Raw genomic sequence first — 115,343 nt, 5'->3', positions numbered from 1 at the left:
CGATGACGCCGAGCAGGATCAGAATCCCGCCCAGGCCGATGGTGATGCGGGGCATGGTGCTCCTTGGGGTCGAGGGGAACGGCTTCTTCTACAGAGTGTAGTAGAACTGAGGGGTCGGCGAGGAGGGGTGATGTGCCGGCTCCCGCCTCTCCGCCTGTCAGCGGACCTTCGTCCAGGTGCCGCAGGACTCCGAGCTGACCACCAGCTGCTCCTGGTCGCCGAGGGTGATCTGCAGCGGTTCACCGAACTCCGGGGCATCGCGGGGGATGAATCCGGAGTCCAGGATGTGGCCGTCCCCGCGCAGGTCCCGGAAGATGTCCCACCAGCAGAGCATCGTGTCCTCGTCCCAGTCCAGTTCATAGGTCCCGGGCTCCACGTGTTCACCGACGACGTGCATGCCGGTGCCGAACTGGGTCTCGGGCCTCTCCGGGACGGTGTCCTCCAGGGGCAGCCAGTCGCCGCAGTCCACCGAGTCGACCACCTCACCGTCCTCCAGGACGGCGATTCCGCGGTCATCGGCCCCCGTGCGCCGCACGGTGGTCTCACTGGCGTCGGCGTAGATCACGTAGAAGCACGTCGCATCCGTCGGGCCCGAGCCGGGGTCCTGGCGGTAGGCGCCGGGCGCGATGTCCTCCCCGACCACGAGCCCCTCGCCGTCCGAGAAGGCCTCGCCCCCGGCGGGGAGGAGGTCCTCATGGGCCGTCTTCTCCGGCCGTGCCTCCGCGCCGAGCAGGTCGACGGCCCGGCCCTCCCGGCTCGCACCCTGGTCGTCGGCTTCCTGGGCGGGTGTTCCCCGGTGGGGGTTGGCGGTCAGGATCAGTCCCCCGACCAGGAGGACCAGCAGCAGGCTCAGCCCCCCGATGACGGCAAGGCCCCAGCGGTACTCCTCGAGGAACCCGCGACTCGAGGACGTTTCCGCAGCCCCGACCCCGAGCTCGGCGTCGGCGTCGGGAGCGGGCGACGCTGCGGCGTCAGGGCATGCAGGAGATGCGGCGGAGTCTGGGGATGCAGGAGAGTCGGCGGACTCGGGCGCATCAGGCGGCATGGGCTCGTCCGGACGCGCTGTGCTCATCGATCGGTGGTCTCCATCCGCTGGGATGCGTGGTGTCGCGGACCCCATTCAACACCAGAGACGTGGCCCTCGCAGTCCGCCACGCATGCGCGTCAGCAGGTGAGACGGACCGCGGCGCTGACCTGTGTCATCGAGGCTCCAGGCGGACCGCGCCGTCGAGCCGGATGACCTCGCCGTTGAGCATGGGGTTCTCGATGATCTGCCGCACCAGCAGGGCATAGTCGGCCGGCCGGCCCAGTCGCGCCGGATGCGGCGTCTTCGAGGCCAGAGACTCGCGGGCGGCCTCGGGGAGCCCGGCCATCATCGGCGTCTCGAACAGGCCCGGGGCGATGGTCACGCTGCGGATCTGTGAGGAGGCGAGCTCGCGGGCGACCGGCAGTGTCATCGAGGCCACGGCGCCCTTCGATGCCGCGTAGGCGACCTGTCCGATCTGTCCCTCGAAGGCGGCCACGGAGGCGGTGCTGATGAGGACGCCCCGGTCCTCGCCGTCGAGCTCGTTCTCGCGCATCGCCGCCGCGGCCTGGGCCATCATGTTCACCGTCCCGCCCACATTGATGGACAGCACCTTCATGAATCCCTCCAGGGGAAGAGGTCCTCCGCGGCCCACCAGTCTGCCCGGGGTGGCGACGCCGGCGCAGTTGACCACCACGCGCAGCGGCCCGAGCTCCTGCGCCTCGGCCACGGCACGCAGGGCCGTCTCGGGGTCGGTGACGTCCCCGGGGCAGAAACGGGCGCGATGCCCGAGGCGTGCCACCGCCTCGGTGCGTTTGACGCCGTCGGGGCCGGTCTCGCCGTCGTCGGGAAGGTCCACCACGACGACACCGGCTCCGGCGTCGTGCAGCATCTGGGCCGTCTCGCGTCCGAGCCCGGAGGCCCCGCCCGTGACGATCGCGCTGGCCTGGGTCAGATCCATGGAAGAGTCCTCTCGCCGTCAGGTGTGGTCTGTGCCACCAGACTACGGCGGAGCGGGGGCAGGGCCCAGAGGGGCGCCGTACGGTCGATCTTCGCGGCGCTGAAGCGCGTTTGCTTCGGCTTCCGCCACCATCCCCGGTGATCCGGCGTGAGTTCCCGCACTTCTTGCAGGAATGCGAAGAACTGCAGATCTTTTCTCAGATTCCTGTGGTCAGGGGGTTCAAGAGGGCCGAAAACTGGAGATGTACCAACCACTCGGTACCAACCACTGGTCGACGATCCATTGGTCACCGATTCGAAGGAGAACACTGTGACTGCCACCGTCAACGCAAGCACTGACATCCGCGGAGACTTCGAGGAGCGCGTCGAGCGCATCCAGCAGGACTGGGACACCAACCCGCGGTGGAAGAACGTGCGGCGCGACTACGGCGCCGACGAGGTGGCCAAGCTGCAGGGGTCGGTGCAGGAGGAGCACACGCTGGCCAAGCGAGGCTCGCAGAAGCTCTGGGAGCAGCTCACCGCCGAGCACGCCGAGGGCACCTACACCAACTCCCTGGGTGCGCTCACCGGCAACATGGCCGTCCAGCAGGTCAAGGCCGGACTGCGCGCCATCTATCTCTCCGGCTGGCAGGTCGCCGGTGACGCCAACCTCTCCGGCAACACCTACCCCGACCAGTCGCTCTACCCGGCCAACTCGGTGCCCAACGTGGTGCGCCGCATCAACAGCGCCCTGCAGCGGGCCGACCAGATCGAGTACCTCGAGGGCATCCGCACCGTGGAGGACTGGATGGTGCCGATCATCGCGGACGCCGAGGCCGGCTTCGGCGGCCCGCTCAACGCCTACGAGCTGATGCGGTCGATGATCGCCTCCGGCGCCTCGGGCGTCCACTGGGAGGACCAGCTGGCCTCCGAGAAGAAGTGCGGCCACCTGGGCGGCAAGGTGCTGGTCCCCACCGGGCAGCACATCCGCACCCTGCAGGCCGCGCGCCTGGCCGCCGACGTCGCGAACACCCCCTCGGTGGTCATCGCCCGCACCGATGCGGAGGCGGCCACCCTGATCACCTCCGACGTGGACGAGCGCGACGCCGAGTTCCTCACGGGGGAGCGCACCGCAGAGGGCTTCTACAAGGTCCGCAACGGCATCGAGCCCTGCATCGCCCGGGCCAAGGCCTATGCGCCCTACTCCGACCTGATCTGGATGGAGACCGGCACCCCGGACCTGGAGTACGCCAAGCAGTTCGCCGAGGCCGTGAAGTCTGAGTTCCCGGACCAGATGCTGGCCTACAACTGCTCGCCGTCCTTCAACTGGAAGAAGCACCTCGACGACGACACCATCGCCAAGTTCCAGCGCGAGCTGGGCGCGATGGGCTTCACCTTCCAGTTCATCACGCTGGCCGGGTTCCACGCCCTGAACTACTCGATGTTCGAGCTGGCCAAGGGCTACAAGTCGGAGCAGATGAAGGCCTACGTGGAGCTCCAGGAGAAGGAGTTCGCCGCCGAGGACGAGGGCTACACCGCCACCCGCCACCAGCGGGAGGTCGGCACCGGCTACTTCGACGCCATCTCCACCACGCTCAACCCCGAGTCCTCCACGGTCGCCCTGAAGGGCTCCACCGAAGAAGGACAGTTCCACTGAACCGAGCCGGAGCCCGGCGACGGCCTCGATGGAGAGGCCGTCGCCGCTCCCGCCGCTGAGACTCCCGAGGAGAAAGCCATGAACACCCCCGAACTCTCGATCACGATCAACGGCATCGCCCTGTCGGCACCGCGGGTGCCGCGACAGAAGGAGGTCCTCACCGCCGAGGCCCTCAGCTTCCTGGCCGCGCTCCACGAGGAGTTCGGTGCACGGGCCGCAGCCCTGGGCGTGCGGGAGGACGGCTCAGGCGCCGACCCGGTCATCGAAGCCTCCTGGCGCGCGCTGATCACCAAGCAGCTCGCCGAGCCGGCCAGCTCCATCGTCCGGCCCCGCTGCCTGGGTCGTCGTGAGGGGCGCATGTTCCACCGGGGTGAGGCACTCTCCGCCGGGCTCGTGGACTTCGGCATCCACGTCCACCACAACGCCCGGCGCCTGCTGGCCGAGGGGCGTGCTCCCTACGTGGAGCTGCCGCCCTTCGACCGGGAGGAGGAGGTCACGCTGTGGCAGGAGATCTTCAGCCGCACCGAGCAGCTGCTGGAGCTCCCGGAGGGCACGATCCGTGCCATCCACCTGAACAAGCGGGCCGCCGCCGAGACGCGGTCCGCCCGAACGGCCGGCTCCACTGGTGGGCGCCGGCGGCTCGCCGAGGCGGCAGCGTAGGGACCTGCCCCACGCCTCGGCGAGTCGGAAGACCGGGGTCCGCGCCTCTCGAGGTCGGGCGCGGATGGCCCGGTCGGCACGACGGACCGCCTCCTGCCGCACTGAGGTCGAGGCAGGAGGCGGTCAGCCGTGCCGGAAGTGAAGAAGGCGCCGTCGGGGCCGAGGACGCGTGGTCTGCATCCTCGGCCCCGACGGCGCCGACGTCTGGGCCTGCTCAGCGGTCAGTGGAAGCTGAACAGCCCGAGGGTCAGCGCAGCGAGCATCACCAGGAGGGAGAAGCCCCAGATGATGAAGAAGGAGTACCGCAGATGCTGACCCAGGTTCGCCCCGGACAGGCCCAGGGCCAGCCACAGGGCGGGCGAGAACGGGCTGACGAACGTGCCGATCACGTTGCCGGCCATCATCGCGTGGGCGACCTCCATGGAGCCGATCCCGAACTGCGCGGAGGTGGCGTCCACCAGCGGCAGCACCGAGAAGTAGTAGGCGTCGGTGGAGGTCAGCAGGTCCATGGGCACGCCCAGCACACCCATGATGATGTGCAGGTTCGCGCCGGCGGCCTCCGGGATCACCGCCAGGGTGGACAGCGCCACGGACTCCAGCATCTCGGACTCGTTGAGCACGCCGAGGAACACCGAGGCGCCCAAGATCACCGCGCCCATCATCAGCGCGTTCGGCGCATGCGCACGGATGCGCTCCATCTGCAGGTTCGAGCCCTTGAAGTTCAGCGGCAGCGCGATGGCCACACCCAGCATGAAGGCCAGCGGCGGGGGCAGGATGTCGGCGAGCATCAGGCCGATGACACCCAGGGCCAGCACCGCGTTGGCCCAGAAGATCACCGGGTGGGAGTTCATCCGCTCCACGATTTCGGCACGCGCATAGTGCTGGCGTTCGGTGAACTCGTCGGCGATCTGCCGCACGTCCACGGTGTCGGGGGCGTCGGCGTCGCCGGCCACCACGCGACGGCGGATGCGCCGGACCTCGCGCATCCCCAGCAGCCAGGCGATCCCGAGCACCAGGACGACGGCGACCACCTGCACCGGGATGAGGGGTCGGTAGAGCTCCACCGGGTCGATGCCCGTCACCGAGGCCGCGCGGCCCAGCGGCCCGCCCCAGGGGATCATGTTGATGATGCCGGCCGAGAGCGCGAGCAGCAGCAGCAGAAGGTACCGGCTCATGTGCAGCGCCTGGTAGAGCGGCAGCAGGGCCGGGACGGTGAGGAGGAAGGTGGTCGCTCCGGCGCCGTCGATATGGGCCACGATGCCGATCAGTGCGGTGCCGACCGCCACCAGGACGACCTTCCCGCGGGTGAGCAGGATCAGCGACCGCACGATCGGATCGAAGAGCCCGGCGTCGGAGAGGATGCCGAAGAACAGGATCGCGAAGATGAACATCACCACGACGCTCATCACCTGGTCGACACCGGAGTCGAAGAACTCCACGATGTCGCCCACTCCGAAGCCGACCAGGAGCGCCCCGACGATGGGGGTCACCACCATGGCCACGACAGGGGAGACCTTGTTCCACATCAGCAGGCCGACGGTCACGGCGATGATGCCGAGCCCGCCGACGGTCAGAAGAGTTGAAGGCTCGTCCATGAGCTGCTCCAGTCTGTGGGAGGTTCCGTCAGGATCAGTGGTCGGGCTCGGACGAGGGCCGCAGGGCCTGGGAGCCGCATCACACCCTAACCCGGCCGTCACAGATGTGCACGCCGGAGCTGTAGAATGAGCGGCATGCGGCCCGTGCCAGAGCAGGCGCGCACAGCGCGGACGACCACGTCGCCGGCCGGCGCCGGGGCGGCCCGCCCCACCGGCCGGGCGCACCTGCGCGCCGTCGACGCCGAGGGCTCCGCACAGGACGGCGATTCGGACCTGGACCTCATCGCCCTGGGGCGCCGCGTGCGGCACCTGCGCAAGCAGGCCGGCATGACCCTGGACGACCTCGCCGCTGAGCTGGGCACCGCGCCGAGCCAGCTCTCTCTGCTGGAGAACGGCAAACGGGAGCCGAAGATCTCCCAGCTCAACCAGCTGGCGCGCGTGTTCGGCGTCGGGTTGGACGACCTCTTCGGCGCGGAGCCCCCTTCCCGCCGGGCGGCGCTGGAGATCGAACTGGAGAAGGCTCAGCGCGGACCTCTCTACGCGTCCCTGAACCTGCCCACGGTGCGCATCAGCAGCCGCCTGCCGATGGACGTGCTCGAATCCTTGGTGGGGCTGCAGCGGGAGCTGCGGCGCCGGCTGGAGGAGCAGGCCGCCACGCCGGAGGAGGCCCGGCGGGCCAACACCGAGCTGCGCGAGGAGATGCGGGCGAAGAACAACTACTACCCGGAGATCGAGGCCGCCGCGCAGGAGCTGCTCGACGCCGTCGGACACGGCTCCGGGCCGCTGTCCCACCATGTGGCCGCCGACATCGCCGAACATCTCGGGTTCTCCCTGCGGTTCGTGCCCAACCTGCCCAACTCCACCCGCTCGGTGACCGACCAGCGCAACCGGATCATCTACATGACCCAGGGGCGCTCCCGCGACTGGGACGCGCGCTCCGTGCTGCTCCAGGCGCTGGGGCACCACGTGCTGGGGCACACCGAGCCGGAGGACTACTCGGACTTCCTGCGCCAGCGGGTCTACACCAACTACTTCGCCGCCTCCCTGCTGATGCCGGAGCGGACCACCGTGGCGTTCCTGCAGGAGGCCAAGGCCCGCAAGGAGCTGGCCATCGAGGACCTCCGGGACGCCTTCGCGGTCTCCTATGAGTCCGCCGCCCACCGGTTCACCAACCTGGCCACCGAGCACCTGGGCATCACGTGCCACTTCCAGAAGGTCCACGAGTCCGGGATCATCCACAAGGCCTATGAGAACGACGGCGTGAACTTCCCGGCGGACCATTCCGGGGCCATCGAGGGGCAGACGGTCTGTCGGTACTGGACCTCCCGGGTGGTCTTCGACGTCGAGGACAAGTTCCGGTCCTTCAACCAGTACACCGACACCTCGGTGGGCACCTTCTGGTGCACCGCCCGGACCGAGGGGCATTCCTCCGGCATGTACTCATTGAGCATCGGTGTGCCGTTCGAACACGTGAAGTGGTTCCGCGGCCGGGACACCACGGAACGGTGCACCTCCCGGTGTCCGGAGGACCCCACCTGCTGCCGGCGGCCCCCGCAGGAGCTCGCCGACGTGTGGGAGGGGAAGGCCTGGCCGGCCGCCCGTGCCAACACGCATCTGCTGGCCGCCATGCCGCAGGGGGCGTTCCCCGGCGTGGACACCACGGAGGTCTACGAGTTCCTGGCCCGACATCAGGACCGCGGCTGAGGCTTCTGCGGACCAGCTCGCTGCGGTGAGGCGGCCGGCTCAGGGCCGCCGAGGCCTGCGACTCACGCCCTGCTTGACGCTGAATCGGCCGTGCAGCAGCCAGTAGAGGACCAGCGTGGAGGTCACCAGGACAGCGCAGGCGGCGAACATGATCCGGTAGCTGCCGAACTCCACCAGCGGCCCCAGCACGAGCGGGGAGAGCCCGAAGCCGGTGTCGAGCAGGATGAAGAACGTGGAGATGCCGATGCTGGTGCGGGTGGTGGGCAGCATGGAGGCGATCGTGGCCTGGAAGGCCGGCAGCAGGGCGCCGAAGCCGAGGCCGGCGAGCACTCCGGCGACCATGATCACCGCCTGGTTCGGCGACCACGCCAGCAGTCCCAGGGAGACCGCGTAGAGCACGATGGTCGGGTAGACCACCACGTTGTCCCCGTACCGGTCCTGGATCCTGCCGGCGAAGAGTCGGGTGACCAGGACGGCGGCCGCGTAGATGACGAAGAACAGGGACGCGGCGGTGACCATGCCCTCGCTGCGGGCGAAGCCGTTGAGGAAGGTCATGATGGAGGCGAAGCCGAAGCCCAGCAGCATGGCGATCGCCGCCAGGGCGAAGGCGCGGGGCTCGATGATGTCCGCCGGGCGCAGCCGCAGCCGATCCCGCCAGCGGTCGGGCACATGCTCGGCCTCCGGCATGCGGATCAGCAGCGCGGCGACCAGACCGATCACCGAGACCACGGAGGTGCTGACGAACATGGCCCAGAACCCCAGGTGCTGGGTCAGCTGCAGGGTCAGCATGGGGCCGATCGCCGGCGGGAGGGCCACAGCCAGCATGTAGTAGCCGGCGCCCTCTCCGCGCCGTGAGGCGGGGATCAGGGAGAACACCGCGGCATTGAGGGCGGTCTGTCCGAAGCCGAAGGCGACGCCGTGGACCACGCGCAGAGCGATCAGCGCCTCGTAGCTGTCCACCCACAGGTAGGCCAGCCCGGCGAGCACATAGACGGCCAGGCAGATGATCATGGTGCGGCGGCGGCCCAGGAACTCCACGTACTTGCCGGCCGCGAACCGGGAGACCAGTGCACCGATGACGAACGCGGAGGCTGCGAACCCGGCGGCGGTCTGACCGCTGCGGAACTCCTCCACCGCGAAGACGGCCATGCCGGTGACCAGCATGTAGAACACCAGCGCGAAGATGACGTTGATGACGATCGCCAGCAGGAAGTCCTTGGTGAACAGCCGCGGCCGCTCCATGCTCGGCGGCGGCGCGTCGTCGGTCTGAGTGCCGGAGACGGCGGCGTCGTCGCCCTTTGCGCTCGCATCCGGCTGAGTCGCGTCCGGCTGGTTCGCGTCCGGCTGAGTGTCGTCGATCTGGCGGTGGTCGATCTGGCGGTCGTCGGCCTGGGGCTCCTCGGCGGGATCAGGCTGCTGGGGTGTCCTGCGCTCCGTGGTGGCTCCTCGTGATCGTCTCGGGACGTCGGGTGGGGCCGCTGTGTGGGCCCGTGGCGTCCGGCGGTCATGCGGTACGGAATGCATTATTCCATGACGCAACAAAGTGATCCTCGTCGTCGGGTCTGTCCGGGGCGCTCGGAAGGGGAGCGCCCCTCCGGGTGACGCCCAGCTTCCTGTCAGCATCGCAGGATTGTTGAACAATCCGCAGTTCTGCGGCATGCTGGAGATCACGCACGTGATCTCGGCGACATTCCCGACGGATCGGCCCGAGTGCTCACCAGCGGCAAACCAGCAGGACATCAGCAGCCCGCAGCAGACGGGCAGGGGAGGAGCACCCATGGCAGTCACCACCGGCGCACCGCGCATCGACCTGAACTCCGACGTCGGAGAGTCCTTCGGCAACTGGCGCATCGGCGACGACGGCGCCATCCTGCAGACCGTCTCCAGCGCCAACATCGCCTGCGGCTTCCACGCCGGAGATCCCCTGACCATCCAGGCCACCGCCCGCATCGCCGCCGAGAACGACGTCGCCGTCGGCGCCCACATCGGCTACCGCGACCTCGCCGGCTTCGGGCGCAGGCACCTGGAATGCTCCTACGACGAGCTCGCCGCCGACGTGCGCTACCAGCTCGGTGCCCTGCAGGCCATGGCCGGCGCCGCCGGTGCCCGCATCCGCTACGTGAAGCCCCACGGAGCCCTCTACCATGCGATGATCGGTCACGAGACCCACTCGCGGGCCGTCATCGACACCATCGCCTCCTATGACCCGGAGCTTCCTGTGCTCCTGCTGCCGGGATCGGTGGCCCTGCAGCACGCCGCCGACGCGGGACTGCGCGGCGTGGCCGAGGCCTTCGCGGACCGGAACTACAATCCCGACGGCACCCTCGTCTCGCGCCGCGAGCCCGACGCCGTCCTGCATGACACCAGCCAGGTGGTGGAGAACATGCTGCGCCTGGCCCAGGACCGGGAGATCATCGCCCGCGACGGCACTCGCATCCCCGCCGAGGCCGAGTCGATCTGCGTCCACGGCGACACCACCGGCGCCGTGGAGATGGCCCAGGCGGTCCGAGCCGCGCTGGAGGACGGCGGCGTCGAGATCCGCAGCTTCGTGGCATGACGGCGCCGATCCTCGGCGTCCGCGACGCCGGGCCGCGAGCCCTGCTGCTGGAGTTCGACGGCCTCGACGACGTCCTGGCCCACCATCAGCATCTGAGCCGTCACCCGCTGCCCGGGCAACGAGAGGCCGTCGCCGCCGCCCGCACTCTGCTGCTGCGCTTCGACGCGCCCGGGGCCACGCGCGAGGCCCGGGACGCGCTGGGCGGCCTCGCCGTCGCCGCCTTCTCCGCCGAGGACTCCCAGGTGGTGGAGCTCGAGGTCGTCTACGACGGCGAGGACCTCGCCGAGGTGGCCGGCCGGGTGGGCATGAGCGTGGACGCGCTCATCGCCTGGCACACCGGCACTGAGTTCACCGGCGCCTTCGGCGGATTCGCCCCCGGCTTCACCTACTGCGTGCCGGTGGATCCCACCAGTGCCCTGGAGGTGCCGCGCCGGGACACGCCCCGCACGGCCGTGCCCGCCGGATCGGTGGCGCTCGCGGGAGAGTTCTCCGCGGTCTACCCGCGGGTCTCGCCCGGCGGATGGCAGCTGATCGGCCGCACCCCGGCCCGCATGTGGGACCTGGACCGGGAGGAGCAGGGCGAATCCCCGGCGCTGGTGCGCCCCGGCGACGTCGTGCGGCACCGAGCCGTTCGGGACGCCGCCCGGGTGAGGACCCCCGCCCCGGCGGCTGGACCGGCCTCCGCCGAGGCCCCGGAGGTCGTCCTCGAGGTCCTCGACCCGGGCCTGCAGACCTTGATCCAGGACCTGGGTCGTGACGGGCTGAGCGACCTCGGGGTCTCCCGTGCCGGAGCGGCCGACGAGTCCGCCATGCGACAGGCGAACCGGCTGGTCGGCAGCGCCGCCGAGGCGCCGGTGCTGGAGGTGCTGCACGGCGGGCTGCGGCTGCGCGCCGCACAGAGCCTGGTGCTCGCCGTGGCCGGGGCGGAGGTGGCGGTGAGCGTCACCGACGCCGACGGCGGGACCCGCACCCCCGGGATGCGGGAGCCCTTCCTGCTCACCACCGGTGACACCGTCCACCTGGGCACCCCGCGCCGGGGGCTGCGCGCCGTGGTCGCCGTCCGCGGTGGGTTCGCCGCCGAACCCGTGCTGGGCAGCGCCTCGGCGGATACGATGTCCGGCCTGGGCCCCGCGCCCCTGCAGGCCGGGGATCGGTTGGGGGTCGCCGACGCCGTCGTCGCCCCGGTGGGAGAGCCCGAGCCCACCACGCTGCCGGAGGCTGAGCCAGACGGCGCGATCCCCCTGCGCTTCACCCGCGGGCCTCGGGACGACTGGTTCGCCGAGGAGGAGATCCATCGGCTGCAGTCCCAGCGCTGGAGGGTCACTCCGGAGTCGAACCGCATCGGCATCCGGCTCGGCCTGCCCGCCGCCACGGAGGGCGGCGGGGAGGACAGCGGTGAGGAAGGCGCGGAGGAGGGCGTGAAGCCCCGACCGCTGGAGCGAGTGCGCGACGGCGAGCTGCCCAGCGAGGGCGTGCCGCGCGGCTCTCTGCAGATGCCTCCGGCCGGGCTGCCTGTGCTCTTCCTCAACGACCACCCGGTGACCGGCGGCTACCCGGTGATCGGCGTCGTCATCGACGAGGACCTGCCGGCCGCCGCCCAGCTGGCCCCGGGCGACGTCGTCGCCCTGCGCGCCGTGGACTCCCTGAGCCTCGAACCTGCCGATGCCGCACTCACCGGCACCGCACCCGCTGACTCCAGCCCTGCCCACCGGACGCCCTTCACCTGCGAGGATCCTGCATGACCACCCTGCTCATCGCCAACCGCGGAGAGATCGCCGTCCGCATCATCCGCGCCGCCGCCGAGCTCGGCCACCGCACTGTGGCCGTCTATGCCGATCAGGACGCCGCCGCCCTGCACGTGGAGCTGGCCGACGTCGCCGTCGCCCTCCAGGGCACCACCGCGGCCGAGACCTATCTGCATCAGGACAAGATCCTCGCCGCCGCGGCCGAGACCGGAGCTCAGGCGGTGCACCCCGGGTACGGGTTCCTCTCCGAGAACGCCGACTTCGCCCGCGCCGTCGAGCAGGCCGGCATGATCTGGGTCGGTCCCGCTCCGGAGACCATCGAGCAGCTCGGCGACAAGGTCGCGGCCCGGGAGCTCGCGGTGTCCGTGGGGGCGCCGCTGGCCCCCGGCACGGACGGCCCCGTCGAGGGTGCCGCCGAGGTGCGCGCCTTCGCCGCCGAGCACGGCCTGCCCGTGGTCATCAAGGCCGCCCACGGCGGCGGCGGGCGCGGCATGCGCGTGGTGCGGGCCACCGAGGAGATCGACGACGCCTACGCCTCCGCGGTCCGCGAGGCTGAAGGGGCCTTCGGCCGCGGGGAGTGCTTCGTGGAGCGGTTCCTGGACCGCCCACGTCATGTGGAGGCCCAGGTGGTGGCCGATGCGCAGGGGGAGGTCGCCGTCGTCGGGATCCGCGACTGCTCCCTGCAGCGCCGGAACCAGAAGCTGGTGGAGGAGGCCCCCGCGCCGTTCCTGTCCGCCGAGCATCGGCTCGCGGTGATCGACTCCGCCGGAGCGATCTGCGCGGCCGCCGGCTATATGGGCGCCGGCACCGTGGAGTACCTGCTCAGTCCGGACGGGGTGCTCAGCTTCCTGGAGGTCAACACCCGCCTGCAGGTGGAGCACCCGGTCACCGAGGAGACCTCCGGAGTGGACCTGGTGGCCGAGCAGCTCCGCATCGCCGCCGGGGAGCCGCTGAGCGCCGCGGCCCGCGACGCCGCCACGGTGCTGCGCGAGACCGGGGTGCCCTCCGGGGGTCATGCGATCGAGTTCCGCCTCAACGCCGAGGAGCCTGCCCACGGTTTCCTGCCCACTCCCGGGCTCGTGGAGCTGCTGCAGCCGCCCACCGGGCCGGGCATCCGCCTGGACACCGGGGTCCGCAGCGGTGACGAGGTCCCCGGGGCCTTTGACTCCCTGATCGCCAAGCTCATCGTGACTGGGCCAGACCGCGCGACCGCGCTGCGTCGGGCCGGGACCGCGTTGGCCGAAATGCGGATCGAAGGCCTGCCCACCGTGCTGCCGTTCCACCGGGCAGTGCTGGAGGCGGATGACTTCCTCGCCGCCGACGGTGCCGAGAGCTTCCGGGTGCACACCCGGTGGATCGAGACCGAGTTCGAGGCCGAGCTGGCCGAATCCGAGCACCTGGCAGCCGCCGTGCGGCACCGGGAGCAGGGCATGCGCCGGGCCACCGTGGAGATCGACGGCCGTGCGGTCAGCCTGGGGCTTCCCGCCGCCCTGCTGGGCTTGTTCAGCTCCGCCGGCGGCACCGCGTCGGGAGCCGCGGATTCGGACAGCTCCTCGGGTGGGAATGCCGACGACGGCGCGATCACCTCCCCGGTGGCCGGCACCCTGGTCAGCTGGGCGGCCGAGGACGGGGCGGACGTGGAGGAGGGTGCCGCCGTCGCCGTCGTGGAGGCCATGAAGATGGAGTCCACGGTGCGCGCCCCGCGGGCCGGCACGCTGCGCCGTGAGGAGCTGGACGCCGGAGCCTCCCTGACGGCGGGGCAGGTGCTGGCGCGGCTGGGCTGACGGTCATTCCCGGAGGACGGCCTGCCTCGTGCCCAACATGATCCTGAGGGCCCTCAGTGTGCACAGACCGATAGGTTGGTGTCATGCACGGCGCACAGCAGGAGGTCCGGGATGTCAGCACAGGCAGGAGGCGGCCCATGAGTGACGCGGCCTTGGAGGAGCTGCTCGCCGACGAGGCGGTGCGCCGGGGCCTGGGCGATCACGCCCATGTGCCGGACCGGGTGGCGGACATCCTGCGTCGGCTGATCGCCTCCGGCGGGATTCTTCCCGGCACGAAGGTGCCTGAGGTCCGCACCACCGAGCTGCTCGGCGTCTCCCGGCACACCCTGCGCACCGCCTTCCAGACGCTCGCCGCCGAAGGGCTGGTGGAACGGCGGCCCAACCGTGGAGTCTTCGTCCACTCGCCCACGGTGGAGGACATCCGGGAGACCTACCGGGTCCGGCGGGTGGTCGAGATCGGCGCGGTGCGGCAGGGGGTCTTCGATCCGCACGCGGTGGAAGCGCTGGAGTCGATCATCGCCGCGGCCCGGACCGCCGTCGCCGCCGACGACCTGCCCGCCGTCGCGCAGGCCAACCAGCAGTTCCACCGGCTGATCATCGCGCAAGTGGGCAGCGACCAGTTGAGCACCTTCATGGAGCAGATCCTGGCCCGCATGCGCCTGGTCTTCCACACGATGCGCGACGAGCCGACCTTCCATACGTTCTACGTGGAGCGCAACGCCCGGCTCACGGAGCTGCTGCGCCACGGAGACCGGGCCGCTGCCGAAGCCTACCTGGCCGACTACTTCGACGCGGCCGAACAGCAGCTGCTGGAGACCATGGGCTGACTCCGGAGTGGAGCAGCCCAGGAGCATACGATCGCCACAGGAGGCCTCATGTCTGCCCCAGAGGAGCCGTCACCACGCGTCTACACCCGTGACGCCGCCTACAGGTCCCCGCCCGGTGGCGCGCTCGACGTCGACCGGGATCTCTATGACCGGATCGCCGCGGCCGAGCGGCGCCTGGTCCAGGAGTTCGAGATCCCCGTGCGCTCCGGAGTCGCCTGGGAGGTCCCGGCGGGGCATGTGGTGCGGCTCCATCAGGTGGACGGGCCGCAGGTGGGGGACCTGAACCTGTGGAACCGGCATGACCCGCGGGAACGGTTCTGGGCCGCACGCACGCGGCAGCTGCAGCGATCCTCGATGACCACCTATGACCGGTTCTGGTCCACACTGCCGCATCTTCGGCCGTTGGCGACCGTCGTCACCGACACTCTGGCCGACCACCCGGACGCCGCGGTGATCCATGACCTGCTGGGCACCCGCTGTGACCCGTATGTGAACCGGATGCTCACCGGGGAGGACTTCGACCGGCACTGCCACTCCAACCTCACCCGGGCGGTGCTGCCCTACGGGCTCACGGAGTACGACGTCCACGATGTGCTCAACGTCTTCCAGCTGGCCGGGCTGAACCACGAGCACCGCTACTTCATGGACGCCTGCCCCGCCCGACCGGGAGACGTCTTCGAGTTCTTCGCCGAGGTGGATCTGCTCTGCGCGCTGTCCACCTGCCCGGGTGGAGACCTCTCCGTGCACATGTGGGGCCCGGAGGCGGCGTCCACGCAGGAGCAGCTGGAGCACTGCCATCCGCTGGGTGTGCAGGTCTTCGCCGTCGACGACGACGCGCTCGCCGGTTGGGAGCCCCCGGCCCGTGCCGCCTACCGCGGTGCGGACGGGCTGCATGGGCTCCACGGGCTGCGCTGACGTCACGGTTGACTCCGGAGCGGTGGTCGCTGAACCTCGCTTCAGTGCGTGCTTTCCGACCACAGCCCCGGGGCCAACGCAGGGGTGTCCGCTCAGGGCACCTGAAGCTCGGCGTCGGGCAGGTCGGTGATGAGCATGTATCCCGGAGCGTGGCTGATGGCCAGCTCGGGCTTCGACTCCATGACGGCGGCCTGAGGGGTCACCCCGCAGGCCCAGAACACGGGGATCCACCCGTCCGGGACGTCGACGGCGTCGCCGAAGTCCGGCTCCGCCAGGTTCGCAATCCCCAGGGCGGCGGGGTCGCCCACGTGCACCGGGGCGCCGTGGACTCCCGGATAGCGGGAGGTGATGCGCACCGCGTCGGCCACCCGCTCGGCTGGGACCGGACGCATGGAGACCACCAGCGGCCCGGACAGCGCCCCGGCGGGCTCGCAGCGCCGAGAGGTGCGGAACATGGGCACGTTCACCCCGAGGTCCATGTGGCGGACCGGGATCCCGGCGGCGCGCAGCGGGGCCTCGAAGGTGAAGCTGCAGCCGAGCAGGAAGGTCACCAGGTCCTCGCGCCACTGCTCGACGACGTCGTCAGGCTCCGCCACCAGCGCGCCGTCGCGGTAGACCCGATAGGCCGGCACATCGGTGCGGATGTCTCCTGCGGCGAGCAGGGCGGAGGACACCTGCCCCGGCTCCAGCACGCCCAGCACGGGGCAGGACTTCGGGTTCCGCTGGGCGAAGAGCAGCATGTCGAAGGCCAGCTCACGCGGCAGCGCGAGCACATTGGCCTGTGCGAAGCCGGGCGAGAATCCGCTGGTGGGCACGCGCAGCCCGCCACGGAAGGCCTGACGGGCCTGGACGGGTGTGAGCGTCTCGGGTGCGGCGGTCACGGGTCTCCTTCGCTCAGGGCAGAGGTTGTGCAGGGGCATTCGGCCACCGCCAGGTTCAGCCGGTCATCCACAGATCGGCCAGGCCGGTCAGGGAGTTCGCCCCCATGTAGAGGGTCAGCAGCCAGGCCAGCACGCCGATGATCAGCAGCCATGTGGGGTAGCGGTACCCCTGCAGCAGGTCTCGACGGCGCCACGCCGCGTAGAGCACCACGGTGAAGCCCAGCGGGAGCACGACGCCGTTGAACGCGCCGGCCATGATCAGCAGGGTCTGCGGCGCCTGGCCGAGGGCGAGGAACACCGAGCAGGTCAGCACCAGGAAGCCGGCGAAGTACAGGTTCTTGGTCCGCTCCGAGGTCTTCGGCGTCGTCAGGAAGGAGACCGTGGTGAAGGTGGCGCCGAGGATCGAGGTGATCGCGGCGACCCAGAACACCAGGCCGAAGACCCGCAGTCCGATCTCTCCCAGCGCGGCGCCGAACGCCTCGGCGGCCACGTTGTCCTCGGCCAGGCTCACTCCGGTGGTGACGACGCCGAGGATGGCCAGGAACAGCAGGAAGCGGATGATGCTGGCCACCACGATGCCCATCACGGAGGTGCGGGTGATCGCGCGGACGTTCTCGGGTCCGGTGTTGCCGGAGGCGATGAGCCGGTGGGCCCCCGCATAGGTGATGTACCCGCCGACGGTCCCGCCCACCAGGGTGGTGATGACGAAGAAGTCCACCTGTTCGGGCAGGACGGTCTGCTTCAGCGCCTCGCCCACCGGGGGAGCGGTGGTGATGGACATGTAGATCATCAGCAGGATCAGCAGCGCCCCGCAGGCGACGACGACGCGGTCCAGGGCGATGCCGGCGCGCTTGGAGAGGAAGATCAGCAGGGCGATGGCCACGGAGAGGGCGCCGCCGATGCGGGCGTCCAGCCCGGCCAGCGCGTTGAGCCCCATGCCGGCTCCGGCGATGTTGCCGATGTTGAACACGACGCCGCCGAAGAAGATCAGCACGGCCAGGGCCCAACCCACGCCGGGGAGGATCCTGTTGCCCAGGTGCTGGGCGTAGAGCCCGGAGACGCCGATGACGCGCCACACGTTGAGCTGCACGGCGATGTCGATCAGCACCGAGACCAGGATGGCGAAGGCGAAGGCGGCGCCCAGCTGGTGGGTGAAGGTCGCCGTCTGGGTGATGAATCCGGGGCCGACGGCGCTGGTGGCCATGAGGAACATGGCGCCCAGCAGGGCTGTGCGTCGGGTGCGCCGACGCTTGGCGGCGGCTGCCGAGGTCTCGGCGGTGGTCTCAGCCATGAGCTCGCTCTCCGGGTGGGGGCAGGGGGTGGACGGCACGGCCCCCGCCCGGTCCGGCAACCCTTGCCGGCGGATGCCGCCCGGCCGAGGATGGCCGCATGTCAGAGACACGCAGCTGCGTCATCGCCGGAGGCGGGCCGGCCGGGATGATCGCCGGGCTGCTGCTCGCCCGCAGCGGAGTCGACGTCGTCGTGCTGGAGAAGCACGAGGACTTCCTGCGTGACTTCCGGGGCGACACCATCCACCCTAGCACTCTGCTGCTCCTGGACGAGCTGGGGCTCATGCCACGCTTCCAGGCGAGCGTGCCGCACCAGCGCGTCCAAGCGGCCCGGCTTCCTGCCGCCGACGGCGGCCGCGTCACCATGGTGGACTTCTCCCGCCTGCGCCATCCCTTTCCCTACATCGCCATGGCCCCGCAGTGGGACTTCCTGGACCTGCTGGCCGAGGCTGCCGCCGAGGAGCCGAGCTTCGAGCTGCGCCTGGGCACCGAGGTCACGGGGCTGCTCTGGGACGGCGCGGCGGCTGGGGGATCACAGCACGACGACGACGGCGCCGCCCAGGTCACCGGCGTGACGGTGCGTGGTCCGGCCGGAGATGAGCAGATCCCCGCCCTGCTGACGCTGGCCGCCGACGGCAGGACCTCACGGGTGCGTGAGGAGGCCGGACTCCCGGCGGTCTCCTTCTCGGTGCCGCTGGACGTCTGGTGGTTCCGGCTGGAGTCGAGCAGCCGTCTCGGCATGGCCGAGACGATACTGCCCAGCTTCACCAGTGCGTATCCGATCCTGCCCATCCCGCGCGGGGGCTACGTCCAGGCGGCCATGCTCATCCCGAAGGGCGCAGACGCCCGACTGCGCGCCCGCGGGGTGGAGGCTCTGCGCGAGGAGGTCGCGTCCGCCGTGCCTGACTGTGCGGAGGCGGCCAGGCGGCTTGAGCTGGAGGACGTGAAGCTTCTCGACGTGCGCATGGACCGGCTCACCCGGTGGTGGCGGCGCGGGATGCTGTGCCTCGGCGACGCCGCCCATGCGATGTCCCCGGCCGGGGGAGTGGGGGTCAACCTCGCTGTGCAGGACGGGGTCGCGGCGGCGACGCTGCTGGCCGGGCCGCTGCGCCGGGGTGTCATCACCGATGCGGACGTCGCCGCCGTGCAGCGCCGACGCATGCCGCCGACGCGTCTCACTCAGGCGTTGCAGTCCCAGATCCACCGGCAGCTGGAGGCCATGTTCGCCGCGGACGCCCCGCCGGAGGTGCCTGTGCCTGTGGCACGACTGATGCGCAGGGTTCCCCAGCTCAGCGGGCTGATGCCCTGGGCGATCGGCGTGGGGGTGCGCCCCGAACACGCCCCGGCATGGGCGCGGCGCTGAGAAGCGTCGCCGACGTCGTCAGTCCACCGTCGGCCCGTAGCGCCGGGCGCTGAAGTCCCGGAGCCGTGCCACCAGCCCTTCCAGCGCCTCGGCCGCATGATGGCCCCGCCGCCACGAGGCGTGCAGCCGGATGTGCAACGGGCGTCGGCCCTCTCCGCCGTCGGTGAGGATACGCAGCGGCACCAGGGAGAAATGGGGGTCGTCGGTGACGACGGCGGCGCCGCGGCCGGCCGCGGCCAGCGCCTGGGCGACGCGGCCGTGACGGACTTCCAGCAGGCTGCGCGGGGTGAGGTCGGCCAGGTCCAGGGCGGCGTCGAGCAGGCGGCGGGCCTTGAAGTCGGCGGCGGTGACCACCAGCTGCTCCTCCACCAGCTCCTCCAGCGGGATCTCTCCGCGATCTGCCCAGCGATGGTCGGCGGGTACATAGGCCCACACCGGCAGCTGGGCGATGAGCCGGGAGGCGACGTCGTCGCCGGGGGACTGGGGGGCGATGACCAGGTCATGGTCGGCCACCAGGCGGTGGGGGCGCTCATCGCCGCCGATCTCCACCACCGAGGGCACCGGATCCTGGTGGGTGAAGGTCGCCACGAAGGGGGCGACGACGTCGATGAGCGTGGTCCGCGGCGAGGCCAGAGAGACCTTGCGCAGCTCCCCGGAGGCCAGCCGGTCCGCGAAGTCCCGGGCATGGGCGTGCGCCTGCAGCACCGTGCGGGCGGTCTCCAGGAACTCACGGCCTTCGGGGGTCAGCCGCAGGCGTCCTTCGCCGCGGTCGAAGAGGGTGAGGCCCAGGTCAGCCTCCAGTCCGCGGATCTGCCGGGAGAGGGCGGGCTGGGTGATGTGCAGGGCGTCGGCGGCTGCGGAGACGCCGCCTTCTTCGGCGACGGCCACGAAATAGCGGAGCAGACGGGAGTCCATGCCTGGAAAGCATACCCGGCATCAATGACAGGCATTAGACGGCATGACCTGGATAGGGGACGATCACTTCAGGAGAACCATCGCCCCCGGCCGCGCCGACATCGGAGCCGGCCCGTCCCTCAAGGAGGACCCATGACCGCACTGCCCCAGTCCCGCCACCTGGCCACGGAGATCCCCGGCCCCCGGGCCAGCGAGCTGCTGGAGCGTCAGCGCGCCGCCGTGCCGGCAGGCGTGGCCTCCGTGATGCCCACCTTCGCCGTGCGCGCCGACGGCGGCATCATCGAGGACGTGGACGGCAACCGCCTGATCGACCTCGGCTCCGGCATCGCGGTGACCAACGTCGGGGCCTCCGCCGAGCGCGTGGTCGCCGGCGTCCAGGAGCAGGTCGCCCAGTTCACCCACACCTGCTTCATGGTCACCCCCTACGAGGGGTACGTGCGCGTGGCCGAGAAGCTCGCCGAGCTGACCCCCGTCGACGGCGAGGTCCGCACCGCCCTCTTCAACTCCGGCGCCGAGGCCGTGGAGAACGCCGTCAAGGTCGCCCGCGCCTACACCGGCCGCCAGGCGGTGGCCGCCTTCGACCACGCCTACCACGGCCGCACCACCCTGACCATGGCCCTCACGGCCAAGAACATGCCCTATAAGCACAGCTTCGGGCCCTTCGCCCCGGAGGTCTACCGGGCGGCCGGCTCCTACCCGCTGCGCGACGGGCTCGACGGCGCGGCCGCCGCCGAGCGGGCCATCGACCAGCTGGAGAAGCAGGTGGGCGCGGAGAACCTCGCCGCCGTCATCATCGAGCCGATCCAGGGCGAAGGCGGTTTCATCGCTCCGGCCCCGGGCTTCCTGCCGGCGATCGTGGACTGGTGCCGCGCGAACGGCATCGTGTTCATCGCTGATGAGATCCAGACCGGCTTCGCCCGCACCGGCCAGTGGTTCGCCTGCGAGGACGAGGGCATCTCCCCGGACATCATCACCACCGCCAAGGGCATCGCCGGCGGCCTGCCGCTGTCGGCGGTCACCGGCCGCGCCGAGATCATGGACGCCGCACACCCCGGCGGGCTGGGCGGCACCTACGGCGGCAACCCGGTGGCCTGCGCGGCCGCCCTGGGCGCCATCGAGACCATCGAGGCCGAAGACCTGACGGCCAAGGCACGGCGCATCGAGGAGATCGCCGCCGGTCGGCTGCGTGAGGCCCAGCAGCAGGACCCGCGCATCGGCGAGGTCCGCGGCCGCGGGGCGATGCTCGCCGTCGAGCTGGTGGACCCGGAGACCGGGGCCCCCGACGCCGCCCTGACCGGCGCCGTGGCGGCCGCAGCCCGCGCGGCCGGCGTCATCACCCTGACCTGCGGCACCTACGGCAACGTCATCCGCCTGCTGCCCCCGCTGACCATCGGCGAGGACCTGCTCACCGAGGGCCTGGACATCATCCTCGACGCGCTGGCCGCCGCCTGAGCTGACCGTCGGCCCCACCCGCTTCACACCACCCCTGGAGGACACCATGACCGAGTTCGAGGTCCGCAATCCCGCCACCGCCGCGGTGATCGACACCGTCCATGACCACACCGCCGAGGAGGCCGCCGCCCAGGTCGACGCCGCTCAGGCCGCCTTCGAGCAGTGGCGCACCGTCGCCCCGCGCAAGCGTGCGGAGATCCTGATGGCCGCCCATCGCGGCATGCTCGACGACGCCGAGCGGCTGCGTGACATCATCGTGGCCGAGAACGGCAAGTCTCAGGCCGACGCCGCCGCGGAGGTGGCCTACGCCGCCGAGTTCTTCCGCTGGTACGCCGAAGAGGCCGTCCGGGCCCCCGGCGAGTACGGCGTCGCCCCCGCCGGCGGCGTGCGCAACGTGGTGACCCGCCACCCGGTGGGCGTGGCGGTGCTCATCACCCCGTGGAACTTCCCGGCCGCCATGGCCACCCGGAAGATCGCCCCGGCGCTGGCCGCCGGCTGCACCGTGCTGCTCAAGCCCGCCAGTGAGACCCCGCTGACCGCCCTGGCGATCGCCGAGATCCTGCAGCAGGCCGGTGTTCCCGAGGGCGCAGTCCAGGTGGCCGCCTCCTCCAGCGCCTCGAAGGTGGTCTCCGCCTGGCTGGCGGACGACCGGGTCCGCAAGCTGTCCTTCACCGGCTCCACCGGTGTGGGACGCCGGCTGCTGGCCCAGTGCGCCGAGCGGGTGGTCAACACCTCCATGGAGCTGGGCGGCAACGCGCCGTTCATCGTGACCGCCGACGCCGACGTCGAGGCCGCCGTCGAGGGCGCGATGGTGGCGAAGTTCCGCAACTCCGGCCAGGCCTGCACTGCGGCCAACCGGTTCTACGTGCACGCTGACGTCGCCGAGGAGTTCGTAGCGGCCTTCGGTCGGCGCATCGAGCAGCTCCAGCTGGGCGACCCCGCCGCCGGGGCGGCCATCGGCCCGGTCATCCACGCCCGGGCGGCCGCGGAGATCCGCGAGCTGATCGACGGTGCGGTGGCGCAGGGTGCGCGGATCGCGCACCAGGCCGCGCTGCCCGAGGGCGAGGGCCTGGACCACGAGGCGTTCGTGGCTCCGACCCTGCTGGCCGACGTGCCGGCCGACGCCGACATCCTGGGCCAGGAGATCTTCGGTCCGGTGGCGCCCGTGGTGGTCTACACCGATGAGGAGGACATGCTCCGCCGCGCCAACGACGCCGAGGTGGGCCTGTCCTCCTACGTCTACGCCGGGAACCTTCAGCACGCGATGCAGATCGGTGAGAAGCTGGAGGCCGGGATGGTCGGCGTCAACCGCGGCATCGTCTCCGACCCGAGCGCACCCTTCGGCGGAGTCAAGCAGGCCGGCATCGGCCGTGAGGGCGGCAGCTTCGGGATCGAGGAGTTCACCGAGGTGCAGTACCTCAGCGTCGACTGGTCCGCCGTCTGATCCACGGCCCGACCCGCGGTCCGACCATGGATCTGGCCGCCGCCGTCCGTCCCGCCGTCTGTTCTGCCGTCGACCACGGCGGCACGGACGGCGGGACGATCACTGTCCAGCTGGATGAGCCGTCACCGAAGAGCCGTCACCGAACGGCCGTCACCGAGGAGCCGAGACGATGACTGAGACACACGCCGAGACGAGCACCGATGCGAAGGCTGCGAGCGGGACCGAGCGTGGCCCCGCCTACCGGACCCGCGACCCGCGCACCAATGCGGTGCTGGAGACCTTCGACGTCGTCGACGACGACCACCTCGAAGAGGCGCTGGCGGCCGGGCACCTGGCCTACGGACCGTGGAGCGGTCTCGACATCGAGGACCGTGCCGTGTTCGCCCATCGGATCGCCGACCTCTTCGAGGAGCGGCGCACCGAGCTGGCGGTCATCGCCTCCACCGAGATGGGCAAGGCGCTGGACCAGGCCGACGGTGAGATCCAGGAGTGCATCGACATCTTCCGGTACTACGCCGTCAACGGCCCGCACCTGGGCGCGGACGAGGTCATCAAGGAGGAGGCCGGGCGCCGCTCGGTGATCCAGAAGCGGCCGCTGGGTCTGCTGCTGGGCATCATGCCCTGGAACTTCCCCTACTACCAGATCGCCCGCTTCGCCGCCCCGAACCTGCTGCTGGGCAACACGATCCTGCTCAAGCACGCCGAGTCCTGCCCGAGGGCCGCCCTGGCGCTGCAGCGGCTCTTCGACGACGCCGGCCTGCCCGCCGGGGTGTATCAGAACCTGTTCGTCACCCACGAGCAGGTGGAGCGCATCATCGGCGATCCTCGGGTCCAGGGGGTGTCCCTGACCGGCTCGGAGCGTGCCGGCTCCGCGGTGGCCGCCATCGCCGGACGGCACCTGAAGAAGGTCGTGCTGGAGCTGGGCGGCTCGGATCCGCACATCTACCTCTCCGCCGACGACGTCGCCGCCGCGGCCCGTGAGGCGGTGGAGACGCGCCTGGACACCATGGGGCAGGCCTGCACCTCCAATAAGCGGCTGATCGTCGCCGACGACATCTACGACGAGTTCGTGGACACCCTGGTGGAGACCGTCGCCGGGCTGGAGCCGGGGGACCCGGTGGAGCCGCAGCCGGGACGCTACTATCCGCTGTCCTCGGAGGAGGCCGCCGTCGGGCTGCACGGCCAGCTGCGCCGCGCCGCCGAGCAGGGCGCGGTGATCCGCGCCGGCGGCGAGCGGCCGGACCAGCCCGGAGCCTGGCTGCAGCCCACCGTGCTCACCGACGTGACCGAGCAGATGGACGCCTTCCATGAGGAGCTCTTCGGTCCGGTGCTCACGGTCTACCGGGTGCGCGACGAGCAGGAGGCGGTGCGCCTGGCCAACGATTCACCCTACGGTCTCGGCGGCGCGGTGTTCTCCCAGGACCACGCGCAGGCGCTGCGCGTGGCCCAGCAGCTCGAGGTGGGCATGTCGAACGTCAATGTGGCCGGCTCCGAGGCCGCGGACATGCCGTTCGGCGGGGTCAAGCGCTCCGGCTTCGGCCGGGAGCTGGGGCCGCTGGGCATGGACGAGTTCGTCAACAAGCGGCTGCTGACCATCGTGGACCCGGAGATCGCGGGCGGCGAGGGCTGAGTCCCCTCCGCAAGATGATGTCACCGGCGCGAGTTGGTCCGGAGTTGGGGATACTCGAGTCGATCGAGTCGAGTATCCCCAACTCCGGACCACCTCACCTCGCGGGGGAGGGCCTCAACTCCGAGGAGGACAGGGCTGATGAGTTCGACGCCGACGTCGCCGGCGGGTGCTGGGCTGCTCGACCTGAGCCGGCCCGTCCATGACGCGATGATGGTCTACCCCGGGGACCCCTCCGTGGCGTTGGATCCCGCGCTCACGCTGGGCGACGACGGCGTCGCCGTCGCCCGGTTGTCCTGCGGCACCCACACCGGCACGCATCTGGACGCGCCGTCCCACACGGTGCCCGGCGGGCGGACGACCTCAGAGATCTCGCTCGAGGAGCTGGTGGGTCCCACCCTGGTGGTCCACGTCGAAGCCGACGCCGGCGAGCTGGTCACCGCGCAGCAGCTGGAGCCGCTGCTTCCGGGGCGAGTGCCGCCCCGGGTCTTTCTGAGCTTCGGCTGGGACACCTTCTTCGGCACGGACCGCGCGCCGGAGCATCCGGGGCTGAGTGCTGAGGCCGCTGCGCTGCTGTGGGCGCGGGGAATGCGGGTGCTGGGCACGGATGCGCTGAGCCCGGACCTGACGCAGGGAGCCGGCGACGCCGGTGATGACGTTCCAGACGGCGGCACCGAAGGCGACGACGCCGCGGCCGGCTTCCCGGTCCATGCGGTGGTGCTGGGGCAGGACGGGCTGATCGTCGAGAACCTCACCGGGCTGCGCGAGCTGCCGGCCGGTGAGCACCACATCGGGATCTTCCCGATGCCGCTGGAGGAGTGCGACGGCGCCCCGGCCCGCGTGGTCGCCTGGAGGTGACGCGCTCCCGAGGCTCAGGCCTGCTGACCCACCTGCGCGGCCAGCAGTGTGAGCTGCTCCGGATCTTCGAGCGCTGAGCCCACGGCCACCACGCGGACACCGGCGTCGAGGAACTCCTGAGCATTGTGGGCGTTCAGCCCGCCGGTGGCCACGAAGCTGACCTGGGGGAACGGGCCGCGCATCAGCGAGAACCACGAGGTCCCCAGCCAGGCCGCGGGGAAGGCCTTCACCCAGGTCAGTCCGAGCGTGGTGGCGGCCTGCAGCTCGGTGGGAGTGGCGACACCCGGCAGGAAGGGCATGGACTGCTGTGCGGCGGCGCGGATGAGCGATTCGTCGTAGCCGGGGGAGACCAGGTACTTCGCACCGGCTTCCTGTGCGGCGGAGATCTGGTCCTCCCGGACGATGGTGCCCGCGCCGACGGACGTGCCCCGCTCGGAGGCCAGGCGGGAGACCTCACGCAGGGCCGCATGGTCCTCGTCGGTCTGGAGGGGCAGCTCCACGGAGTCGATGCCGAGGTCCCAGGCCGTGGTGGCGAGCTCCACCGAGCGTTCCACTCCCATGCCGCGGAGGATGGCCATGACCGGAGCGGAGGCGAAGGCGTGATCGAACCAGGTGTTCTCCACCGGTGAGGATTTCGAGGTCATGCGGATGCTCCTTCGTCCAGGTAGTCAGTGGTGGTCTGCAGCGCCAGTGCGGCACGGCGGTGACCTGCCGTGAGACGCGCCGCGGAGGCTTCGCCGTCGAGCATCGCCGCGAGGTATCCGGCGGCGAAGGCGTCACCTGCTCCTACGACTTCGACGACGTCGGTCGGAATGGCAGGTTCGAAGACGCTCTGTTCTCCGGTGAACTCCGTGGCGCCGACGTTGCCGTCCTTGATCACCAGGGTGGGGACGTCGTCCAGGAGGTCGCGCACGGCCTCGGCCGTGCTCGTTCCCCACAGCAGCTCCGCCTCGTCACGGCCGACGAAGACGACGTCGGCCTGCCGGGACAGGCGCAGGAGGGTCGCAGCGGCGTCCTTGCGCGGCCAGAGCGGGGAGCGGTAGTTCACATCGAAGCTGACGGGGATGCCGGCCTCGGCAGCTCGCACCATCAGCCGGTCGATGAAGGTTGCCGCTGATGCGGACAGCGCAGGGGTGATCCCTGAGAGGTGCACCAGGACGATGTCGCCCAGATCCAGAGCATCGGCGTCGGCCACCGAAAGCCGGGAGGCGGCAGATCCCTTGCGGTAGTAGAGGACGCCGTGGCCGGGGTCTTTGAAGTACACCCCGGTCGGAGCCTCCGGGTCGAAGATCACCGGGGCGAGGTCCACGCCGCGAGCGGTGAGCACATCCGAGACTCGCCGGCCGAGCTCGTCGTCGCCGAGTCGGCTGAACCAGATGCTGCGGCGTCCGAGCTGGGCGAGGTGAGCGGCCACATTGGACTCGGCCCCGCCGACGTCGAGGGTGAACGCAGCGGCCGTGCGCAGCCTGTCCGTGCTGCTGGGGGTGACAAGGGCCATCGTCTCGCCCACGCACAGCACAGGAGAGGGTGTCGTCGTCATCGGGTGCCTTCTTCCGGTCTGGGGCTTCCACGGGCACGGTGTGCCCCACGGAGTCCGCCGGGTGGTTCAAGAGTTGCGGATGGTGTCCAGGTAGCTGTAGGCCGTGACCTTGGAGATGCCCAGGCGTTGGGAGACGCGGTCCACGGCGCGTTTGATATGGAACGCCCCGCGCGCTTCGAGCCTGCGCAGCACCGCGATGCGATCGTCTTTCACCATGACCGGCGGCGGCTTGCCGATCTCGGCGATGGCGGATTCCAGCATCCCGTCGAGGACGGCGTCGATGCTGGGGCCGACGATCTCCTCCGGCTCATCCTGCTGCTGGGTCGGCAGGAGGGAGGAGACGATCGAGCGGACGTTCTCCAGCGCGGTGAGGTCCACATTGATGCACAGTGCCCCGATGACAGAACCTGCGCGGTTCCGGTAGTACACCGAGGAGCAGTGCAGCTCCCGGCCGTCGGCGGTGCGGCCGCGGTAGCCGAAGGCGTCATGGTCGACTGACTCGTCCTTCAGCAGGGTCAGGCCACGGTCCGTCGAGGGCCCGCCGACGGACCTGCCGCTGACGTGACCGTTCTCGATGGCGTGAATGGTCTGGTCCATGTCGCGTCGGCTCAGGTCATGGAGGACCACCTCGCAGTGCTCCCCGATGGTGACGGCGACGGCCTTCATCACCGGAGCCAGCACCGCATGGAGCTCCTCGATGCTCTCGAACCGCGGCGAACCTGCCGTCACATCACTCACTGGATTCCTCTCGGCTGTGCGCTGACTCAGGGTGGTGTGGTCCATACGGTACCCCGTGGGCAGAGTCTCCGCCCTCATGCTTCAACGTAAAAGTTACATCAAGTGTATAGATTCTCGGTAAACCATGCGCTAGTCTCGATCCCGACACAGTGTTGCCCACGACACATCGACGGACGACGACAGCACGGGAGGCGATGATGCACGACCGACAGCTCATCCGAGGCGGGGACCTGCTCGACGGCACCGGACGTCCCCGCCGTCGTGCCGATGTCCGGATCGCCGGCGGACGGGTGGTCGAGGTGGGCACCGACCTGTCCCTCACCGAGGGCGAGACGCTGCGGGACACTACGGGACGCCTCCTGCTTCCCGGGTTCATCGACGTCCACTCCCACGACGACGCCGCCCTCCTCCGCCCCCGTGCCCTCGATCCGAAGATTTCCCAGGGGGTGACGGCCACCATCGTGGGCAACTGCGGCCACGGGTGTGCGCCCTCCGTCGCCGGTGGAGGCCTGGAGGACTACGCGAGGCCCGTGCTCGGCCCGTTCCCGGAGCAGGTGTTTCCCCGATTCACCGACTACCTCGACGTGGTGGAACGTTCCGCCACCGCACTCGACGTCATCGCCCTGGTCCCGCACGCGCCCCTGAGAGCCAGCGTGATGGGTATGGAGCAGAAGCCGGCCGATGCCGTCCAGATCCGTGAGATGGCCGCGCACCTGGACGAGGCGCTCAGCGCCGGAGCGGCGGGTCTCTCCCTGGGACTCATGTACTCCCCGGGGAGCGCAGCCGGGCGCGACGAGCTGCTGGCGCTCGCCCGGGTGGTGGCTCGCCGGGGCAAGGTGCTGGTGGCGCACATCAGGAACGAAGGCGGCAGGTTGGAAGGCTCCCTGGAGGAGTTTCTGGCCCTGGGTCGTGACGCCGGATGCGCGCTGCACATCAGCCATCTCAAGGTCACCGGTGCCGCCAACTTCGGCACGATGCCTCGGATCATCGACCGCCTGGAGGCCGCCCGCGCAGAAGAGATCGACGTCACCGTCGACGTCTACCCCTACACCGCCGGCAGCACCACCGCCTCCACGCTGTTCCCCAGCTGGACCACCGACCGCGGAACAGACTCGCTGCTGGAGGTCCTCACCGATCCGGATGCCCGGTCCCGGGCTCTCGAAGAGATGCGCACCCCGTGGGACGGGCCCCTGGAGAACCAATTCACCTCGGTGGGGCCGGAAGCGATCCTACTCGCCGGATTCAGCGATCCGCAGGCCCAGGCGTTCGACGGTCGGGCGCTGGCGGACATCGCCGCCGAACGAGGCGAGGATCCCGCCGAGGCGCTGGCTGATCTCCTGCTCGCGGAGGACGGAGTCCTCACCATCATCGTCCACCACTCGGACCCGCAGGGGATGCGGGAGGTGCTCAGCTGGCCCCATGCCTTCCTCGGCTCCGACGGCCTTCCCCGGGAGGAAGGGTATGTCCACCCGCGGCTGTTCGGCACGTTCCCCCGGGCTCTGAGCACGTATGCGTGGGCTGAGGGAGTGGTGCCCGCCGAGGAGGTCGTCCGGAGGATGACCTCGGCTCCGCGTGCGCGCTTCGGAGTCGCCGGCGGCTCCATCCTCCCGGGGGCACCAGCTGACCTGCAGATCATCGACCCTGCCACCTACATGGACCGGGCCGACTATCAGAACCCGCGGCGGGAGACACAGGGGCTCGACGCCGTGCTGCTCGGAGGCCGACCGGTCTGGCCACGGCCTCCCGAGGCGCCAGGCGATGCCGGTTCCGGCCCGGGACAGCTGCACCGCACCGGTCCTGTGGGCAGGTCGCTGCCGACAGGGCGCACCGGAGACGAGTAGGCCGACACACGTGAGGACACAGATGATGACGCAGCCCGTAACCGACACGATCCGAACCGCCGTCCTGGCGGAGCACGAGGCCCCCGGCCCGCGCTCCAAGTCTTCCCTGGGGAGACTCGAGCCCGGGAAGACCTTGAGCATCCGGGACGAGCTCCCGACGCCGATGCTGACCGTGGAGACCGAGGCGGTGGTCTCCAACATCGAACGCATGGCGTCCTGGATGGCCGAGCAGGGAGTCCAGCTGGCCCCTCACGGCAAGACGACGATGACCCCGGCTCTGTGGCGCGCCCAGCTGACCGCCGGTGCCGTGGGCATCACGGTGGCGAACTTCCCACAGGCCCGTGTGGCGGTGCAGGAAGGAGTTCCGCTGGTGGTGATCGCCAACGAGTTCCTCACGCCGCCAGGGCTGACCTGGCTGCGTGGCGTCCTGGAGGACGACGGGCCAGAGATCATGTGCTGGGTGGACTCCGTGCGTGCCGTCGAGCAGATGCAGGCAGCATTGGGCCGGACTCCACGTCCGGTGCAGGTGTGCATCGAACTGGGCATCCCGGGGAAACGGGCCGGAGTCCGGCAGGACGATGAGGTCGGCGAGATCGTGGAGGCGATCACGGCATCCGATGCCGTGGCCTTCGCCGGGTTCTCAGGTTTCGAAGGCGTGCTGCCCCCGGAGCGGATCGAGGAGGTCCGGGCGTTCCTTCGGCGCATGGCGCGGCTCTTCGAGCGCTATGCGGACCGGATGGAAGTGGATCATCCCGTACTCACCGCCGGCGGCGGGCTCTACTTCGACCTGGCGGCCGAGATTCTCAGGCCAGCGGCAGAGACCGCCGTCGGCGGGCGCGTGGTCCTCCGCCCGGGCTCCTACCTGCTTCATGACCATGGTCATTACGGGCGGCTGACCCCCTACCAGCTGCGTGCCTCTGGTCCGCAGCTGCGTGCGGCAGCCACGCTCTGGGCGCGGGTGCTCTCCACGCCAGAACAGGGACTCGCGATCCTCGACGCCGGCAAACGGGACCTGGCCTATGACATCTCCCTGCCCCGACCGCTGCGGATCCACCGGGCTGACGGGCGCATCGAACCGCTCACCCAGGCAGAGCTGGTGGACACCAATGACCAGCACGGTTACCTGGAGCACGCCGACCAGGAGATCGAGATCGGCGACGTCATCGAATTCGGGCAGTCCCATCCCTGCACGATCGCCGACAAATGGCGGGACCTGCTGCTGGTCACGGCCGTCGAGCCGGGCCACCTGCGCTGGGACGCCTCCGTCCGCACCAGATTCTGACGCCGGGCCTTCCCCGCCTGACGTCCCTCACATGTTTCCCGAGACAGTCCCCAACCCGAGCACTGAAAGGACAATGCTATGACTAAGAAGCCGATCATGACCCCCGAGGCCTGCCGTCCCGGAGGGCCGTACGCGCACGCCGTGCGTGCCGGCGATTTCGTGTTCCTCTCCGGAGCCACACCGCACCGGCCGGACGGCAGCCTGGTGGAGGGCGACTTCGCCACCCAGGCCAAGGTCACCTTCGACCATCTGGCCGCCATCGCCGCCTCCGCAGACGCGAGCCTCGATCAGGCCGTCCGCGTGGGTGTCTACCTGTTGGATCTGGGCAACTTCGCCGGCATGAACGAGCTCTTCCCGCAGTACTTCGGGGAGGGGCAGGTGGCTCGCACCACGCTGCAGGCGGATCTCCCCGGGTTCGAGATCGAGGTGGATGCCGTGCTGTACTCGCCCCTCTCAGGTTCCGAGGGGTGATCGCCAGTGGACATCACGCCGCACCCTGTCTACCTGGGTGTCTTCATCGGGTTCGTCGTCCTCATGCTGGTCGTCGGGATCCTGATCGCCCGGAGGACGAAGACCGGTGAGGACTTCCTGCTGGCCGGACGGAACCTCACCACACCGCTGCTGCTGGCCACCACGCTGGCCACCCTGGTGGGCACCGGCTCCAGTCTGGGTGCCGTCGGCTTCGGCTATGAGCACGGGTGGGCCGGGGCGCTCTACGGCATTGGCGGGGCCACCGGCGTGCTGCTCCTGATGCTGCTCTTCGCCGGTGTCCGGAAGCATGGCTTCATGACCTACTCCGAGGAGGTCAGCTTCTACTACGGAGCGGACCGCAAGGTGAAGGGCCTCGTCGCCGTGGTCCTCCTGCTGGCCAGCGTGGGGTGGCTGGGCGCCCACATCATGGGCGGATCCATCTACCTGACCTACCTGACGGGAATCGACATCACCCTGTCCAAGGTCATCGTCGCCCTCGGCTTCGGCATCTACACCGTCGTCGGCGGCTACCTCGCTGTGGTGATCACCGACGCCATCCAGGGGACGCTGCTCTTCCTGGGCTTCACCGGCCTGGCAGTGCTGGCCGTCGTGACGCTGGGCGGGTTCTCCGGCCTGGATGCTGCCTCTGGCGAAGAGGCCATGGGCTTCCTCGGCCTGGAGGCCATGGGGCCGCTGCCGGCTGTGTCCTTCGCCGCCGTCATCGCCGTCGGAGTGCTGGCCACACCCTCGTTCCGGCAACGCATCTACTCGGCGCGGAACACCCAGGTGGTGCGACGCAGCTTCCTCTGGGTGGCGGGGCTGTTCGCCGCATTCGCGGTGATGCCCGCGCTCGTCGGTATGGCCGCCTACAGCCTCAACCCTGACCTGGCGTCACCGGACATGGCGTTCCCGTATCTCGCCACCGAGGTCTTCCCGCTGGCTGTGGGTGCGTTCCTGCTGGTGGCGGGTCTCTCGGCGACCATGTCCTCCGGGGACTCCGACGCGGTGACGGCCGTGACGATCCTGCTGCGCGACGTCGTGCAGATGGTCACCGGTCGGATGCCGAAGAAGGAGAAGATGGTCCTGTACTCACGGGTCGCGCTGGTCTGCGTGCTGACGCTGGCGCTGGCCGGTGCGTTGATCGCGGACACGGTCATCGGGTACATCACCGCGATGATCTCGACGATCCTCGCCGGGCTCTTCGTGGCCTCCGTGCTGGGGCGCTTCTGGTCGCGTGCCACCTGGCAGGGCGGGATGGCGGCGATCGTGGCGGGCTCCGCCACGTCCCTCACCGTGCAGGCCAACGACACCTGGATCGAGTTCTGGGGCGGTCCGGTGTTCCCCTCCCTGGCCGTGGCCACGGCGGCCTGCGTGCTTGTCAGTCTGATCACTCCCCGGTCCCAGGTCTCCGAACAGGAGGCCCTGGACCAGCTCGCGGCGGAGCGGGCGCAGATCGACGTCGGCACTACGGTGCGGGCGGACGCATCCTGACTCGGCGCCAGGGCGTGAGATGACGGCCTGACAACCCGCTGAGTTGGTCTGGAGTTGTGGGTACTCGACTCGATCGACTCGAGTATGCACAACTCCAGACCAACTCAGCGCAGGGGCAGGGCCCCAGGGCTCTCCTCGTGTCGGAGGGCCGCGGGGCCGACGTCTGCAGAGGTGTTTGGGTACGCCGACGGTGTGGTGAGGTGGTCTGGAGATCTAGGGACACTCGTGACGTTGGCGACGCCGCCCGCGGTCGAGTCGCAGACCAGTAGCCGACGGGTCCTGCGCGACTCGCGTCACGTCATGTCGGGGTCCGCGAGCTCGATGGGATCCCGACGGAACATCCGCGTCGTCCAGAGCAGATAGGCGAATCCGACGGCCACCCAGATGCCCCCGACGATCTTGGCGCTGGGTTCGAGGCTGAACCACAGGGCGACGTTGATGAGCAGTCCTATGCTCGGCAGCGCGACCCAGCCGAAGGCGCTGCCGTTGCCGGTGGGCCGGACGACCCGGAGGTACGCCGCGATGACCGAGGCGTTCACGGCGGCGAAGGCGATGAATGCACCGAAGTTGATCAGCGAGGCAGCTGCCTCCAGATCGAGGACGAGCGCGGAGCAGGCCAGAATCGCGATGAAGAGGATGTTCATGACCGGAACCTGAGTGGTGGGCGAGAGGCGACCGAACATGCCCCGCGGAATCATGCCGTCCCGGCCCATCGCGAACAGCAGACGGGCTGCCGTCATCTGCTGTGTCAGACCACAGCCGAGGACGGCGAACATGTAGCCGGCCACGAAGAGCGCCTGGAACGCCGCACCGCCGATGTGTCGGGCGATCTCCGGAGAGGCGCTGACGATGTCGTCGACCTGCGAGACGTCGGGGAAGATCACCTGCATCAGGTACGTCGTGACGATGAAGAAGGTCCCCGCGCCGATGACAATGATGAGGATGGCCCGAGGGATGTCTCGTCGCGGGTGGACCGCCTCTTCGGACATGGTCGTGACAGCATCAAAGCCGAGGAAGGAGAGTGCCAGCAGCGAGGCTCCGCTGATCAGGGCGGCGGTTGGCACGTCACCGGGTGAGAACGGCGTCATGGACAGTTCGTTTCCACTGCCCGCTGTGACGATGTTCCGCACGGCGAACACGATGAAGGCTCCGGCCGCCGCGATCTGCACCAGGACGAGCAGCAGGTTGGCCCGGGCTGCCAGGTGCACTCCCAGTAGGTTGAACAGCGTGCACACCGCGATGGTGGACAGCACCCAGATCCAGGAGGGCACCCCCGGAAGGACCGCAGACATGTAGATCGCCGCCAGCAGCGCATTCAGCATGGGCAGCAGCAGGTATCCCAGTGTCGCGGACCAGCCGACCAGGAAGCCTACGGAAGGGTTCAGAGTGCGTCGGGCGTAGGTATAGGCCGATCCGGCGCTGGGGTGGAGGCGGCACATGCGCGCATAGCTCAGGGCTGTGATGAGCATCGCCGCCATCGTGATGAGGTAGGCCAGCGGTACGCGACCGTCGGTCGCGAAGGCCACGATGCCGAACATGTCGAAGACAGCCATGGGGGCCATGTAGGCGAGTCCGACGAACACGATGTGCTGCAGGCGCAGCGTTCTGCGCAGCGGTGGGGTTTCTTGGTGGACTCGGGCATCCTCAGCAGCGGACGCCGGGGCGCTCAGCTTCCGCGGTCTCGTGCCCGGCTTCTGCGGTTCAGGCGTGGTCACCTGTGGTTCGGAGGTGGGGTCCTGTGGCATGACGGCGTCTCTCCCTCGAGCGATGGAATCTGATGCGAGTGGTGGCTGGGATCAGTGCGCTGAGCAGGCGCCCAGCGGCGCGGGGTCTGCAGGCGTTGCGCTGGTCGCGGCGGCGTCGTGGACGATCTCACCTCCGACGATGGTCAGGGCGGCGTGCTGCTCCAGCAGTGCCGCGGGCTCTTCGGTGTGCCGGTAGAGGTCGTCCGACCAGACGACGAGGTCAGCTCGGGCCCCGAGTCGAAGGGCTCCCAGCTGCTCTTCGGCATGCCAGGCCCACGCGCCTTCGGCGGTGTATCCCTGCAGGGCCGCGTCGAGGCCGATCCGTTCGGCCGGAGTCCAGGTGTCCGCACCGTCCAGGCTGGCCCGAGTCAGGGCTGAGTAGATCCCGACCAGCGGGTCCATTTCGCCGACCTGCCAGTCGCTGGACAAGGCCACATGCGCTCCTGACTCCATGAGCGATCGGATCCGCCACGCCCGGCCCCAGCGCTCTTCGCCCACATTGTCCATCCATGTCCCGCGGATCAGGTCCGGGGAGGCGTGCCGTGGCTGCATGGCCGCAGTGACTCCCAGGGCGGAGAAGCGCGGAAGGTCAGCAGGGGCGAGGCATTCGACGTGCACGATGCCGTGGCGACGGTCGACGGTTCCGTTGGTCCGCTGGGCCTGTTCGATCGCATCCAGAGCCAGACGTACGCCGCCGTCACCGGTTGCGTGGGTGTGGGTCTGGAATCCGAGCCTGTCCAGTTCGGTGATGATCCGGGTCAGCTCGCCCAACGGGGCCGAGGGATGCCCTCGATGACCGGGACGGTTCGCGTAGTCCTCCAGCATCCATGCGTTGTGCGGTTCGATGACGTCATCGGCGTAGAGTTTCACCGGACCGAAGCGCAACCTGTCTGAGGCCGGGACGACGTCGGCGGCCTCCCGCAGCTCTCGGCGGAATGCGGCGTCGGCGTCGATCGGATGGAACAGCGCGCCGATGACTCGAGAGGACAGACGCCCTTCGGATTCGGCGCGCAGCAGCAGTGCCTGCTCTGCCAACGGCACCTGGGGCTCCACCACAGTGGTGATGCCGGACCGAGTGGCCATCTCCAGGCTGCCCAGGAGCTTGCGATAGCGGCGCTCGGGGGAGTACATCGGGATGTCACGCTGCAGGGCTGCGAGCCCGGCGGTGGTCATCGCACTGGTGTAGAAGTCGGTGATCCAACCCGTGGGTGCACCGTCGGTGTCACGTTCGGGCACGCCCCAGGCGAGCTCCGCGCCGTCGTCGATGCCGAGTGCGCGCAGCGCGACGTCATTGAGCCAGACCGAATGCTGATCGTAGGTGGTGACGAAGACGGGGCGGTCGGTGAGGCCTACCAAGTCGTCCGCACGGGGACGTCGGCCGGCGACCACCGAGTACACCGCGTTCTCGGCGCAGATCCAGTCCAGGTCCGGCCGTGAGAATGCGAGCCCGTGGATCCGGCGCCGTACCTCGTCGAGGGTCTCCGCCCCTTCCAGGCTGACGGCGTCCGGGTCGAAGCCGAGCAGCAGGTGATTGTGGCTGTCGATGAGGCCAGGGGTGATCAGGGCCCCGTCGGCGCTGTGCACGCGGTGGGCGGCGGGGGCGTCCTGCGAGTTCCCGATGTAGGTGATGCGGTCCCCGGTGATGCCCACCGCCTGAGCCCAGGGGAGGTCTTGGGCGAAAGTGCGGACTCGCGCGTCGGTCAACAGCAGGTCGAGCATGGTGGTCCCTTCAGGTGGCGATCCAATTCTTTGACGGTGGCGTCAAATAATTGGACGAAGAGTGACATGCGTCATGCGGTACTGTCAATGAATGGCCCGTCCCAGAAACCAAACGCAGCGCAGGCAGGACCTCATCGCCGCGACGATCGACACCGCTGGACGCAAAGGACTGCGGGCCCTGTCGATGACCGATGTCGCGGAGGAGGCGGGGCTGACCAGGGGAGCTGTGCTCTATTACTACGAAGACCTGGAGTCTCTGCTCGTCGAAGCGCACCGGGCAGGGATCGAGCGACTTGGGGAGCGGCGAGACACACTCGTCCGGGGTGTGGACTCGTCGGCGGAGCAGCTGGCCGTCGCGATCCGCACTGGGCTGCCGGATGGGCCTGAAGACGCGCTGATGCGGCTGCTCTACGAGTTCGACGTCCTGGCGGGCACCTCACAGGTGCACGATGAGCTCGTGGAGGCGCTGTACCGGCGCCAGCTCGCCACCTATACCTCGATCCTTCAGCGAGGGGCAGCGTCAGGGGACTTCGCGCCACGGACAAGCATCGAGACCCTGGCCATGAATCTCGTGGCGCTGGAGGATGCCTATGGTCTTCACATCGTAGTCGGGAACAGCCTCATCACCGTGGAGATGGCGGAGAAGGCGATGCGTGAAGCCGCCGCCGGGCTGGGGGCACCACCGGGGGACACCCCCTGAACGTGCCGGCCGAGCCGGCGGGTGACGGGGCCCATCGGGAGACTGCCTCGACTGCCCGGATCGCGTGGTCGCCGGGATCCGCTGTCAGCGTGGCGAGTTGGTCTGGAGTTGTGGGTACTCGACTCGATCGACTCGAGTATGCACAACTCCAGACCAACTCAGCGCAGGGGCAGGGCCCCAGGGGTGCAGGGGCAGTGCCTCAGGAGTGTAGGGGTCAGCGCTGCAGGAACGCGGCGAACCGGTCGGCGTCGATGTTGCCGCCGGTGGCGACCGTCAGGACCTTCTTCCCGCGCAGATCCTCCAGCAGCCCCTGCTGGAAGGCGGCGACGCCGACCGCCCCGGAACCCTCGATCATCTGCCGGTGATGCCGGGCGAGCCAGGCGACGGCCTCAGCGATGCTGTCCTCGGAGACCGCCGCGAAGTCGTCCACATGCTCCAGCACGACCTGCAGGTTCAGCTCTCCGATGTCTCCGGGCAGGCCGTCCGCCCAGGAGGATCGGTAGGGGACGTCTACGCGGTGCCCGGCGGCGAAGCTGGCGCCGAACTTCGCCGAGACCTCGGGCTGGATCCCGATGATCCGGATCTGGGGGCTGATGGCCTTGGCCGCCACCGCGATCCCGGAGATGAGTCCGCCGCCGCCCACGGGCACCACGATCGCCTCCAGGTCGGGGTGCTCCAGCAGCGCCTCCAGTGCCACGGTGCCCTGTCCGGCGATGATGCGGGGATCGTCATAGGAGTGCACGTAGACCGCACCGCGCTCCTCGGCGAGCGTCCAGGCGTGCGCCTCGGCGTCGTCATAGGAGGAGCCGCGGACGATCAGCTCCGCCCCGAGCGTCCGCGCCCCCGCCTTCTTGGTCTCCGGAGTGGTCTCCGGCACCACGATCGTGGCCGGCACCCCCTGGGCCGCGGCCGCCCAGCTCAGCCCCTGGGCGTGATTGCCCGAGGAGGCGGTGACGACGCCGCGGGCGCGTTCCGCCTCCGAGAGCGAGTCCACGGTGTTCAGCGCTCCGCGGGCCTTGAACGAGCCGGTGACCTGCTGGTTCTCCCATTTGATGAGCACCTCGGCGCCGGACTCTGCGGAGAGCGGACCGGAGGCCTCCACGGCAGTGGTACGCACCCGACCGCGCAGGCGGCGGTGGGCGGTGACGACGTCGAGCAGGCGCGGAGCACGGTTCATGGGACCTCGTTCTCAGGGAGACGGTTCTCTAGCGGAGGGCATTCGGTGGGTACTCGGTGGTACTCGGTGGGGCGGTGCGGATCTGGGGGCGATCCGGGCGCCGACGCCCCAGCCGCGGGAGGCGGCCGGGGCGTCGGCGGGGCTCAGGCTTTTCAGCCGGAACGATCAGTAGAACAGGTGCGCCAGCCCGATGATGATCGGCAGGGTGATCAGGGTGCGCAGCAGGAAGATCGCCGCCAGGTGGTGGAAGCGGACCGGGATCTTCGAGGCGAGCAGCAGACCACCGACCTCGGACATGAAGATCAGCTGGGTGACCGACAGACACCCGATGATGAACCGGGTCATCTCCGCCTCGATGCCGGTACCGATCAGGGCCGGCAGCAGCATGTCCGCGAAGCCGATGAACAGGGTCTCAGAGGCCGCCGCGGCCTCCGGGACGCCCATCAGCTCCAGGACCGGCACGAACGGTGCGCCCAGCCAGGAGAACAGCGGCGTGTGCTCGGCGATCAGCACCGCCACGGTGCCCACGGCCATGATGATCGGGATGATGCCGATCCACATCTCCAGCACGTTGGAGCCGCCGCGCCGGGAGATGTCGCTCAGCCGGGAGGACGCCGCCCGATCCAGGGCCGCGCCCCACGCACGCCGGATCATCGGCGGCTGGGAGGTGGAAGAGCGGGAGCCGGAGGACGCCTCGGACCCGGCCGGGGCCTCGGCGGCCGAGGCGGCCACGTCGGCCTGGTGCTCGGTGTCCCCGTGCTGATCGGCCTGGTGCTCAGCGGCGACGGCGGCCTCGGTGCCGCCCTGGGGGATCCAGTCGGCGTAACTGTCGCTGAATCGGGAGAGCGGCGGGATGCGGGGCATGATGACCGCGGCGGCCAGGCCGGCCACCACGATGGTCGCGTAGAAGGGGGCGAACATGTGCTGCAGGCTCAGGTAACCCATGATGACGATGGTGAAGGTCAGGGAGACCACGTTGAACGTGGTGCCCAGCACGGCGGCCTCACGCTTGGTGTAGTAGCCCTGCACGTACTGCTGGTTGGTCATCAGCACACCGATGGTGGCGTCGCCCAGCCAGGAGGCGAGGCTGTCGATGGAGGAGCGCCCCGGCACGGTGAACAGCGGACGCATCACCTTGGTCAGCATCACCCCGGCGAATTCCAGCAGCCCGAAGTTCAGCAGCAGCGGCAGCAGGAAGCCGGCGAAGAAGAACACGGTCACCATGAAGGCGGCCAGCCCGAAGATCAGGCCGCCGGTGTCCTCGTGCCACAGCCACTCCGGCCCGACCTGCAGCACGGTCAGCAGCCCGAAGATCAGGCCCAGGATGCGCAGCCCGAACCACACGGGTGTGGTGGAGAACAGTGCGCGCACCAGCGGGCGCTCCCGCAGGTGCTCGGGGAGGGCGCGGAAGAGGGAGGTGCCGAGCACCGAGACCGCCATCACGCCCACGGTCAGCCAGGCCAGGGCGTCGCCCAGCCCGGCCTCGGTGGCGCCGGCCAGCCAGGCCACCGGGATGGTGATGGATCCCTCCCCATCCGGGATGGGCACCACGAAGATCATGATCCCCAGCAGGGATGGGATGAGGAACCAGGGGGCGGCTCGTCGAGTGGTTGTCTGTGTCATGGCAGGTGACCTCACCTTGTGGTGGACAGCTGGGCGGGGGAGTCAGGGTCGGAGGACGCCGGGGCGGCACGTCCCGGGGAACGAGTGTGCCACGACAGCGCCAGGTAGGCGGCGGCGCTGAGCAGGAACGCGGGGATGGAGGCGCCGACGGCCAGGGGCCAGACGTAGGTCCAGCAGTAGATGGACGCGGCTCCGGCGAACCACACCAGGAAGGCCCGCCAGTTCACACCCTGGCGGTACCAGTAGGCGCCGCCGGCGGAATTGAGGATGTCCCGGGTGTAGCGGGCGCGGCGCAGCAGGTAGTAGTCGATCAGCAGGATCGCGAACACCGGAATGAAGAAGGCGCTGATCATGACCAGGAAGTCGGTGAACTGGTCCAGCAGGGCCAGCCAGGTGGAACCGAGCACGGAGACGCCGCCCAGCACCAGCGCAGTGGGCAGGAAGCGGAAGCGGCGCCCGGGCAGCAGGCCGACCGCCGACGTCGTCATGCCGTAGACGGCCATGGTGTTGGTGGCCATCACGGAGAAGAAGATCACCACGGCCACCGGGGTGCCGAAGCCCTCCACGAACGCCACCGGGTCGAAGGCCTCCGGGCTGGTGCCGGAGGCGATCAGGTAGGAGATTCCGGTGAGCCCCAGCAGCATGGCCAGCACCGTGGAGGTCGTGTAGCCCAGCCCGGAGCCGACGACGCCGGCCCGCGGGGTGCGGGCGAAGCGGTTGAAGTCCGCGGAGAGCACCGTCCAGGAGATCGCGGTGGCGATCACGATGTCCAGGGCGATGATCGAGGTCATTCCGGCCTCGGGGTCCTCAGGAAGGGCCTGGAAGTCCGTGACGGAGAACGCGGAGAGAGCCAGGTAGAACACGTAGCCCATCACCGCCAGGATGAAGACCGCCAGCCAAGGCTCGACCTTGGCGATCCCGGAGTGGCCGAAGATCGCCAGCGAGACCACGATGATCTCGCAGACCACCGACCACAGAACCGGGTTGGACCAACCGGTGAACCCGGCGATCAGGTGGTCCACGGTGATGCCGGCCAGCATGGCCTGCACCCAGCTCCACCCCATCAGGACCGTCACATTGGCGGCCACCGGCAGCATGGAGCCGCGCAGTCCGAAGGGCCCGCGGGTCAGCGCCATGGTGGCCAAGCCCGTGCGGGTGCCGATCGCGCCCACTGCGGTGAGCACCGCCGCCCCGACCAACGTCCCGATCAGGATCGCAGTGGCCGCGGCCCCATAGCCGATCCCAGGGACGAACAGGGTCCCGGTGAGCATGGTGGTGACCACCAGGTTCGCGGCCAGCCAGATCATGAAGATCCGGCGGCCGGTGAGCTCACCGACGACCGGCTGCCCCGTCTCGGAGTGGGTCTCGAGGTGCTGGTCGAGGCGGCGGTAGAGGTTCATGGGCTCAGGCTTCCTGGGTGTTCTCGACCTGGGTGTTCTCGACCTGGGCGTTCTTGGACTGGCCCATCGCGGAGATCAGCTCGTAGACCACGTGGCTGGCCGCCACGGCCGTCAGCTGGGCGTGGTCGTATGCCGGGGCGACCTCGACGACGTCGGCACCCACCAGGTTCAGGTCCGAGAGTCCGCGGATGATGCGCAGCAGCTCCCGTGAGGTCAGGCCACCGGCCTCCGGGGTGCCGGTGCCCGGCGCGTGGGCCGGGTCCAGGACATCGATGTCCACCGAGATGTACACCGGGCGGTCGCCGAGGCGGGCGCGCAGCCGCTCGATCGCCGCCGGGACGCCGTGCTCCTCGATGAACTCGCTGGTGGTGATCTGGAAGCCCAGGCGGGCGTCGTCGTCGAGGTCGCCCTTGCCGTAGAGCGGACCGCGGATGCCCAGGTGAGCGCTGGCGGTCAGGTCGATGAACCCGTCCTCGGAGGCGCGGCGGAACGGCGTGCCGTGAGTGATGGGGGCGCCGAAGTAGGTGTCCCAGGTGTCCAGGTGGGCGTCGGCGTGCAGCACCGCCACCGGGCCGTGCTTCTCCGCCATGGTGCGCAGCAGGGGGTAGGCGATGGTGTGGTCGCCGCCGATGACCACCAGCTTCTCGGCCTGGGTGAGCAGGTCGCGGGCGCCGTCGGCCACCTGCTGGATGGCCTCGTCCAGGTTGAACGGGTTGGCCACCAGGTCACCGGCGTCGGCGACCTGCTGCACGGCGAAGGGGGAGATGTCCTGGGCCGGGTTGTAGGGGCGCAGCAGGCGCGAGGCCTCCCGGACGTGGGAGGGACCGAAGCGCGCCCCGGGGCGGTAGCTCACTCCGGTGTCGAAGGGGACCCCGGCCACGGCGATGTCGGCGCGGCCGACCTCGTGCAGCTCCGGGAGCAGGGCGTAGGTGGCCCGGCCGGCGTAGCGCGGGGTCTTGGAGCTGTCGCGGGGGCCGACCGGCGTCGTGGGGGTGTTCTCGGGGGAGGACTGGCTGGTCATGATGTCCTTTCGGGGCGGGGGAAGGGCAGGAGGCGGGGGAGGAGGCGGTGCCTCAGTCCAGGGCGATGGGCTTGAGCTCGTCCCAGACGTCGCCGGGGCCGGGGTTGTCCGTGGCGGTGGAGCCGCCCAGGTGGTCCATGACGCCCCAGACGGCGTTGAGCGCGGTGGTGACGGCGCCGTCGGCCCAGCCGGCGGTGAAGGAGATGTCGTCGCCGGCCAGGAAGATGCCGCGCTGGTGCTGCGGCAGGTCCTTCTGCACGAAGTGGTTGAACAGCTTCTCCTGGTACCGGTAGTGGCCCGGCAGGTTGTTCTTGAAGGCGCCCATGAAGTTGGGGTCGGCCTCCCAGGAGACGGTGATCGGCTGGCCGATGATGTGGGAGCCGATGTCCAGGGTGGGGTAGATCTTGTGCAGCGAATGCAGCATGAGCCGGGTGCGTTCGTCGGCGTCCAGCGGCAGCCACTTCAGGGCGTCGTCGTTCCAGGTGTAGGAGAGCAGGATCGCCGCCGGCTTGTCCGGGCCCTCGTCCAGCAGGTAGGTGGCCCGCGGGAGCCGGTCGGTCAGCGTCATGGACATCACCGGGCGGCCGGTCTCCGGGTCGATGTCCCGCCAGAACGGGCGGTCCACCATGACGAAGGTCTTCGAGGAGAGCATGTAGTGGCTCTTCTCGATGGCGTTCCACATCTCCGGGGTGAACAGATCCTCGTCGGTGTCGATGCGGGCTGAGAGCAGCCAGGACTGGCAGGTCACGACGGCGGCCGGGTACGTGGTGGTGCGGCCCCACTTCTCGGTGATGGTGACGCCGCCGTCGGGCAGCGAGCCGTCCTGGCCGCGGTGGATGCCGGTGACCGCACCACGGGGTGCGCCGCCGTGCAGCGATTCCAGCGACGTGCCGGCGGGCCAGTGGACGATGTCCTCCGGAGCGTGGCGCCACAGCGACTCGGGCAGCCGCTGGGCGCCGCCGACGATGCCGCGGTGGTCGTCGTCGGCGTCGGTGAAGACGACGCGCAGAACCTCGAGCACGGAGTTGGGGAAGTCGGTGTCCCAGCCGCCGGAGCCGAAGCCGACCTGGCCGAAGGTCTCGATGTGCTTCCAGCTCAGTGCTTTGAAGGCCTCGGAGCCGGCGACGAAGCCGTAGAAGGACTCGTCGTCGAAGCGGGCCACCAGCTCGTTCCAGAGCCGCTTGAGCATCTGGGCGTCCCGGTGGCGGATGGCGTTCTGCACGGCGTCGAGCTCGGCCTCGTCCCGCAGTGCCTGCTTCCACGCCTCGGCGACCTCCCGGTAGAGCGGCGGGAGCTGGTCTTCGGTCTCCGCGTAGGTGGGCTCGGGCTCGTGGGCGAGGTCGATCACGGTCGAGGGGGTGACGGGCGAGAGCGGGTTGGGGAACGCACGGGTCTCCAGGCCCAGCTTGTCCACGTAGTGGTAGAAGGCGCGGCCCGTGGTGGGGAAGCGCATCCCGCCGAGGTCGACGACGACGTTGGGGGCGCCGTCGAAGGCCTGGGACTTCAGGCGTCCGCCGATCCCGGCCGCCTCGTAGACCACCGGCTTCAGGCCCATCTTCATCAGCTCATAGGCGGCCACGATGCCGGCCAGGCCTCCGCCGACGACGGCGACCTCGGTGCCGTGCGCCTGTTCCGGGACCCGGCCCAGTCCGGTCGGGCTCGCCAGATAGTGGTCGTAGCTGAAGGGGAAGTCCGGACTGAGCATCGTCAGGGGCGGGGTGACAGCGGGCCGCTCGGCCGCGGGGGAGTCATCGGGAAGCGGGGTCGAGAGCGTCATGGGCGGTCCTCACGAGAAGGGGGTGGGCGTGTCGCCGGTGGCGTCGGCGGGCAGGGTGCACCGGTGCGCACGGCGGGGATCTGCTTCCGAATGTACTGAGAGGCGCGTCACATGGCAATAGGGAAAAGTTCAGGACGAGGGTGCTGATGATTCCCTTCTGACGGTCGATCCGCCAGAATGTGACGCAGAAGGTGTTCCATGTTCTCTCCATGATGATGATCTGCCCGAGATGGTGTCGCATGTGGGGAAATCGGTGGGTCGGCCTCTGGGGGCCGCCGATGGAAGGAGGAAGCCGATGGCGACGTCGATCGACGACGAGCTCATCGCCGCGCTGCAGGAGGACGGCAGAGCCAGCTTCAGCGCGTTGGCGGAACAGCTGGGGGTCCCGCGTTCCGTGGTGTCCGCGCGTGTGCGGGAGCTCATCGACTCCGGTGCAGTGCGCATCGTGGCGGCCGCGGCGCCGGCGTTCCTGGGGGAGAGCTGCTTGGCCCACGTGTCCATCACCGGGCGCGGGGAGCTCAGCGGCGTGGTGGAGGAGCTCAGCGGCCGCGACGACATCCCCCTGGTCTCGGCGATCTCCGGCTCCCAGGACCTCGTGGTGGAGGTCCGGGCGGCGGACCACGAGGCCCTGTTCGAGGTGCTGGCCCAGGTGCGCAGCTTCCCCGAGGTGGCGCGCATCCGCACAGCCATCTACACCGAGGTGCTGCGCGGATCCTTCGTCTCGGACTACGACGGCGGCGGCCGGGTGGACGAGATCGACAGCGAGCTGGTGGAGCTGCTGCGCCACGACGGACGCATCAGCTACCGGGACCTGGCCCGGCAGGTGCGGCTCTCGCCGACGGCGGTGCGCAGCCGGGTGCGGCGCATGCTCGACGACCGGATCCTGCGGATCAGTGCGGTGGTGACCCACTCCGCCCATGCCCGCCGCGTCAAAGTGGGGGTGGGGCTGCACCTGGGTGGGGAGGACGAGTCCGTGGCCCGGAGGCTCATGGGCTATCCGGAGACGGAGTTCGCGGCGATGAGCATCGGGCCCTTCGACCTGATCGCCACTCTGGCCTCCTCTGTGCCCGGGGACGTCTTCGCCCGGCTCGACGACCTCAAAGGCCTGCCCGGGGTGACCGGGATGGAGACCTGGTTCCACCTCAAGACGCTCAAGGAGGACTACTCCCGCGCGATCTGAGGCGATCCGTCCGCAGTCTCCCCTGCGTTGTCTCCGCGGTTTGGGCCCTTATGAGCTCGAATCTCGCGCCATAAGGGCCCAAACCGCAGAGGCAACGTGGTGAGTGCGGAGCCGTCGTCGTGCGTCACTCGGCGAAGGCGATGCTGCCGTCCCGGCGGCCCGCCTCGCCGAAGACAGTGAATGACACAGCCGCACACAGACCCCAGCCGACGCCGGTGGCCACCAGCAGCAGCGCGGCGAACCCGAGGTCCCAGCCCAGCTGCCCAGCCTGCAGCTCGCGGATGAGCTGCAGCCCATGGGTCAGCGGGATGCCCTGCCCCAGCGCCTGGAGCCAGCCCGGCCAGATGGTGACCGGGACCGTGACTCCACACATCAGCATCACCAGGATGTGGGAGACGTTCGAGGTGACGTTGCGCCACCGTGGCGAACGCAGCACCACACCGGCCAGCGTCAGCGCCATCAGGTACATCGCCGCCACGGTGGTCAGCAGCACCGGGACCGCCACCAGCGCCAGCACAGGATCCCAGGTGATGCCGAAGGCCGGGCCGAGCAGGAACAGCGCCACCGAGGACGTGGCCGCCCCGCTGGGGATCCACTGCAATGACCGGCCGAAGAACACCGGCCACAACGGACGGGGTGCGGCGACAAGCAGCGGCAGCGTGCCTGCCCGCCGTTCCCAGGTGGTGGAGGCGATGGACATGAACACCTCGACGACGGCGACCATCACCGCCTGCCCCAGGAACAGATAGACCAGCGCGGCCCGGTCCTCCAGCAGGACCCCGATCAGTGCGAAGAAGATCACCTGGGCCAGGATTCGGCCGAGCCACCCGAACACCCAGGTGGCGGGGGTATAGATGGCCTTCAGGTCCGCGCGGGCCACCCGGCTCGCGGCGATCACGGTGTCAAGCATGGGTGAGCCTCCCGGTGGAGCGCACTCGGCGCAGGGTCGCGGAGAGCAGGATCAGGCTCAGCCCGAGTCCGCACAGGCCGAGCCCCGCGATCACGGCCAGTCGCAGGGCCAGGTGCTCCACGGCGTCGGGCGCCATGGCATCACGCAGCAGATCCGAGGACCAGGAGAGGAAGACGCCGCGGGCCGGGATCTCCACCCAGGCCGGCAGCAGGGACACCGGGACGAGCACCCCGCCGAGGACGAAGAACGGATAGCTCAGGGAATTCTGGAAGATCCGGGCAGATCGTGCCAGGACGAACAGGCTGGACATCACACCGGCCCAGCAGGTCATCGCCAGATACGTCACCAACTTGGTCGCGCTGAACGCACCGGGGTGGGCGATGCTCACCGGTCCGCCGAGGATCAGGCTGCCCACCGTCCAGGACTCCAGGAACCCCAGCAGCGAGATCATCGTCACCGCGGCGATCCGCCCGAACAGCACCAGCCCGAACGGTGCCGGAGCTGCGAGCAGCCCCTCCAGGGAGCCGTTCTCCCGCTCCCGGGAGATCAGCTCCCCGGCGGTGAGCAGGGAGACGCTCCACATGGTCATCAGAGCCGGAGCCAGCACCGCGTGCCCCATGAGCTCGTGCCGGTCGGCGTGCAGGAAGATGGTCACGAACACCACGGTGAGCAGGGGCGCGGTGATGAGCGGCATGAGCCAATCGGCGTTCCCCCGCATCTGCCGCACCTGTTCGGAGAAGCCGGCGACGACGGCGATCCACAGCATGTGCCTCACACCTCCATGCCTCGGGAGGCGCCGGCCTCGGAGGTTCGGCTGAGCAGCTCGAAGTAGAGGGGCTCCAACGTGCCGGCGGCCGGGGGCGCGTCCAGATGCCTCAGAATGCTGCCGCGGTCGATCATGGTCACTGTGTCCGCCAGCGCCTCCGCCTCAGCCAGGTCATGGGTGGTGAGCAGCACTGAGCGGCCCTCCTGGCGCAGCTCGGTGATCAGGCCGCGGAACTCGCGGGCGGAGATCGGGTCCATGCCGACCGTGGGCTCATCGAGGATGAGCAGCTGCGGGTCGGCGACCAGGCCGCGGGCCAGATGCAGCCGCTGCTTCATGCCCCGACTGAAGGTCTCCACCCGCTCCGTGCCCCGGGAGGCCAGACCCAGGCGCTCCAGCAGCTCGGCGATGCGGGCAGTGGCCGCCCGGCGTCGGAGGCCGTGCATGCTGCACCAGAAGCGCAGGTTCTCCTCAGCGGTGAGGCGCTCATAGAGCCCTCGGTCGCCGCCGAAGACGATGCCGATGAGACGCCGCACCGTCCGGGCGTCGGCCACCACGTCATGTCCCAGCACCTCGCAGGTGCCCGAGGTGGGCAGCAGGACGGTGGAGGCGATGCGGCACAAGGTGGTCTTGCCCGCGCCATTGGGCCCCAGCAGGGCATGGACGCCGCCTCGGGGCAGGATCAGGTCCACCGCGGAGAGAGCGACTCGGGTGACGGAGGTCTGTGTGATGAAGGATCGGGTGAGGGCGTCGACGTGGAGAGCGGTCATGTCTGACAGTCTTCTCGGCATGGACGGCCCGAAGTCTAGTCAATATGACGTAGTTCGAGGCTAGGCTGGAGTCCGTGATGCAGTGCAGACAGCGCCTGGAGCGGAGCAGCGTCGCCTGGCTGGCGGGGGACCGGCATGGGACGTGGGCCGCGCTCGCCGACGCCGCGGAGCTGGCCGGTGAGGATCCCGGGCTGCGGGCTGAGGTGGAGGCCTGGCGGTCCGTCGCGTTCGTGCGGGCCGAGCGGCAGGACGATGCCGAAGAGTCGGCGCTGCGGGCGCTGAGCCTGGCGGAGGAGGCGGCATCGGCCGGCCACCGGGCGGACGACCCCGCGCGACGCCGCGCTCTCGCCCACGCCCGGGTGAGCCTGGCCAGTGCGCGGGGCCTGCGCGGGGGGAGCCTCGACCATGTCGTAGAGCAGGCGGCCGAGCTGGAGAGACTCGCCGCCGCCGATGTCCCGGGCTTCGAGGACGTGCGGTCCCGAGCGTTGTCGAACTGGCTTGTGCTGCGACAGGAAGTGGCGCCGCCGGAGCCGCAGGATTGCGCAGCGGTGGTCGACGCCTGGACAACGGTGTCGAGGGCCTGCACGCTGGCGAGAGACCTCGCCGTCCAGGGCACGGTGATCCGTCAGGCTGTGGACTTGGGTTTCCGCACCGGGCATTGGGCGCTGGGCTGGGACTATGCCCGGCTCCCGGAGGCCGCGCAGCTGCCCAAGGACGAACAGGTCGCCCTCTGGTCCAAAGCGGCCATGCTGGCCTGGGAGCGCGGCTGGGACGACGAAGCTCGGGAGCTCGGGCGTCAGGCCTCGCGTGCGACCACCGCAGTGAGCATCCCCTGGGTGCGGCTCTACGGGTATCAGGGTGCGGTGGTGGCGGCCGCCGCCGGAGGCGGGTCGATCCCCGCGGCGCTGGTGTCCTATGCGCAGTGCGTGACGCCCCAGGAGCACGCGACCAGGCCCCACCGTGCCATGGATACGGCGCTGGTGGCTCTGGAGTCCGGCTGCTCTCCGGAGCACATTCGGGGCTTCTTTCGGCAGGCGCTGCCGGACCGCGCGGATGATGCCCGGGGGAGCAGCGGTTACGGTGGAGTCCTCGCTGCGGTCCTGGAGGCGGCCCTGCGCGTGGCGGAGGGACGGGATCCGGAACTGGTGGGCGTCGACGTCGTCCCTTCCGAGGGCTGGTATGCGGCCACGTTGGGGCGACTCGGGCTGCTCAGGGCGCGAGCTCTCGGGCGTCAGGATCGTCATACCGCCGCTCTGCAGGAGCTGGACGCCGCTCGGCGGCTGCTCCGCTCCTGGCCGGGACGGGTGCGCGACGCCGTCGAGCAGGAGATCCGGACCATGGCCCGTCCACCGCGCGCCACACCCGCGCAGGCCGCCGTGCTGGCCCTGCTGGTGGAAGGGTGGCCGAATCGGCGCATCGCGGATCAGCTGGGTCTGAGCGACCGCACTGTGGCGGTCCATGTGGCCGCTCTGCTGAGGAGTTCCGGGGCGGCGTCGCGCACTGAGCTGGTCGTGCACGAGATGGTCCGCCGCTTCGCCCGCCAGTGACGCTCCGCCCCCTCTATCCGTTGCCTCTGGAGGTATGGTCGCTCTGGCGGTACTGAAGCGGGGTTCAGCGACCACATCTCCGGACTCAACCGGGAAGGGACGCCTGGTCGGTCGAGCGCGTCAGGCCCCAGGCCCGCAGCGCCAGGTGGACATCGAGGTTCCGCGGTGCCCGGTCCCACCCCTCGCCGAGGATCCGGCGGATGGACTGCAGCCGCTGCTTGACGGTGCTGCGGTGCAGGAACAGGGCCTCAGCGGTGCGGTCGATCCGCCGGTCGGTCTCGAAATAGGTCGCCGCCGTGCGCACCAGCTCGGTGCCCCGTTCGGCATCGTGGGAGACCAGCGCGGCGATCGGCGCGGTCAGGTCGATCGGATCCCCCTGGGCCTCGGCCTGGCTTGCCGCGTGGAGCACGGCACCGACCACACCCACGTCGGCAGCGTCCACCAGCCCCTGGCGGCCGCCCAGCCGCATCGCCGTGACGGCCAGGCGTGCGATGCGGTGGTGCTTCGGCAGGTGGCGGATCGACGGCATCGGCCCGGACCAGGCGCCCTGGATGCCCAGCCCCTGCTCGGAGGCCTGGCGGCGTGCGGACGCCACCCAGCGCTCGTCGTCGAAGATCACACACAGCTGGTCGCCGAGGGGCGCCGCCAACCGGGTGCCCGGGAGGCCACGCAGCAGCCGGCGCACGGCGTCGGTGTCCTGTGCGGGCAGGATCACCGCGACGTGGATCGGGTCGTGCAGGCCCAGCCGCCAGCGTTGCAGGCGGCGGGCGAGCCGGTGGTCGGAGATCGGCCGTTCGGCCAGCAGATCCTCGATCACGTCCAGCTGCTGGCGGTGCTGAGCGTCCTCCTCCGCCCGGACGAACTGCAGCGCCAGCGCCATGTGCGCCGCCGCGTGATCGAGCAGCTGAAGCTCGGCCGGGTCCTCGACGCCGCAGGTCACCAGGTGCCCCAGGGCGTCATGGCCGGAGCGGATGGGCGCCACGACGACGGCATCAGGGCCCTCGCCGATCCGCAGGGCCCGGCCTTCGGCGGTCGCCGCCTCCAGGGCTGCGGGCTCCGGGGGTGGGATCGTGGGTGTGCGGCATGCCGGGTCATCCGGGTGGCCAGGCCGGGCTGCGGCGACGGCGATCTGCTCGCCGGACTCGGAGAGCAGCGCCACGGGTGCCCCGAGGGTCCGTGCGGTGAGCGTCAGGACGCCGTCTTCGGTGGGGGCGCGGTTGATCTCGTGGAGCAGCTCGGCGTCGAAGTCCATCAGCTGTGTGCGGGAGACGAGCTCCTCCTGGCTGCGCTCATGCTCGCGGCTGAGCTGCTCGGCGTCGTGCAGGGCGCGGGTGTACCGCTCGGCATTGTCCAGGGCCACGGCGGCGTGCGTGCCCAACGAATCCGCGACGTCGATCTCCTCCGGGCTGAAGACCCGGTGGGAGCGTTCAGCGACCATGAGCGCGCCGATGACCTGCCCACCCACCAGCAGGGGCACTCCCATGATGGTCAGCACGCCCTCGCCGGCGACGATCTCATCGATGGAGTCCAGGTGAGGGATCGACTCGTCCCGCAGATAGTCGGTGGTCTGATACGGAGCCACGCCGGTGGCCACCCGACCGAGGATGCCGTAGCCGATCGGCATGCGCAGCGTCCGGTACTCCTGGGTGGTGACGCCGTCGGACTGGCGGATGTAGGTCTCGCCGGCGGCATGGTCGTTGAGGCTGATGTAGGCCATGTCGGAGCGCAGCAGGTGCCGGGTGCGTCGGACGATCGACTGGAGCACCGATTCGACGTCCTGCAGGCTGGACAGCTCGGCCGCGGTGTCCAGCAGTGCCCGCAGCAGCGCTTCCCGGCCGTGACCGGTCTCGTCAGTGCCTGAGCCATCCAAGGTGTCCACCATGGACACATCATAGGAGAATCCTCAGCCACGGTGGCTGTGGCCCAGGGAACAGGGAGCTGATGTCATCAGACACAGCACCACGCCCGCCTCACACCTGCCGAGACGCCCAGGAGAATCATCCGTGAAGATCAGAGGTGCCGTCCTCGAAGAGATCGGCCGCGCCCGCCCCTACGCCTCCACCGAGCCGCTGCGCATCAGCGAGCTGACCCTCGAGGCTCCCGGACCCACAGAGGTCCTGGTCCGCATGGAGGCCGCCGGGGTCTGCCATTCGGACCTCTCGGTGGTCAACGGCCACCGGGAACGCCCCGTGCCCATGCTGCTCGGCCATGAGGCGGCCGGCATCGTGGAGGCCGTCGGCTCCGCCGTCGACGACGTCAGCCCCGGCCAGCGGGTGGTGATGACGTTCCTGCCGCGCTGCGAACAGTGCGAGAACTGCGCGGCCGGGGGACGACTGCCCTGCACCCGCGGCTCCCGGGCCAACAACGCCGGCGAGCTGCTCCACGGCCATCGCCGCCTGCGCCGCGACGGTGCCGAGGTCCATCACCACCTCGGCGTTTCCGGATTCGCGACCCACGCGGTGGTGGACCGGGCCAGCGTGGTGCCGGTCGGCGACGACGTCCCGCCCCATGTGGCCGCCGTCCTCGGCTGTGCCGTGCTCACCGGAGGAGGGGCCCTGCTCAATGCCGCGCAACCCGCGCCGGCGGAGTCGGTGATGATCGTGGGCCTGGGCGGCGTCGGAATGGCCGCACTCATCACCGCCCTGGCCGAAGGCTGCCAACGAGTGATCGGCGTGGACATGGCCGAGGACAAGCTGACCATGGCCGGCCAGCTCGGAGCCCATGAGACGTGGACGCCCCGGCAGGTCGCCGAGGAGGGCCTCACCGCGGATCACGTGATCGAATGCGCCGGAAGCCCGCGCGCCTTCGAGACCGCCTTCGACGCCACCGCACCGGGAGGCCGCACCGTCACCACCGGGCTGCCCGCCCCCACCGCCACTGCCACGATCTCCCCCTTGCGCATCACCGCAGAGGCCCGCACCGTGATCGGCTCCTATCTGGGCTCCTCGGTGCCCAGCCGGGACATCCCCCGGTACGAGCAGCTCTGGCGCGACGGGCGACTGCCGGTGGAGAAGCTCATCACCTCGCGCATCCGCCTGGAGGACATCAACCAGGCGATGGACGACCTCGAAGACGGACGTGCCGTGCGGCAGATCATCGAGTTCGACGCCGACCCCGCACCCGCCGATGCGGAGCAGCCCGTATTAAGGGCCCTCGACCACCACCTCGCCCACCACCTCGCCCACCGACAGGGAGCATGATCATGGCCCAGACCATCGAAGACCACGGGGACAGCCCCGGAGAGCAGGGCGACGGCGCCCCCTCCTCACCCCACTGGAAGGTCGGCCCCTTCGAGATCCGGCTTCCCTTCGTCCACTACCGCCTCGAATGGCCCGACTACACCCAGGGTCTGCTGATGTGCGCGGTGGACCTCGCTGCCATCCCGATGATGATCACCCTGCTGGGCATGCCCTTCGAGGTGGCGCTCGCCGTGATCCTGCTCAACGGGTTCCTCTACCTGACGCACCATCTGCTGGGCGATCCCGTGGTCCCGGGGTGGATCACCCCGGCGATCCCGTTGGTCATGGCCTACTGCATGACGTTCCCGGAAGGCCCCGAGCGCGTCCATGCGCTGATCTCCTTCCAGATCCTGCTGGGACTGTTCTCGATCCTGCTCGGCGTCACCGGGCTGGCCAAGCGGGTGGTGCGCGCCATCCCGCCGGCCATCAAGGCCGGTGTGCTCATGGGTGCGGGCATCGCTGCGGTGCAGACCGTCTTCGAGGAGGGCGGCCAGTTCGAGCAGTTCCCGATCACCATCACCATCGCGATCGGGCTGGTGTTCTTCCTGCTGTTCTCCCGTCACTTACCCCGCTGGCGGGAGAGGAACCTCCTGGCCATGCAGATCGGCAAGCTCGGTGTGCTGCCGGCGATCCTGGTGGCCGTCCTCATCGCCCCGCTGACCCGCGAGGCGGAGTGGTCGCAGATCGAGTGGGGTATCGTGCAGCCCGACTTCCTCACGCTGTGGCGCGAGTACACGATCTTCGGGCTGGGCCTGCCGCCGCTGATGATGTTCGTGACCGCCATCCCCACCGTGCTGGCCACCTACATCGTGGTCTTCGGAGACACGCTGCAGGCCAACGCCGTGCTGAAGCAGGCGAACAGAGCCCGGCCGGACGAGAACGTGGAGTACAACCCCGACCGCTCCCACCTGATCTTCGGCGGACGCAACGCCCTGATGGGAGTGATCGGCCCCGACGTCGCGATGTGCGGTCCCTCCTGGTCGGCCATGCTGGTGGTGATCACCGAACGGTACAAAGAGGGCCGGAAGGCTATGAAGTCCCTCTACGGAGGAGCCGGGTCCTTCCGCTGGGGCACCAACACGGGCCTGCTGCTGCTTCCCATCGTCACCCTTGTGGAGCCGGTGCTCGGCGTCGCGATGGCCCTGACCCTGCTGGTCCAGGCCTACGTGAGCGTGCGGATCGGCATCATGGAGGCCCGCAGTCAGCGGGATCTGGGGATCGCCGGAGTGACCGCCGGAGCGCTGGCACTGCTCGGTGCGGCCTGGGGGCTCGGCGTCGGGATCCTGCTCTGCCTGGTCATCTACGGCCGTGACTTCTTCCGCGGGGAGAACGACGGCACGTTCGCCGAGGAGCAGGCCTGATCCGCGCCGTCCCTCCCCGTTGCCTCCGCGGTTTGGGCCCTTATGACGCCGGAATCGGGCTCAAAAGGGCCCAAACCGCGGAGGCAACGTCATGAATGGGGGAGAGGGCTCATACCCAGTGGCGCACGCGGCCCCCGGTGATCACCCCGGCCACCGGGATGTGCGGCAGGTCGGAGGGCGCGACGGCGAAAGGATCCTCGCGCAGCACGGTGAAGTCGGCGAACATCCCGGGGCGGATCTCCCCGGTCAGGTGCCCCATCCCGGCCGCATGGGCGGCTCCGGTGGTGAAGCCGGTGATCGCCTCGCCCACGCTGAGGCGCTCCTGGGGCTGCCAGCCGCCGTCGGGCCTGCCGTCCGGCCTCTGGCGGGTGACCGCCGCGTGGATCCCGCCCAGCGGCGACGGCGGCTCCACCGGCGCGTCCGAGCCGAAGGCGAGCGTGGCCCCGGCGTCGATCAGCGATCGCCAGGCGTAGGAGGCCATCGGCCGGTCGCCCATGAGGCGCTCGGCCAGCTCGAAGTCCGCGGTGGCATGCAGAGGCTGCATCGACGGCACCACGCCCAGTGCCGCGAAGCGCCGCACGTCCTCGACCGCGAGGTGCTGGGCGTGCTCGATCCGGTGCACCAGCGGGGAGGCCGGGACGACGCCGGAGCTCACCTGCTCCGCCAGCCACTGGTACGCGTCGAGGACCAACTCATTGGCGCGGTCCCCGATCGCGTGGGTGGCCACGGCCAGCCCGGCGCTCGCGGAACGGGCCAGCAGGTCGCGCAGCCCGGTCTCCTCGGTCACCGCCACCCCGTGCCCGTGCGTGGACCCGACCAGGGGCTCATGCATCAGGCACGTGTGGGAGCCCAGGGCGCCGTCGGAGAAGATCTTCACCGGCCCGGTGCGCAGCCAGGCGTCGCCGGAGCCGGTGTACCGCCCCTCGGCCAGGGCCAGATCCAGGTCCGGGGCGAGGACCGCCTTGGTGATGCGCATCCTCAACCGCCCCGTCGCGTGCAAGGCCGCGAATCCGGCACGGACGTCCTCACCGTCGAAGTCGTGCACCCCGACCAGCCCCTGGGCCCAGAGCTGCCGTTGGGCGTGCTCCAGCTGGGCGGTCAGATCGCCGGCGGCGCCGGAGGCCAGGATCTGGTCCACCGCCCGCCCGGCAGACTCCCGCAGGATGCCGGTGAGCTGCCCGTCGGTGTCGCGGTCGAAGCTTCCGCCCACCGGGTCCGGCGTGGAGGCGTCCAGCCCCAGGGCCTCCAGGGCGGCGGAGTTGACCCACCAGGTATGAGCATCTGTGGAGTGCAGAGCGGTGGGGAAGGAGCCGGTGACGGCGTCGAGCGCTCGGCGGTCCGGCACCTGGGGGACGTCCCAGACGTTGTGGTCCCAGGCCTGTCCGAAGATCCACTGGGGCTGCTGCGGCCAGGTGCCCTCGGCCTTGGCGGCCTCCACCCGGTCCCGCAGGTGGGCCGCGACCCGCTGCAGGGCGGCCTCCAGGGAGGTGCAGTCCCGCAGGGCGGCGGAGAAGAGGCCGCGGGCGTAGAGTCCGGTGTGGACGTGGGCGTCCACGAATCCGGGCAGCACCACCGCGCCCTGCAGGTCGATGACCTCCTCGCCGGCAGCGAGATCGGGATGCAGCCGGGTGGCCTGTCCGACGGCGGCCACGCGTTCGCCTCGGACCAGCACGGCGTCGCCGCGGGCCTCACCGATGCGGGCCGAGGGGATCACTCGGGCGTTCACGAAAAGCGTCACGCGATCACTCTAGCGAGGCGCGGCTGCAGACACGGCAGGGCGGCGTCGGGATGTGCTCCCGACGCCGCCCGCTCCCGGCTCACGCGGCTGAAAGTCTCAGCACGCGTGAGTTCTGGTGCTCCGGTCTGTGCCTCAGCTCAGACCGGGCAGTCTCTCAGCAGGGGTTCCCTGCGGTGACCTGGCCCCCTGACACCTGCTGCTCACCAGCACCGATGCTGTAGTCCTGGTGGTCGTTGTTGTCCCAGGATCCGGCGCCGTCGTTGAAGGCGGCGGTGATGCCGTCCGCGTCGTCGAGCTGGATGTCTGCCCGGAACCAGCCGTCACAGGCCTCAGCCATCGCCACACCCGGCACGTCCGTCCAGCCGCCGTCTCCCACCTGGTAGTGGATGCGCGGGTTCTCCCAGCCGGTCTCGTAGAACACCGTCAGGTCGGGGTCCTCGCCCGGGGCGGGCTGGCCCTCGCAGGGGTCGCCCTCGGCGAGCTGTCCGTCAGAGACCTGGATGACACCGGAACCGATGGTGTAGTCCGCACCGTTGTTGTTGTCCCAGGTGTCGCCGCCGTCGTTGAATGCGGCGGTGATGGTGCGGGCGGTGCCGAGATCGATCTCTGTGTGGGCCCAGCCCTCGCAGACCTCGGTCAGCGCGTCACCGGGCGCGTCGGTCCACGCCCCGTCGCCCACCTGATAGTGGACGTGGGGGTTGTCCCAGTCGGTGGCGTAGAACAGGGACAGCTCGCGCTCCTCAGGCGGCGTGGATCCGCCGTCGTCGCCGTCGCCGTCTCCGTCACCGCTGGCCGGAGTGGCGCCCACGTGCAGCGCCACAGCCGAGTCGGGGCCCACGTGGGCGCTGAAGGTACCGTCAGTCGCCACGGTCACGGTCTCGCCGGCGCAGCCCTCGGAGGTGGCGCCGCCGGTGTAGACGTTGCAGTAGTCCCCGGCCGGCAGAGAAGTCTGCCAGGTGTGCTGCACGCTGTTCGGCCCACGGTTGGCCACCAGGAAGCCCCTGTCATCCCGGCCGAAGGCCAGGGCATGGGAATCGTTGGTCCACGTGTCGGTCACCGGGGCGTCCCCGACGGCGTTGCGGAACCCGACCATGTTGGCCACCTCGGTCTGGGCGTGGACGCAGGTCCAGTTGTCCTCACCGCAGACCGCGTCACGGACCCGTCCGTCTCCGTGCTGGACGGGGCCGGCGTCGTAGTCGCTGAAGGAGTAGCCCGAATGCACTGCGGGCTTGCCGTAGGGCCAGGCGAGGGTGAACGCCTGGGCCAGGCGGTAGGCGTCGCCGTCCTTGTAGCTCAGGGTCTCCCCGTTGCGCTCGGTGTCGTGGTTGTCCACGAAGGTGCCGGCGTATTCATCAGCGATGAAGCCGTCCCAGGTCTCGCCGATGCCCTCGCCGGAGAGCAGCCAGTGGATGTCGCCGCCGTCGAAGGCCTCCTTGAGCTTTCGGCCCCAGGTGAACTCGTGGACGTCGCCCAGGTGCTGGTACTCCTCGGGCTGGATGGGCTCGCCACCACCGCGGATGACCTCGGAGACGATGTAGATGTCACTGAGGTCCACGCGGTCCAGGATGCCCGTGAGGTCGTCGGCGGAGATGTGCTTGACCGCATCGATGCGGAAGCCCTCGACGCCGAGGCTGATCAGGTCCTCGAGGTGTTCAGCGATCCTGGACTGGACGTAGTCGGCGCTGGTCTTCAGGTCGGCCAGGCCGAGCAGGTCGCACTCCTGGACCTCCCAGCGGTTGGTGTAGTCCTGCACTTCGCAGCCGTGGTTGTGGAAGTCGGCGGGGGAGTAGGTGCCTGGGTAGTCCGTGTGCTCGAACTCGTTGCCATTCCAGCCCACACCTTCCTGCTGGCCGGTCATGTGGTTGATCACGACGTCGGCGATGACTTTCACGCCGGCCTCGTTGCAGGTATCCACCATGGCGGCGAACTCGTCGCGGGTGCCCAGGCGGGACTCGATGTCATAGCTGACAGGCTGATAGTGGGTCCACCACGGCTCCCCGTGGATGTGCTCCTGGGTGGGGGAGGTCTGGACATAGCCGTAGCCGGCGGGGCCCAGGGTGTCGCGACATTCGCGGGCGATCGCATTCCAGGTCCACTGGAACAGGACTGCGGTGGTCTCCTTCTCCCCCTCGGCTGCGCCCTGCGCCGCAGTGCGGACCTCGGGAAGACGGTCAGTGTGATGAGCGGAGTTCGGCGAGGCGTTCTCCGCTCCGCGCTGGCCTGCGTGCTCGGCGGCGTTCTCCGAAGCCGGAGGACCACCTTCGAAGGCGGTGGCGGCGGGCATGGTGGCCGGGGCGAGCAGCGCCCCCGCCAGACCGAGTGCCCCTGCGGATCTCAGCGCCTGCTTCCGCAAGCGCTTCCAAGGCGAGTGCGGCACAGGTTCCGCCGTACTCTGTGTCGAAGTCATCTCTGCTATCTCCAAGGTGTTGGCAACTCGTCCGCCGGGAATCGGAGGAGAAGCGTCGTCGCCGAATGGTCGACGACCGCGTCGAAGCGACGTCTCGTTGTTGAAGATAGCCCGAATGTGACCCAGATCGCAAGGTTTTATGGAAGCGCTTGCAGATGCATTGTGTGGGCGTACGCGAGCGACCCCTCCCGCCTGCGGCCTGCGTGGCCGGAGCGAAAGGGGTCGCGTCGGGTCTGGGGCTTGCGGGTCTGGAGCTCGCGGGTCTGGAGCTCGGGCCGGGTGTCACTGGCGGGGGAGGAACTCAACTGATGCGCCAGTCCGAGATGCCGGTGCGCAGTCCGGTGTCCGGGCCGGGGTTGACGAACTGCTCGTAGCGCTCGTCGTCATCCAGGTGAAGCTTCAGCCAGGCGATGCTGTACTTCGCGATCGTGGTGTTCGACCGGTTGGGGGCGAAGTGGCTGGCCCCGCGCAGCTCCAGGTAGGCCCGCTGTCCGGCGTTGGTCAGGGACTCGTAGAACGGGATGGAGTGGCTGCGCACCGGGGCGGTGCGGTCGTTCTCCGCCCCGATGATCAGGGTGGGAGCATCCACGGAGCTCCAGTTCTTCTTGGCGTTCCACGGGGTCAGCGGCACCACGGCCTGGATCTCGTCGCGGTCCTCGGCGGCCTGCAGCGCCCCGCCGCCGCCCATCGAGTGACCCATCACGGCCTGACGGCCCTCGTCGATGAGTGGGCCGACCACGCTGTCGTCGATGGCGTGGTCGAGTGCGCTGAGGAGCTGTGTGGCGCGCTGGCGCGGCTGGTCGTAGCGCGAGTTGGTGTCGAAGGTGACCACGACGAAGCCGAAAGAGGCCAGGCGCGGTCCCAGCCAGGAGATGGAGGACTCGCTGGCCGTGTATCCCGGGGAGATCGCGACGACGCCGAAGGTCTCGTCGGTGCCGGTGGGGTAGTGCATGGTGCCGCCGTTGAAGCCGTCTGCGGCGAAGCGCGAGATGCTGCGCTCTCCGACGCTGTAGCTGCCCCGAGTCTGCTCGATGGAGGACTCGGTGGGATCGGGGCCGCGGCTGGTGTCCGCCTCGGCCTGGGCGGCCGGTGCCATCAGGCCGAGCAGTGCGATGAGGGTCAGCAGCAGTGTGCCGACGCGACGGAGGTGTGTCATGGATTCCTCTGGTGTCAGGCCTCCGGCGGGGGAGGCGGCTGGCGGGTGCTCCTCGATGAAGCGCGTCAGCACAGTACCCTCCAGTGTCGTGGAGCTGGTGTCAAGGGTTTGTGTCACGATAGTTCATAAATTCACACAGTGTTCGGATGGCAAGGCGGGTGCCCAGCGGCGGGACAGCGGCGCAGCGGCGGCAGGGAGTGGGCACAGCGTCCGGGCACAGCGAGGGCCCGGGGAGGCGCCTGTCGCCTCACCCGGGCCCTGGAGGGGTTTCCGCCGCTGTGGTGGTCAGCTCACCGCTGACCTGCCGCCATCTCTGAGGCGGGGTCCGTCCACCGTCCTGCGCGCACACCGCGGTGGTAGATCATGCCGGCGGTGATCGCCGCGACGAACAGCACCGCCATCGGGATCAGCACGATGTAGACGCTACCGGTGGCGTACATGATCGGAATCGAGATCGCCGTGATCAGTCCACCGCCGAAGAAGGGCTCGAAGGCCAGCTGCTTGTAGCCGAAGGCCTCCAGGGCGGGGGACTGGTCGTCAGGGTCGGCCACGCGGAGCAGCGCGAGGCCCGTGGCCGTGACGCCCATGGACTGGCCGAAGTCGGCGATGCCGCGCTCCAGCCAGAACTCCGGGACGATCCGCGGGGTGAAGTACAGCAGCATGAACGTGCAGAACGCGACGCCGGCAACCGAGAGGATCAGGAACGTCTGCCAGAAGTCGGCGATCACGGTCAGCGAGATCGTGGACAGAGCGGCGACGATGAGGATGTCCAGGGCGAGCCCCTGGATGCGCTTCATCATCTCGTGGTCCAGCAGGTTCGTGTTGCCGGTGCGGTCCAGCACCACCTGGATGATGACCCCGCCGATCATCGCCAGCGGGAACAGCGGCACATAGCCCAGCAGCGTGGTGCCGTCCTCGCCGGCGGGCGTCCACAGGGAGTCCGGCTGGCCCCACAGCAGATCCTCCACCCAGACGATGCCCTCCAGCAGGATCCAGCCCAGGATGATCGCCAGGCCGACGACGGCCACGTGCAGGGTGAGCGGCTCGATCGAGCCCGGGCGGGCCGTCATCCGGCCGGCGTAGACGGTCTCGTCGTCCGAGTAGAGTCCGCGCAGCTCGGCGGTGGACTGCTCGGAGACCTGCTTGAGCACCCGGGTGCGGCCGGTGCGCACGCCCCAGTTCACCACGGCGACACCGATGACGATGGCCGAGACGAGCCCGACGGTGGCCATGGCCAGGGCGAGGTCGGCGGCCTCGGGGATGCCCATGTCTTCGAAGGCGGGGCGCATGCCGCCGGCGGTGCCGTGGCCGCCCTCGAAGGCGATCTCGATCAGCGCACCCATCATGGGGCTGACGCCGAACAGGGGGGCGAGCACCAGCAGGGCCAGCAGCAGCCCCACCACGTATTGGCCGGAGCCGTAGGCCACGCCGATGGACAGCTGGGGACCGGCCAGCTTGGCCACGCGCTTCGGCGAGGGGATGCGGGAGCCGAGGAACAGGGTCGCGAAGACCACGGAGATCAGCAGCCCGGGCAGGGTGCCCCAGACCTCGTAGATGTCGGCGGTGAATACGCCGCCCTCGGCCAGCCAGCCGAGGTTCAGCGGCTCGGCGAGGCGCCCGATCACCTCCGGGCCGAGGATCAGGCCGAGGAATCCGGCGATGATGCAGCTGGGAAGCAGCAGCTTCTGGATGAACGGGACCTTCACGCGAAGGTACTTGCCGAGCAGCATGATCGCCGCCAGCAGGACGATCGCGAATCCGATGGCCTGGGGACTCATCGTCGTCTCCCCTTCCTCCCGTGTCACGGGTGGCTTGAGCACCGCGGTTCTCCGGTGGTGCGCAGGTGGTCATGGTGGCAGGGAGACGCCAGGACGACGACGTAGACTGAGGCCGCCGTCCGCTCCGGGCGTGACAGACAGCCCGCCGTCGCGGCGCTTCCCAGGGTGCCCTGGTCGGACAGAGTCCGGCCGGAGCGCCTCATGGTGGTGTGATCCGTGTCTCGTGACCTGTCTGACAGGCCCGGAGACCTCAGTGTAAGGCGTGAAAGGCGAGTGCGCTATGCCAGCATCATCCTCTGCCGGAGACCTCTCCCAGCAGACCCCTGACGACGCCGCGGGCGCGCCCGAGCAGCGCCGCACCAGCGTGGTCGGAGACCTGGTCCGTGGTGCCCTCATCGGCACGGTGGAGACCGTCCCGGGCGTCTCCGGCGGGACCGTGGCCCTGGTGGTGGGCATCTACACCCAGCTCATCGACTCGGCCTCGCATGTGGTCTCGGCCGGGCGGCGGCTGGTGACCGGCCCGGAGCGGGCGGCGGGGATGCGCGAGCACCTCGCCGCGGTGCGGTGGAAGCTGGTCATCCCCGTGCTGATCGGCATGGCGCTGGCCGTGTTCACCATCGCCGGTCCCATGGCCGACGCCGTGGAATCCCATCCGGAAGCCACGCGGGCGGCGTTCTTCGGCATGGTGCTGGCCTCCATCGCGGTGCCGCTGCGCATGGCCATGCACGTCGGCCCGGAGCAGACGGGCAGGGACGCCCGCACCTGGGGTCTGCGGGTGCTCAGGCTGCGGCACGTGCTGGCCGGACTGGCCGCGGCCGCGGTGACGTTCTGGCTGGTCTCCCTGCCGCCCACGGATGTGGAGGCGACCCCGGTGACCATCATCCCGGCGGCCGCCGTCGCCGTCTCCGCCCTGCTGCTGCCCGGCCTCTCCGGCTCCTTCCTGCTGCTGACCTTCGGCCTCTACGAGCCCACGCTGCGCGCGGTGGACGAGCGCGACGTCGGCTACCTGGGGCTGTTCGCCGTCGGGATGGTGCTGGGGGTGATCCTGCTGGTCAAGCTGCTGCAGTGGCTGCTGGAGCACCACCACCGGATCACCATGGTGGTGCTGGCCGGGGTGATGCTGGGAGCCTTGCGCACGCTGTGGCCCTGGCAGGACGAGGCGCGCAGCCTGCTGGCCCCGACCGGGGATCTGCTGCCGATCCTCGGGCTGGCGGCGGCCGGATTCGCCGTCGTCACGGTGCTGGTGATCCTCGACGCCCGACTCGTGGCCAAGCAGGAGCGCGAGGCCCGTTCCGTCTGATCCGCTGCCCCCTGATCCGGCGCCGTCTGATCCGTCAGTGCGGCTCCGCCGCCGGGGTGTGATCCCCCTCCGGCAGTGCAGGTAAGATGGGCCACAGGTCAACTGAATACGCCACGTCCCCTGTGTGGGAGAGCCCGGAGTGCACGCCGTCATGGCGGGTGAGCCCCGGCGCCGAAGGAGCAACATCCTCCCCAGGAATCTCTCAGGCACCCGTACCGTGCAGGGGTGGCGACTCTGGAAAGCAGGACCCCGACGCCCGGCCGCAGGATCCGGCCCGCGACGGCGGCTCCTCACCCACGGTGCAAGCCCGCGTCCGACGGCGACTCCTCGCCTCAGCAGCCGGGTCAAACTCTCAGGTTCCCTACAGAGTTCGGGGAGGGACACGAGCATGTCCACCCCTCTGCGCTCCGGAAGGAAACCTCCCCGATGACCAGCACTCTCAGCCCCGACGCCAGCACCCCCTCGGGCGTCCCCGACGGCGGCGTCAGCCCCGCCTTCTCCGTGCCGGAGGGCTTTGCCTCCCGCCACATCGGACCCACCTCCGAGGCCGCCGAGACCATGCTTCACACCCTGGGCCACCGGTCCCTGGCCGACCTGGTGGACGCCGCCGTCCCGGACTCGATCCGGCAGGCCCGTCCGCTGCAGCTGCCCGCCGCCCTCTCCGAGGCCGAGGCTCTGGAGGCGCTGCGCGGCTACGCCCGGCGCAACACGGTGAAGACCCAGATGATCGGTCAGGGCTTCTACGGCACCCACACTCCGCAGGTGATCCTGCGCAACGTCCTGGAGAATCCGGCCTGGTACACCGCGTACACGCCGTATCAGCCGGAGATCTCCCAGGGCCGCCTGGAGGCGCTGCTGAACTTCCAGACCATGGTGGCGGACCTGACCGGCCTGGACATCGCCAACGCCTCTCTGCTGGACGAGGCCTCCGCCGTCGCCGAGGCGATCCTGCTCATGCGCCGGGCCAACAAGAAGAAGGCCTCCGGGACCATCGTCCTCGACGCCGACACGTTCCCGCAGACCCGTGAGGTCGTCACCGGCCGCGCCGAGGCGCTGGGCATCGACGTGCAGATCATCAACCTGGCCGCCGAGGGCCTGCCCTCCGGTGAGCTGTGCGGCGTGGTGGTCCAGCAGCCGGGCGACTCCGGCGCCGTCGTCGACCACACCGCGCTGATCAGCGAGGCCAAGGAGCGCGGGGCCATGGTCACCGTCGCCGCCGACCTGCTGGCCCTGACCCTGATCACTCCGCCTGGTGAGCTGGGCGCCGACATCGCCGTCGGCAGCTCGCAGCGCTTCGGGGTGCCGCTGTTCTTCGGCGGGCCGCACGCCGCCTACATGGCCGTCCGTTCCGGCCTGCAGCGTCAGCTGCCCGGCCGCCTGGTCGGCGTCTCCCACGACGCCGAGGGCCGCCCGGCCTACCGGCTGGCCCTGCAGACCCGGGAGCAGCACATCCGCCGCGAGAAGGCGACCTCCAACATCTGCACCGCCCAGGCGCTGCTGGCCGTGGCGGCCTCCATGTACGGTGTCTACCACGGCCCCGAGGGGCTCCGCCGCATCGCCGAGCGCGTCCACGGCCACGCCCGGACCCTGGCCGCCGGGCTGCAGGCCGGCCGACGCCGGCTGGTCAGTGAGTCCTTCTTCGACACCGTGCAGGTCCGCCTGGACCTCGACGCCGAGGCCGAGCACGTGCTCTTCGCCGCGGAGGAGGCCGGCATCAACCTGCGCCGGGTGGACGAGACCACCGTGGGCATCAGCGTGGACGAGACCACCACTGCCGCGCATGTGGACGCGGTGCTGCGGGCCTTCGGCGCCCCGACCGAGACCTCGGAAGGCACGCCTGCCGACTCTGGTGACTCTTCCGACTCCGCCGCGGCCGGCCACGGCACGGCATTCCCCGAGGCGCTGCGCCGCACCAGCGAGTTCATGACCCACCCGATCTTCCACGAGGTCCGCTCGGAGACGCAGATGATGCGGTACCTGCGGAAGCTCGCCGACCGGGACCTGGCCCTGGACCGCACCATGATCCCGCTGGGCTCCTGCACCATGAAGCTCAACGCCGCCACGGAGATGGAGGCCATCTCCTGGCCCGAGTTCGCCGGCATCCACCCCTACGCCCCGGCCGAGCAGACCGCTGGGTGGCGGGTGCTCATCGAGGACCTGGAGGCGAAGCTGACCGCGGTGACCGGCTATGCCGCCGTCTCCATCCAGCCCAACGCGGGCTCCCAGGGGGAGTACGCCGGGCTGCTGGCCATCCGGCAGTACCACCTGGCCCAGGGCGACGCCGACCGGGACATCTGCCTGATCCCCGCCTCCGCACACGGGACCAACGCCTCCTCGGCCGTGCTGGCCGGACTGCAGGTGGCCGTCGTCGCCACCGCGGAGGACGGCACCATCGAGATGTCCGACCTGCAGGCGAAGATCGCCCAGCATCCGGACCGGATCGCCGCGATCATGCTCACCTACCCCTCCACCCACGGGGTCTATGAGGCCGATGTCCGCGAGGTCTGCCGCACCGTGCACGAGGCCGGCGGCCAGGTCTACGTGGACGGCGCCAACCTCAACGCGCTGGTCGGCCTCGCCGAGCCGGGGGAGTTCGGCGGCGACGTCAGCCACCTGAACCTGCACAAGACCTTCTGCATCCCGCACGGCGGCGGTGGGCCCGGCGTCGGGCCGGTGGCCGTGGCCGAGCACCTCAAGCCGTTCCTGCCCAGCACCTCGGTGGGCGGCGCCGGCGGCAACGGGGCCGGCACCGACGCGGCCAGCCGCGGCGGCGCCCCGGTGACCTCCACCCCCTACGGCTCGGCCGGCGTGCTGCCCATCTCCTGGGCGTATCTGGCGATGATGGGTGCCGAGGGGCTGACCAGCGCCACCGCGCACGCCCTGCTGAGCGCAAACTACATCTCCCGGCGCCTGGCGGATCACTTCCCGACCCTCTACACCGGGGAGGGGGACCTGGTGGCCCACGAGTGCATTCTGGACCTGCGGGAGCTGACCAAACGCTCCGGGATCACCGCCGAGGACGTGTGCAAGCGGCTCATCGACTACGGCTTCCACGCCCCGACGCTGGCCTTCCCGGTCAACGGGACCTTGATGGTGGAGCCCACCGAGTCCGAGGACCTGGCGGAGATCGACCGGTTCATCGAGGCGATGATCGCCATCCGGGCCGAGATCCAGCAGGTCATCGACGGCGAGGTGGAGGCTGCGGACGCGCCGCTGCGGCACGCTCCGCACCCGGCCGCCGTCGTGGCCTCCGACGACTGGGACCGGGCCTACTCCCGGCGGCAGGGCGCCTTCCCGGTGCCCGGGGTGCTGCAGGACAAGTACTTCCCGCCGGTGAGCCGCATCGACGGCGCCCACGGGGACCGCAACCTGGTGTGCAGCTGCCCGCCGCCCGAGGCGTTCGAGATCAGCTGACGGCCGCTGACGCCGACGCACCCGCACAGATCGTCTTTCGGTGAGAGATCGTCGTTGGATTCAGGGACGATCTCTCACCGAGAGACGATGAACCGATCAGGAGACGCTCCATGACTGAGACCACCCCGCAGCAGACGCAGACGACGACGTCGGCGGACACCCCGCTGCGCGAGACCGCCCTGGCGGCCGAGCACGAGGCGCTGGGCGCCAGCTTCACCGACTTCGGCGGCTGGCGCATGCCCCTGAAGTACACCTCCGAGCTCACCGAGCACCGGGCGGTGCGCGAGACCGCCGGACTCTTCGACCTCTCCCACATGGGAGAGATCCGCGTGGCCGGCCCCGACGCTGCCACGTACCTGAACACCGCGCTGGTGGGGGACCTGGCCAAGGTGAAGGTCGGCAAGGCCAAATACTCGCTGATCTGCACGCCCGACGGCGGCATCCTCGACGATCTCATCGGTTACCGCATCACGGAGGACGAGTATCTGATCGTCCCCAACGCCGGCAACCGGGAGACCGTGTATGCCGCGATGGCTGAGCGCGCCGCCGGCTTCGACGTGGACGTCTGGGACGAGTCCGAGGCGATCAGTCTCATCGCCGTCCAGGGACCGAAGGCGGAGGCCATCGTCTCCTCTCTGGTGCGCCTGGACGAGACCACCATCGTGGAGAACCTGCCCTACTACGCGGCGGACACCGTGACGATCGGCGGCGAGGAGATCCTGCTGGCCCGCACCGGGTACACCGGCGAGGACGGCTTCGAGATGTTCCTGCGGGACGACAAGGCCGGCGCCCTGTGGCGGGCGCTGCTCAGCCTTGGCGAGGAGCACGGCCTCACCCCCTGCGGGCTGGCCTGCCGCGACTCCCTGCGCCTGGAGGCCGGGATGCCGCTCTACGGCAATGAACTCTCCACCGAGCGGGTCAGCTTCGAGGCCGGACTGCCTGTGGTGTCCTTCTCCAAGGAGGAGGACTTCGTGGGCCGCGCCGCGCTGCAGCAGGCCAAGGCCGAGGGCCGTGGGAAGACCACGGGTCAGCGGCTCGTCGGGCTGAAGGGCCTGGGCCGCCGCGCAGGCCGCGGGGGATACCCGGTGCTGGCCGCCGAGGGGGAGCGCGCCGGTCAGCAGATCGGCGTGGTGACCTCTGGCCAGCCCAGCCCCACCCTGGGCCACCCGATCGCGATGGCCTATGTGGACGTGGAGTTCACCGAGCCCGGTACCCGGCTCGACATCGACGTGCGCGGCAAGGCGCAGCCCTTCGAAGTCGTCCAGCTGCCCTTCTACCGCAGGGAGAGGTGATCCGTCATGGCGATCAGTGTGTTTGATTTGTTCAGTGTGGGGATCGGTCCGTCGTCCTCGCACACGGTGGGGCCGATGCGGGCTGCGCGGCGGTTCGTGGTCGAGGAGCTGACCGCCCCTCTGGAGGCAGGGGAGGGCGGTCCTCTCGCGGAGGTCCGGGTGGACCTCTATGGCTCCCTGGCCGCCACCGGGCAGGGCCACGGCACGTTCGACGCCGTGCTGCTGGGCCTGGAGGGCTGGGATGCCGAGGAGATCCTGCCCGAGCAGGTCGAGGAGCGGCTGGAGGATATGCGCGCGACCGGGACGGTCCGTGTGGCCGAGCAGCTGGGGCGACGCCGTGACATCGCGCTGCGCACCGAGGATCTGGTGCTGAGGCCCCTGACCTTCCTGCCGCAGCACAGCAACGGAATGGCCATCACAGCCCTCGACGATGACGGCGGCGTCTTGGCCGAGCAGACCTACTTCTCCATCGGGGGAGGGTTCGTGCTCACCGCCGCCGAAGCGGAGGACGCCTCACTGGGTGATGCCGTGGAGTCCACCGAGGCGGAGGTTCCCCACCCCTTCACCACGGCGGCCGAGCTCATGGAGCACTGCCGCAGCACCGGCCGGGCCGTCTCCGAGGTGATGATGGCCAATGAGACCGCCGTCCGCAGTGAAGCGGAGGTGCGTGCCGGGGTGCTGCACATCTGGCAGGTCATGGAGGAGTGCAAGAACTCTGCTCTGCGTCGGACCGGTGTCCTCCCCGGGGGCCTGAAGGTCCGACGTCGTGCGCCCGACTGGCATGCCCAGCTGACGGAGAAAGACCCCGAGCGTTCCCACGCGTATTGGCAGGAGTGGGTGAACCTGGTGGCGTTGGCCGTGAACGAGGAGAACGCCTCCGGCGGGCGGGTGGTCACGGCGCCGACCAACGGGGCGGCAGGGATCATTCCCGCGGTGGGCTTCTATGCCACGCACTACGGCCCCGGGGGGAGCTACGCCGCGCGAGATGAGCGCGACGAGATCGTGGTGCGGTACCTGCTCACTGCCGCAGCGATCGGGGTGCTCTACAAGGAGCAGGCCTCGATCTCTGGTGCTGAGGTGGGGTGCCAGGGAGAGGTGGGGTCGGCCTCCTCGATGGCGGCGGCCGGGCTGTGTGAGGTGCTCGGGGGTACTCCGGAGCAGGTGGAGAACGCTGCCGAGATCGCGATGGAGCACAATCTCGGGCTGACCTGTGACCCCATCTCAGGTCTGGTCCAGGTGCCGTGCATCGAGCGCAACGCCATCGCGGCCACGAAGGCCGTCAATGCCGCCCGGATGGCGCTGATGGGGGACGGCTCGCACCGGGTCAGCCTCGACGAGGTCATCGTGACCATGCGCGAGACCGGGGCGGACATGTCCTCCAAGTACAAGGAGACGGCCCAGGGCGGGCTGGCGGTCAACGTCATCGAATGCTGAGGTCTCGGGGCCGATCAGCCCCGTGACCCCTCGGCACGTCGATACCGCTCATAGACCACGCGGCCGCCGAAGACGCGGCTCTCCACCAGCTCCAGGGGTACGGCCTCGTCCACTGGCGGCAGCAGGGGAGTGCCTCCGCCGAGGATGATCGGGTGCCGGAAGATCTGGTACTCCTCCACCAGTCCGAGCTCCACGGCCTGGGCGGCCAGCGTGGGGCCGCCGATCTCCACGTCCTGCTCGGTCGCGGCGAGCACCGCGGGGATCTCCTCGGCCAGGGCGCGCTGCGCCAGCCGGGCGTTGCCTTGCACCTGGTCCAGGCTGCGGCTGAACACGATCTTCGGCAGCGCGGCCCAGACGTCGGCGAACTCCGCGCCGAGCGCGTTCTCCCGCATCAGCGGATCCGTCTCCCAGGGGAGCATCGTCTCGTAGAGGCGACGCCCGCACAGGCAGGCTCCGAGCCCGCGCACCGTGTCCAGATGGAAACGGAACAGCTCTTCGTCCGGGGCGCCCCAGCTGAAGTCGCCGGTGCGGTCCGCGGTGAACCCGTCCAGCGAGGTGCTCATCGAGATCAGCAGCATAGCTGTCACTGTAGGCAGGATCGAGTCCCCGCAGGGAGAGCTCGCGGCTGAAGGGCTCGCGAGTTGGTCTGGAGTTTTGGGTACTCGACTCGATCGAGTCGAGTACCCAAAACTCCAGACCAACTCAGCGCAGGGGAGGGCTCAGGCGAAGGCGGACTGCCCCGTCAGGTCGCGCCCGATGATCAGGGACTGCACGGATTCGGTCCCCTCATAGGTGTGGATCGCCTCGATGTCGGCCATGTGACGGGCCACCTTGTTCCTGAGCAGGATGCCATTGCCGCCGAGCATGTCGCGGGCCACCTGGGCGATCGCCCGGGCCTTGCGGGTGTTGTGGTACTTCGCCATCGAGGCCTGCGGGCCGGAGAGCTTCCCAGCGGCGTCGAGCTCGGTCACCTTCCGCACGTGCAGCTGCATGGAGGTCAGCTCGCTGGTCATCCAGGTCAGCCGCTCCTGGACCTGCTGGAACCCGGCCAGCGGCTTGCTGAACTGCTCCCGCTGGGTCGCATAGCTCAGGGCGGCCTCCACGACGGCGGCGGCGTGTCCGACGGCGGACCACGCCACTCCCAGCCGGGTCGCGAAGAGGACCTTGGAGGTGTCTTTGAACGAGCGGGAGCCGGGCAGCACTGCGTCGGCGGGCAGGGTGACGTCGTGGTACTCGATGACCGCCTGGTGGATGGCGCGCAGCGAGGCCTTGCCTTCGATGACTTCGGCCCGGTAGCCCTCCGTCTCCTGGTCGACCAGGAAGCAGCGGACCTGTCCGTCGTGTTCGCCGCCGGAGACCCGGGCCCAGGTGAAGGTGATGCCGCCGGAGGCGCCGTTGCCGATCCACTTCTTGGCGCCGTTGAGCACGTAGTGGCCGGTGGTCTCATCGCCGACCAGCTGCGCGGTGGTCTCCAGGGAGACCGAGTCGGAGCCGTGGGTGGGCTCGGTCAGGGCGAAGGAGCCCAGGGTGCGGGCGGTGGCCAGGTCGGCGAGGTGTTGCTGCTTCTGCTCATCGGAGCCGAACATCGCCAGCGTGCGCAGTGCCAGACCGCCCTGCACGGCCAGTGCGGTGCCCAGGGAGCCGTCGGTCCGGGAGGTCTCCATGTTGACCAGTCCGGCCGCCAGAGGGGAGAGGGTGCTCAGGCCCTCGCCCACGCCGTCGACGTCGACCCCGTCGGTGAGCAGCCCGCGGGCGCCAGCGTCTCGCACCAGATCCACGGGGTACTCGCCGGCCTCCCAGCACTGCGTCATGCGCTCTTCGAGACCCGTGGAGAACTCCCGGGCCCGGGTCCACCAGGCGCGGTCCTGATCAGGGATGTCGGCGAAGACGCCGTAGTAGTCCAGGTCGCGGGGCGTGGTGACGTCGTAGTCCGGGTCGATCTCGGCTCGCATGAGGGCCTCCAGCAGCTGGTCGGTGATGTGCGCCGCCCCACATGTTACCCGAGAGTCACTGCGTGCGCGACGGATGCCAGCCCGCAGGTGTCGACGACGCGCAACGTCACACGTCGGTGATATGCCTCACTCTGAGCATGGGGCAGCGAGGGCTGGGTGGGCTTTCTCGCACCTCCGATCAGCGCGGGACACCTGCGTCCGGGCAGGCCCTCGCGGCCGCGCCGACGAGCCCGGGCCATCGGCAGTGCACCGGGCCCACAAGCAGCTTCCAGCAACCTCACAGGATTACAGCACTTGAATATGACGTAATTGGAGTTATGCTCCCCTCACATGACAGCTTCACATGATGTCCTCCCAGATCAGCTCACCCTTCTGCGCCCCGGAGCCACCGGGTCCTATGACGCCCTCATGGGGGAGGTCAGCTCGCGGATCTCCCTGCGACTCGCCTCCGCCGACGCGCCCTCCACCAACACGCCGCAGCGTGAGCTCGCCGACCGAGCCGCCGCCGTCGACCTCGACGCCCCCGGCATCGGCGGCCCCGCCCTGCTCCAGGAGCTCGACGAGCTCTTCCTCGCCGAAGCCGTCTGGTACCACCACCCGGCGTACCTGTCCCATCTGAACTGCCCCGTCGACGTGCACGCCGTGGCCGCCGAGGCCGTGCTCGCCGCCGTCAACCCCTCCGTGGACACCTACGACCAGTCCCGCATCGGCACGTTCCTGGAGCGCCGCCTGATCAGCTGGATCGCCGGGCGCATCGGCTACAGCCGCGGCGACGGCATCTTCACCTCGGGAGGCACCCAGTCCAACCTGCAGGCCCTGTTCCTGGCCCGGGAGGCGGCCCTGACCGGAACCTCCGGGCCCTCCCGCGCGGTGCGCCAGCAGCAGCTGGTGGTGCTCACCAGTCCGCAGAGCCATTTCAGCATCGCCAAGGCCGCCCTGCTGCTCGGCCTGCGCGACGACGCCGTGATCACCGTGGACACCGATGACGCCGGCCGCATGGACCCGGCAGCCCTGCGGCGCGTCCTCGACGAGATCAGCGAGGACGGCAGGGTGCCGATGGCCGTGTCCGCCACCGCCGGCACCACTGACCGCGGCGTCATCGACCCGCTCGAACCGCTGGCCGAGATCTGCCGCGGTCAGCGCCTCTGGCTCCATGTGGACGCCGCCTACGGCTGCGGGCTGCTCGCCTCGGATCGCCAGGCCCACCGACTGGCCGGCATCGACTCGGCCCGCAGTGTGACGCTGGACTTCCACAAGGCCTGGTTCCAGCCCGTCTCCTCTTCTGCCCTGGTGGTGCGCGACCCCGCTGACCTGGGACGTGGAGCCTGGCACGCCGACTATCTCAACCCCGCCGGCGGCGCGGAGCCCAACCAGGTGGACAAGTCCCTGCAGACCACCCGGCGCTTCGACGCCCTGAAGCTCTACGCCACCCTGCGCGGGACCGGCGTCGGCGCCGTCGGGCGTGCCTGGGACGACCTGCTGGATCTCACCCAGGCGGTCCACCACCACGTGGATGGCCACGCCGAGCTGCAGCTGCTCGCCCCCACCGACCTGACGACGGTGCTCTTCCGGTGGCAGCCGGCGGGTGTGGCGGACCAGGACGCCGATGCGCTGGTCGCCCTGGTGCGCCAGGTGCTCCAGGAGTCCGGGCGGGTCATGGTCGCCAAGACGGTCCTGGACTCTCGGCCCTGCCTCAAGCTCACCCTCCTGGACCCGGAGACCACCGCCGAACAGGTGTCCCAGAGCCTCGACGAGGTCGCCGAGTGCGCCCGCATCCTGCACCGTCACCGCGCCGGTGCGCCGGCGAGCCTCGCCGAGGAGGTCGCCCGATGACCAGCGCACAGATCCCTGCCGACGCCGGCGGAGAGACGGTCCACGACGTCGTCGGCATCGGCATCGGTCCGTTCAACCTCGGGCTGGCCTGCCTGGCCCACCCCCTGGAGGACGTCGACGCCGTCTTCCTCGACTCCCGCGACGGCTTCGCCTGGCACCACGGCATGATGCTGACCGACGCCACCATCCAGGTGCCGTTCCTCGCCGACCTGGTGACTATGGCGGACCCGACCTCCGAGTTCTCCTTCCTGAACTGGCTCAAGCAGACCGGGCGGCTCTACCCGTTCTACATCCGCGAGGACTTCCACCCGCTGCGCAGTGAGTATGACGCCTACTGCCGGTGGGCCGCCGATCGGCTCCCCTCCCTGCGCTGGGGACGGCAGGTGGAGTCCGTGGAGCACGACGCCGCCACCGACACCTTCGTGGTCACCGCGGTCACCGCGGACGGGGTGGAGGTCCGTCGGGGACGCCACGTGGTGATGGGCATCGGCACCGCCCCGCATGTGCCCGCCGCGCTGCGCGAGGACGTGGCCGCCTCGCCGGCAGCCACCCATTCGGCGGACTACCTGCACCGCCGCGAGGAGATCCTCGCCGCCGGATCGGCGACCGTGGTGGGCAGCGGGCAGTCCGCGGCCGAGATCTTCCTGGACCTGCTGGAGTCCCACCGGGCGCACGGCCTGCGGCTGGACTGGATCACCCGGTCCCCGCGCTTCTTCTCCATGGAGGACACTCGGCTGACCTTGGAGCTGACCTCGCCCGAGTACACCGACCACTTCCACCGTCTGCCCGAGGCGCTGCGCGACCAGCTCACCCGCGAGCAGCGGGGGCTCTACAAGGGCATCAGCACCGCCACGATCGACCGGATCCACGACGCCCTGTATCGGCTCAGCGCCCACGAGCCTCTTGAGGTGGGGATGCTCACCGACACCGAGATCACTGCCGCCGGCTGGGACGCGGCCGCCGGCGTCCACCGGCTGCGGTTGGCGCACCGTCAGCTGGGCGACCACGCCGAGCACCAGACGGGCCACCTGATCCTCGCCACCGGCTACACGCCCCGGGACCCGAGCTTCCTGGAGCCCGTGGAACACCTCATCGGCCGCGACGCCGCCGGCCGCCTCGCCGTCGGGCGGGACTACCGCATCGACACGCTCGGCGGACGGATCTTCGTGCAGAACGCCGAGGAGCACACTCACGGGCTGACCGCGCCGGACCTCGGCATGGGCGCCTGGCGCAGCGCCTCGATCCTCGCTTCGATCACCGGCGAGGAGCACTACGCGCTGGAGCGGCGCATCGCCTTCCAACAGTTCGGACTCCCCACCACCGCGGAGGTGCCACGATGACCCTGACCACCGAGACCACCGAGACCACCGAGACCACCGAGACCACCGAGACCACCGAGACCACCGAGACCACCGAGGCAGGCGCGCCCGCCGGCGACGTCGTGCCGATCGTCGACGACCCCGCCCTCGCGGAGCCCGCCCCTGGCCTCGGAGGCTCCCCGCTGCGCTTCCGCCCCGCGGATCCGGAGCGTGACGCCGGCCGTGTGCACCGCTGGCTCACCCACCCGGGTTCCCACCACTGGCAGATGGGGCACCTGGCTCCTGAACAGGTGCGCCGCTACCTGGAGCAGATCGCCGCCGCCGAGGACCAGGACGGCTGGATCGGGGAGGAGGACGGGGCCGCCCTGGTGTACGTGGAGACGTATGACCCGAGCCGCGTAGTGCTCCCCGACGTCCACGACGCCGAGCCCGATGACCTCGGCATGCACCTGCTCGTCGCACCGGCGCCGCAGGACGTGACACGCCGGCGCCACGGACTGACCAGTGCGATCATGCGGGCCGTGGTCGCGCACTGCTGGTCGCTGGGGGCGGGCCGCATCGTGGTGGAGCCGGACGTGGAGAACCACGCGGTGCGGAGGAAGAATCGCGAGGTCGGCTTCGAGGAGCTGCGCGAGATCACCCTGCCGGACAAGCGGGCCATGCTCAGCGTGCTGGCCCGCGGCACCCGCGCCCAGGCCGCGGCTTCGGGAGCGGTCACGGGTGCCGAGGCCGGAACGGAGCACCTGCGTCCCGAGCACATCGCAGTGGCGCAACGGCATCTGGTGGCCAAGGCATTGGCCGAGTTCAGCCATGAGAAGCTCATCAGCCCGGTGGCCGAGACGGACCGGGGCGACGTCGCCGGTGCCCCGCTCGTCTGGCGGGTGGATGTCCCCGGGGCGAGCACCTATCGTTTCCTGGCCCGCCGACTCCCGCTGGATCACTGGGTCCTCGACGAGGAGAGCCTGCAGCGTCTCGACGTCGTCCACGGCCATCAGCGACCCCTGGACGCCCAGGAGCTGATCGTCGAGCTGCAGCACGTCCTCGGCGTCCCCGAGGATCTGCTGGGCACCTACTTGGAAGAGGTCGCCGCCACCCTGGCCAGCGCGGCGTTCAAGGACCATCGAGGGGGCCCTACGGCCGCCCAGCTGGCCCGCGGACGGAGGGATCTCGACGTCGCCGGGGACCTGCAGCACACCGAGGCGGCCATGACCGAGGGGCATCCCTGCTTCGTGGCCACCAATGGGCGCATCGGCTTCAGCGTGGACGACCTGCGCGCCTACGCCCCCGAAGCGGGGGCCCGCTTCCGCTACGTGTGGCTGGCCGCCCGACGGGCCCACACCCGGCTGGAGCTCGGCGCCGGACGCACGGAGGCTCAGCACTGGGAATGCGAGCTCGGAGCCGACGGCCTGGCCCGCCTGCACACCCGGCTCCATGACCTCGGACTGGATCCCGCAGACTATGTGCTCCTGCCGGTGCACCCCTGGCAGTTTCGGCACCGGGTGGCGGTCAGCTTCGCCCCCGACCTCGCCCGGCGTGACCTCGTGGTGCTGGGGGAGGGACCCGGCGCCTGGCAGCCCCAGCAGTCCATCCGCACCGCCTTCGACGTCGAGCACCCGGAGCGGTCCTACATCAAGACCGCGCTGTCCATCCAGAACATGGGATTCCTGCGGGGTCTCTCCCCGGCCTATATGCGGGCCACACCGGCCATCAACGAGTGGGTGGCCACTCAGGTGCGCGGCGACGCCCGGCTGGCGGAGCTCGGCTTCGACGTGCTGCGAGAGCACGCCGCCATCGGCTACACCGGTGATGCTTACCATCAGGCCGACGCCTCCTCCGACCAGCAGAAGATGCTGGCCGCCCTGTGGCGGGAGAGCCCGGTCGCCCGGCAGACGGAGCGGGGCGAGTCCGGAGAGCGACTGATGACCATGGCGGCCCTGCTGCACCGAGACGCCCACGGCGACTCCGTGGCCGCGGCGCTCATCGAGACGTCCGGACTCGCGCCCCGGGGGTGGCTGGCCGAGTACCTGAGCGCCTATCTGCTGCCGGTGCTCCACTGCCTGGAGGTCCACGAGCTCGCGTTCATGCCGCACGGGGAGAACATCATCCTGCGGCTGCGACAGGGCCGGGTCACCGGGGTGTTCATGAAGGACATCGGGGAGGAGGTCGCCGTCATCGGTGACCGGGAGCTGGACGAGGACATCTCCCGGATGCGGCACGTCATCGACGACGACGAGGCAGCCCAGCTGATCTTCACCGATGTCTTCGGCGGGGTCCTGCGTCACCTGGCCGGTGTGCTGGATGTCGACGGCGTGCTCACCCACGCCGCCTTCTGGGAGGTGGTCAGCGAGGTGGTGGCCGAGCAGGAGGCCCGCGGCGAGGCGGAGGGCGTGAGCCGCCGTCGTCGGCTGGACCTGCGGGTGCCGCGCTACGCGCACTCCTGCCTGAACAGGCTGCAGCTGCGCAACACCCGGCAGATGGTGGACCTGGCCGACGCCTCCGGTTCGCTCATCCACGCCGGGGAGCTGGAGAACCCGATCGCGGGGTGAAGCTGCGCGGCACGGGGCGTGGTCTGAGGGGGCCCGGTCTGGGCCTCCTCAGTCCAGCGCCGGCTCCACCAGGCCGAGCTCCGTGGCGCGGATGATCAGCTGCACCCGGTCGCGGACGCCGAGGCGCTGCATGAGGCGCCCCATATAGGCCTTCACCGTGGCCTCCGAGACCACCATCTCCGCGGCGATCTCCGCGTTCGAGCGTCCGCTGGCCAGCAGCTTCAGCCCCTGCAGCTCCCGCTCCGGGATGCGCGGCAGCTCCGGGTAGCGGCGCAGCATGGACTCCACCTGGGCAGGGTCGTCCTTCACCGAGAGCATCAGCTCCCGAGCCACCGAGGGGGAGAAGGGCGCCAACCCGTCATGGACCTGCCGGATCGCCTCGATGATCTCCTCCGGCTCGGCGTCCTTGACGATGTACCCGCCCGCCCCGGCGCGCAGCGCGGGGATCACGTACCGCTCCGTGGAGAACGTGGTCACCGCCAGCACCGCGACGGTGTCGAACATGCGGCGGACCTGCCCGGTGGCCTGGATGCCGTCGGTGCCGGGCATGTGCATGTCCATCACGACGACGTCGGGCATCAGTTGGGCGACGAGCTCCACGGCGGCCTTGCCGTCCCGCACCTCACCCACGCACCGCATGCCCCGGGTGGAGTCCACATAGGTGCGCAGCGCGGTGGACATCATCGGGTGGTCATCGGCGATGAGGACCCGGATCTCGGGGGCGCGGGGGATAGGCGCCGTCGGGGCCTCATCGGCGGGCGTGTCGGTCATGAGCACGATTGTAGGAGCGTGACCTGGATGTCCGGCGCGCACGGGGCCGGAGCCTGCCGCCGAGCTGACGGGGGCCGTCCTCGTAGACTGGCTGCGTGCCGAGTGTCGCAGAAGAGTTCGAATCGCAGGGGTTCTGGTACGCCCGGGACCTGAACAAGTGGCTGCTGGTGGTCGTCACCCTGCTGTTCGGCATCGCCCTGGGCTCCGACATCATCCTGGAGATGCTCGAGGGGAAGTCCTTCCCTGTGGAGATCGCCATGGCCGGGCTGCTCAGCGTGGGCTGCGTGGTGCTGCTGTGGGTGCGGGTGACCTGGGCGGCCGTCGTCGGACTGATCATGGTGGCGGTGTCTCTTTTCACCGGAGGCCTGGCCTACTCGTTGGTGCTGGCCGTCCTGCTGGTCGGCGTCGGAGCGATGGTCACCACCAAGCTGTTCCGTCGCTCCCTGCTGGCGGCCACGCTGATCTGGACCGGCTTCCTGACGAACCAGCTGGAGGACCCCACCAGCGGGGTGGTCCTCATCGCGATCATGGTGCTGCTGATCATGGGCTCCTACGGGCTGGGGTCCGCCTTCCGGAAGGTCACCAACGCCCGGCTGCAGTCCCGGCGAGAGCTGGACGAGGTCGAGGCGCGACACCGCGAGTCCGTGGCTGCCGAGCGGAAATCGATCGCCCGGGATCTCCACGACATCGTCGCCCATGACATCACCATCATCGCCATGCAGTCCCGGGCGGCGCAGATGGCCGACACCGAGGACTCCTACCGCAACGCCGTCGAGGTCATCGGAGACTCCTCCCGAGCGGCCCTGCAGGACCTGCGCCGCATGCTCAACCTGCTGCGGGAAGACGGGGCCCTGGAGGATCTGCCCACCTCCTCGGCCACGGAACTGGACATCCGTACCGGGGCGGAGACCTTCTGTGCGCAGCTGCGCGGCCTCGGGTTCACGGTCAGCTGCGAGCTCGACGGCGACCTCTCCGAGCTCTCCCGCTCCGTCCATGCCGCGCTCTACCGGATCCTGCAGGAGTGCACCACCAATGTGGCCCGCTACGCAGGCCACGGGCAGACGTGCTGGATCCGCGTGTGGGCCGGGGAGAAGGAGGCCGGTCTGACGGTGACCAACACGGTGGCTTCGCGCCGTCGAGCGGTGTCCCGCTGGTCCAGTTCAGGGGCAGGACTGATCGGCATCCGGGACCGCGCCGCGGCCTTCGGCGGCCAGGCTCGGGCCGGATTCGACCGGAAGGGGCATTGGGTGGTCACAGTGCAGGGTGTGAAGAAGGACTGAGCCGCGGCGTAGCCCGGCATCTCCAGGTTTTCACGAGCTGGAAGCGCTGACCTGGAGGCAGCCTGTGGTGAACCTGGAGGCCAGCTGGACAACACGCCGTGCGGGCCCCGCAACACTAGACGAAAGTCGACTAGAGGGATCCATCGTTGCCGGAGGAAAATAGTTCGTGACGTACAGAAACGGTGTACGTGCATCACGAGAACCTGGCTTGGAGACCCCGGAGGTTTCGGTGCAACGGCCTCCGGAGAGGTGCTCGGTCAGGGTTGTGGCCCGGGCGGTGAGAACGGCACCGCCCGGGCCTCTCTCGCATCTGGGGCCGGCTCAGGCTCCTTCCCGTCGGGCGGGCGGGAATGTCGGCATCTGAGGCCGGAGTGCGGGGAGAGGCGCCGGAGCGGTCAGCCGCGCAGGCCGCCCTGCCACAGCGCGTCGAACGGCGTGCCTCCCGCCACCCGCTGACGGATGCCCGCGGTGACGAACTCCTTCGCTCGGCGGGCGGCCTCCAGCGGCGTGGCGCCCTTGGAGAGCTCGGCGGCGACGGCGGCCGCGAGCGAGCATCCGGCGCCGGAGACGGCATGCTCGCCGATCTTCGGCGAGCGGAGCACCTCAGCGCCGTCCCCGTCCACGAAGACGTCGACGGCGTCCGGGCCCTCCAGCCGCACTCCGCCCTTGGCCAACACTGCTGCCCCGGAGATCCGGTGGATCTCGTGGGCGGCGGCGGTGAGGTCCTCGAGGCTGCGCACCGTGATGCCGGAGAGCTGCTCGGCCTCGAAATGGTTCGGCGTCACGAAGGTGGCCTGCGGGAGCAGCTCGGACTTCAGGGCGTTGTCCGTGTCCAGGGCGTGCCCGGGCTCCTGCCCCTTGCAGATCAGCACCGGGTCCAGCACTACGTGCCGCGGACGGCGCGCGGCCAGGGCCTCGGAGACCGTGGAGATCGTGGTCGGAGTGCCCATCATGCCCAGCTTCACCGTGTCCAGGGCCTCGGCGTCATAGTCGCCGAAGATGGCCTCGATCTGATCCGCGATGACCTGCGGCTCCACCGGCACGAAGCGGTGGTTCCAGTCATCCTTCGGGTCGAAGGAGACGATGCAGGTCAGAGCGATCATGCCGAAGCTGCCCAGCTCCTGGAAGGTCTTCAGGTCGGCCTGCGCGCCGGCACCGCCGGTGGCTTCGGAGCCGGCGATCGTCAAGGTCATCGGCGGGCGGGTGGTCTGCGGGAGGGTCTGCGTCATCGTCATGTCCTTCAGCGGCGGCCAGGGGTGGGTGAGACGGTGTCGACGTCGTCGTCTGCTGGGGTGTCGTCTGCGGGGGTCTCGTCGGTGGGAGCCTCGTCGGTGGCGGGATCGATCACGGTCGCCAGCGGCTGGGCGGCCCAGCGGCCCACACCGAGGAGCACCCCGGCGGGGAAGCCGACGAGCGGGATGAGCATGGGCATCAGGCCGCCGGTGCCGGCCAGCAGGACCACCGGCCCGTAGAGCAGGCCGACCACCACATAGCCCAACACATGCAGGGTCGGGTTGAGGTGGTGCCGGTACAGCCAGGTCACCAGCAGTGTGCCCGGGATGCCGATGCCGACGGCGGCGCCGCCGATCAGTGGGATCAGTGGGGTGAGGAAGCCGTCGTCGTCGAGGCCGGGCACGAAGGAGAGTCCCAGCAGCAGTCCACCCATCACGAAGGTGGGGACCAGCCAGGAGACGACCCATCCGGCGAATCCGAGGCGCAGTCGAGGCCGCTGAGCCGGCGGCTGGCGGCGGGGGCGACGGCGTCGGGTTGTCTTCTCCGGGGCGGGGGTGGTCATCGAGGCCCTTTCGTTGATCGGCGGGCGCGTCCTGCGGCAGCGGCCCAGTCTACCGGCCGCGCCTGGACGCGCACCGACGCTCCGGCCAGCTTCTTCGGTGGGCGTCGTCAGGTCGTCGGTCCGGTGGCATCATGGGCGGGATCACATCATGAGCCCATAGACTCTTCCAAAGATGCGATTGTCGTGACAAACTGACAATTACACGCACGAAGGAGACCCCGTGACCCGTGACCTCGACATCACCCTGGATCGGTCATCGCCGGTGCCGCTCTACCATCAGGTGGCCTCCGCCTTCGAGAAGGCCATCCGGGACGGCTTGCTGCCCCCGGAGACGAAGCTGGAGAACGAGATCGCCCTCGCCAAGCGCTACAACCTCTCCCGCCCCACCATGCGGCAGGCCATGGATCAGCTCGTCCAGAACGGGCTGGTGGTGCGCCGTCGCGGCGTCGGCACTCAGGTGGTCGGGGCGCCGGTGCGGCGCAACCTGCGGCTCTCCAGCCTCTACAACGACCTCCAGGACGAGGGAGCGACGCCGCAGACCACCGTCCTGTCGCTGGAGCTGGTGGAGGCCGAGACCGAGATTGCTGAGCAGCTCAACCTCACCCGCGGAGCGGAGGTCCATCACATGGTCCGCCTGCGCACTGTGGACGGCCGCGCGCTCGCCCTCATGGAGAACTGGGTGCCGCGCGGCATCGCCGACTTCGAGCAGGCCGAGCTCGAGTCCGACGGGCTCTACAACCTCCTGCGCCGCGCGGGGATCGACTTCCGTATGGCCCACCAGACCGTCGGTGCTGGAGCGGCCGATGCCCGACAGGCCGAGCTGCTCGACACCGAGGTCGGCGCCCCTCTGGTGATGATGGACCGCACCGCCCTGGACAGTCGCGGCATTGCCGTCGAATGCGGCCACCACGTCTACCGGGCGGACATGTACTCCTTCGACATCACCCTGGTGAACTGACCGACCCGTCAGGCGCCACCATCGCCCGTTCCACCCTGCCCTCTCGCCTGGAAAGGACAGCCATGACCTCCTCACGCCCCGAAGCCCCCGCCTCTCCCTGGTTCCACCCCGCCGGCTCTGCCGCCCGCGGCGACTGGATGCTGGACCTCGGGACCCCGGACTCGATCACCGAGGTGCCCGGCTGGCAGCACACCGGGCTGCGCGTGGCCGACCTCAGTCCCGGCCAGACCCTCACCCTGGACGCCCAGGAGGAGGAGCGCATCGTGGTGCCGCTCACCGGATCGTTCACCGTGGAGGTCGCCGGCGCGAGCTACGAGCTCGCCGGGCGGCCGTCGGTCTTCCACAGCCCCACCGACGTGCTCTACACCGGCGTCCGGCAGGCGCTCACCATCGGCTCTGCTCAGGGCGGACGCGTGGCGGTGGCCTCCGCGCCCGCCGCGGCCGAGCATCCCGTGCGGCATCTGAGCGTCCAGGAGGTGCCGCTGGAGCTGCGCGGCGCCGGCGTCTGCTCCCGTCAGGTCCACAACTTCGGCACGCCCGCCACGCTTGAGGCGGACCGATTCATCGTCTGTGAAGTCCTCACGCCCGCCGGGAACTGGTCCTCCTACCCGCCGCACAAGCATGACGAGGAGGCCGAAGGGGAGACCGCCCTGGAGGAGATCTACTACTTCGAGATGCAGACCGCGAAGGACATGCCGGTCCCCACTCCGGAGGAGGGCGGCCCGGACGCCATGGGCTATCAGCGCGTCTACGCCTCGGACGAGCGCGAGATCGACGTGACCGCGGAGGTGCGCAGCGGCGACGTCGTCCTGGTGCCCTACGGCTGGCACGGCCCGGCCATGACCCCTCCCGGGCATGACATGTACTACCTCAATGTCATGGCCGGCCCGGGCCCGGTGCGCGAGTGGCTGATCAGCGACGATCCCCACCACGGGTGGATCCGCCGGACCTGGGAGCGCCAAGACATCGACCCCCGGCTGCCCTTCTCCGGCTGATCCTCGTCATCCACGCGACCCGGCGTCAGGAGTGCACACCATGACCACCACCGTCGGACTGATCGGCGTCGGACGCATCGGCGTCATGCACGCCCGCCACCTCCAGGCCCTCGCAGCCGACGGCGTCGAGCTGGTGATCGCCGACCTCGACGCCGCCCGCGCCCGGCAGGTCGCCGCGGACATCGGCTGCCGGGCCGCGCCCGACGTCGACGCGCTCTTCACCGGGGCGCCCGGCGGCGGCTCGCCCGGCGGCGTCGTGATCGCCGTGGGCACAGCCGCCCATGCGCCGCTGATCCTGCGAGCCGCCGAGGCGGGGATCCCCGCCTTCTGTGAGAAGCCGGTGGCCGAGTCCACCGAGGCGGCGCTGCCGGTGCTCGAGGCGGTGTCCCGGCTCGGGAGCACCGTGCAGATCGGCCTGCAGAGGCGTCTCGACCCCGGCTGCCTGACCGCGAAGGGGGCGCTGGACCGCGGCGACCTGGGCTGGCTGCACACCATCCGGGCCATCACCGCCGACATGACCCCGCCGCCGGTGGAATTCCTGGCCACCTCCGGCGGGCTGTTCCGCGACTGCTCGGTCCACGACTTCGACATCCTGCAATGGATGACCGGTCAGCGGATCGTGGAGGTCTGCGCGCGGGGCTCCAACAACGGGGACCCGGCGATCGGGCAGGTCGGCGACGTCGACACCGCCGTCGCGCTCGCGGAGCTGGAGGACGGTACGGTCGCCACCGTCTCGGCGAGCCGATACAACGGGGCGGGCCACGATGTCCGCCTGGAGCTGCAGGGCTCCGCCGGCACGCTGCAGGTCGGGCTGGACGACTCCTATGCCGGACGGTCTGCCGAGCCGGGGGTCAGGTTCCCCTCCGGGACGCCGCATCGGACCTTCCATGAGCGGTTCGCGGAGGCCTATCGCGCAGAGATGCGAGCCTTCGTGGAGCTGGTCCGGGGCGAGCGGGAGAACCCGTGCCCGCCGGAGGAGGCGGTGGACGCCTCCCGCGTGGCCGACGCTGCCCAGGAGTCTCTCGAGACGGGGAGGGCTGTGCGCGTGCGCCGGTGAGGGATTCCGGCCTGCCGCAAGGAGAGCCCACCCCGCTGAGTTGGTCCGGAGTTGTGGAGACTCGAGTCGATCGACTCGAGTCTCCACAACTCCGGACCAACTCACGTCGGGAGGTGGGACCAGGCCGAGGGCGCAATTTGTGCATATGTCCTGACATCCTATTGACATTGTGATGCGAGTCACTCAGGATGGAGCCTACGACGGCCACGGCGGCAGCGACCCCGTGGCCGCAGGCTCGAAGGAGAGATCATGCCTCGCATCACTCGCAGCACCCTCGAATCCCCCTCCCCCTCCGCTGAACCCGCGTCTCCCGGCCCTGCCTCCCCGGCCGTCTCCACATCTCGTCGCACCCGTCGTCGGGCCTCGGCCCGATTCGCCGCCGTGCTGGGCATCGCCGCTCTGCTCGTCTCGGCCTGCTCCTCCGAAGGGGGCCGGGCCGACGCCGGAGGCGACGACGCCGAGCGCGCCGGCGGCGTGGACACCGAGGAGCGCACCGTCTACCTCATCACCCACGCGGTGGAAGGCGACACCTTCTGGGACTACGTGCGCAGCGGCGCCGAGGAGGCCGCCGCCAAGGACAACATCAACCTGGTCTACAACTCTCACCGCGAAGGCGCCCAGCAGGCGGAACTCATCCAGTCCGCCATCGACGCCGGCGCTGACGGCATCGCGGTCACCATGGCCAAGCCGGACGCGATGACTCCCGCTGTCCAGCGCGCCATCGACGCCGGTGTCCCGGTCGTCTCGCTCAACGCCGGAGAGGAAGAGGCCTTCGACGCCGGAGCCTTCGCCCACTTCGGGCAGAACGAGTCGGTGGCCGGCGAGGCCGTCGGCGACTACCTCGACGAACAGGGCATCGAGCACCCCATCTGCGTGATCCAGGAGCAGGGGCACGTCGGCCTCGAGTCCCGCTGCGACGGCATCCGGGAGGTCCTGCCCGACACCGAGAACCTCTATGTGGAGGGCTCGGACATGACGCAGGTGGCCTCCACGGTCCGGGCGAAGGTCGACTCCGCGGGCGACGCCGACGCGATCATCGGGCTCGGAGGTCCGTTCACCATGACCATCCTCGACGAGGTCCAGTCCTCCGGCTCGGAGATCAGCGTCGGCTCCTTCGACCTCAACGCCGACATCGCTCAGGCCATCGTCGACGAGGAGATCCTCTTCGCCGTCGACCAGCAGCCCTGGTTGCAGGGCTACCTCGCGGTCGACTCGCTGTGGCTGCACTTCCACGGCGCCTTCGAGCCGGGCGGCGGGCTGCCCGTGCTGACCGGACCCAACATCGTCGACGCCGAGAACGCCGAGGCCGTGCTCGAGTTCGCCGGCGCCGGACTGCGCTGAGACCGGAAGGGACAAGACCCATGACCACGACATCCACCGCCCCCGCCGGGGCGGCACCCGCGGCACCCGACGACGGCGCCGACGAGCGGGTCAGCAAGCGGAGCCTGATCGGCACCCTGATGGCGCGCCCCGAGGTCGGGGCGGCGGTGGGCGCCATGGTGGTGTTCATCTTCTTCGCCGTCGTCGCGCCGCCCTTCACCACCCCCGGAGGCATCTCCACGGTGCTCTACGGGGCCTCCACCATCGGGATCATGGTCGTCGGCGTCTCGCTGCTGATGATCGGTGGAGAGTTCGACCTCTCCACCGGAGTGGCCGTGATCTCCTCAGCGCTGATGGCCTCCCTGTTCAGCTGGTACTTCGCCACGAACATCTGGGTCGGCGTGGCCCTGGCGCTGGTCGTCTCGCTGGCCATCGGAGCGATCAACGGTCTGATCTTCATCAAGACCAAGCTGCCCAGCTTCATCGTCACGCTGGCCATGTTCCTGATGCTCACCGGACTCAACCTGGCGCTGACCCGGCTCATCGGCGGTTCGGTCTCCTCCCCGCCGATCTCAAACATGGACGGCTTCGCCTCCGCCCAGGCGATCTTCGCCTCTTCGGTGACGATCTTCGGGGTGAACTTCCGCATCACGATCTTCTACTGGATCCTGCTGGTGGCCGTGGCCTCCTTCATCCTGCTGCGCACCAGGATCGGCAACTGGATCTTCGCCGTCGGCGGCGACCAGAACGCCGCCCGCGCGGTCGGTGTGCCGGTCACCGCCACCAAGATCGGCCTGTTCATGGGCGTGGGATTCTGCGCCTGGGTGCTGGGCATGCACCAGCTCTTCGCGTTCAGCACCGTCCAGTCCGGTGAGGGCATCGGCAACGAGTTCCTCTACATCATCGGCGCCGTCATCGGCGGCTGCCTGCTGACCGGCGGCTACGGCTCGGCCATCGGCGGGGCGCTGGGTGCGCTGATCTTCGGCATGGCCTCCCGCGGCATCATCTACGCCGAATGGAACCCCGACTGGTTCCGCTTCTTCCTGGGCGTGATGCTCCTGCTGGCCACGATCGTGAACCTGATGGTCCGCCGTCGGGTCGAGAAGAAGTAGGAGGAGCCATGAGCGAGACGACATCGCAGGCACCCCAGGACGGGATGGACGCCGGCGTCGAGGTGACCCCGCTGGTCCGGCTCGAGGCAGCCGGCAAGCGCTATGGCAACATCATCGCCCTGCGGGACGTCACCATGGACGTCCACGCCGGGCAGGTCACCTGCGTGCTGGGCGACAACGGCGCCGGGAAGTCCACGTTGATCAAGATCATCGCCGGGCTGCACCAGCACACCGACGGCGTCATGCGGATCAACGGGGAGGAGACCGTCTTCGACTCCCCGCGCGACGCCCTGGAGGTGGGCATCGCCACCGTGTACCAGGATCTGGCGGTGGTGCCGCTGATGCCGGTCTGGCGGAACTTCTTCCTCGGTTCGGAGCTGACCGTGGGCTGGGGGCCGCTGAAACGACTCGACGTGCCGGCCATGAAGCGCATCGCCAAGGAGGAGCTCTTCGAGATGGGCATCGACCTGCGCGATGTCGACCAGCCCATCGGCACGCTCTCCGGCGGGGAGCGGCAATGTGTGGCGATCGCCCGGGCCGTGTACTTCGGGGCGAAGGTGCTGATCCTCGATGAGCCGACCGCCGCGCTGGGGGTCAAGCAGTCCGGCGTCGTGCTGCGCTACATCATGCAGGCCAAGAACCGGGGCCTGGGGGTCGTGTTCATCACCCACAACCCGCACCATGCCTTCCCCGTGGGAGACCGGTTCATGGTCCTCAAACGTGGCCGTTCCATCGGATACCACGTCAAGGATGAGATCGGCATCGACGACCTCACCGCGCAGATGGCCGGGGGTGCGGAGCTGCAGGAGCTCAGCCACGAGCTGGCCCAGCTGGGCGGCCATACCGCCGAGCTGAAGCAGGTCGAGGCGGACCTGGAGCAGACCCTGGGCGGGCGCCCCGCCCAGTGAGGCGCCCTGTCGAGGCCCTCGGCGAGTTGGTCTGGAGTTGTCGATGCTCGAGTCGATCGAGTCGAGTACCGACAACTACAGACCAACTCGCGCGAAGACGAGAACATGAGCAACCCCTGGGGAGGACCTGATGCACCTGGGCCTGTACACCGCGCCGCTGCACGACCGTCCGCTGGCCGACGTACTGCCGATCGTCGCAGAAGCCGGACTGGACGCCGTCGAGCTCAACACCGGCGGGTTCCTGCCCGCCGCGCACATCCCGGTGGAGGCGCTCGACGGCGACCCCGCCGCCGCCCGCGAGTGGCTGCGGGTCTTCGAGGGCACCGGGGTGTCGCTGCAGGGTCTGAACTGCAACGGAAATCCGCTTCATCCGGACCCGCGCACCGGTGAACGGCACGCCGAGGACCTGCGGCGCAGCATCCGGGTGGCCGGGGCGCTGGGGCAGACGCGAGTGGTGTGCATGTCCGGGCTGCCCGGTGCGGAGCCCGGCGCAGGCCAGCCCACCTGGGTGGTCAACGCCTGGTCCTCCCGTGCGCTGGACGTCCTCGAGCACCAGTGGGAGGTGGCCGTGCCGTTCTGGACGGAGATCGACGCGCTCGCCGCCGAGCATGGCGTCACGGTGGCCCTGGAGCTGCACCCCCAGAACCTGGTGTTCAACCCGCCGAGCTTCCTGGAGCTGCTCGAGCGCACCGGAGCGCGCCGACTGGGGGTGGAGCTGGACGCCAGCCACCTGTTCTGGCAGCAGATGGACCCCGTCCATGTGGTGCGCCGGCTGGGCAGGCATGTGGCGCACGCGGCGGTCAAGGACGTACGGATCAATCCCGAGGCCGCCTGGTGCGGAGTGCTGGACAACAGCTTCCGCCGGCTGAGCCCGGACGAGCCCCGCACGCAGATCGGTGCGGAGGAGTTCGTCAACGAGTGGCCCTCCGCCTCCGCCTGGGACTTCGTGGCGCTGGGCCGCGGGCACGACGCCGGGTACTGGGCCGAGTTTCTCACTGCGCTGGCCGAGGTCGACCCGGAGATGGCTGTGCACATCGAGCACGAAGACACCTCATTGGGTGCTGTGGAGGGTGTGCAGGAGGCGGCGGCGGTGCTTATGGAGGCGGCACGTGTGGCCGGGCTGCGGTGAGGCGCAGGCTCTTTCGCTCCTGCGGGCAGGGCACGTAGGGTCCTGAGCAGGACCAGTCCTACGACCCACGCAGGAGGCATCATGCCGGACATCCCCGAACCGGTGGGCAGCTTCGTCGCCGCCGTGAACCGCCACGATGAGGAGGCGTTCCTCGCCGCGTTCGGCGAGGAGGGGTTCGTCGACGACTTCGGCCGCATCTTCACCGGCCGGGACGAGATCAAGGCCTGGAGCGACGTCGAGTTCATCGGTGCCCGCGGCACCATGGACATCGAATCCGTGGAGGCCGACGGCGAAGCCGTCACCGTGATCGCCGACTGGCGCAGCAACCACGCCAACGGGCGTTCGGAGTTCACCTTCGCCGTCGACGGCGAGCGACTGCGGTCCATGCGCATCCGCGGCGCCCACTGACACACCAGCTCGACCCGACGTGTGCGGGTCTTGCGGCGGGGGCGTCAGGTGCGGAGGTCAGGGAACCCTGACCTCGGACCCGCCGGCGGCAGCCGAGGCGGCGATCGCCTCGATCAGCTCCATATTGTGCACGCCGTCCTCGAAGCTGGCGTTCCGCGGCCAGGAGTCCTCCGCGGCCAGCCCGGCCACCTCTTCCAGGAACGCGCGGGCCTGGAACACGAAACCGTCGTTCTGGCCGAAGCCGATGCCCGGGGCGGCCATCGCGAAACCTTCACCCACATAGGGGTGTCCGGGGCCGAGGGTCACGGTGCGGAAGCCGTTGTCGGCCTGGCGGTTGCCGCCGATGTCCCGGGTGTGGACCTGGATCTCCGCAGGACGCTCCTGGTCCCAGACGGCGGCTCCGTCGCGGCAGGAGATCTCCAGGCGCAGACCGTTGGGGTGCCCGGGGGACACCCGGGAGGCCTCGAAGGTGCCGGCGGCGACGTCGAACTGCGCCGTGAAGCCAGCCCAGTCGTCATTGGTCACCGGTTCTGTCTCCTCGCTGACCTCCGCCTTCCCACGCCCCACCGTGGACCCCACCGGCAGCCGACGCTCCGGGATCACGGTGCGGAACTGCGCCCCGGCCACGGAGCGCATCGGCCCGGCCAGGAACTCCGCGGTATAGAGCAGGTGGCTGCCGACGTCGGCCAGGGCCCCAGAGCCCGGGCCGCCCCGGTAGCGCCACGTCATCGGGATCTGCGGGTCGCAGCCGTAGTCGGCCAGGTACCGGCCGTGAAGATGCACCACCTCGCCCAATGCTCCCGAGGTCACCAGCTCACGCAGAGCGGCAAGTCCCGGGGCTCGGCGGAAGGTGAAGCCGATGCGGACCACCTGGCCGGCGTCCTCGGCTCGCCGCGCGGTCTCCGCCATGGCACGGGCGTCGTCGAGGGTGTCGGCCAGCGGCTTCTCACACAGCACGTGCTTGCCGGCGGCCACCAGAGCCTCGACGATCTCCCGGTGCAGCCGGTTGGCCACCACCACGGAGACGACGTCGACGTCTTCGGCCTCCAGCAGTGCGCGCCAATCGGTCTCCACCCGTTCATACCCGTAGCGGCCGGCGACATCACGGGCCAGCGGCTCGGCGAGGTCGGCGATCGCCGCGAGCTTCACCGGGCGGGGGAAAGGGCTGCGCACCGTGGTGGCGGCTCGCCAGGCCGCCGCGTGGGCCGCCCCTGCCATCCCGGCGCCGATGACGGCGACTCCGATTCTCTGCTCACGCATCACTGGTCTCCTTCATGAGAGGTCCTGCAGCCACTCAGCGCATGCGCTTAGGGTTCGGCACCACCGGCATGCCGGCGGTGTTGCGGAAGGTGGACTCGATCTCCTCCAGCGATCTTCCCTTGGTCTCCGGCACTCGCCGGTAGGTGAACACCAGGGCGGCGCAGCAGATCACGGAGAACCCGGCGAACAGCCAGCCCACGCCGACCGCTTCCAGCACCGGAGGGAACCCCAGGGCGACGACGCCGTTGGCGAACCACAGGGCGGTGGTGGCCAGGCCCATGGCCGCAGCACGGACGCCCAGCGGGAAGATCTCCCCGAGCATCACCCAGACCATGGAGCCCCAGCTGGCCTGGAACATGAAGATGTAGACGGCCATGCAGGTCAGGGTGACGATCCCGACGACGCCGAAGCCCTCCGGCTCGGGCAGCAGCAGGTTGGTCAGTGCCAGCACCGCCAGGCTCAGGCACGTGCCCGCGGCCCCTGCGAGCAGCAGCGGCCGGCGCCCCCAGCGGTCCGCGTAGGTCAGGGCCAGCCAGATGGCGAGCACGTTCATCACGCCGATGATCAGGTTGGCGGCGATGGCCGCCTGGTCGGTGAAGCCGACGTTCTGCAGCGTGGTGGGTGCGTAGTAGATGATCGTGTTGATGCCCATGATCTGCTGCAGGATCGCCAGGCCCAGGCCGACGAAGAGGATCGGCTTCACCCAGGGCTGCAGCAGCGCCTTGAGGTTCTGGGCGCCGGCTGCCTTCTCCGCCTCATTGATGACGTGGATCTCCTGCAGCTCCCGCTCGGCCTCTTCGGGGGTGCGGTCATAGTGCAGGATGGTCAGGGCCTCGGCCTCTCGGCCCTTCTTGACCAGCCAGCGGGGCGTCTCCCAGATGAACGCCAGCCCGACGGCGAACAGGAGCGACGGGACCACCGAGAGCCCGAGCATCCAGCGCCAGGACTCCATCGGTGCGAAGGCCAGTCCGATGATGAAGCCGATGAACTGGCCGGTGACGATCGCCAAGGCGTAGAAGGCGGTGACCTTGCCGCGGATCCGCGCCGGGGAGATCTCCGAGAGGTAGACCGGCAGCGTCACCGCGGCCAGTCCGGAGCCGAGGCCGACGATGAATCGGAAGACGAACAGAGTGTTGGGATCGGGGGCCAGCGCCATGCCGACGGGAGCGACGATGAAGGTCACCGCGGTGGCCATGAGGATCTTCCACCGGCCGTACTTGTCCGAGAGGCGTCCGCCGACGGCAGCGCCGAAGACGGCACCGATGATCAGGCCGGTGACGATCCAGCCCTCGGCCCAGCTGCTGAGCTCGAACTCGGGGCGCAGGTAGACGAGGGCCGCTGAGATGACTCCGGTGTCATAGCCCCAGTTGAGCCCTCCGAGGGCCCCGAAGAGGTAGATGAGGACGGTGCTCTTCTTCCGCCCGGAGCCGACGCTCCCGTCAGGGGCCGGGCGTGTGCGGTGTGTGTCCATGATCTGGCGATCCTGTCTGTGCCGGGTGGTGGGTGCGCCTCACGGGCGCCCGACGCGACGTCGGGCGCTGGGAGGGGAATCCGGGCGCGGGGCCCGGTCGTGGCGGAGAGGGGGGCGGGATCAGCCCCGAGCCGCCGCCATGCGCTCGCACATCTGACGCAGCTGATAGGCGGAGACCTCCATGGCGTCCTCGTTCTCGCCGAAGACGCTGGTGACCATGACGGTCTCCTCGCGCTGGTCGAAGCCGTTGCGGGCGAGCTCGGAGAAGAAGAGCTCCCAGTCGACGTCGCCGACGCCGATCCTGTTGTGCTGGTGCACGCGGGCCGCGCTGCCCGGGGGATTGGTGATGTAACGCAGCCCGTCGGAGCGGTGGTGGTCGTAGGTGTCGGCCACGTGGACCACTCGCAGTCGGTCGCCGACCTCGTCGAGGATCGTGGCCATCGGATCCTCGTAGTGGAAGGTATGGGGTGCCACGTACACGAAGCTCAGGTTCTTCGAGTTGGCGCCGCGGATCACCCGCCAGGCGGCCAGGCCCTGCTCCACGAAGTCATCAGGGTGGGGGTCGATGGCCACGTTGAGCCCCTCGGCTTCGATGATCGGCAGCAGCTCCTCCACGGAGCGGTAGAAGGCGCGCTCCGACTCTTCCGCGAGCTCGGGTCGGCCGGAGAACTCCGTGTTGATCTGCTCCACTCCCAGGTCCACGGTGATCTGGATGACCCGCTTCCAGTACCGGACGGCGGCCTCACGGGCGTCCGGGTCGGGGGAGGACCAGCGCAGCACCGGCAGCACGGAGGCGACGCCGACGCCGGCATCCGCGCAGGCTGCGCGGAAGCGGGCGACGAGGTCGTCGTCGGCCTTGGGGTGGTTGAAGAACGGGATGAAGTCCGGGTGCGGTGTCATCTGCAGCCAGTCGAATCCCAGGTCCGCGGCGAGCCGCGGGAACTCCAGCAGCGAATGGGTGCGGTGGAAGGGCGTGGGGTCCAGGGCGTACTTCATGGAGGGGTCCTCGGGGCAGGTGGGGGCAGGGTCTGCGGGTGGTCGGGCTCAGGCCAGGGCGGGGGAGCCTGTGGCGGCGGCGTAGAAGCTGGGCTTGGGCGCCAGCGCCACACGCTCGACCGTGCGGCTCTGCTGGGCGGCGACGCCGGCGGCGCAGCAGGCGGCGGTGGCGTATCCGTCCCAGGCGCTGGGCCCGGCGATCTCGCCGCGCAGGGTGGCGTCCACCCACTGCTGGACCTCGAGGTCGTAGGCGTCGCGGAAGCGGGTGACGAAGCCGGCGTCGACCGTGACGCCGGTGCGGCCGGCGGTGGTGACCTCGACCTCGGAGCCCTCGCCGATCTTCACCAGACCGTTCTCGAAGGTGGCCTGGGTGTGCACCTGGTAGCCGATCTGGGCGTTGACGAAGATCTCCACGGTGGCCAGCAGTCCGGACTCGGTCTGCACAGTGACCAGCTGGGGGTCCCGCACGTTGCCGGTCCGGGAGGTGGTCCGTCCGATCCGCACGGAGACGTCGGTGATCTCCTCGCCGGTGAAGTACCGGACGGCGTCGAACTCGTGGACCACGGAGTCATGGATGATCATCTCGTCCGTGAACTCGGCCGGCGCCTCCGGGTTGCGGTGCTGGTGATGGAGCATCAGCAGCTCGCCCAGCTCGCCGGAGGCGATCGCGTCCTTCAGGCGGCGGTAGCCGGCGTCGAAGCGGCGCATGAAGCCCACCTGGATGAGCTGGCGGCCAGCGGCGACTTCGGCCTCCACCACGCGCAGGGCGGAGTCGGGGTCCGGGGTCAACGGCTTCTCGCACAGCGCGGGGATCCCGGCGTCGAGGAGCTTCAGGAGGGCCTCCTCGTGGAGGAACCCCGGGGTGGCCAGCACGACGGCGTCGGCCGCCTCGGCGGTCAGCAGCTCGTCCACGCTGGAGAACACCTGTGGCTCTCCGGCGGCGTCCCCGGCGGTCGCGGCGACGGCGGCGGCCCGCTCGCGGTCGACGTCCACGACGGCGCTGACCCGGGAGCGCAGGGTGTGGTGGGCGAGGCGGTCCACGTGGTCCGAGCCCATGCGCCCGGCGCCGACGACGGCGACGCGGAGTTCGGACTGCTGTGGTGTCGACATTGGTCTCAGCTCTCCTCGGTCGTGCGATGTTCCGTGATGTCACTCACTGTAGGACGCATCACATTACTTTGTCCAGACATTCGGACGAAATGGATTTCAGTGCGGTGCCCCGCCACACAGATCGTCCCTCCGTGAGAGATCGTCTGTGGATTCAGGCACGATCTCTCACGGAGGGACGATCTTCGGGTGGGGAAGAAGTCTCAGCCGTTGGACGGGAAGTTCAGCGACGCGGTCGACTCGTCGTTCTGATGCGGCCAGCGCTGGGTGATGACCTTGCCGCGGGTGTAGAAGTGCACACCGTCGGGGCCATAGATGTGGTGGTCCCCGAACAGCGAGTCCTTCCACCCGCCGAAGGAGTGCTGCGCCGCCGGCACCGGGATGGGCACGTTCACCCCGATCATGCCCACAGTGACCTGACGCTGGAACGTGCGGGCCGCATTGCCGGAGCCGGTGAAGATCGCCGTGCCGTTGCCATAGGGGTTGGCGTTGATCACCCGGATCGCGTCCTCCAGGGTGTCCACGCGGACCACCGCGAGCACCGGCCCGAAGATCTCCTGCTCATAGGCGGACATGTGCTCCTGGACCCGGTCCAGGACGGTCGGGCCCACGAAGAAGCCCTCCTCCCGGCCGTCCACCACCAGATCACGCCCGTCCACGACGACGGCGGCGCCGTCGGCCTCCGCCTCGCCCACCAGGCGCTGCACGCGCTCCTTGGAGTCCGGAGTGATCAGCGGGCCCATCTCCGAGGAGCTCTCGGTGCCGTCACCGACGGTGATGTCCCGGGCGCGCTGGCCCACCTTCTCCACCAGGGCGTCGGCCGCGTCGCCCACCGCCACGGCCACGGAGATCGCCATGCAGCGCTCGCCGGCGGAGCCGAAGGCCGCGGCCGAGAGGTGGTCGGCGGCGAGGTCGAGGTCGGCGTCGGGCAGGACCACCGCGTGGTTCTTCGCCCCGCCCAGGGCCTGGACGCGCTTGCCGTGCCGGGTGCCGGTCTCGTGGACGTACTGCGCGATCGGAGTGGACCCCACGAAGGAGACGCCGTCGACCAGCTCATGGGTCAGCAGGCCGTCCACGATCTCCTTGTCACCGTGCAGGACCTGGAAGACGCCGTCGGGCAGCCCGGCCTCCTTCCACAGCTGGGCCAGCAGCAGGGAGGCCGAGGGGTCCCGCTCCGAGGGCTTGAGCACGAACGCGTTGCCGGTGACGATCGCCACCGGAGCCATCCACAGCGGCACCATGACCGGGAAGTTGAACGGGGTGATCCCGGCGACCACACCCAGCGGCTGCCGGAAGGAGAAGACGTCGATCCCGGTGGAGACCTGATCCGAGTAGTCGCCCTTCAGGGTCTGCGGCGCCGCGCAGGCGAACTCCACGACCTCCAGGCCGCGGGCGACCTCCCCGGCCGCATCGGAGAGCACCTTGCCGTGCTCGGCGGTGATCAGCGCGGCGAGCTCCTGGGTGTGGGAGGCCACCAGCTCGCGGAATCGGAACAGCACGGCCATGCGCTTGGACAGCGAGGTCTCCGCCCAGAGGTCGGCGGCGCGCCGCGCGGCCAGCAGGGTCTTCTCCAGGTCCTCGCCGTCGCCCAGGTGCAGGCTGCCGGTCACCTGACCGGTGGCGGGGTTGAACACCTCCTGGCGGCGCGCGCCATGGCCGGCGTCGGCGGTGCCGTCGATCCAGTGGGTGATCTCGGCGACGCCGGCGCTCTGGCCGTCAGTGGTCTGGCCGTCAGTGGTCTGGCCGTCAGCGGTCTGGGAAGTCGTTTCGGTGGTGGTCATCAGTGGTTCCTCTCGTCGGTGTCGCGGCCGTCGCCGAGCAGCTGCCGCTGCCGGGACTTGTGGTCGCGGTAGGTCTGGTAGGCGTTCTGTGTGGTGTCCAGCTCGGAGACGCCCGTGACCGGCACGTCCCACCAGGACTCGGAGTCGGGGGCGTCGAGGTAGAGGTCGGAGTTGATGTGGATCAGCACCGGGCCCGAGTCCTCCGGGCGGGCCTTGGCCTCGGCGACGGCGGCGTTCAGCCGGTCGATCGCGTCCTCGCCCGGTTCCACGCGGATGACGTCGACGCCGAGCGACTCAGCGTTGGTGGCGATGTCGATGGGCAGCTCATGGGCGCCGTCGAACCGTCGCTGGTCCTCCAGGTAGCGGTACTTCGTGCCGAAGCGCTGGGAGCCCAGGGATTCGGACAGCGAGCCGATCGAAGCGTAGCCGTGGTTCTGCAGCAGCACCACGATGAGCTTGATGCGTTCGGCCACGGCGGTGACCAGCTCGGTGTGCATCATCAGGTAGGAGCCGTCACCGACCATGACGACGACGTCGCGGCCGTCCTCCGGGGCCTTCCCTTGGGCCTGGGCTTCGGCCAGGGCGGCGCGCTTGACCCCGAGGCCGCCGGCGATCTCGTAGCCCATGCAGGAGAACGCGTACTCCACGTGGTAGCCGTAGGGGTCCTCGGCCCGCCAGAGCTTGTGCAGGTCTCCGGGGAGGGATCCGGCCGCGCAGATGACGACGTCGCGCGCGTCCATGGCCTCGTTGACGGCCCCGATGATCTCGGTCTGCGCCGGCAGCGGCTGGTTCCTCACGGTGAAGGCCTCGTCGACGGTGGCGTCCCAGCGGGCCTTCTCCCGGCGCACCAGCTCAGCGACCTCGGCGGAGGTGTGGTGGCCCACCGACTCCAGGCGCTCACGCAGAAGGGGCAGCGTGGTGCCGGCGTCGGCGACGATCTGCACGCCGGCACCCATCTTGTAGGCGTCCAGGGAGGCGACGTTGATGTTGACGAATCGTACGCCTGGGTGTTGGAAGGCCGTCATGGAGGCGGTGGTGAAGTCCTCGTAGCGGGTGCCGATGCCGATGATGACGTCGGCGTCCCGCGCGTAGGTGTTGGAGGCGGTGGATCCGGTGGAGCCGATCGCCCCCAGGCAGAGCGGATGATCCCACTGCAGCGTGCCGACCCCGGCCTGGGTGTAGGAGACCGGGATGCCCGTGGATTCGGCGAGCGTGCGCAGCGCGTCGGTGGCGAAGCCGTAGTGCACACCCCCGCCGGCGATGATCAGCGGCTGCCGGGCCCCGCGGATGGCCTCCACTGCGGCGGCGAGGTCCACCTCCTCGGGCGCGGGACGGCGGATCCGCCATTCGCGAGGTGCCAGGAACTCCTCGGGCACCAGGATGCGTTCGGCCTGCACGTCCTGCGGCAGCGAGATGGTCACCGCACCGGTCTCCGCCGGGTCCATCAGCACCCGCATGCCGTTCAGCAGGGCGGAGAAGAGCTGCTCGGGGCGCTGCACGCGGTCGAAGTACCGGCTGATCGGGCGGAACAGGTCCGCGCAGGTGACGTCATAGGCATGGGGGAGCTCCAGCTGCTGCAGCACCGGATCCGAGGCGCGGGTGGCGAACTCGTCAGACGGCAGCAGCAGGGCCGGAAGGCGGTTGGTCGTCGCCAGGGCGGCGCCGGTGGCCATATTGGTGGAGCCGGGTCCGATGGAGGCGGTGACCGCGTAGGTCTGTCGGCGGCGGGTGTGCCGGGCATAACCCACGGCCTGGTGGACCAGGGCCTGCTCGTTGCGGCCCTGGTGGTAGGGCATCAGCCCCGGCGCCAGAGTCTGCGCCTGCTTCAGCGCCTGCCCGACGCCGGCGACATTGCCGTGACCGAAGATCCCGTGCATGCCGGGGATCGTGCGGACCTCGGTCCGGACGCCGTCGACGACGTCCACGGTGCGCTGGTTGGCGAGGAACTCCACGGTGGCCTGGGCCACGGACATCTCACGGGTGGTCATCGGTCCTCCTTCGTGGCGCCGGCCGGGGCCAGTCCTCCGGTCGGTGCAGGATCTGTGGCGTCGGGTGAGCCGCCGGGTGTGCTGTCGTCGAGCAGCGAGGCGGCGGCGTCGACGGCGGCGGCGACGTCACCGCCGTCAGGGTAGAGCAGGGTCCGGCCCACCGTGAGTCCCTGCACGCCCGGCAGTGCCAGGGCGCGGCGCCAGGTTTCCAGGACCTCGTCGGTGCGCCCGGAGGGGTCTCCGCCGAGCAGGACCGTGGGCAGCGTGGTGGCGGCCATGACGCGCTCCATGTCCTCGACCACCGGCAGCTTCATCCACGTGCGCGCTGAGCTGGCACCGAGCCCCTGGGCGATGGCCACCGACTGGATGACCGCCTCGGTGGAGAGGTCGTTGACCACGCGGCCGGCCTCGGTGCGGGAGATGAACGGCTCCACCATGGCGATCAGTCCGTCGGCGTGCAGCTGGTCCACCGCCTGGGCGGTGCTCTCCAGCACCGAGGTGGTGGCGGCGTCGTCGAAGGCGATCCGGGTGAGCATCTTCCCGCCGTCTGCCCCGAGGGCACTCAGGGCTGAGGCGGTGTGCCCGGTGAAGCGGTCATCGATCTCATTGACCAGGCCCGGCAGGCCGGCTCGGTTCATGGAGCCGAAGATCAGCTTGCCGTCCAGGGCGCCCAGCAGCAGCAGGTCGTCGAGCACGTCGGGGGAGGCCAGCACGCCGTCCACCTTCGGGTGGGCCAGGGCGATGCGGAGGCGGTCGAGCAGCCGGCGCCGGTCCGCCATGGCCTGCGGATCGGACTTCACCGCCAAGGCGCCGCGGGCGGCATGGTCTGCGGCGATGATGAAGCTCTGTCGTCCGTGCACCGGGCCTGGGTGACGTCGTCGGGACTGCGCGGCGGTCGCCACGGACTCCGGGTGCTCCAGTCGGAGGCGGGTGAGCGGCTCATAGCGGCGCGGATCCTCGTCGTCGGGCGATGTGCTCTGCGGAGGGGAGATCTCGCGGCGCAGCTGGTGGACCGGGGTCAGCGCCTCGGAGGTGCGGGGCGGGTCGGTGCGGCTCATGCCCGGACCTCCTGGGGGACGGGGCGGCCGCGTTCGGCCAGCAGCGCGGTGACCTCGTCGGGGGTGGGCATCGCATCGGAGCAGGCGATCCGGGTGGCGACCAGGGCGCCGGCGGCGTTGGCGTAGTCCAGGACCTGCTCCAGCGGCCATCCGGCGAGCAGGCCGTGGACCAGCGCGCCGCCGAAGGAGTCGCCGGCGCCGAGCCCGTTGACGGTCTCCACCGGCAGCGGCTTGGAGACCACCCGCTCCTCGGCGGTGGCGGCCATGACGCCGTCGGAGCCTCGTTTGACGACGGCGAGCTTCACTCCTGCCTCCAGCAGGCGGTCCGCCTGGTCGTCCGGGGTGCCCTCGCCCACGGCCACCGCACACTCCTCGGAGTTGCCCACCGCCACGGTGACATGCGGCAGGATCCGGGCGACCTGCTCTCGAGCCTGCTCCACCGAGTCCCAGAACATGGGACGGTAGTCGAGGTCCAGGACCGTGTGCTGGCCAGGCGTCAGCGAGGCCTGCGGGCGGGCCTCGTGGGCGGTGACCTGCGCCTGGCGGGAACGTGGGCGGGAGAGCCCGGTGACGGTCGACCAGAAGATCCGGGCCGCGGCGATGGCATCGGTGTCGAGCTCGTTCGCCTCGATCTCCCAATCCGGGGCGCTGGGGGAGCGTCCATAGAAGTAGAGCGGGAAGTCCTCGGGCGGCCGGATGGCGCAGAAGGTGACCGGGGTCTGCAGCTCCGGCACCGCTGTGACCCACTGGTCGTCGACGCCGTAGCGCCGCAGCTCCTGGTGGAGGAACTCGCCGAAGGGGTCGTCCCCGGTGCGGGTGATCACCGCGGTGCGTCGTCCGTGCCGGGCGGCGGCCACGGCCACGTTCGCCGGCGAACCGCCCAGGTACTTGCCGAAGCGGGTGACGTCGGCCAGGCCGACGCCGATGTCGTCAGGGTAGATGTCGACGCTGATGCGTCCCATCGTGATGAGCTCGTGGGTCATGGGTGCTCCTTCGGGTGTGCCAGGAGTGATGTGGGGTCTGCTGTGAGGAGATTCGGTGCGCTGCGTCTGCGTCTGCGGCTTCGTCTGCGGCTCCGGCCCCGTCAGCGGATGCGCGTGCGGGAGCCGCAGCCGCAGAGGTGCTTCCGGGTGCGAGCGGCGATCGGCAGGGGGTCGTCGAAGGACGTCACCGGGTACATGTCCTGTTCGACGATGCCGAAGAAGGAGCGGCCGAGCTGCTCGAGCTCATCGATGACCTCGGAGAGGTCCGGAAGGCCGCCGGGCGGTTCGACCATGACACCGGCTTTGTTGGCGGCGGCCCAGGTGAGGTCGTCGCGGCGGACGACCTCCATGACCTCCGGGTCGATCTGCTTCAGGTGCAGGTAGCCGATGCGGTCCGGATGGCGCCGGATGAGCTCGGCGGAGGAGGCACCGCCGTACTCGGCATGGCCGGTGTCCAGGCACAGGCTGACCCGCTGTGGGTCGGTCTCCTCCAGGAAACGGAGGATCTCGTCCATGGAGCACACATGGGAGTCCGCGTGGGAGTGGAACTGCTGGGCCAGGCCGTACTTCTCTTCGAGCACCGCGCCCAGCTCGTCGTGGCCCTCGGCCAGGCGTCTCCAGCCGTCGGCGTCGAGGGTTCCGGGCTCCACCGCCTCGCCGGTGACGTCGTCGCGCCACATGGCCGGAATGACCACGATGTGTTCCCCGCCCACAGCGGAGGTCAGCTCGGCGACGCGGTGGATCTGATCCCAGGTGGCCTGGCGCTCGTCGGCCCCGGCGCGGTGGAAGGCGGTGAAGACCGTTCCGGCGGAGACCTTCAGATCCCGGGCGGAGAGCTCATCGGCCAGGCGGGAAGCGTCGGTGGGCAGGTATCCGTAGGGGCCGAGCTCGATCCAGTGATAGCCCGCCTCCACCACCTCGTCGAGGAACCGCTCCCAGGGGGTCTGCTGCGGGTCGTCCGGGAACCAGACGCCCCACGAGTCCGGGGCGGTGCCGATGAGGATGGGAGAGCGGGTGCCGTCCTCGGCGGTGCTGGGGGTGCGTGCGGGAGTGGTGGTCACTGCGGCCTCCTCGACGTCGTCGGCCGGTGGCGGCGACGAGCTGGTGATGACGTGGTGTGCACCACTCTGTCGCGTGGATGTTCTAATGTCAAGACATATTGCGTCAGCGATCACTGAGGAGCGGTGAGTTGGTCTGGAGTTGTGGGTACTCGGCTCGATCGATTCGAGTATCCACAACTCCAGACCAACTCAGCGGGAGGGGAGGGCGGGGGAAGGGAGGGCGCGGGGGCAAGTGGCGACGTCAGCCGCCCGGGTGCCGCGGAGGAGGACGGTCAGCCGGCGAAGCCGACGTGCGCCAGGGCCTGGCGGACCAGCTGACCGCGTCCGCCGACGAACTCTCCCTGGACCTCGTCGCTGAGCACCTGCTCCGGAGAGAGCCAGGACAGCTCGAGGGCATCCTGGCGGGGCTGGCACTCGCCGGAGACCGGGACCACGTAGGCCAGGGAGACGGCATGCTGCCGGTCGTCCACCAGCCCGGTCTCGCTCGGGTAGGGGAAGTACTCCGCCACGGTGAAGGGTGTCGGCGACGGCGGGATCTGCGGCAGACACAGGGAGCCGAGGTCCTTCTCGATGTGCCGCAGCAGGGCCGCCCGGATCGTCTCCCGGTACATCACGCGACCGGAGACCACCGTGCGGTAGAAGCGGCCGTCGTCATCGGCCGTGTAGAGCAGCCCGACCTCGGTGACATAGCCCAGGGAGTCCTGGCGGACTGGGATGGCCTCCACGTAGACCATGGGGAGTCGACGGCGAGCCTCGTAGAGGTCTGCCTCGTTCAGCCATCCCGGGTTGGGATCGGGGGTGCGCACGCTCATAGTCCATTCATACCGCACCCCGGGCCTCTGCGCCCATGGGCGCACCCTGGGCACGCCGGATGAGCATGCCGGACGGTGTCAGATGATGTCGTCCACCGGGCGGCCCATGGCCGCGCGGCGTTCCGCGTGATTGATCCGGTGCCGTCGGGACTCGGTGGCCAGGATGACCACGAAGGCGCCCATGGCCGCCCCGATCGCCACCCACACCGAGGGCGTCTCGGAGAGCAGACGGGGGAACACGAGCCAGAACATGCCCCAGCCGAGGCCGAGCGCGATGGTCATCCGGCCGCGCTCCGTCATGGCGTAGAACGCGGCGATCCAGATGCATACCACCAGGCCGATCATGGCCCAAAGGATCGCCGGGAAGCCGGGGATCCGCACGCCCATGGCGGTCAGGGCGGCCGAGACGGAGGACATCGCCCCGACCAGGGCCCAGCCGGTGAACAGCCCCACCGTGGAGTCGGTGAAGCGGCGCTCGACGGTGTTCCGCGCGGTATGGAGCGTGAACTGACGGACGGCGTCCACCAGGGCCAGGGCCGCGGCCAGTGCGGCCAGCACAGCGACGGCGAGCATGCCCGCGTGCACGGCGGCCGTCCAGACCAGCATCATCACCGAGGCGATGCCGACCAGCCAGCCCGAGCGACGCTGCCGGGGAGTCGAGATCTGTGTGGTGGTCCACTGATGGACCGCATGTCCCAGCAGTCCCAGCGCGATGACCGGCCAGAGCCAGTAGTGACCGGCGTCGGGGGTCAGCAGCGCGGCGTCGCCCGAATACCAGCCGTCCACCAGGGTCTCGAGTCCGTTGCCCCCGATGATGGCCGGACCGCCGAAGGCTCCCAGCATCCACAGCGCGGAGGCCAGCGCGGCCACCGCACTGACGCTGACGAAGATCTGGCGAGCCAGGTCGACGGCTCCCGGCCGCGGGTCGGGGTCCCGGGAGGGGAGGTTGTACGGCGGGATGTAGGTGTACAGGTCCTCCTCGTCATCCGCGTACTCGTCCGCGTCGTCGTCCTCGTGGCCGGTGGCCGCCTCGATGGCGGCGGCCTTCTCCATGATCACGGCGCGCCGACGGGCGGCGCTGGCATCCTGCAGGCGCGTCTCCTCAGCCTCCTGCTCCCGGGCCTCCCAGGGGAGCGGGCGGCCGTCATGCTTGGGCGGTCGCGGCAGGGGGATGCGGCTGGTGCGTGGGTCGCCGGTCTGGGCGTCGATCGGCGGCAGCGTGACCATGGTGGCATCCTCGTCCGGCAGGATGTCCGACGTCGGCAGCGGGGGATGCTCCTGCGCCCGCTGCGTGTAGGAGTCCAGCTCGGAGGCCGTCTGCTCGTCGGGGAGGTCGACGTCGTCGGTCTCGTCCTCCTCCAGGTGCGGCGGCAGGTCCTGGGCCGTGGCCTCCGGCTCTGCGGCCCCCTGGGAGGCATCAGTCGCGGCATCCGGTGCTGGGCGGTCGGTGTCCTCGGCGACGGCGGTCGGCGGCGCAGCCACCGACGGCCCGTGCTGGTCGGCGCGGGGCTGGTCGGCGTGGTGCTGGTCGGCGTCAGGGTCGGCCTCTGCCTGGGGGGTCCAGCTCTGGTGCGTCCAGTCCTGGGCGGGCCAGTCGTCGTGGGTCCGGTCCTGGTGGGACCAGTCCTGCCCGGTCCAGGCGTCATCGACGTCCTCGGGGAGTGCCTGCTCCTCCAGGGCGTCCTCCCCGTCGGAATCGGGGTCCACCACATGGCCCTGGGCTCGGCGCGGGTCCAGGGGAGCGGCGATCTGCTCCCCGGGCTCGGGCCGGCGGAAGGCGTGCGCGAGCTTCTCCGTGGCCGCGGCGAAACGCGCGTCCAGGGTGTCGAAGAACTCGCTGAGCCCGGCCTCCTTCTCCTCCGGGCGGGCCTCGGGAGGAAGCACAGGAGTCGGGCGGCTCATCCGCACCTCACCGGTGTCCGAGGACACTGCCGGCTGCGTGTCAGTGCCGGGGCCCGCCTCGGAGTCACGAGCAGCGCCGTCGTCGTCGGACTGTGCGCTCTCGGGCCCGGTCACGTCCGACTCTGACGTCGGATCCGCGGGCTCGGACGGGGCGGGCTCGTGCTGGGCGGGCTCAGTGACCTCGTGGGCGGCGGCCTCCGAGCCGATCACTCCGGACTCGGCGGGAGCCTCCAGGGCATCGGCTTCGGCGCCGGACTCGCTGTCCTGTCCAGGATCCGCCGCGGCGTCGTCGGCGGTCGCCTCGTCGCCAGGTTCGTCGACTGGCTCGTCGGCGCCCTGTTCGTCGTCGATCTGCTCGTCGGTTCCCTGCTCGTCGGCGCCCTGGAGCTCATCAGGATGCGGCTCGGGGTGCTCTTCTGCAGGGGCGGTGACCGACGGTGAATACTCTGAGGACCGGTCAGTCACGGTGCGTTCTCCCCTCGTGAGGAACAGGATGTGCGGGACAGCGGAGGTCCAGCTGTGTCAGGCGTGCGGAACCGGCCAGCAGCCCTCTGCCGAGGCTCAGGCCGAACTCGCACGTGATCGTCGCCGTCGCGCAGAGACCACGGCGATGATCAACCCCACCAGAGTACCTACTGCGACGGCGGCGACCGTGCTCGCCCACGGGGGGAGTCCCGTAGTTGTTCCCGTAATGTAACCTAGCCCGATCAGCCACAACGACCAGGTCACGGCCCCGGCGAGGGCGAGCGGCACGAGGAACGGCCAGGTCAGCCGCATCATGCCGGCGGTGGCCATGGAGGCGCAGCGGCCGCCGGGGATCGCTCGGATCAGCAGCAGCCCCACCCAGGTGGAGGCCCCGCCGGCTCTGATGGACAGGCGCAGCAGCTTGCGGTGGATGAGCCGTCCCCATTTCCACCGGTGCAGCACCCGGATCAGCTGGTACCGAAACAGCAGGTAGACGCCGATGTCGCCCAGCAGACAGCCCAGCGTGGTCACGGCGAGCACGAGGCCCAGGGGCATCAGCCCCTCGGCGGCCATGGACCCGGAGGCGATCACCATCAGTTCGGAGGGGAAGGGCGGCACGAAGGCGGTGAACGCCACGGCCATCAGCTGCGCGGCGAAGTACCACCAGCCCCACTCCTCGAGCAGCTGAGGGTCGTCCAGGGCCTGGGCTGCAGCGATCAGTCCGTCCACGGGGTTGCCTCCAGGGGGTTCGTCGTCGGTGCTTCCACCAGCGACCGGCGGGAGGTGAACGTCCTGGGCTCCCCGCTGAGGGGATCGATGAAGCTCAGGGTGCGGGCCAGCAGCTGCAGCGGGCGGTCGAAATCGTCGGGAGCGTCGTCGAGCAGCTCCGGGTAGAAGCGATCGTGCAGGATGCCCAGTCCCAACAGGGCCATGTGGACGCGCAGCTGGTGGGTCTTGCCGGTGTGCGGGATCAGCCGGAAGTGCCCGACGGCGTCCCCGGCTCGGTTCCGGCCGGTGCTCAGCAGCTTGATGCGCGAGGAGGCGTTGGGCCCGGGCACCGGAGTGGTGCGCCGGCGACCGCGCCTCGGGGCGCGACGATCCTGCGGGCGTCTGCCGGAGTCGGCGACCTCATAGGGCTGCAGCTCGGAGACCACGACGCCCTTGGTCTTGGTGATGCGGTTGCGCACGGTCAGCGGGAACCGGGAGGCGAACGACGGGGGACCACCATCCTTGGACCCCAGCTGGTGCTGCGGCTCGGCGGGCAGGGCGCTGACACACTCATAGGTCTTGTCCGCCTGCCGGTTCTCGAGCAGCAGCTGATAGGCGCCACGGGTGCTGGGCTCCTTGGAGAAGATCACGACGCCGGCGGTGCCCCGGTCCAGTCTGTGGATCGGAACGAGGTCGGGAAGGTCGAGGCGGCGGCGCAGGCGCACCAGCAGGGACTCCTGGACGTATCGGCCCGCCGGGGTGGTGGGCAGGAAGTGCGGCTTGTCGACCGCCACCAGGTGCTCGTCCTCGTGGAGGATCTCCTCGGTCACGGGCAGCGGACGCTCGTCGCTGACGGATCGGTAGTACCAGAGGAACTCGCAGGCACCCAGCGGGGTGGAGGTCGTCAACGGCCGGCCTGCGGCGTCGACGACCTCGCCGTCGTCGAACCTGCGGGTGATGCCGCCGTGGTCGATGTGGCCGAAGGTCTCCAGCACGTAGTCGTGGATGGTCTCCCAGGGGCCGGTGCGAGGGAGCCGCAGGCGGGTGGCATTGACCCCGTCGCGAACGGGGAGGGGAGACGTCTGAGCCACTTAACCAGCGTACCGTCTGAGCTGAGCACGCCGAACCCGGCGGCTCGGCCGTCGCCGAGCCGCCTGCGGCTGCGGGCTCAGCCCCAGTCTGGGGCCTGGGCCTGGGCGATGTTCTCGTCGGGTGCGGTCAGCGGGTGGTTGACCTGCCAGGACATGCCGAAGCGGTCCTGCACCCAGGCGAAGTTCTTCGCGAAGTCGTAGTCGCCGGGCTCCATGAGGAAGCTGCCGCCCTCGCTGAGCTTCTCCACGATCTCGTCGAACTCGGTGGTGGTGTCCACCACCACGGCCACCGAGACCGACGGTGTGAAGCTGAACTCGTGCCGCACCAGGCTGTCCTGGATCATCAGCACCTGTCCACCAACGAGCACCTGGGCGGTGGCGACCAGCCGGGTGGGGGCCGCGGGCGTCGCCTCGGCATCCACCGTGGTCAGGTCCGTGCCGGTGGCCGGCGAGGGGTCTTCGTCGGTGGGCGTCCCAGCGCCGTCGCCCGCTGAGGTGTCGCCCTCGTCCGGGGCCGTCCCTTCGGCGTCGTCATGCTCGACGCCGCCCTCGTCATCGGTGTCGTCATCGGCCTCGAGGTCTGTCTCGTCGGCCGGGGCGCCCTCGTGCTCCTCACTCGCCGTGTCCTCCTCGACCTCGGCGACCTCGTCCTCGTCGCCGTTGCCTGCGTCGAAGATCTCGGTCCCCTCGGGGTGGTGCTGGATCTCGATGAGCTCGGCGTCCGGGAACGTCTCCAGGTAGAGGTCGATGGCCTCTTGGGCCTGACCTTGGAACATCAGGAACGGAAGGCAGAGAGTCATGGCATCAGCCTAACCGGAAAACCTCAGCCCCGACGGTGAGGAGTGGAAACCTGCACGGCGCAGGGCGTCCCCGAGCCGGGTGCCGAGCACCGGCTGCCCGTTGACACGTTCCACGGCCACGCGGCCGGTGCGGACCTGGCGCAGGCGCTCGACCAGCGCCTGCGCGGCGGCCTCCAGCAGGTGCTCCTCCTCGGTGAACACCAGCAGAGTCCGGCCGCCCCGCTCCATGTACAGCAGGAGCTCGCCGCGGTGGAGCACGACGACGGCGCCGGCCTTGCGTCCCGGACGGTGTCGGCTGTCCTCCAGGGCGGGCCAATCCAGGGCGGCGCCGTAGACGTTGGCCGGGTCGGTGGCCGCCAGGACCAACACCTCTCGGGCGGTCTCCGGGTCCACCGGGTTGGGGGAGGAGTGCTCCCAGGCGGAACGCGGCCCGCCGCCAGGGTGGTCAGCGGAGCGGGTGCCGTGCGTGGTCCCGGAGGGTCCCGGGGAGGCCTCAGAGGCCGCCCGGTCCTCGAGGGCGTCGGCGGTGGCCCGCAGAGAATCGATGGTGGCGGAGGTGGTGAACTGGGCGGCACCGAGCTGCTCGATGAAATAGCCGCGACGCACCTGCCCGGCGTCCTCCGCGGCGGCGAGCACCTTGTAGACGGCGGCGAAGCCTCCGGACAGCGGCGAGACGGCGCGCACCCTCTCGGATGACAGGCCGGACGCCGTCCCGGATGACGCGCCGGGCGCGGTCCCTGTCCCAGGGGAACCGGTCTGCTGCTCGGCGAGCACCGAGCCGCGGGTCACCACGCCGTAGCGGTCCAGCAGGATCTCCGCCCGGGCGTAGGCCAGGGTGGCCTGCTGCTCGGCCGCGGACCCGTCCGCGGCCCCGGGCGCGGAGGACCACCACACGCCCGCGGGCTGGCCGGGTGCGCCCCGGCCCCCCGGAGTCCGGGCACCGGCGGAGACGCCGCGCAGCGACCGGCGCGCCTCCACCGCCTGACGCAGCGCCATGCGACGCGAGGTGTGCCGACTCCGCGTGGGCCGGGCGGTGGCCTTGTGCGCCGTCCGCCCGCCGGTTAACATCCCGCGGATCGCGGAGAAGCTGTCCGGGACCACGCGTCCTGCCCAGAACAGCTCCCAGAGCGCCTCCGAGACCTTCTCAGCCGATGTGCTCACGGGCTCGCCGTCACCGGAGGCGCTGGCCTCGTCGGCAGCATCGATTCCACCCTCACCACCGGCGTCCGCGGTCTCGGCGGGGCGTCTCCGAGCCAGCTGGTGGGCCAGCGCCTCGGGGAACCAGGCGCCGCCGTCGTCGAGGATCTCCAGGATCCAGCGCTGCAGCGCCGTGGGCGTGTGGTCGGCCCGCACGAGCAGGCCCGCCTCGGCGTCTTCGCGTGGGTGCAGGGCGACCCACCCGTCGTGCCCGGACAGGGCCCCCCGGCCGGCCACCACCACCTCCCCGGCGCTGACCAGCTCGTCGAGCATCGACGGGCGATAGTCCCGGATCCGGGCAGGGAGTATGAACGCCTCCCAGGCGCTGGCCGGCGCGGCGACGCCGGAGAGCTGGGCGAGGACCTCCGTCAGGGCTCCCTGTCCCTCCATGCGGGTCTGCGGGGTGACCGACTGCCACTCGGCGAGGAACTGGGCGAAGGCCCGTGGCGGGACCGGCTCCACCTCGGCCCGCAGAGCGGCCAGGGAACGGCGGCGGATGCGGCGCAGCATCTCCACCTCACACCACTCGGACTGGCCCGGTGCCATGCGGTCCGGCTCCACATCGGGGCGGAACAGCCCTCGCACCAGCCTGGCCTGATCGGCCAGCCGCTCCAGCACCCCGGCGACGACGGCGGCCCCCAGTCCCAGCTCCGCGGCGGCCTCCTCCGTGGTGAAGGGTCCATGGGTCCGGGCGTAGCGGGAGACCAGGTCCTCCAGCGGGTCCTCGACCGGATCCAGGAAGACCTGAGGGATGCCCGGCGGCAGAGGGACGCCGAGGCCGTCACGCAGGCGTGAGGCGTCCTCCACCGCGGCATAGCGCTCCGTTCCGCGCCACCGCACGCGGAACGCCCGCTGCGCCGCCACCAGCGACTCGACATGGTCCCGGGCGGCGGCCACGTCCGAGGCGGGTGCGTCCGGGACCTCCGCGAACCCTTCGTCATCCTTTGTCGGCGTCTCGGCCTCGGACCCGCGCAGGCGCGCCGCCAGCTCCTCGGCGCTCAGCGGTCCCAGCAGGCGCAGCAGATCTGCGGCCCCCTCCTTGCCGCGCAGTCGCCGTGACGGTGCCAGACGCTGCGCGTGGGCCACCGCGTCGGCGATGATGCCGGCGTCCAGGAAGTCTCGCAGCTCCACCCGGCCCAGCAGCTCGCCGAGCAGCTCCGGATCCACCGACAGGGCGGCCGCGCGCCGCTCCGCCAGCGGTGAGTCGCCCTCATAGAGGTACTGGGCGATGTAGCCGAAGAGGATCGACTGGGCGAACGGCGAAGGCCGCTGGGTGGTGGCCTCGACCATCCGGATGCCCCGTCGACCGATTCGGCCCATCACCTCCAGCAGTGCGGGCATGTCATAGACGTCCTGCAGGACTTCCCGCATGGCCTCCATGATCATCGGGAAGTCCTGGTGCCCGGAGGCGACCTCCAACAGCTGGGAGGACCGCTGCCGCTGCTGCCACAACGGGGTGCGCTGACCCGGGTTCTGCCGCGGCAGCAGCAGCGCGCGCGCAGCGGCCTCCCGGAAACGCCCGGCGAACAGCGCCGAGGAGCTGACCTGAGCTGTCACGATCTCCTCCAGCTCCTCAGGCTCGAACCGGAACAGCTCCGCCCCTGGGGGATCGTCGTCCATCATCGGCACCCGCAGCACGATGCCGTCGTCGGAGGCCAGCGCCGAGCCGTCCAGCCCGTAGCGCTCGTGCAGGCGTTCGCCCACCGCCAGCGCCCATGGCGCATGGACCTGCATGCCATAGGGAGAGTGGAGGATGATCCGCCAATCGCCCAGCTCATCGCGGGTCTGCTCCACCACCAGGGCGGTGTCCGAGGGCAGGGTGCCGGTGGCCTCCTGCTGCTCGGCCAGGTACCGGATCAGGTTCTCCCGGGCCCAGAGATCCATGCCGAGTGCGCGCAGGCGGGCGCCGACGGCGTCGTCGTCCTCGGTGTGGACCTCCCGGTGGAACCGCCCCAGCGCCTCACCCAGCTCCGCGGGACGTCCCAGCCCGTCACCGCGCCAGAACGGCAGGGAGGCCGGCTGCCCGAAGGCTGGGGTGACCAGCACTCGGTCGAAGGTGATCTCCTCGATCCTCCAGCTGGTGGCGCCCAGGGCGAAGACGTCGCCCACCCGCGACTCATAGACCATCTCCTCGTCCAGCTCTCCGACCCGTCGCCCTCCGGTCCGCGCGGAACCGGACTCCTCGCCGCCGGCCAGATACACGCCGAACAGGCCCCGGTCCGGGATGGTGCCGCCGGAGGTGACGGCCAGACGCTGGGCGCCGGGGCGGCCGGTCAGGGTGCCGGCGTCGCGGTCCCAGACGATGCGCGGCCGCAGCTCCGCGAACCGGTCGGAGGGGTACTTCCCGGCCAGCAGGTCCAACGTGGCCTCATAGGCGGAGCGCGGCAGGGAGGAGAACGGTGCGCTGCGCCGCAGCGTCTCGAACCAGTGCTCCACGTCCAGCGAGTCCAGTGCGACGGCGGCCACCGTCTGCTGAGCCAGGACGTCCAGCGGATTGCGGGGGATGTGCAGCGCCTCGATCTGCCCGGCCAGCATGCGCTCCACGACGACGGCGGTGGACACCAGATCCCCGCGGTGCTTGGGGAAGAACCAGCCCATCGAGACCTCACCCACCTGGTGACCGGCGCGGCCGATGCGCTGCAGTCCCGAGGAGACGGCGTGCGGGGCCTCCACCTGGATGACCAGGTCCACCGCACCCATGTCGATGCCCAGCTCCAGGGAGGATGTGGCCACCACACAGCGCAGCTGACCGGCCTTGAGGTCTTCCTCCACGATCTTGCGCTGCTCCTTGGAGACCGAGCCGTGGTGGGAACGGGCCAGATCCGGAGGCGGCGCGTCGTCGCCCTCAGCGCCGCCAGCGACTTCATCGCCCCCAGCTTCGTGTCGCTGCTGCCGTTCGTGCCAGATCTCGTTGAGCCGACCGGTGAGCTTCTCCGCCAGCCGTCGGGAGTTCACGAACACGATCGTGGAGCGTCGTGCGGCGACCAGGTCCACGATCTTGTGCTCCACATGCGGCCAGACGGAGGGCTGCAGCGGCTGGGCGCCCCCGCCGTCGGTGAGCCTGCCGTCGGTGAGCTCAGCGAGCCCGTCCCAGTCCGCGACGTCGGGATCCTGACCGGGGAGCGGGCCGTGCGGATTGGCCAGATCCTCCACTGGAACCGAGACGGTGATGTCCCACTGCTTCTCCGCCGGCGGCGCGACGATCTCCACCGGCTGCCGGCCTCCCAGGAAGCGTGCGACCTCCTCGCGGGGCTCCACCGTGGCGGAGAGGCCGATGCGTTGGGCGGGGGAGTCCAGCAGGTCGTCGAGCCGCTCCAGGGACACCGCCAGGTGGGCGCCCCGCTTGGTGCCGGCGAGGGCATGCACCTCGTCCACGATGACCGTGGAGATGCCGCTCAGCGTCTGCCGGGCCTGGGAGGTCAGCATCAGGTACAGCGACTCAGGGGTGGTGATCAGGATGTTCGGGGGCCGGCGCACCAGATCCCGGCGCTGCTTGGAGGTGGAGTCTCCGGTGCGCACCCCTACCGTGATCTCGGCGGGCTCCTCGCCCAGGCGGCGCGCCGTGTGCGCGATGCCCACTAGCGGGCTGCGCAGATTCCGTTCGATGTCCACCCCGAGGGCCTTCAACGGGGAGATGTAGAGCACCGTGGTGCCCTCGGCAGGCTCTGCGAAGAGCCTGTCCACCGACCAGAGGAACGCGGAGAGGGTCTTTCCGGAACCTGTGGGCGCGACCACCAGGGCATGGCGACCTTGGGAGACCGCGTCCCAGGCGCCGGCCTGCGCGGCGGTCGGCGCTCCGAAGGAGGCGGTGAACCACTCCCGGGTGGGCGCGGTGAAGGGCGCGAGCGCTTCCCTCAGATCGCGTGAGGCATCCATGGACGTCACTGTATCGAGGAGAGCTGACGCGTCCGCGCGGCCTGCTGGTCCCCGTTAGCTTCTAAGGGCGCTGCTTCTCCGGCAGGATGAGCAGTGTTGGCCGGTCCGGTCTCTGGGCATGATCATTTGCCCCCAGTCGCAGTCATGATCCGGGGGGGTGTTGTCACCCAGAGGCCGGTCACGGGTGGATCGTGGATCGCTGATAGAGGCACGACAGCCCCAACCTGCCCCGGCAGGCGGAGGGCTAGTTTCCTAACGTGGATGCCGAGCATGACCCGCCCTACTGACCACACCGACACCTCGGTGCTGGATCCGGCCAGCGACGGGCCCGGCACCCCGACCGGTGGCCGTCACGGTTCACAGAGACGGGAGAAGACCATGGGCTGGATCCTGCAGGATGTCGAGGTGTTCATCGGCCTCGACGTCGGCAAAGCCGAACATCACGCCACCGCACTGACCCGCACCAGCGAGAAGGTCTACGACAAGGCCCTGCCCAATGACGAGACCAAGCTGCGGCAGCTGCTGAACGAACTCACCAAGGACCACGGGCCAGCATTGTTGGTGGTCGACCAACCAGCGACTATCGGAGCGCTGCCTGTCACCGTGGCCCAGACGATGGAGCAGGTCGAAGTGGCCTACCTGCCGGGGCTGACCATGCGCCGGGTGGCTGACCTGCACGCCGGCTCGGCCAAGACCGATGCCCGGGATGCATTCATCATCGCCGAGACAGCCCGCACCATGCCCTCAGCGCTGCGGCAGATCGCCGCCTCTGATGAACAGATCGCCGAGCTGGCGGTGCTGGCTGGCTTCGATGATGACCTGTTGAGCCAGACCACCGCGACCCGGAACCGGCTGCGCGGGCTGCTGACCCAGATCCACCCCGGGTTGGAGCGAGCAATCGGATCGCACCTGCACCACTACGGGGTCCTCGATGCCCTGGCCGTCTGGCCGACCCCGCAGAAGCTCAAGGCCGCTGGCCGGGGGCATGTGCGCAACAGGATCAAGAAGCACAATCCTCGCCTGGCTGAGAAGCTCACCGCGGCGATCTTCGAAGCCTTGGATGCCCAGACCGTGGTGGTCGCTGGCACCGGGGCCGCGGCCACGATCATCCCGATCCTCACCAACCAGCTGAAGGACCTCTACACCCAGCGGGCCCACGTGCTGGCCCAGGTCGAGGCACTGGTGGAGGCCCACCCTCTTGCCCAGGTCCTGACCTCGATGCCCGGAATCGGGGTCAGGACCGCCGCCAGAATCCTCACCGAGGTCGTCGGCAAGAACTTCAAGACTGCCGGGCACCTCGCTTCCTACGCCGGGATCGCCCCCACGACCCGGCGCTCCGGGACTTCCATTCGCGGGGAGTTCGCCAACCGCGGCGGCAACAAGAGACTGAAGTCCACTCTGTTCACCAGCGCCTTCGCCTCATTGCACCACGGGCCTTCACGGGCCTACTACGACAAGAAGAGAGCCGCTGGGAAGACTCACAAACAGGCCGTCATCGCTCTGGCTCGCCGCCGTCTGGACACTCTCTACGCCATGCTGCGAGACGGCACCTTCTACCAAGACCCCGAGACCATCAGAGGCGGCACCTGGCACGCCCTCGCGGCTTGACGAAAACCATAGAGGCACCCCCCCCGGACGGGGAGGGCTCAGGCCTCGAGCGATTCCCAGACGAAGCCGTCCGGGTCCGTGAGCGGGCCGATGCCGCCGACGATCGCCATCCGGTGGGCGCCCGAGCTGGTCGGATCCACGCCGGCCACCTTGGCCACCGTCTTCCTCCTCACCGCGGTGAGGGTCACGGATCCGGTCTCGAACTCCACGTACCGCTTGCCGTAGCTGGTCCCCACGCTCAGCCCCTGTGCGGTGTAGAACGTCCGGGTAGAGGCCACATCGTCGACGCCGAGCTGCAGGATCAGCCGCTCCAGCACACCGGTGGCAGCGCCGGAGTCCTTCTTGGACGAGGAGGCGAATGTGACCGAGGTGCCGTCGGCGCTGCGGACCGCACCGCCATATCCCCACAGGGATCTCGACGCCGGATCGGTGACCGTGGCGTCGGCGGCCTGGGCGGTGTCCATCAGGGCGTCGACGTCGGAGGGGCCGGGGACCACCAGGGAGACGGTGAATCCCCGGAAGCCGTCGGGCTCCGCCTCAGAAGTCCGGACCTGGAGTCGGTCGCTGATGCCGAGGGCCTCCCAGAGGCGCTCTGAGGGCGCGGGGTCGGCGGCTTCGATGAGGATATGGGAGATGGTGCTCATGGAGGCCGATGCTACTGCGGTGCATCGGCCGGAGCGGAGAGCTGCAGGCCGGTCGGGAGTTCGGCGACGCTCCGCCGTCGTCACCCAGGGGTTGCTGCCTGGAGATTCCTGGAGCAGGATCGGTCCATGACTGGTGACGTGATCCAGGACGCCCCCTCTCCTGCCTTGCCGACTGATGTCCTCCGCCAGGCGCTGGCCGACAGCCTGCTGGGCAATGCCGCGGCCCTCCGTTCACGCCTGACTCCTGTGGCGGGTTTGAACGTCGTGTTCCCCGTGCAGTGGAGCGTTCAGCGTCAGGAGGCACTGACTGAGCTCGTCGACGATGTCCTGCCATCAGACCAGCCTGGGGTCGGTCACGACATGGAGGACAGACTGTTTCTGGCCGTGCTCGCAGCGGGAGCCGCTGGTTCCTCAACCATGGTGGTCCAGGTGGTGGGACAGGTGGATCGTACCGACGTCAGCTGCCATGCCCTCGACGCCCCCGCTGCCAGAGAGGCGCTGCGGGAGGCCCTGGGCCGCATCGAGGCTGTGTTGAGGTGACGGCGGGCGCCGGCGCACCGGCCTCCGTGGGATCTGGGCGCGACTCCAGCGGCGGTCGCACCCTCGCCCCGCAGCATCTCATCGGGCGTAGGGCAGCAGGTCCGCTCGGCGAACGGGCCGGTTGAACACCGGGCCGTCCGGCTCCAGCACCCGTCCGGCGGCCAGCGGCCCGAGGGACACCGGGTCGAAGCCCATGGCGGAGACGAGCGCCATGACCAGGCCCCGGGCGCCGTCGTCATCTCCGGCCACACCCAGGGCGCGACGCTGGTCGAGGGGCAGGCCCCGGGCGGCGTCGTCGTCGAATTCGGTGTGAGCGACGTGGTTGAGCGCCTTGACCACCCGCGCGCCGGAGAAACGTCCGGCGATGGCCAGAGAGGTGGGCAGCTGCTCGTCCACGGCGGCCTGCAGCCAGGGCGGCAGCAGCTCGTCCTGCCACGTGTTGGTCGCATCGATCAGCACGCAGCCGTCCACCAGCGCGGGGTCAAGCTCATCGAGCTCCTCCTGCGGCACCGCGAGGATGACGATGCCGCGCGGATGCTGCCGGGTACGCGCGGGCACCTCCTCAGCATCGACGGCGGTGGCCCCGGGTGCGTAGATCTTCAGGTGGTGGCGCAGCGCCTTCGGCGGCCGGGTGGAACAGATGTCCACCGCGAAGCCTGCGGCGAGCAGCGCCCGGGCGAAGGCGGTGCCCGCCCGGCCTGCGCCGAGGATCCCCACCACCGGGGGAAGCAGAGACTCACCGTCGGGCCCGCGGGCGACGTCGTCGTCCTGGCTGACATCGGAGGGCCGCTCTGGGTTGTGCTCAGGCGGGGTGGGTTCAGACGGAGTGGGTTCAGACATGGTGGTACGGCCTTCCTCCTGAGATCTCCTGGGCCCGATAGACCTGCTCGGCGAGGACCATCCGAACCAGCTGGTGTGGGAAGACCAGCTTGGAGAGCGACCAGACGAAATCCGCGCGCGCATGCAGCTCATGATCGACCCCGTAGGCGCCACCGATCACCAGGACCACCGGGTGGCCCAGGTCGAACTGGCTCTGCAGATGCTTCGCCAGGGCAGGCGAGTCGATGTTCTTGCCGCGTTCGTCCAGCAGCACCACGTGGTCCTGCGGCTTGATGGTTCCCAGGATGCGCCCGGACTCCTCGGCGCGGGCGGCCTCGCCGTCTCGGGAGGAGTGGGGAAGCAGCTTCCAGCTGAGGTCATAGGGCTTGCGCAGGCGCTGGGTGTACCGCTCGATGCCGTCCACAGCCCACTTCTCATGCTTCTTGCCGATGGCGACCACGCTGATGCTCATGAGCCATGAGCCTATGCGGGGCGCTGGAGGGGCGTCCAGAAGACGACGGGTGAGGGGATCCCGCACAGAGAGGACCCCCGGGCTGACCAGCGCTGAGGGGGACGCTGCAGAAGGCCAACCCGGGGGTCCGAATCACTCGCACCTCCATGAGGTGATCGCTACGCTACGGCCCGTTCTTGAGTACGAGCCTGAGCTGAGCTGGGGGTCGTCTGGACGTCGGACCTCGTCCCGGCGGTGAGCATGTGCCGTCCCGGGACCGAGGGTTCTGGAAGACTGGCTCACACTGGTCGACTCAACCCACGGAGAGGTCCCCACCGCATGCACTTCGCACCCCTGCCGGACGGCCTCGGGCGCCCGACGAGGCCTCTCATGGATCGGCCGGCCCTGTCCGGCGATGAGGTCGTCGTGGGCCTCGGGGCGGTGTGCGATCTGGAGCGGGTGCCGCGTGTGGGAGATCCTTCGGTCCGTTTCGACATCGCCGAGTTCGTGGAGCTGGACGATGGGCGACCTGTACTGCTGCGGGACCTCGGATTCACGCTCTCGTCCATCAGGTACACCGACGGAAGGGCGCCAGAGGAGGACCCGACGGCAGGGCTGAGCCTCGAGGACGTGATCGACGAAGTACGCGCCACCACGGGCCCCGAGGTGCGAGCCGACGGGACGGTGTCCGACGAGGAACACGGCTGGGACGAGCTGGCGCTGTTCGTCCGCGACATCGGACTGACGGTCACTGCCGACCGCCTCAAAGCCGTCGGCTATGCGATCACCGTGACAGATCGCCTCCGTGAGCTGCTGTCACGGCGAGACGACTGAAGGCGGCCGTGCGCAGAGTAGGCCCCCGGGCTGACCAGCGCTGAGGGGGGACGCTGCAGAAGGTCAGCCCGGGGGCCCGAATCACTCGCACCTCCATGAGGCGTTCCCTACGCTACGACCCGTTCTTGAGCGCGAGCCTGAGCTGAACCGAAGATTCTCTGAACGCGGTCGTCGGAACGTCTAGCGGGGGACGACGCGCGCGGTGCAGACGACGATGCCCCGCTCGGATCAGTCCGAGCGGGGCATCTCACATCTGGCGGAGGCGGGGGTGTCCAGTCTCAGAACGTAGTTGACACTCTCTGGCGCGGGGTCCCGGTAGTGATAGTTGACACCTGTCTCACGACATCGTTGACACCCTGCTGGTAGTGATAGTTGACACCTGTCTCGCGACATCGTTGACACCAGTGCAGGCCTCGACGCCGAGGGCAGCGGCGTTGCCACGAGCATGGGCAAGCACA

At 69.9% G+C, this 115,343-nt stretch carries 90 protein-coding genes and 1 riboswitch (1 of these 91 running past the window's edge); of the genes, 41 read left to right on the top strand and 49 right to left on the bottom strand.

All coding sequences use genetic code 11. The annotated features are described in order from the left end of the window. From ABD658_RS09900 to ABD658_RS09890, 3 genes are all read right to left on the bottom strand, one after another. Positions 1 to 55 carry the start of a hypothetical protein gene (locus ABD658_RS09900; RefSeq protein ID WP_311025343.1) on the bottom strand. It extends 323 nt beyond the left edge of the window, so 55 of the gene's 378 nt are visible here — the first part of the coding sequence; it begins with the start codon at positions 53 to 55; its stop codon lies beyond the left edge, outside the window. A 102-nt stretch (positions 56 to 157) separates the two neighbouring features. Next, positions 158 to 1,072 (bottom strand): Rv1352/Rv1906c domain-containing protein, encoded by a 915-nt coding sequence (locus tag ABD658_RS09895; RefSeq protein WP_344680833.1) that lies wholly within the window; start codon positions 1,070 to 1,072, stop codon positions 158 to 160. A gap of 127 nt (positions 1,073 to 1,199) precedes the next feature. After that, positions 1,200 to 1,985 carry an SDR family NAD(P)-dependent oxidoreductase gene (locus ABD658_RS09890; RefSeq protein WP_344680831.1) on the bottom strand — a complete coding sequence of 262 codons (786 nt, stop codon included), beginning with the start codon at positions 1,983 to 1,985 and terminating at the stop codon, positions 1,200 to 1,202. Positions 1,986 to 2,324: 339 nt separating this feature from the next. Between ABD658_RS09890 and aceA the strand changes: the two genes are divergently transcribed. Both aceA and ABD658_RS09880 read left to right on the top strand, forming a co-directional pair. After that, complete coding sequence (gene aceA, locus ABD658_RS09885; RefSeq protein WP_344680865.1) at positions 2,325 to 3,620, top strand: isocitrate lyase; 1,296 nt, start codon at positions 2,325 to 2,327, stop codon at positions 3,618 to 3,620. 78 nt (positions 3,621 to 3,698) lie between these two features. Next, positions 3,699 to 4,280 carry a hypothetical protein gene (locus tag ABD658_RS09880; protein ID WP_311025340.1) on the top strand — a complete coding sequence of 194 codons (582 nt, stop codon included), beginning with the start codon at positions 3,699 to 3,701 and terminating at the stop codon, positions 4,278 to 4,280. 221 nt (positions 4,281 to 4,501) lie between these two features. Here ABD658_RS09880 and ABD658_RS09875 read toward each other — a convergent pair whose 3' ends face one another. Beyond that, positions 4,502 to 5,875, bottom strand: a complete 1,374-nt coding sequence (locus ABD658_RS09875; RefSeq protein WP_311025339.1) for a CitMHS family transporter — start codon at positions 5,873 to 5,875, stop codon at positions 4,502 to 4,504. 135 nt (positions 5,876 to 6,010) lie between these two features. Here ABD658_RS09875 and ABD658_RS09870 point away from each other — a divergent pair, with 135 nt between their 5' ends. Further along, positions 6,011 to 7,579: a helix-turn-helix domain-containing protein gene (locus ABD658_RS09870; protein WP_344680828.1), complete on the top strand. Its 1,569-nt coding sequence runs from the start codon at positions 6,011 to 6,013 to the stop codon at positions 7,577 to 7,579. 39 nt (positions 7,580 to 7,618) lie between these two features. On the opposite strand, the gene ABD658_RS09865 is transcribed toward ABD658_RS09870, so the two are convergent. Further along, complete coding sequence (locus tag ABD658_RS09865; protein ID WP_344680826.1) at positions 7,619 to 9,103, bottom strand: MFS transporter; 1,485 nt, start codon at positions 9,101 to 9,103, stop codon at positions 7,619 to 7,621. A 253-nt stretch (positions 9,104 to 9,356) separates the two neighbouring features. Here ABD658_RS09865 and ABD658_RS09860 point away from each other — a divergent pair, with 253 nt between their 5' ends. The 5 genes from ABD658_RS09860 to ABD658_RS09840 all read left to right on the top strand — a co-directional run bounded on the left by ABD658_RS09860 (position 9,357) and on the right by ABD658_RS09840 (position 15,407). Then, positions 9,357 to 10,136, top strand: a complete 780-nt coding sequence (locus ABD658_RS09860; RefSeq protein WP_070159029.1) for a LamB/YcsF family protein — start codon at positions 9,357 to 9,359, stop codon at positions 10,134 to 10,136. Further along, entirely contained in the window at positions 10,133 to 11,878 is a 1,746-nt protein-coding gene (locus tag ABD658_RS09855; protein WP_344680823.1) for a 5-oxoprolinase subunit B/C family protein, read from the top strand. Before ABD658_RS09860 ends, ABD658_RS09855 begins: the two co-directional genes overlap by 4 nt. Beyond that, a complete protein-coding gene (locus ABD658_RS09850) occupies positions 11,875 to 13,665 on the top strand; it encodes an acetyl/propionyl/methylcrotonyl-CoA carboxylase subunit alpha (RefSeq protein WP_344680821.1) in 1,791 nt (596 codons plus the stop codon). Before ABD658_RS09855 ends, ABD658_RS09850 begins: the two co-directional genes overlap by 4 nt. A gap of 137 nt (positions 13,666 to 13,802) precedes the next feature. Further along, positions 13,803 to 14,492 carry a GntR family transcriptional regulator gene (locus tag ABD658_RS09845; protein WP_070158653.1) on the top strand — a complete coding sequence of 230 codons (690 nt, stop codon included), beginning with the start codon at positions 13,803 to 13,805 and terminating at the stop codon, positions 14,490 to 14,492. Between the two features lie 48 nt (positions 14,493 to 14,540). Continuing rightward, positions 14,541 to 15,407 (top strand): urea carboxylase-associated family protein, encoded by an 867-nt coding sequence (locus tag ABD658_RS09840; RefSeq protein ID WP_344680815.1) that lies wholly within the window; start codon positions 14,541 to 14,543, stop codon positions 15,405 to 15,407. A 92-nt stretch (positions 15,408 to 15,499) separates the two neighbouring features. Here ABD658_RS09840 and ABD658_RS09835 read toward each other — a convergent pair whose 3' ends face one another. Then, entirely contained in the window at positions 15,500 to 16,288 is a 789-nt protein-coding gene (locus tag ABD658_RS09835) for a putative hydro-lyase (RefSeq protein WP_344680813.1), read from the bottom strand. A 55-nt stretch (positions 16,289 to 16,343) separates the two neighbouring features. Next, positions 16,344 to 17,579 (bottom strand): NRAMP family divalent metal transporter, encoded by a 1,236-nt coding sequence (locus ABD658_RS09830; RefSeq protein WP_344680811.1) that lies wholly within the window; start codon positions 17,577 to 17,579, stop codon positions 16,344 to 16,346. 98 nt (positions 17,580 to 17,677) lie between these two features. Between ABD658_RS09830 and ABD658_RS09825 the strand changes: the two genes are divergently transcribed. Continuing rightward, on the top strand, positions 17,678 to 18,940 hold the full coding sequence (locus ABD658_RS09825; RefSeq protein WP_344680810.1) for an FAD-dependent oxidoreductase: 1,263 nt from the start codon (positions 17,678 to 17,680) through the stop codon (positions 18,938 to 18,940). 18 nt (positions 18,941 to 18,958) lie between these two features. On the opposite strand, the gene ABD658_RS09820 is transcribed toward ABD658_RS09825, so the two are convergent. Beyond that, positions 18,959 to 19,855, bottom strand: a complete 897-nt coding sequence (locus ABD658_RS09820) for a LysR family transcriptional regulator (protein ID WP_344680808.1) — start codon at positions 19,853 to 19,855, stop codon at positions 18,959 to 18,961. Between the two features lie 132 nt (positions 19,856 to 19,987). On the opposite strand from ABD658_RS09820, the gene gabT reads away from it, so the two are divergent. From gabT to ABD658_RS09800, 4 genes are all read left to right on the top strand, one after another. Next, positions 19,988 to 21,307 carry a 4-aminobutyrate--2-oxoglutarate transaminase gene (gene gabT, locus ABD658_RS09815; protein ID WP_311025328.1) on the top strand — a complete coding sequence of 440 codons (1,320 nt, stop codon included), beginning with the start codon at positions 19,988 to 19,990 and terminating at the stop codon, positions 21,305 to 21,307. 46 nt (positions 21,308 to 21,353) lie between these two features. Further along, the gene (locus ABD658_RS09810) at positions 21,354 to 22,751 is read left to right on the top strand and encodes an NAD-dependent succinate-semialdehyde dehydrogenase (protein WP_344680804.1); all 1,398 of its coding nucleotides are present in this window, start codon (positions 21,354 to 21,356) and stop codon (positions 22,749 to 22,751) included. Positions 22,752 to 22,920: 169 nt separating this feature from the next. Beyond that, positions 22,921 to 24,381, top strand: a complete 1,461-nt coding sequence (locus tag ABD658_RS09805) for an NAD-dependent succinate-semialdehyde dehydrogenase (protein ID WP_344680802.1) — start codon at positions 22,921 to 22,923, stop codon at positions 24,379 to 24,381. A gap of 138 nt (positions 24,382 to 24,519) precedes the next feature. Further along, on the top strand, positions 24,520 to 25,236 hold the full coding sequence (locus ABD658_RS09800; RefSeq protein WP_344680800.1) for a cyclase family protein: 717 nt from the start codon (positions 24,520 to 24,522) through the stop codon (positions 25,234 to 25,236). A 14-nt stretch (positions 25,237 to 25,250) separates the two neighbouring features. On the opposite strand, the gene ABD658_RS09795 is transcribed toward ABD658_RS09800, so the two are convergent. The 3 genes from ABD658_RS09795 to ABD658_RS09785 all read right to left on the bottom strand — a co-directional run bounded on the left by ABD658_RS09795 (position 25,251) and on the right by ABD658_RS09785 (position 27,514). Beyond that, positions 25,251 to 25,880: a bifunctional 4-hydroxy-2-oxoglutarate aldolase/2-dehydro-3-deoxy-phosphogluconate aldolase gene (locus ABD658_RS09795; protein WP_344680798.1), complete on the bottom strand. Its 630-nt coding sequence runs from the start codon at positions 25,878 to 25,880 to the stop codon at positions 25,251 to 25,253. Next, the gene (locus ABD658_RS09790) at positions 25,877 to 26,776 is read right to left on the bottom strand and encodes a sugar kinase (RefSeq protein WP_344680796.1); all 900 of its coding nucleotides are present in this window, start codon (positions 26,774 to 26,776) and stop codon (positions 25,877 to 25,879) included. Before ABD658_RS09790 ends, ABD658_RS09795 begins: the two co-directional genes overlap by 4 nt. Positions 26,777 to 26,842: 66 nt before the next feature. Then, on the bottom strand, positions 26,843 to 27,514 hold the full coding sequence (locus ABD658_RS09785; RefSeq protein WP_344680794.1) for a helix-turn-helix transcriptional regulator: 672 nt from the start codon (positions 27,512 to 27,514) through the stop codon (positions 26,843 to 26,845). A 194-nt stretch (positions 27,515 to 27,708) separates the two neighbouring features. Between ABD658_RS09785 and ABD658_RS09780 the strand changes: the two genes are divergently transcribed. The 4 genes from ABD658_RS09780 to ABD658_RS09765 all read left to right on the top strand — a co-directional run bounded on the left by ABD658_RS09780 (position 27,709) and on the right by ABD658_RS09765 (position 32,599). After that, entirely contained in the window at positions 27,709 to 29,355 is a 1,647-nt protein-coding gene (locus ABD658_RS09780) for an N-acyl-D-amino-acid deacylase family protein (protein ID WP_344680792.1), read from the top strand. A 25-nt stretch (positions 29,356 to 29,380) separates the two neighbouring features. Next, a complete protein-coding gene (locus ABD658_RS09775; protein WP_344680790.1) occupies positions 29,381 to 30,637 on the top strand; it encodes an alanine racemase in 1,257 nt (418 codons plus the stop codon). Positions 30,638 to 30,715: 78 nt separating this feature from the next. Next, entirely contained in the window at positions 30,716 to 31,108 is a 393-nt protein-coding gene (locus tag ABD658_RS09770) for a RidA family protein (protein WP_070161474.1), read from the top strand. Positions 31,109 to 31,114: 6 nt separating this feature from the next. After that, entirely contained in the window at positions 31,115 to 32,599 is a 1,485-nt protein-coding gene (locus ABD658_RS09765; RefSeq protein ID WP_344744401.1) for a sodium:solute symporter family protein, read from the top strand. 293 nt (positions 32,600 to 32,892) lie between these two features. Here ABD658_RS09765 and ABD658_RS09760 read toward each other — a convergent pair whose 3' ends face one another. Together ABD658_RS09760 and ABD658_RS09755 are read right to left on the bottom strand one after the other, a co-directional pair. After that, positions 32,893 to 34,314: an APC family permease gene (locus tag ABD658_RS09760; protein ID WP_344744399.1), complete on the bottom strand. Its 1,422-nt coding sequence runs from the start codon at positions 34,312 to 34,314 to the stop codon at positions 32,893 to 32,895. An 81-nt stretch (positions 34,315 to 34,395) separates the two neighbouring features. Beyond that, positions 34,396 to 36,063, bottom strand: coding sequence for an amidohydrolase (locus tag ABD658_RS09755; protein WP_344680784.1), 1,668 nt, complete (start codon positions 36,061 to 36,063; stop codon positions 34,396 to 34,398). Between the two features lie 91 nt (positions 36,064 to 36,154). On the opposite strand from ABD658_RS09755, the gene ABD658_RS09750 reads away from it, so the two are divergent. Next, complete coding sequence (locus tag ABD658_RS09750) at positions 36,155 to 36,763, top strand: TetR/AcrR family transcriptional regulator (RefSeq protein ID WP_344680782.1); 609 nt, start codon at positions 36,155 to 36,157, stop codon at positions 36,761 to 36,763. Between the two features lie 214 nt (positions 36,764 to 36,977). On the opposite strand, the gene ABD658_RS09745 is transcribed toward ABD658_RS09750, so the two are convergent. The 5 genes from ABD658_RS09745 to ABD658_RS09725 form a co-directional block, all read right to left on the bottom strand. After that, the gene (locus tag ABD658_RS09745; RefSeq protein WP_344680780.1) at positions 36,978 to 37,940 is read right to left on the bottom strand and encodes a threonine ammonia-lyase; all 963 of its coding nucleotides are present in this window, start codon (positions 37,938 to 37,940) and stop codon (positions 36,978 to 36,980) included. Positions 37,941 to 38,105: 165 nt separating this feature from the next. Beyond that, the gene (locus ABD658_RS09740) at positions 38,106 to 39,563 is read right to left on the bottom strand and encodes a YjiH family protein (protein ID WP_344680778.1); all 1,458 of its coding nucleotides are present in this window, start codon (positions 39,561 to 39,563) and stop codon (positions 38,106 to 38,108) included. Between the two features lie 11 nt (positions 39,564 to 39,574). After that, entirely contained in the window at positions 39,575 to 40,963 is a 1,389-nt protein-coding gene (locus ABD658_RS09735) for a purine-cytosine permease family protein (RefSeq protein ID WP_344680776.1), read from the bottom strand. Positions 40,964 to 40,967: 4 nt separating this feature from the next. After that, complete coding sequence (speB, locus tag ABD658_RS09730; RefSeq protein WP_344680773.1) at positions 40,968 to 41,984, bottom strand: agmatinase; 1,017 nt, start codon at positions 41,982 to 41,984, stop codon at positions 40,968 to 40,970. A 52-nt stretch (positions 41,985 to 42,036) separates the two neighbouring features. Next, positions 42,037 to 43,761, bottom strand: coding sequence for a flavin monoamine oxidase family protein (locus ABD658_RS09725; protein ID WP_344744392.1), 1,725 nt, complete (start codon positions 43,759 to 43,761; stop codon positions 42,037 to 42,039). Between the two features lie 295 nt (positions 43,762 to 44,056). On the opposite strand from ABD658_RS09725, the gene ABD658_RS09720 reads away from it, so the two are divergent. Beyond that, positions 44,057 to 44,941 carry an Lrp/AsnC family transcriptional regulator gene (locus ABD658_RS09720; protein WP_344680771.1) on the top strand — a complete coding sequence of 295 codons (885 nt, stop codon included), beginning with the start codon at positions 44,057 to 44,059 and terminating at the stop codon, positions 44,939 to 44,941. A gap of 124 nt (positions 44,942 to 45,065) precedes the next feature. On the opposite strand, the gene ABD658_RS09715 is transcribed toward ABD658_RS09720, so the two are convergent. From ABD658_RS09715 to ABD658_RS09705, 3 genes are read right to left on the bottom strand one after another with little or no spacing between them, the layout of a single operon-like run. Next, positions 45,066 to 45,851, bottom strand: a complete 786-nt coding sequence (locus ABD658_RS09715) for an ABC transporter permease (RefSeq protein ID WP_344680769.1) — start codon at positions 45,849 to 45,851, stop codon at positions 45,066 to 45,068. Further along, the gene (locus ABD658_RS09710) at positions 45,844 to 46,617 is read right to left on the bottom strand and encodes an ABC transporter permease (RefSeq protein ID WP_344680767.1); all 774 of its coding nucleotides are present in this window, start codon (positions 46,615 to 46,617) and stop codon (positions 45,844 to 45,846) included. The genes ABD658_RS09715 and ABD658_RS09710 overlap by 8 nt, the downstream gene beginning before the upstream one ends. Positions 46,618 to 46,622: 5 nt before the next feature. Further along, on the bottom strand, positions 46,623 to 47,384 hold the full coding sequence (locus ABD658_RS09705; protein WP_344680765.1) for an ABC transporter ATP-binding protein: 762 nt from the start codon (positions 47,382 to 47,384) through the stop codon (positions 46,623 to 46,625). Between the two features lie 77 nt (positions 47,385 to 47,461). Between ABD658_RS09705 and ABD658_RS09700 the strand changes: the two genes are divergently transcribed. Then, complete coding sequence (locus tag ABD658_RS09700) at positions 47,462 to 48,931, top strand: helix-turn-helix transcriptional regulator (protein WP_344680859.1); 1,470 nt, start codon at positions 47,462 to 47,464, stop codon at positions 48,929 to 48,931. A gap of 85 nt (positions 48,932 to 49,016) precedes the next feature. Here the strand turns inward: ABD658_RS09700 and ABD658_RS09695 are convergent, their stop codons facing one another. Further along, on the bottom strand, positions 49,017 to 50,813 hold the full coding sequence (locus ABD658_RS09695) for a helix-turn-helix domain-containing protein (protein ID WP_344680763.1): 1,797 nt from the start codon (positions 50,811 to 50,813) through the stop codon (positions 49,017 to 49,019). A gap of 121 nt (positions 50,814 to 50,934) precedes the next feature. Here ABD658_RS09695 and ABD658_RS09690 point away from each other — a divergent pair, with 121 nt between their 5' ends. Beyond that, on the top strand, positions 50,935 to 52,131 hold the full coding sequence (locus ABD658_RS09690; RefSeq protein ID WP_344680761.1) for an alcohol dehydrogenase catalytic domain-containing protein: 1,197 nt from the start codon (positions 50,935 to 50,937) through the stop codon (positions 52,129 to 52,131). A 2-nt stretch (positions 52,132 to 52,133) separates the two neighbouring features. Then, positions 52,134 to 53,531 (top strand): permease family protein, encoded by a 1,398-nt coding sequence (locus tag ABD658_RS09685; protein WP_344680759.1) that lies wholly within the window; start codon positions 52,134 to 52,136, stop codon positions 53,529 to 53,531. 109 nt (positions 53,532 to 53,640) lie between these two features. Here ABD658_RS09685 and ABD658_RS09680 read toward each other — a convergent pair whose 3' ends face one another. The 4 genes from ABD658_RS09680 to ABD658_RS09665 form a co-directional block, all read right to left on the bottom strand. Beyond that, the gene (locus ABD658_RS09680; protein WP_344680757.1) at positions 53,641 to 55,269 is read right to left on the bottom strand and encodes an amidohydrolase; all 1,629 of its coding nucleotides are present in this window, start codon (positions 55,267 to 55,269) and stop codon (positions 53,641 to 53,643) included. A gap of 154 nt (positions 55,270 to 55,423) precedes the next feature. Continuing rightward, on the bottom strand, positions 55,424 to 57,676 hold the full coding sequence (locus tag ABD658_RS09675; protein ID WP_344680755.1) for a carbohydrate binding domain-containing protein: 2,253 nt from the start codon (positions 57,674 to 57,676) through the stop codon (positions 55,424 to 55,426). 301 nt (positions 57,677 to 57,977) lie between these two features. Further along, positions 57,978 to 58,832 carry an alpha/beta hydrolase family protein gene (locus ABD658_RS09670; protein ID WP_344680753.1) on the bottom strand — a complete coding sequence of 285 codons (855 nt, stop codon included), beginning with the start codon at positions 58,830 to 58,832 and terminating at the stop codon, positions 57,978 to 57,980. Between the two features lie 290 nt (positions 58,833 to 59,122). Next, a complete protein-coding gene (locus tag ABD658_RS09665; RefSeq protein ID WP_344680751.1) occupies positions 59,123 to 60,610 on the bottom strand; it encodes a sodium/glutamate symporter in 1,488 nt (495 codons plus the stop codon). A 280-nt stretch (positions 60,611 to 60,890) separates the two neighbouring features. Between ABD658_RS09665 and ABD658_RS09660 the strand changes: the two genes are divergently transcribed. The 4 genes from ABD658_RS09660 to ABD658_RS09645 all read left to right on the top strand — a co-directional run bounded on the left by ABD658_RS09660 (position 60,891) and on the right by ABD658_RS09645 (position 68,050). Then, positions 60,891 to 61,910 (top strand): DUF368 domain-containing protein, encoded by a 1,020-nt coding sequence (locus tag ABD658_RS09660; RefSeq protein ID WP_085437580.1) that lies wholly within the window; start codon positions 60,891 to 60,893, stop codon positions 61,908 to 61,910. A gap of 115 nt (positions 61,911 to 62,025) precedes the next feature. Then, positions 62,026 to 62,138: riboswitch (glycine riboswitch) on the top strand. A 198-nt stretch (positions 62,139 to 62,336) separates the two neighbouring features. Continuing rightward, positions 62,337 to 65,324: an aminomethyl-transferring glycine dehydrogenase gene (gene gcvP, locus ABD658_RS09655; RefSeq protein WP_344744385.1), complete on the top strand. Its 2,988-nt coding sequence runs from the start codon at positions 62,337 to 62,339 to the stop codon at positions 65,322 to 65,324. Positions 65,325 to 65,434: 110 nt separating this feature from the next. Then, positions 65,435 to 66,616, top strand: a complete 1,182-nt coding sequence (gcvT, locus tag ABD658_RS09650; RefSeq protein ID WP_344680745.1) for a glycine cleavage system aminomethyltransferase GcvT — start codon at positions 65,435 to 65,437, stop codon at positions 66,614 to 66,616. A gap of 6 nt (positions 66,617 to 66,622) precedes the next feature. After that, positions 66,623 to 68,050: an L-serine ammonia-lyase gene (locus tag ABD658_RS09645; RefSeq protein ID WP_344680743.1), complete on the top strand. Its 1,428-nt coding sequence runs from the start codon at positions 66,623 to 66,625 to the stop codon at positions 68,048 to 68,050. Between the two features lie 14 nt (positions 68,051 to 68,064). On the opposite strand, the gene ABD658_RS09640 is transcribed toward ABD658_RS09645, so the two are convergent. After that, positions 68,065 to 68,628 carry a dihydrofolate reductase family protein gene (locus ABD658_RS09640; RefSeq protein WP_344680741.1) on the bottom strand — a complete coding sequence of 188 codons (564 nt, stop codon included), beginning with the start codon at positions 68,626 to 68,628 and terminating at the stop codon, positions 68,065 to 68,067. Positions 68,629 to 68,769: 141 nt separating this feature from the next. Next, positions 68,770 to 70,002: an acyl-CoA dehydrogenase family protein gene (locus tag ABD658_RS09635; RefSeq protein WP_344680739.1), complete on the bottom strand. Its 1,233-nt coding sequence runs from the start codon at positions 70,000 to 70,002 to the stop codon at positions 68,770 to 68,772. Positions 70,003 to 70,332: 330 nt separating this feature from the next. On the opposite strand from ABD658_RS09635, the gene ABD658_RS09630 reads away from it, so the two are divergent. Genes ABD658_RS09630 through ABD658_RS09620 form a run of 3 tightly spaced genes read left to right on the top strand, consistent with a single transcriptional unit; the run spans position 70,333 to position 75,700 of the window. Then, complete coding sequence (locus ABD658_RS09630) at positions 70,333 to 71,835, top strand: pyridoxal phosphate-dependent decarboxylase family protein (protein WP_344680737.1); 1,503 nt, start codon at positions 70,333 to 70,335, stop codon at positions 71,833 to 71,835. Next, positions 71,832 to 73,175 (top strand): lysine N(6)-hydroxylase/L-ornithine N(5)-oxygenase family protein, encoded by a 1,344-nt coding sequence (locus tag ABD658_RS09625; protein ID WP_344680735.1) that lies wholly within the window; start codon positions 71,832 to 71,834, stop codon positions 73,173 to 73,175. The genes ABD658_RS09630 and ABD658_RS09625 overlap by 4 nt, the downstream gene beginning before the upstream one ends. Continuing rightward, complete coding sequence (locus ABD658_RS09620) at positions 73,172 to 75,700, top strand: GNAT family N-acetyltransferase (protein WP_344680733.1); 2,529 nt, start codon at positions 73,172 to 73,174, stop codon at positions 75,698 to 75,700. Before ABD658_RS09625 ends, ABD658_RS09620 begins: the two co-directional genes overlap by 4 nt. 48 nt (positions 75,701 to 75,748) lie before the next feature. Here ABD658_RS09620 and ABD658_RS09615 read toward each other — a convergent pair whose 3' ends face one another. Then, the gene (locus tag ABD658_RS09615; RefSeq protein WP_344680731.1) at positions 75,749 to 76,471 is read right to left on the bottom strand and encodes a response regulator transcription factor; all 723 of its coding nucleotides are present in this window, start codon (positions 76,469 to 76,471) and stop codon (positions 75,749 to 75,751) included. A gap of 95 nt (positions 76,472 to 76,566) precedes the next feature. On the opposite strand from ABD658_RS09615, the gene ABD658_RS09610 reads away from it, so the two are divergent. Continuing rightward, on the top strand, positions 76,567 to 77,751 hold the full coding sequence (locus tag ABD658_RS09610) for a sensor histidine kinase (RefSeq protein WP_344680729.1): 1,185 nt from the start codon (positions 76,567 to 76,569) through the stop codon (positions 77,749 to 77,751). Between the two features lie 395 nt (positions 77,752 to 78,146). On the opposite strand, the gene ABD658_RS09605 is transcribed toward ABD658_RS09610, so the two are convergent. Continuing rightward, a complete protein-coding gene (locus ABD658_RS09605; protein WP_344680727.1) occupies positions 78,147 to 78,980 on the bottom strand; it encodes a hydroxymethylpyrimidine/phosphomethylpyrimidine kinase in 834 nt (277 codons plus the stop codon). Positions 78,981 to 78,991: 11 nt separating this feature from the next. After that, on the bottom strand, positions 78,992 to 79,546 hold the full coding sequence (locus ABD658_RS09600; RefSeq protein ID WP_344680725.1) for a hypothetical protein: 555 nt from the start codon (positions 79,544 to 79,546) through the stop codon (positions 78,992 to 78,994). A gap of 220 nt (positions 79,547 to 79,766) precedes the next feature. Here ABD658_RS09600 and ABD658_RS09595 point away from each other — a divergent pair, with 220 nt between their 5' ends. From ABD658_RS09595 to ABD658_RS09560, 8 genes are all read left to right on the top strand, one after another. After that, on the top strand, positions 79,767 to 80,504 hold the full coding sequence (locus ABD658_RS09595) for a GntR family transcriptional regulator (protein ID WP_070158339.1): 738 nt from the start codon (positions 79,767 to 79,769) through the stop codon (positions 80,502 to 80,504). Between the two features lie 62 nt (positions 80,505 to 80,566). Then, positions 80,567 to 81,499 (top strand): 5-deoxy-glucuronate isomerase, encoded by a 933-nt coding sequence (gene iolB / locus ABD658_RS09590; protein ID WP_344680723.1) that lies wholly within the window; start codon positions 80,567 to 80,569, stop codon positions 81,497 to 81,499. A gap of 40 nt (positions 81,500 to 81,539) precedes the next feature. Continuing rightward, a complete protein-coding gene (locus ABD658_RS09585) occupies positions 81,540 to 82,556 on the top strand; it encodes a Gfo/Idh/MocA family oxidoreductase (protein WP_344680721.1) in 1,017 nt (338 codons plus the stop codon). A gap of 249 nt (positions 82,557 to 82,805) precedes the next feature. After that, positions 82,806 to 83,897 carry a substrate-binding domain-containing protein gene (locus ABD658_RS09580; protein WP_344680719.1) on the top strand — a complete coding sequence of 364 codons (1,092 nt, stop codon included), beginning with the start codon at positions 82,806 to 82,808 and terminating at the stop codon, positions 83,895 to 83,897. 20 nt (positions 83,898 to 83,917) lie between these two features. Continuing rightward, entirely contained in the window at positions 83,918 to 84,988 is a 1,071-nt protein-coding gene (locus ABD658_RS09575; protein WP_344680717.1) for an ABC transporter permease, read from the top strand. Between the two features lie 44 nt (positions 84,989 to 85,032). After that, on the top strand, positions 85,033 to 85,896 hold the full coding sequence (locus ABD658_RS09570) for an ATP-binding cassette domain-containing protein (protein ID WP_344680855.1): 864 nt from the start codon (positions 85,033 to 85,035) through the stop codon (positions 85,894 to 85,896). A gap of 130 nt (positions 85,897 to 86,026) precedes the next feature. Beyond that, positions 86,027 to 87,025 carry a sugar phosphate isomerase/epimerase family protein gene (locus ABD658_RS09565; protein ID WP_344680715.1) on the top strand — a complete coding sequence of 333 codons (999 nt, stop codon included), beginning with the start codon at positions 86,027 to 86,029 and terminating at the stop codon, positions 87,023 to 87,025. 81 nt (positions 87,026 to 87,106) lie between these two features. After that, positions 87,107 to 87,433, top strand: a complete 327-nt coding sequence (locus tag ABD658_RS09560; protein ID WP_344680713.1) for a nuclear transport factor 2 family protein — start codon at positions 87,107 to 87,109, stop codon at positions 87,431 to 87,433. Between the two features lie 57 nt (positions 87,434 to 87,490). On the opposite strand, the gene ABD658_RS09555 is transcribed toward ABD658_RS09560, so the two are convergent. The 15 genes from ABD658_RS09555 to ABD658_RS09485 form a co-directional block, all read right to left on the bottom strand. Then, the gene (locus ABD658_RS09555) at positions 87,491 to 88,693 is read right to left on the bottom strand and encodes a Gfo/Idh/MocA family protein (protein ID WP_344680711.1); all 1,203 of its coding nucleotides are present in this window, start codon (positions 88,691 to 88,693) and stop codon (positions 87,491 to 87,493) included. Positions 88,694 to 88,727: 34 nt separating this feature from the next. Continuing rightward, positions 88,728 to 90,164, bottom strand: coding sequence for a sugar porter family MFS transporter (locus tag ABD658_RS09550; protein ID WP_344680709.1), 1,437 nt, complete (start codon positions 90,162 to 90,164; stop codon positions 88,728 to 88,730). A 120-nt stretch (positions 90,165 to 90,284) separates the two neighbouring features. Next, positions 90,285 to 91,160 carry a sugar phosphate isomerase/epimerase family protein gene (locus ABD658_RS09545; protein WP_344680707.1) on the bottom strand — a complete coding sequence of 292 codons (876 nt, stop codon included), beginning with the start codon at positions 91,158 to 91,160 and terminating at the stop codon, positions 90,285 to 90,287. A 48-nt stretch (positions 91,161 to 91,208) separates the two neighbouring features. Continuing rightward, entirely contained in the window at positions 91,209 to 92,270 is a 1,062-nt protein-coding gene (locus ABD658_RS09540; protein ID WP_344680705.1) for a Gfo/Idh/MocA family protein, read from the bottom strand. Between the two features lie 200 nt (positions 92,271 to 92,470). Then, positions 92,471 to 94,048: a CoA-acylating methylmalonate-semialdehyde dehydrogenase gene (locus tag ABD658_RS09535; RefSeq protein WP_344680703.1), complete on the bottom strand. Its 1,578-nt coding sequence runs from the start codon at positions 94,046 to 94,048 to the stop codon at positions 92,471 to 92,473. Beyond that, positions 94,048 to 96,036: a 3D-(3,5/4)-trihydroxycyclohexane-1,2-dione acylhydrolase (decyclizing) gene (gene iolD / locus ABD658_RS09530; protein ID WP_344744374.1), complete on the bottom strand. Its 1,989-nt coding sequence runs from the start codon at positions 96,034 to 96,036 to the stop codon at positions 94,048 to 94,050. Before iolD ends, ABD658_RS09535 begins: the two co-directional genes overlap by 1 nt. Then, the gene (locus ABD658_RS09525) at positions 96,033 to 97,094 is read right to left on the bottom strand and encodes a Cgl0159 family (beta/alpha)8-fold protein (RefSeq protein WP_344680700.1); all 1,062 of its coding nucleotides are present in this window, start codon (positions 97,092 to 97,094) and stop codon (positions 96,033 to 96,035) included. Before ABD658_RS09525 ends, iolD begins: the two co-directional genes overlap by 4 nt. Continuing rightward, positions 97,091 to 98,077, bottom strand: coding sequence for a 5-dehydro-2-deoxygluconokinase (iolC, locus tag ABD658_RS09520; RefSeq protein ID WP_311025731.1), 987 nt, complete (start codon positions 98,075 to 98,077; stop codon positions 97,091 to 97,093). Before iolC ends, ABD658_RS09525 begins: the two co-directional genes overlap by 4 nt. Positions 98,078 to 98,178: 101 nt before the next feature. After that, the gene (locus ABD658_RS09515; protein WP_311025732.1) at positions 98,179 to 99,138 is read right to left on the bottom strand and encodes a sugar phosphate isomerase/epimerase family protein; all 960 of its coding nucleotides are present in this window, start codon (positions 99,136 to 99,138) and stop codon (positions 98,179 to 98,181) included. 272 nt (positions 99,139 to 99,410) lie between these two features. Next, positions 99,411 to 99,950 carry an NUDIX hydrolase family protein gene (locus tag ABD658_RS09510; RefSeq protein WP_070162639.1) on the bottom strand — a complete coding sequence of 180 codons (540 nt, stop codon included), beginning with the start codon at positions 99,948 to 99,950 and terminating at the stop codon, positions 99,411 to 99,413. A 78-nt stretch (positions 99,951 to 100,028) separates the two neighbouring features. Further along, the gene (locus ABD658_RS09505) at positions 100,029 to 102,317 is read right to left on the bottom strand and encodes a hypothetical protein (RefSeq protein WP_344680695.1); all 2,289 of its coding nucleotides are present in this window, start codon (positions 102,315 to 102,317) and stop codon (positions 100,029 to 100,031) included. A 96-nt stretch (positions 102,318 to 102,413) separates the two neighbouring features. Beyond that, complete coding sequence (locus ABD658_RS09500; protein ID WP_344680693.1) at positions 102,414 to 103,046, bottom strand: DedA family protein; 633 nt, start codon at positions 103,044 to 103,046, stop codon at positions 102,414 to 102,416. Next, positions 103,034 to 104,116 (bottom strand): pseudouridine synthase, encoded by a 1,083-nt coding sequence (locus ABD658_RS09495; RefSeq protein ID WP_344680691.1) that lies wholly within the window; start codon positions 104,114 to 104,116, stop codon positions 103,034 to 103,036. Before ABD658_RS09495 ends, ABD658_RS09500 begins: the two co-directional genes overlap by 13 nt. 77 nt (positions 104,117 to 104,193) lie before the next feature. Beyond that, complete coding sequence (locus tag ABD658_RS09490; protein ID WP_344680689.1) at positions 104,194 to 104,916, bottom strand: VOC family protein; 723 nt, start codon at positions 104,914 to 104,916, stop codon at positions 104,194 to 104,196. Positions 104,917 to 104,925: 9 nt separating this feature from the next. After that, positions 104,926 to 109,989 carry an ATP-dependent helicase gene (locus tag ABD658_RS09485; protein ID WP_344744369.1) on the bottom strand — a complete coding sequence of 1,688 codons (5,064 nt, stop codon included), beginning with the start codon at positions 109,987 to 109,989 and terminating at the stop codon, positions 104,926 to 104,928. A gap of 378 nt (positions 109,990 to 110,367) precedes the next feature. Between ABD658_RS09485 and ABD658_RS09480 the strand changes: the two genes are divergently transcribed. Beyond that, on the top strand, positions 110,368 to 111,597 hold the full coding sequence (locus ABD658_RS09480) for an IS110 family RNA-guided transposase (RefSeq protein ID WP_344744437.1): 1,230 nt from the start codon (positions 110,368 to 110,370) through the stop codon (positions 111,595 to 111,597). A gap of 38 nt (positions 111,598 to 111,635) precedes the next feature. Here the strand turns inward: ABD658_RS09480 and ABD658_RS09475 are convergent, their stop codons facing one another. Next, on the bottom strand, positions 111,636 to 112,241 hold the full coding sequence (locus tag ABD658_RS09475; protein ID WP_344684142.1) for a glyoxalase: 606 nt from the start codon (positions 112,239 to 112,241) through the stop codon (positions 111,636 to 111,638). A 126-nt stretch (positions 112,242 to 112,367) separates the two neighbouring features. Here ABD658_RS09475 and ABD658_RS09470 point away from each other — a divergent pair, with 126 nt between their 5' ends. Further along, positions 112,368 to 112,781 carry a hypothetical protein gene (locus ABD658_RS09470; RefSeq protein WP_344684140.1) on the top strand — a complete coding sequence of 138 codons (414 nt, stop codon included), beginning with the start codon at positions 112,368 to 112,370 and terminating at the stop codon, positions 112,779 to 112,781. Positions 112,782 to 112,859: 78 nt separating this feature from the next. On the opposite strand, the gene ABD658_RS09465 is transcribed toward ABD658_RS09470, so the two are convergent. Then, the gene (locus ABD658_RS09465; RefSeq protein WP_344684138.1) at positions 112,860 to 113,621 is read right to left on the bottom strand and encodes an NADPH-dependent F420 reductase; all 762 of its coding nucleotides are present in this window, start codon (positions 113,619 to 113,621) and stop codon (positions 112,860 to 112,862) included. Continuing rightward, positions 113,614 to 114,072, bottom strand: coding sequence for a 23S rRNA (pseudouridine(1915)-N(3))-methyltransferase RlmH (locus tag ABD658_RS09460; protein ID WP_170922616.1), 459 nt, complete (start codon positions 114,070 to 114,072; stop codon positions 113,614 to 113,616). The genes ABD658_RS09465 and ABD658_RS09460 overlap by 8 nt, the downstream gene beginning before the upstream one ends. A gap of 318 nt (positions 114,073 to 114,390) precedes the next feature. On the opposite strand from ABD658_RS09460, the gene ABD658_RS09455 reads away from it, so the two are divergent. Further along, the gene (locus ABD658_RS09455) at positions 114,391 to 114,885 is read left to right on the top strand and encodes a hypothetical protein (protein ID WP_344684135.1); all 495 of its coding nucleotides are present in this window, start codon (positions 114,391 to 114,393) and stop codon (positions 114,883 to 114,885) included. Positions 114,886 to 115,343 lie beyond the last annotated feature (458 nt).

It is taken from the genome of Nesterenkonia aethiopica (assembly GCF_039534665.1).
Taxonomy (GTDB): Bacteria; Actinomycetota; Actinomycetes; order Actinomycetales; family Micrococcaceae; genus Nesterenkonia; species Nesterenkonia aethiopica.
Note: the sequence above shows the minus strand (reverse complement) of the source record. Positions and strands in the feature narration are given on the sequence as shown.

Coding starts and splice junctions, on each gene's coding strand:
- ABD658_RS09895 (WP_344680833.1), bottom strand. CDS start 1,072: ATGAGCACAGCGCGTCCGGACGAGCCCATGCCGCCTGATGCGCCCGAG.
- ABD658_RS09890 (WP_344680831.1), bottom strand. CDS start 1,985: ATGGATCTGACCCAGGCCAGCGCGATCGTCACGGGCGGGGCCTCCGGG.
- ABD658_RS09880 (WP_311025340.1), top strand. CDS start 3,699: ATGAACACCCCCGAACTCTCGATCACGATCAACGGCATCGCCCTGTCG.
- ABD658_RS09875 (WP_311025339.1), bottom strand. CDS start 5,875: ATGGACGAGCCTTCAACTCTTCTGACCGTCGGCGGGCTCGGCATCATC.
- ABD658_RS09870 (WP_344680828.1), top strand. CDS start 6,011: ATGCGGCCCGTGCCAGAGCAGGCGCGCACAGCGCGGACGACCACGTCG.
- ABD658_RS09865 (WP_344680826.1), bottom strand. CDS start 9,103: ATGCATTCCGTACCGCATGACCGCCGGACGCCACGGGCCCACACAGCG.
- ABD658_RS09860 (WP_070159029.1), top strand. CDS start 9,357: ATGGCAGTCACCACCGGCGCACCGCGCATCGACCTGAACTCCGACGTC.
- ABD658_RS09855 (WP_344680823.1), top strand. CDS start 10,133: ATGACGGCGCCGATCCTCGGCGTCCGCGACGCCGGGCCGCGAGCCCTG.
- ABD658_RS09850 (WP_344680821.1), top strand. CDS start 11,875: ATGACCACCCTGCTCATCGCCAACCGCGGAGAGATCGCCGTCCGCATC.
- ABD658_RS09845 (WP_070158653.1), top strand. CDS start 13,803: ATGAGTGACGCGGCCTTGGAGGAGCTGCTCGCCGACGAGGCGGTGCGC.
- ABD658_RS09840 (WP_344680815.1), top strand. CDS start 14,541: ATGTCTGCCCCAGAGGAGCCGTCACCACGCGTCTACACCCGTGACGCC.
- ABD658_RS09830 (WP_344680811.1), bottom strand. CDS start 17,579: ATGGCTGAGACCACCGCCGAGACCTCGGCAGCCGCCGCCAAGCGTCGG.
- ABD658_RS09825 (WP_344680810.1), top strand. CDS start 17,678: ATGTCAGAGACACGCAGCTGCGTCATCGCCGGAGGCGGGCCGGCCGGG.
- ABD658_RS09820 (WP_344680808.1), bottom strand. CDS start 19,855: ATGGACTCCCGTCTGCTCCGCTATTTCGTGGCCGTCGCCGAAGAAGGC.
- gabT (WP_311025328.1), top strand. CDS start 19,988: ATGACCGCACTGCCCCAGTCCCGCCACCTGGCCACGGAGATCCCCGGC.
- ABD658_RS09810 (WP_344680804.1), top strand. CDS start 21,354: ATGACCGAGTTCGAGGTCCGCAATCCCGCCACCGCCGCGGTGATCGAC.
- ABD658_RS09805 (WP_344680802.1), top strand. CDS start 22,921: ATGACTGAGACACACGCCGAGACGAGCACCGATGCGAAGGCTGCGAGC.
- ABD658_RS09800 (WP_344680800.1), top strand. CDS start 24,520: ATGAGTTCGACGCCGACGTCGCCGGCGGGTGCTGGGCTGCTCGACCTG.
- ABD658_RS09795 (WP_344680798.1), bottom strand. CDS start 25,880: ATGACCTCGAAATCCTCACCGGTGGAGAACACCTGGTTCGATCACGCC.
- ABD658_RS09790 (WP_344680796.1), bottom strand. CDS start 26,776: ATGACGACGACACCCTCTCCTGTGCTGTGCGTGGGCGAGACGATGGCC.
- ABD658_RS09780 (WP_344680792.1), top strand. CDS start 27,709: ATGATGCACGACCGACAGCTCATCCGAGGCGGGGACCTGCTCGACGGC.
- ABD658_RS09775 (WP_344680790.1), top strand. CDS start 29,381: ATGACGCAGCCCGTAACCGACACGATCCGAACCGCCGTCCTGGCGGAG.
- ABD658_RS09770 (WP_070161474.1), top strand. CDS start 30,716: ATGACTAAGAAGCCGATCATGACCCCCGAGGCCTGCCGTCCCGGAGGG.
- ABD658_RS09755 (WP_344680784.1), bottom strand. CDS start 36,063: ATGCTCGACCTGCTGTTGACCGACGCGCGAGTCCGCACTTTCGCCCAA.
- ABD658_RS09750 (WP_344680782.1), top strand. CDS start 36,155: ATGGCCCGTCCCAGAAACCAAACGCAGCGCAGGCAGGACCTCATCGCC.
- ABD658_RS09745 (WP_344680780.1), bottom strand. CDS start 37,940: ATGAACCGTGCTCCGCGCCTGCTCGACGTCGTCACCGCCCACCGCCGC.
- ABD658_RS09740 (WP_344680778.1), bottom strand. CDS start 39,563: ATGACACAGACAACCACTCGACGAGCCGCCCCCTGGTTCCTCATCCCA.
- ABD658_RS09735 (WP_344680776.1), bottom strand. CDS start 40,963: ATGAACCTCTACCGCCGCCTCGACCAGCACCTCGAGACCCACTCCGAG.
- speB (WP_344680773.1), bottom strand. CDS start 41,984: ATGACCAGCCAGTCCTCCCCCGAGAACACCCCCACGACGCCGGTCGGC.
- ABD658_RS09725 (WP_344744392.1), bottom strand. CDS start 43,761: ATGACGCTCTCGACCCCGCTTCCCGATGACTCCCCCGCGGCCGAGCGG.
- ABD658_RS09720 (WP_344680771.1), top strand. CDS start 44,057: ATGGCGACGTCGATCGACGACGAGCTCATCGCCGCGCTGCAGGAGGAC.
- ABD658_RS09715 (WP_344680769.1), bottom strand. CDS start 45,851: ATGCTTGACACCGTGATCGCCGCGAGCCGGGTGGCCCGCGCGGACCTG.
- ABD658_RS09710 (WP_344680767.1), bottom strand. CDS start 46,617: ATGCTGTGGATCGCCGTCGTCGCCGGCTTCTCCGAACAGGTGCGGCAG.
- ABD658_RS09705 (WP_344680765.1), bottom strand. CDS start 47,384: ATGACCGCTCTCCACGTCGACGCCCTCACCCGATCCTTCATCACACAG.
- ABD658_RS09700 (WP_344680859.1), top strand. CDS start 47,462: ATGCAGTGCAGACAGCGCCTGGAGCGGAGCAGCGTCGCCTGGCTGGCG.
- ABD658_RS09695 (WP_344680763.1), bottom strand. CDS start 50,813: ATGGTGGACACCTTGGATGGCTCAGGCACTGACGAGACCGGTCACGGC.
- ABD658_RS09685 (WP_344680759.1), top strand. CDS start 52,134: ATGGCCCAGACCATCGAAGACCACGGGGACAGCCCCGGAGAGCAGGGC.
- ABD658_RS09675 (WP_344680755.1), bottom strand. CDS start 57,676: ATGACTTCGACACAGAGTACGGCGGAACCTGTGCCGCACTCGCCTTGG.
- ABD658_RS09670 (WP_344680753.1), bottom strand. CDS start 58,832: ATGACACACCTCCGTCGCGTCGGCACACTGCTGCTGACCCTCATCGCA.
- ABD658_RS09665 (WP_344680751.1), bottom strand. CDS start 60,610: ATGAGTCCCCAGGCCATCGGATTCGCGATCGTCCTGCTGGCGGCGATC.
- ABD658_RS09660 (WP_085437580.1), top strand. CDS start 60,891: ATGCCAGCATCATCCTCTGCCGGAGACCTCTCCCAGCAGACCCCTGAC.
- gcvP (WP_344744385.1), top strand. CDS start 62,337: ATGACCAGCACTCTCAGCCCCGACGCCAGCACCCCCTCGGGCGTCCCC.
- gcvT (WP_344680745.1), top strand. CDS start 65,435: ATGACTGAGACCACCCCGCAGCAGACGCAGACGACGACGTCGGCGGAC.
- ABD658_RS09645 (WP_344680743.1), top strand. CDS start 66,623: ATGGCGATCAGTGTGTTTGATTTGTTCAGTGTGGGGATCGGTCCGTCG.
- ABD658_RS09640 (WP_344680741.1), bottom strand. CDS start 68,628: ATGCTGCTGATCTCGATGAGCACCTCGCTGGACGGGTTCACCGCGGAC.
- ABD658_RS09635 (WP_344680739.1), bottom strand. CDS start 70,002: ATGCGAGCCGAGATCGACCCGGACTACGACGTCACCACGCCCCGCGAC.
- ABD658_RS09630 (WP_344680737.1), top strand. CDS start 70,333: ATGACAGCTTCACATGATGTCCTCCCAGATCAGCTCACCCTTCTGCGC.
- ABD658_RS09625 (WP_344680735.1), top strand. CDS start 71,832: ATGACCAGCGCACAGATCCCTGCCGACGCCGGCGGAGAGACGGTCCAC.
- ABD658_RS09620 (WP_344680733.1), top strand. CDS start 73,172: ATGACCCTGACCACCGAGACCACCGAGACCACCGAGACCACCGAGACC.
- ABD658_RS09615 (WP_344680731.1), bottom strand. CDS start 76,471: ATGACCGACACGCCCGCCGATGAGGCCCCGACGGCGCCTATCCCCCGC.
- ABD658_RS09605 (WP_344680727.1), bottom strand. CDS start 78,980: ATGACGCAGACCCTCCCGCAGACCACCCGCCCGCCGATGACCTTGACG.
- ABD658_RS09600 (WP_344680725.1), bottom strand. CDS start 79,546: ATGACCACCCCCGCCCCGGAGAAGACAACCCGACGCCGTCGCCCCCGC.
- iolB (WP_344680723.1), top strand. CDS start 80,567: ATGACCTCCTCACGCCCCGAAGCCCCCGCCTCTCCCTGGTTCCACCCC.
- ABD658_RS09585 (WP_344680721.1), top strand. CDS start 81,540: ATGACCACCACCGTCGGACTGATCGGCGTCGGACGCATCGGCGTCATG.
- ABD658_RS09580 (WP_344680719.1), top strand. CDS start 82,806: ATGCCTCGCATCACTCGCAGCACCCTCGAATCCCCCTCCCCCTCCGCT.
- ABD658_RS09575 (WP_344680717.1), top strand. CDS start 83,918: ATGACCACGACATCCACCGCCCCCGCCGGGGCGGCACCCGCGGCACCC.
- ABD658_RS09570 (WP_344680855.1), top strand. CDS start 85,033: ATGGACGCCGGCGTCGAGGTGACCCCGCTGGTCCGGCTCGAGGCAGCC.
- ABD658_RS09565 (WP_344680715.1), top strand. CDS start 86,027: ATGCACCTGGGCCTGTACACCGCGCCGCTGCACGACCGTCCGCTGGCC.
- ABD658_RS09560 (WP_344680713.1), top strand. CDS start 87,107: ATGCCGGACATCCCCGAACCGGTGGGCAGCTTCGTCGCCGCCGTGAAC.
- ABD658_RS09555 (WP_344680711.1), bottom strand. CDS start 88,693: ATGCGTGAGCAGAGAATCGGAGTCGCCGTCATCGGCGCCGGGATGGCA.
- ABD658_RS09550 (WP_344680709.1), bottom strand. CDS start 90,164: ATGGACACACACCGCACACGCCCGGCCCCTGACGGGAGCGTCGGCTCC.
- ABD658_RS09545 (WP_344680707.1), bottom strand. CDS start 91,160: ATGAAGTACGCCCTGGACCCCACGCCCTTCCACCGCACCCATTCGCTG.
- ABD658_RS09540 (WP_344680705.1), bottom strand. CDS start 92,270: ATGTCGACACCACAGCAGTCCGAACTCCGCGTCGCCGTCGTCGGCGCC.
- ABD658_RS09535 (WP_344680703.1), bottom strand. CDS start 94,048: ATGACCACCACCGAAACGACTTCCCAGACCGCTGACGGCCAGACCACT.
- iolD (WP_344744374.1), bottom strand. CDS start 96,036: ATGACCACCCGTGAGATGTCCGTGGCCCAGGCCACCGTGGAGTTCCTC.
- ABD658_RS09525 (WP_344680700.1), bottom strand. CDS start 97,094: ATGAGCCGCACCGACCCGCCCCGCACCTCCGAGGCGCTGACCCCGGTC.
- iolC (WP_311025731.1), bottom strand. CDS start 98,077: ATGACCCACGAGCTCATCACGATGGGACGCATCAGCGTCGACATCTAC.
- ABD658_RS09510 (WP_070162639.1), bottom strand. CDS start 99,950: ATGAGCGTGCGCACCCCCGATCCCAACCCGGGATGGCTGAACGAGGCA.
- ABD658_RS09490 (WP_344680689.1), bottom strand. CDS start 104,916: ATGACTCTCTGCCTTCCGTTCCTGATGTTCCAAGGTCAGGCCCAAGAG.
- ABD658_RS09485 (WP_344744369.1), bottom strand. CDS start 109,989: ATGGATGCCTCACGCGATCTGAGGGAAGCGCTCGCGCCCTTCACCGCG.
- ABD658_RS09480 (WP_344744437.1), top strand. CDS start 110,368: ATGGGCTGGATCCTGCAGGATGTCGAGGTGTTCATCGGCCTCGACGTC.
- ABD658_RS09475 (WP_344684142.1), bottom strand. CDS start 112,241: ATGAGCACCATCTCCCATATCCTCATCGAAGCCGCCGACCCCGCGCCC.
- ABD658_RS09470 (WP_344684140.1), top strand. CDS start 112,368: ATGACTGGTGACGTGATCCAGGACGCCCCCTCTCCTGCCTTGCCGACT.
- ABD658_RS09465 (WP_344684138.1), bottom strand. CDS start 113,621: ATGTCTGAACCCACTCCGTCTGAACCCACCCCGCCTGAGCACAACCCA.
- ABD658_RS09460 (WP_170922616.1), bottom strand. CDS start 114,072: ATGAGCATCAGCGTGGTCGCCATCGGCAAGAAGCATGAGAAGTGGGCT.
- ABD658_RS09455 (WP_344684135.1), top strand. CDS start 114,391: ATGCACTTCGCACCCCTGCCGGACGGCCTCGGGCGCCCGACGAGGCCT.